The sequence below is a fragment of the Cupriavidus sp. D39 genome, assembly GCF_026627925.1.
Taxonomy (GTDB): Bacteria; Pseudomonadota; Gammaproteobacteria; order Burkholderiales; family Burkholderiaceae; genus Cupriavidus; species Cupriavidus ulmosensis.
On the sequence record NZ_JAPNLE010000009.1, the window covers coordinates 3,198,822 to 3,314,164 of the forward strand.

The 115,343-nt window shown below is 66.6% G+C and carries 86 protein-coding genes, 1 tRNA gene, 13 pseudogenes and 2 riboswitches (2 of these 102 cut by a window edge); of the genes and pseudogenes, 33 read left to right on the plus strand and 67 right to left on the minus strand.

The window, feature by feature from the left end; genetic code table 11:
• On the minus strand, positions 1 to 157 hold the 5' end (the start) of the coding sequence (locus OMK73_RS27115; RefSeq protein WP_267604719.1) for a DUF350 domain-containing protein. Its footprint begins 230 nt before the window's first position; the window shows 157 of its 387 coding nt (coding positions 1-157); its start codon is at positions 155 to 157; the stop codon falls past the left edge of the window.
• A 264-nt stretch (positions 158 to 421) separates the two neighbouring features.
• Between OMK73_RS27115 and OMK73_RS27120 the strand changes: the two genes are divergently transcribed.
• The 4 genes and pseudogenes from OMK73_RS27120 to htpX all read left to right on the plus strand — a co-directional run bounded on the left by OMK73_RS27120 (position 422) and on the right by htpX (position 5,234).
• Positions 422 to 1,933 (plus strand): polyamine aminopropyltransferase, encoded by a 1,512-nt coding sequence (locus tag OMK73_RS27120; protein ID WP_267604720.1) that lies wholly within the window; start codon positions 422 to 424, stop codon positions 1,931 to 1,933.
• A gap of 27 nt (positions 1,934 to 1,960) precedes the next feature.
• Positions 1,961 to 3,679 (plus strand): FAD-dependent oxidoreductase, encoded by a 1,719-nt coding sequence (locus tag OMK73_RS27125; RefSeq protein ID WP_267604722.1) that lies wholly within the window; start codon positions 1,961 to 1,963, stop codon positions 3,677 to 3,679.
• A 113-nt stretch (positions 3,680 to 3,792) separates the two neighbouring features.
• Positions 3,793 to 4,194 (plus strand): hypothetical protein, encoded by a 402-nt coding sequence (locus OMK73_RS27130; protein ID WP_267604723.1) that lies wholly within the window; start codon positions 3,793 to 3,795, stop codon positions 4,192 to 4,194.
• A gap of 162 nt (positions 4,195 to 4,356) precedes the next feature.
• A pseudogene (htpX, locus tag OMK73_RS27135) lies at positions 4,357 to 5,234 on the plus strand (protease HtpX).
• A gap of 117 nt (positions 5,235 to 5,351) precedes the next feature.
• Here htpX and OMK73_RS27140 read toward each other — a convergent pair.
• From OMK73_RS27140 to OMK73_RS27150, 3 genes and pseudogenes are all read right to left on the minus strand, one after another.
• Positions 5,352 to 6,413 carry a GlxA family transcriptional regulator gene (locus tag OMK73_RS27140; RefSeq protein ID WP_267604724.1) on the minus strand — a complete coding sequence of 354 codons (1,062 nt, stop codon included), beginning with the start codon at positions 6,411 to 6,413 and terminating at the stop codon, positions 5,352 to 5,354.
• 69 nt (positions 6,414 to 6,482) lie between these two features.
• A pseudogene (locus OMK73_RS27145) lies at positions 6,483 to 7,696 on the minus strand (MFS transporter).
• A gap of 107 nt (positions 7,697 to 7,803) precedes the next feature.
• Positions 7,804 to 11,046, minus strand: coding sequence for a bifunctional cytochrome P450/NADPH--P450 reductase (locus OMK73_RS27150; RefSeq protein WP_267604725.1), 3,243 nt, complete (start codon positions 11,044 to 11,046; stop codon positions 7,804 to 7,806).
• A 286-nt stretch (positions 11,047 to 11,332) separates the two neighbouring features.
• On the opposite strand from OMK73_RS27150, the gene OMK73_RS27155 reads away from it, so the two are divergent.
• The 3 genes and pseudogenes from OMK73_RS27155 to OMK73_RS27165 all read left to right on the plus strand — a co-directional run bounded on the left by OMK73_RS27155 (position 11,333) and on the right by OMK73_RS27165 (position 14,272).
• On the plus strand, positions 11,333 to 12,004 hold the full coding sequence (locus OMK73_RS27155; protein WP_267604726.1) for a TetR family transcriptional regulator: 672 nt from the start codon (positions 11,333 to 11,335) through the stop codon (positions 12,002 to 12,004).
• A gap of 45 nt (positions 12,005 to 12,049) precedes the next feature.
• Positions 12,050 to 12,969, plus strand: a pseudogene (locus OMK73_RS27160) (alpha/beta hydrolase).
• Positions 12,970 to 13,147: 178 nt separating this feature from the next.
• Entirely contained in the window at positions 13,148 to 14,272 is a 1,125-nt protein-coding gene (locus OMK73_RS27165; RefSeq protein WP_267604728.1) for a porin, read from the plus strand.
• Between the two features lie 593 nt (positions 14,273 to 14,865).
• On the opposite strand, the gene OMK73_RS27170 is transcribed toward OMK73_RS27165, so the two are convergent.
• The 3 genes from OMK73_RS27170 to OMK73_RS27180 are packed head-to-tail and all read right to left on the minus strand — an operon-like array spanning position 14,866 to position 17,628.
• A complete protein-coding gene (locus OMK73_RS27170; protein WP_267604729.1) occupies positions 14,866 to 15,729 on the minus strand; it encodes an ABC transporter permease in 864 nt (287 codons plus the stop codon).
• A gap of 35 nt (positions 15,730 to 15,764) precedes the next feature.
• Positions 15,765 to 16,562, minus strand: coding sequence for an ABC transporter ATP-binding protein (locus OMK73_RS27175; RefSeq protein ID WP_267604730.1), 798 nt, complete (start codon positions 16,560 to 16,562; stop codon positions 15,765 to 15,767).
• Between the two features lie 58 nt (positions 16,563 to 16,620).
• Positions 16,621 to 17,628 carry an ABC transporter substrate-binding protein gene (locus tag OMK73_RS27180; RefSeq protein ID WP_267604731.1) on the minus strand — a complete coding sequence of 336 codons (1,008 nt, stop codon included), beginning with the start codon at positions 17,626 to 17,628 and terminating at the stop codon, positions 16,621 to 16,623.
• Between the two features lie 246 nt (positions 17,629 to 17,874).
• On the opposite strand from OMK73_RS27180, the gene OMK73_RS27185 reads away from it, so the two are divergent.
• Entirely contained in the window at positions 17,875 to 18,543 is a 669-nt protein-coding gene (locus OMK73_RS27185; protein ID WP_267604733.1) for a response regulator, read from the plus strand.
• Positions 18,540 to 19,916: a sensor histidine kinase gene (locus OMK73_RS27190; protein WP_267604734.1), complete on the plus strand. Its 1,377-nt coding sequence runs from the start codon at positions 18,540 to 18,542 to the stop codon at positions 19,914 to 19,916. The genes OMK73_RS27185 and OMK73_RS27190 overlap by 4 nt, the downstream gene beginning before the upstream one ends.
• 41 nt (positions 19,917 to 19,957) lie before the next feature.
• Here OMK73_RS27190 and arfB read toward each other — a convergent pair whose 3' ends face one another.
• From arfB to OMK73_RS27210, 4 genes are all read right to left on the minus strand, one after another.
• On the minus strand, positions 19,958 to 20,362 hold the full coding sequence (gene arfB / locus OMK73_RS27195; protein WP_174426883.1) for an alternative ribosome rescue aminoacyl-tRNA hydrolase ArfB: 405 nt from the start codon (positions 20,360 to 20,362) through the stop codon (positions 19,958 to 19,960).
• Between the two features lie 54 nt (positions 20,363 to 20,416).
• On the minus strand, positions 20,417 to 20,878 hold the full coding sequence (locus OMK73_RS27200; protein WP_420715676.1) for a lytic transglycosylase domain-containing protein: 462 nt from the start codon (positions 20,876 to 20,878) through the stop codon (positions 20,417 to 20,419).
• A 7-nt stretch (positions 20,879 to 20,885) separates the two neighbouring features.
• Positions 20,886 to 21,149, minus strand: coding sequence for a hypothetical protein (locus OMK73_RS27205; protein ID WP_267604738.1), 264 nt, complete (start codon positions 21,147 to 21,149; stop codon positions 20,886 to 20,888).
• Between the two features lie 176 nt (positions 21,150 to 21,325).
• Complete coding sequence (locus OMK73_RS27210; RefSeq protein WP_267604739.1) at positions 21,326 to 21,691, minus strand: hypothetical protein; 366 nt, start codon at positions 21,689 to 21,691, stop codon at positions 21,326 to 21,328.
• 634 nt (positions 21,692 to 22,325) lie between these two features.
• Here OMK73_RS27210 and OMK73_RS27215 point away from each other — a divergent pair.
• From OMK73_RS27215 to OMK73_RS27225, 3 genes are read left to right on the plus strand one after another with little or no spacing between them, the layout of a single operon-like run.
• Positions 22,326 to 23,834 (plus strand): alkaline phosphatase family protein, encoded by a 1,509-nt coding sequence (locus tag OMK73_RS27215; protein WP_267604740.1) that lies wholly within the window; start codon positions 22,326 to 22,328, stop codon positions 23,832 to 23,834.
• Positions 23,759 to 24,475, plus strand: a complete 717-nt coding sequence (locus OMK73_RS27220; RefSeq protein WP_267604741.1) for a hypothetical protein — start codon at positions 23,759 to 23,761, stop codon at positions 24,473 to 24,475. Before OMK73_RS27215 ends, OMK73_RS27220 begins: the two co-directional genes overlap by 76 nt.
• Positions 24,476 to 25,189: a hypothetical protein gene (locus tag OMK73_RS27225; protein WP_267604743.1), complete on the plus strand. Its 714-nt coding sequence runs from the start codon at positions 24,476 to 24,478 to the stop codon at positions 25,187 to 25,189.
• Positions 25,190 to 25,215: 26 nt separating this feature from the next.
• Here OMK73_RS27225 and OMK73_RS27230 read toward each other — a convergent pair.
• A tRNA-Arg gene (locus tag OMK73_RS27230) sits at positions 25,216 to 25,291 on the minus strand.
• A 388-nt stretch (positions 25,292 to 25,679) separates the two neighbouring features.
• On the opposite strand from OMK73_RS27230, the gene OMK73_RS27235 reads away from it, so the two are divergent.
• Entirely contained in the window at positions 25,680 to 26,543 is an 864-nt protein-coding gene (locus OMK73_RS27235; RefSeq protein ID WP_267604744.1) for a c-type cytochrome, read from the plus strand.
• 61 nt (positions 26,544 to 26,604) lie between these two features.
• Here OMK73_RS27235 and hemN read toward each other — a convergent pair whose 3' ends face one another.
• Positions 26,605 to 28,008, minus strand: a complete 1,404-nt coding sequence (hemN, locus tag OMK73_RS27240; RefSeq protein ID WP_267606531.1) for an oxygen-independent coproporphyrinogen III oxidase — start codon at positions 28,006 to 28,008, stop codon at positions 26,605 to 26,607.
• A gap of 461 nt (positions 28,009 to 28,469) precedes the next feature.
• Here hemN and OMK73_RS27245 point away from each other — a divergent pair, with 461 nt between their 5' ends.
• Positions 28,470 to 29,537, plus strand: coding sequence for an ABC transporter substrate-binding protein (locus OMK73_RS27245; protein ID WP_267604745.1), 1,068 nt, complete (start codon positions 28,470 to 28,472; stop codon positions 29,535 to 29,537).
• A gap of 32 nt (positions 29,538 to 29,569) precedes the next feature.
• Here the strand turns inward: OMK73_RS27245 and OMK73_RS27250 are convergent, their stop codons facing one another.
• Complete coding sequence (locus tag OMK73_RS27250; RefSeq protein WP_267604747.1) at positions 29,570 to 30,742, minus strand: ATP-binding protein; 1,173 nt, start codon at positions 30,740 to 30,742, stop codon at positions 29,570 to 29,572.
• Entirely contained in the window at positions 30,714 to 31,445 is a 732-nt protein-coding gene (locus OMK73_RS27255; RefSeq protein WP_267604748.1) for a response regulator, read from the minus strand. Before OMK73_RS27255 ends, OMK73_RS27250 begins: the two co-directional genes overlap by 29 nt.
• Before the next feature lie 420 nt (positions 31,446 to 31,865).
• On the opposite strand from OMK73_RS27255, the gene OMK73_RS27260 reads away from it, so the two are divergent.
• Both OMK73_RS27260 and OMK73_RS27265 read left to right on the plus strand, forming a co-directional pair.
• Positions 31,866 to 32,498, plus strand: coding sequence for a hypothetical protein (locus OMK73_RS27260; RefSeq protein ID WP_267604749.1), 633 nt, complete (start codon positions 31,866 to 31,868; stop codon positions 32,496 to 32,498).
• Entirely contained in the window at positions 32,488 to 33,273 is a 786-nt protein-coding gene (locus OMK73_RS27265) for a protocatechuate 3,4-dioxygenase (RefSeq protein ID WP_267604751.1), read from the plus strand. Before OMK73_RS27260 ends, OMK73_RS27265 begins: the two co-directional genes overlap by 11 nt.
• A gap of 265 nt (positions 33,274 to 33,538) precedes the next feature.
• Here the strand turns inward: OMK73_RS27265 and OMK73_RS27270 are convergent, their stop codons facing one another.
• Positions 33,539 to 35,644 carry a UvrD-helicase domain-containing protein gene (locus OMK73_RS27270; RefSeq protein ID WP_267604753.1) on the minus strand — a complete coding sequence of 702 codons (2,106 nt, stop codon included), beginning with the start codon at positions 35,642 to 35,644 and terminating at the stop codon, positions 33,539 to 33,541.
• 241 nt (positions 35,645 to 35,885) lie between these two features.
• Here OMK73_RS27270 and OMK73_RS27275 point away from each other — a divergent pair, with 241 nt between their 5' ends.
• The 10 genes and pseudogenes from OMK73_RS27275 to OMK73_RS27325 all read left to right on the plus strand — a co-directional run bounded on the left by OMK73_RS27275 (position 35,886) and on the right by OMK73_RS27325 (position 46,557).
• Complete coding sequence (locus tag OMK73_RS27275; protein WP_267604754.1) at positions 35,886 to 36,116, plus strand: glycine zipper 2TM domain-containing protein; 231 nt, start codon at positions 35,886 to 35,888, stop codon at positions 36,114 to 36,116.
• Positions 36,117 to 36,185: 69 nt separating this feature from the next.
• Positions 36,186 to 36,273: riboswitch (glycine riboswitch) on the plus strand.
• 21 nt (positions 36,274 to 36,294) lie between these two features.
• A riboswitch (glycine riboswitch) is annotated at positions 36,295 to 36,445 on the plus strand.
• Positions 36,446 to 36,543: 98 nt separating this feature from the next.
• Positions 36,544 to 37,682: pseudogene (gene gcvT, locus OMK73_RS27280) on the plus strand (glycine cleavage system aminomethyltransferase GcvT).
• Between the two features lie 103 nt (positions 37,683 to 37,785).
• Positions 37,786 to 38,166 (plus strand): glycine cleavage system protein GcvH, encoded by a 381-nt coding sequence (gene gcvH / locus OMK73_RS27285; protein WP_006157271.1) that lies wholly within the window; start codon positions 37,786 to 37,788, stop codon positions 38,164 to 38,166.
• Between the two features lie 117 nt (positions 38,167 to 38,283).
• A complete protein-coding gene (gcvP, locus tag OMK73_RS27290; RefSeq protein WP_267604756.1) occupies positions 38,284 to 41,187 on the plus strand; it encodes an aminomethyl-transferring glycine dehydrogenase in 2,904 nt (967 codons plus the stop codon).
• A gap of 127 nt (positions 41,188 to 41,314) precedes the next feature.
• A pseudogene (locus OMK73_RS39400) lies at positions 41,315 to 41,856 on the plus strand (DUF421 domain-containing protein).
• Positions 41,857 to 41,888: 32 nt separating this feature from the next.
• On the plus strand, positions 41,889 to 43,265 hold the full coding sequence (locus OMK73_RS27305; RefSeq protein ID WP_267604757.1) for an L-serine ammonia-lyase: 1,377 nt from the start codon (positions 41,889 to 41,891) through the stop codon (positions 43,263 to 43,265).
• Between the two features lie 79 nt (positions 43,266 to 43,344).
• Positions 43,345 to 43,668, plus strand: a complete 324-nt coding sequence (locus tag OMK73_RS27310) for an EthD family reductase (protein WP_267604758.1) — start codon at positions 43,345 to 43,347, stop codon at positions 43,666 to 43,668.
• A 56-nt stretch (positions 43,669 to 43,724) separates the two neighbouring features.
• A complete protein-coding gene (locus OMK73_RS27315; protein WP_267604759.1) occupies positions 43,725 to 44,462 on the plus strand; it encodes an MBL fold metallo-hydrolase in 738 nt (245 codons plus the stop codon).
• Between the two features lie 63 nt (positions 44,463 to 44,525).
• Positions 44,526 to 45,005 carry an OsmC family protein gene (locus OMK73_RS27320; protein WP_267604760.1) on the plus strand — a complete coding sequence of 160 codons (480 nt, stop codon included), beginning with the start codon at positions 44,526 to 44,528 and terminating at the stop codon, positions 45,003 to 45,005.
• A 124-nt stretch (positions 45,006 to 45,129) separates the two neighbouring features.
• Positions 45,130 to 46,557 carry an FAD-binding oxidoreductase gene (locus OMK73_RS27325; protein WP_267604761.1) on the plus strand — a complete coding sequence of 476 codons (1,428 nt, stop codon included), beginning with the start codon at positions 45,130 to 45,132 and terminating at the stop codon, positions 46,555 to 46,557.
• Between the two features lie 37 nt (positions 46,558 to 46,594).
• Here the strand turns inward: OMK73_RS27325 and OMK73_RS27330 are convergent, their stop codons facing one another.
• The 4 genes from OMK73_RS27330 to OMK73_RS27345 form a co-directional block, all read right to left on the minus strand.
• Complete coding sequence (locus tag OMK73_RS27330) at positions 46,595 to 47,710, minus strand: YbdK family carboxylate-amine ligase (RefSeq protein ID WP_267604762.1); 1,116 nt, start codon at positions 47,708 to 47,710, stop codon at positions 46,595 to 46,597.
• Positions 47,710 to 48,924: a cation:proton antiporter gene (locus OMK73_RS27335; protein ID WP_267604763.1), complete on the minus strand. Its 1,215-nt coding sequence runs from the start codon at positions 48,922 to 48,924 to the stop codon at positions 47,710 to 47,712. The genes OMK73_RS27330 and OMK73_RS27335 overlap by 1 nt, the downstream gene beginning before the upstream one ends.
• Positions 48,925 to 49,088: 164 nt before the next feature.
• The gene (locus OMK73_RS27340) at positions 49,089 to 49,823 is read right to left on the minus strand and encodes a hypothetical protein (protein ID WP_267604765.1); all 735 of its coding nucleotides are present in this window, start codon (positions 49,821 to 49,823) and stop codon (positions 49,089 to 49,091) included.
• Positions 49,742 to 51,001: a tetratricopeptide repeat protein gene (locus OMK73_RS27345; RefSeq protein WP_267604766.1), complete on the minus strand. Its 1,260-nt coding sequence runs from the start codon at positions 50,999 to 51,001 to the stop codon at positions 49,742 to 49,744. The genes OMK73_RS27340 and OMK73_RS27345 overlap by 82 nt, the downstream gene beginning before the upstream one ends.
• A 217-nt stretch (positions 51,002 to 51,218) precedes the next feature.
• Between OMK73_RS27345 and OMK73_RS27350 the strand changes: the two genes are divergently transcribed.
• The gene (locus OMK73_RS27350) at positions 51,219 to 51,470 is read left to right on the plus strand and encodes a type II toxin-antitoxin system Phd/YefM family antitoxin (protein WP_174426841.1); all 252 of its coding nucleotides are present in this window, start codon (positions 51,219 to 51,221) and stop codon (positions 51,468 to 51,470) included.
• Positions 51,471 to 51,794 carry a type II toxin-antitoxin system RelE family toxin gene (locus tag OMK73_RS27355; protein ID WP_267604768.1) on the plus strand — a complete coding sequence of 108 codons (324 nt, stop codon included), beginning with the start codon at positions 51,471 to 51,473 and terminating at the stop codon, positions 51,792 to 51,794.
• Positions 51,795 to 51,970: 176 nt separating this feature from the next.
• Here OMK73_RS27355 and OMK73_RS27360 read toward each other — a convergent pair whose 3' ends face one another.
• From OMK73_RS27360 to OMK73_RS27475, 24 genes and pseudogenes are all read right to left on the minus strand, one after another.
• Complete coding sequence (locus OMK73_RS27360) at positions 51,971 to 53,122, minus strand: branched-chain amino acid ABC transporter substrate-binding protein (protein WP_267604770.1); 1,152 nt, start codon at positions 53,120 to 53,122, stop codon at positions 51,971 to 51,973.
• Between the two features lie 145 nt (positions 53,123 to 53,267).
• The gene (putA, locus tag OMK73_RS27365) at positions 53,268 to 57,269 is read right to left on the minus strand and encodes a trifunctional transcriptional regulator/proline dehydrogenase/L-glutamate gamma-semialdehyde dehydrogenase (protein ID WP_267604771.1); all 4,002 of its coding nucleotides are present in this window, start codon (positions 57,267 to 57,269) and stop codon (positions 53,268 to 53,270) included.
• A 182-nt stretch (positions 57,270 to 57,451) separates the two neighbouring features.
• Complete coding sequence (locus tag OMK73_RS27370) at positions 57,452 to 59,761, minus strand: primosomal protein N' (RefSeq protein ID WP_420715584.1); 2,310 nt, start codon at positions 59,759 to 59,761, stop codon at positions 57,452 to 57,454.
• Between the two features lie 571 nt (positions 59,762 to 60,332).
• Positions 60,333 to 61,429: pseudogene (gene hemE / locus OMK73_RS27375) on the minus strand (uroporphyrinogen decarboxylase).
• 47 nt (positions 61,430 to 61,476) lie between these two features.
• Positions 61,477 to 62,432: pseudogene (locus OMK73_RS27380) on the minus strand (alpha/beta hydrolase).
• A gap of 59 nt (positions 62,433 to 62,491) precedes the next feature.
• Complete coding sequence (locus tag OMK73_RS27385; RefSeq protein ID WP_267606533.1) at positions 62,492 to 62,914, minus strand: CoA-binding protein; 423 nt, start codon at positions 62,912 to 62,914, stop codon at positions 62,492 to 62,494.
• Complete coding sequence (locus tag OMK73_RS27390; protein ID WP_267604779.1) at positions 62,829 to 63,398, minus strand: RsiV family protein; 570 nt, start codon at positions 63,396 to 63,398, stop codon at positions 62,829 to 62,831. The genes OMK73_RS27385 and OMK73_RS27390 overlap by 86 nt, the downstream gene beginning before the upstream one ends.
• The gene (locus tag OMK73_RS27395) at positions 63,398 to 63,601 is read right to left on the minus strand and encodes a hypothetical protein (RefSeq protein WP_267604780.1); all 204 of its coding nucleotides are present in this window, start codon (positions 63,599 to 63,601) and stop codon (positions 63,398 to 63,400) included. The genes OMK73_RS27390 and OMK73_RS27395 overlap by 1 nt, the downstream gene beginning before the upstream one ends.
• Entirely contained in the window at positions 63,598 to 63,939 is a 342-nt protein-coding gene (locus tag OMK73_RS27400) for a hypothetical protein (protein WP_267604781.1), read from the minus strand. The genes OMK73_RS27395 and OMK73_RS27400 overlap by 4 nt, the downstream gene beginning before the upstream one ends.
• A gap of 742 nt (positions 63,940 to 64,681) precedes the next feature.
• On the minus strand, positions 64,682 to 65,098 hold the full coding sequence (locus OMK73_RS27405; protein ID WP_267604782.1) for a F0F1 ATP synthase subunit epsilon: 417 nt from the start codon (positions 65,096 to 65,098) through the stop codon (positions 64,682 to 64,684).
• A gap of 141 nt (positions 65,099 to 65,239) precedes the next feature.
• Positions 65,240 to 66,643 (minus strand): F0F1 ATP synthase subunit beta, encoded by a 1,404-nt coding sequence (gene atpD, locus OMK73_RS27410; protein WP_267604783.1) that lies wholly within the window; start codon positions 66,641 to 66,643, stop codon positions 65,240 to 65,242.
• Between the two features lie 33 nt (positions 66,644 to 66,676).
• Complete coding sequence (atpG, locus tag OMK73_RS27415) at positions 66,677 to 67,552, minus strand: F0F1 ATP synthase subunit gamma (protein ID WP_267604784.1); 876 nt, start codon at positions 67,550 to 67,552, stop codon at positions 66,677 to 66,679.
• 74 nt (positions 67,553 to 67,626) lie between these two features.
• Positions 67,627 to 69,168 carry a F0F1 ATP synthase subunit alpha gene (gene atpA / locus OMK73_RS27420; protein WP_267604785.1) on the minus strand — a complete coding sequence of 514 codons (1,542 nt, stop codon included), beginning with the start codon at positions 69,166 to 69,168 and terminating at the stop codon, positions 67,627 to 67,629.
• A 49-nt stretch (positions 69,169 to 69,217) separates the two neighbouring features.
• Positions 69,218 to 69,756: pseudogene (locus OMK73_RS27425) on the minus strand (F0F1 ATP synthase subunit delta).
• Between the two features lie 2 nt (positions 69,757 to 69,758).
• Positions 69,759 to 70,229 carry a F0F1 ATP synthase subunit B gene (locus OMK73_RS27430; RefSeq protein WP_043350775.1) on the minus strand — a complete coding sequence of 157 codons (471 nt, stop codon included), beginning with the start codon at positions 70,227 to 70,229 and terminating at the stop codon, positions 69,759 to 69,761.
• A gap of 99 nt (positions 70,230 to 70,328) precedes the next feature.
• Positions 70,329 to 70,595: a F0F1 ATP synthase subunit C gene (atpE, locus tag OMK73_RS27435; RefSeq protein ID WP_006157246.1), complete on the minus strand. Its 267-nt coding sequence runs from the start codon at positions 70,593 to 70,595 to the stop codon at positions 70,329 to 70,331.
• 63 nt (positions 70,596 to 70,658) lie between these two features.
• Positions 70,659 to 71,522, minus strand: a complete 864-nt coding sequence (gene atpB, locus OMK73_RS27440; protein ID WP_267606534.1) for a F0F1 ATP synthase subunit A — start codon at positions 71,520 to 71,522, stop codon at positions 70,659 to 70,661.
• Positions 71,523 to 71,761: 239 nt separating this feature from the next.
• Positions 71,762 to 72,262, minus strand: coding sequence for an ATP synthase subunit I (locus tag OMK73_RS27445; RefSeq protein ID WP_267604787.1), 501 nt, complete (start codon positions 72,260 to 72,262; stop codon positions 71,762 to 71,764).
• A 424-nt stretch (positions 72,263 to 72,686) separates the two neighbouring features.
• Positions 72,687 to 73,589, minus strand: coding sequence for a ParB/RepB/Spo0J family partition protein (locus tag OMK73_RS27450; protein ID WP_267604789.1), 903 nt, complete (start codon positions 73,587 to 73,589; stop codon positions 72,687 to 72,689).
• A gap of 52 nt (positions 73,590 to 73,641) precedes the next feature.
• A pseudogene (locus OMK73_RS27455) lies at positions 73,642 to 74,414 on the minus strand (ParA family protein).
• A 68-nt stretch (positions 74,415 to 74,482) separates the two neighbouring features.
• Positions 74,483 to 75,191, minus strand: a pseudogene (rsmG, locus tag OMK73_RS27460) (16S rRNA (guanine(527)-N(7))-methyltransferase RsmG).
• Positions 75,192 to 77,132 (minus strand): tRNA uridine-5-carboxymethylaminomethyl(34) synthesis enzyme MnmG, encoded by a 1,941-nt coding sequence (mnmG, locus tag OMK73_RS27465; RefSeq protein ID WP_267604791.1) that lies wholly within the window; start codon positions 77,130 to 77,132, stop codon positions 75,192 to 75,194.
• A gap of 196 nt (positions 77,133 to 77,328) precedes the next feature.
• Positions 77,329 to 78,189, minus strand: coding sequence for an N-formylglutamate amidohydrolase (locus OMK73_RS27470; protein WP_267604793.1), 861 nt, complete (start codon positions 78,187 to 78,189; stop codon positions 77,329 to 77,331).
• A gap of 5 nt (positions 78,190 to 78,194) precedes the next feature.
• A complete protein-coding gene (locus OMK73_RS27475) occupies positions 78,195 to 79,190 on the minus strand; it encodes a tripartite tricarboxylate transporter substrate binding protein BugE (protein ID WP_267604795.1) in 996 nt (331 codons plus the stop codon).
• 127 nt (positions 79,191 to 79,317) lie between these two features.
• On the opposite strand from OMK73_RS27475, the gene OMK73_RS27480 reads away from it, so the two are divergent.
• Positions 79,318 to 80,262: a LysR substrate-binding domain-containing protein gene (locus OMK73_RS27480; RefSeq protein ID WP_267604796.1), complete on the plus strand. Its 945-nt coding sequence runs from the start codon at positions 79,318 to 79,320 to the stop codon at positions 80,260 to 80,262.
• A 263-nt stretch (positions 80,263 to 80,525) separates the two neighbouring features.
• On the opposite strand, the gene OMK73_RS27485 is transcribed toward OMK73_RS27480, so the two are convergent.
• The 15 genes and pseudogenes from OMK73_RS27485 to OMK73_RS27555 all read right to left on the minus strand — a co-directional run bounded on the left by OMK73_RS27485 (position 80,526) and on the right by OMK73_RS27555 (position 98,843).
• Positions 80,526 to 81,269 carry an ABC transporter ATP-binding protein gene (locus OMK73_RS27485; RefSeq protein ID WP_267604798.1) on the minus strand — a complete coding sequence of 248 codons (744 nt, stop codon included), beginning with the start codon at positions 81,267 to 81,269 and terminating at the stop codon, positions 80,526 to 80,528.
• Between the two features lie 10 nt (positions 81,270 to 81,279).
• On the minus strand, positions 81,280 to 83,067 hold the full coding sequence (locus tag OMK73_RS27490) for an ABC transporter permease subunit (RefSeq protein ID WP_267604799.1): 1,788 nt from the start codon (positions 83,065 to 83,067) through the stop codon (positions 81,280 to 81,282).
• A gap of 10 nt (positions 83,068 to 83,077) precedes the next feature.
• The gene (locus tag OMK73_RS27495; RefSeq protein ID WP_267604800.1) at positions 83,078 to 84,130 is read right to left on the minus strand and encodes a branched-chain amino acid ABC transporter permease; all 1,053 of its coding nucleotides are present in this window, start codon (positions 84,128 to 84,130) and stop codon (positions 83,078 to 83,080) included.
• A 410-nt stretch (positions 84,131 to 84,540) separates the two neighbouring features.
• Complete coding sequence (locus OMK73_RS27500; protein WP_267604801.1) at positions 84,541 to 85,692, minus strand: ABC transporter substrate-binding protein; 1,152 nt, start codon at positions 85,690 to 85,692, stop codon at positions 84,541 to 84,543.
• Positions 85,693 to 86,099: 407 nt separating this feature from the next.
• Entirely contained in the window at positions 86,100 to 86,858 is a 759-nt protein-coding gene (locus OMK73_RS27505; protein ID WP_267604803.1) for a sulfite exporter TauE/SafE family protein, read from the minus strand.
• A 73-nt stretch (positions 86,859 to 86,931) separates the two neighbouring features.
• Positions 86,932 to 87,318 carry a hypothetical protein gene (locus OMK73_RS27510; protein WP_267604805.1) on the minus strand — a complete coding sequence of 129 codons (387 nt, stop codon included), beginning with the start codon at positions 87,316 to 87,318 and terminating at the stop codon, positions 86,932 to 86,934.
• 442 nt (positions 87,319 to 87,760) lie between these two features.
• Positions 87,761 to 88,789 carry a branched-chain amino acid ABC transporter permease gene (locus tag OMK73_RS27515; protein ID WP_267604806.1) on the minus strand — a complete coding sequence of 343 codons (1,029 nt, stop codon included), beginning with the start codon at positions 88,787 to 88,789 and terminating at the stop codon, positions 87,761 to 87,763.
• A gap of 7 nt (positions 88,790 to 88,796) precedes the next feature.
• Positions 88,797 to 89,672 (minus strand): annotated as a pseudogene (locus OMK73_RS27520) (branched-chain amino acid ABC transporter permease); the annotation flags it as partial.
• A gap of 195 nt (positions 89,673 to 89,867) precedes the next feature.
• A complete protein-coding gene (locus OMK73_RS27525) occupies positions 89,868 to 91,076 on the minus strand; it encodes an ABC transporter substrate-binding protein (protein ID WP_267604807.1) in 1,209 nt (402 codons plus the stop codon).
• A gap of 95 nt (positions 91,077 to 91,171) precedes the next feature.
• Positions 91,172 to 91,897, minus strand: coding sequence for an ABC transporter ATP-binding protein (locus OMK73_RS27530; RefSeq protein ID WP_267604808.1), 726 nt, complete (start codon positions 91,895 to 91,897; stop codon positions 91,172 to 91,174).
• 9 nt (positions 91,898 to 91,906) lie between these two features.
• Positions 91,907 to 92,683, minus strand: a complete 777-nt coding sequence (locus OMK73_RS27535) for an ABC transporter ATP-binding protein (protein WP_267604809.1) — start codon at positions 92,681 to 92,683, stop codon at positions 91,907 to 91,909.
• Positions 92,684 to 93,016: 333 nt separating this feature from the next.
• Positions 93,017 to 94,729, minus strand: coding sequence for a GMC family oxidoreductase (locus OMK73_RS27540; RefSeq protein WP_267604810.1), 1,713 nt, complete (start codon positions 94,727 to 94,729; stop codon positions 93,017 to 93,019).
• 170 nt (positions 94,730 to 94,899) lie between these two features.
• Entirely contained in the window at positions 94,900 to 95,838 is a 939-nt protein-coding gene (locus tag OMK73_RS27545; RefSeq protein WP_420715585.1) for a lysophospholipase, read from the minus strand.
• Positions 95,839 to 95,886: 48 nt separating this feature from the next.
• Positions 95,887 to 96,375 (minus strand): Cu(I)-responsive transcriptional regulator, encoded by a 489-nt coding sequence (cueR, locus tag OMK73_RS27550; RefSeq protein WP_267604812.1) that lies wholly within the window; start codon positions 96,373 to 96,375, stop codon positions 95,887 to 95,889.
• On the minus strand, positions 96,372 to 98,843 hold the full coding sequence (locus tag OMK73_RS27555) for a heavy metal translocating P-type ATPase (protein ID WP_267604813.1): 2,472 nt from the start codon (positions 98,841 to 98,843) through the stop codon (positions 96,372 to 96,374). Before OMK73_RS27555 ends, cueR begins: the two co-directional genes overlap by 4 nt.
• A 264-nt stretch (positions 98,844 to 99,107) precedes the next feature.
• Here OMK73_RS27555 and OMK73_RS27560 point away from each other — a divergent pair, with 264 nt between their 5' ends.
• Positions 99,108 to 99,320, plus strand: a complete 213-nt coding sequence (locus OMK73_RS27560) for a heavy-metal-associated domain-containing protein (RefSeq protein ID WP_267604816.1) — start codon at positions 99,108 to 99,110, stop codon at positions 99,318 to 99,320.
• 63 nt (positions 99,321 to 99,383) lie between these two features.
• Here OMK73_RS27560 and OMK73_RS27565 read toward each other — a convergent pair whose 3' ends face one another.
• From OMK73_RS27565 to OMK73_RS27580, 4 genes are all read right to left on the minus strand, one after another.
• Positions 99,384 to 100,112 (minus strand): OmpW/AlkL family protein, encoded by a 729-nt coding sequence (locus OMK73_RS27565; protein ID WP_267604818.1) that lies wholly within the window; start codon positions 100,110 to 100,112, stop codon positions 99,384 to 99,386.
• Positions 100,113 to 100,341: 229 nt separating this feature from the next.
• Entirely contained in the window at positions 100,342 to 101,301 is a 960-nt protein-coding gene (locus tag OMK73_RS27570) for a delta(1)-pyrroline-2-carboxylate reductase family protein (RefSeq protein WP_267604819.1), read from the minus strand.
• Between the two features lie 109 nt (positions 101,302 to 101,410).
• The gene (locus OMK73_RS39405) at positions 101,411 to 101,575 is read right to left on the minus strand and encodes a hypothetical protein (RefSeq protein ID WP_420715587.1); all 165 of its coding nucleotides are present in this window, start codon (positions 101,573 to 101,575) and stop codon (positions 101,411 to 101,413) included.
• Positions 101,576 to 101,647: 72 nt separating this feature from the next.
• Positions 101,648 to 102,538 carry a LysR family transcriptional regulator gene (locus tag OMK73_RS27580; protein ID WP_267604820.1) on the minus strand — a complete coding sequence of 297 codons (891 nt, stop codon included), beginning with the start codon at positions 102,536 to 102,538 and terminating at the stop codon, positions 101,648 to 101,650.
• A gap of 181 nt (positions 102,539 to 102,719) precedes the next feature.
• Between OMK73_RS27580 and OMK73_RS27585 the strand changes: the two genes are divergently transcribed.
• On the plus strand, positions 102,720 to 104,264 hold the full coding sequence (locus OMK73_RS27585) for an MFS transporter (protein ID WP_267604821.1): 1,545 nt from the start codon (positions 102,720 to 102,722) through the stop codon (positions 104,262 to 104,264).
• Positions 104,265 to 104,406: 142 nt separating this feature from the next.
• Here OMK73_RS27585 and pbpC read toward each other — a convergent pair.
• The 4 genes and pseudogenes from pbpC to OMK73_RS27605 all read right to left on the minus strand — a co-directional run bounded on the left by pbpC (position 104,407) and on the right by OMK73_RS27605 (position 113,910).
• Positions 104,407 to 106,619, minus strand: a pseudogene (gene pbpC, locus OMK73_RS27590) (penicillin-binding protein 1C).
• A complete protein-coding gene (locus OMK73_RS27595; RefSeq protein WP_267604826.1) occupies positions 106,616 to 107,317 on the minus strand; it encodes a lysoplasmalogenase in 702 nt (233 codons plus the stop codon). The pseudogene pbpC and the gene OMK73_RS27595 overlap by 4 nt, the downstream one beginning before the upstream one ends.
• A pseudogene (locus OMK73_RS27600) lies at positions 107,314 to 113,321 on the minus strand (MG2 domain-containing protein). Before OMK73_RS27600 ends, OMK73_RS27595 begins: the two are co-directional and overlap by 4 nt.
• Positions 113,322 to 113,430: 109 nt before the next feature.
• The gene (locus tag OMK73_RS27605) at positions 113,431 to 113,910 is read right to left on the minus strand and encodes an Lrp/AsnC family transcriptional regulator (protein ID WP_150987569.1); all 480 of its coding nucleotides are present in this window, start codon (positions 113,908 to 113,910) and stop codon (positions 113,431 to 113,433) included.
• Between the two features lie 271 nt (positions 113,911 to 114,181).
• Between OMK73_RS27605 and phhA the strand changes: the two genes are divergently transcribed.
• Together phhA and OMK73_RS27615 are read left to right on the plus strand one after the other, a co-directional pair.
• A complete protein-coding gene (phhA, locus tag OMK73_RS27610; RefSeq protein WP_267606536.1) occupies positions 114,182 to 115,114 on the plus strand; it encodes a phenylalanine 4-monooxygenase in 933 nt (310 codons plus the stop codon).
• A 145-nt stretch (positions 115,115 to 115,259) separates the two neighbouring features.
• A protein-coding gene (locus OMK73_RS27615; RefSeq protein ID WP_267604827.1) for a 4a-hydroxytetrahydrobiopterin dehydratase crosses the window boundary here: on the plus strand, positions 115,260 to 115,343 show its 5' end (the start). The gene runs 234 nt beyond the window's last position; only the first 84 of its 318 coding nucleotides appear in the window; its start codon is at positions 115,260 to 115,262; its stop codon lies beyond the right edge, outside the window.

The window sequence follows — 115,343 nt, forward strand, 5'->3', positions numbered from 1 at the left end:
TCATCGCCCCCGACAGCGAAAGCGCCGCCGCGAGGTTGCCCTGGCGGATCAGCGCGAACTCGCGAAACGGCGTGATCCTGGTGTAGACTCCGACGAACACTGCCAGCAAGGCAAGGCCGGCCAGCAGGTGCAGCACGTAGGCGTAGATGGCTTGCATCCTGGTTGTTCTCCGGCTGGTTCTACGACGGTGTTCCGGGCTGCGGCAACAGTAAGCGGTGAAGCCATATTGGCAATATCAGCATTGTTGGCAGTTGGCGCCCAAGTATATCCGTTGTCCATTTCGGTTCATCACAACTTTTTTCAGCGTTCTGTCCTGCGCTTTTCCGGTTTGCCAGGCGTGCTGCGCATCGCGCGGCGGCCCGTCTGAGCGTCACGCCTGCCCTGCCCGGCTTCTTATCCGATCCCCGATCCCCTACCCCCGATGCGCGACCGTACCCTTGTTCTTTCGGTGTTGATCGTGGCGTCCTGCGGGCTCGGCTACGAGCTGATCGCCGGCGCCCTGTCCAGCTACCTGCTGGGCGACTCCATCCTCCAGTTCTCCTCCATCATCGGCTGCTACCTGTTCGCCATGGGCGTGGGCTCGTGGCTGTCGCGCTATGTAAAGGACGAGGACGTGCTGGCGCGCTTCATCGATATCGAGATCCTGATCGGCCTGCTCGGCGGCATCTCGGCGGCGCTGCTGTTCGTGGTGTTCGCCTGGCTGTCTGCGCCCTTTCGCACCGCGCTCTACGCCATGGTGTTCGTGCTCGGCGTGCTGGTGGGCATGGAGATCCCGCTGGTCATGCGCGTGCTCAACACGCGTCGCACCGCCTTCAGCGAACTGGTCAGCCGCGTGCTGACCTTCGACTACCTTGGCGCGCTGGCGGTATCGCTGGTGTTCCCGCTGGTGCTGGCGCCGCGCCTGGGGCTGTCGCGCACCGGCTTTCTGTTCGGCATGCTGAACGCCGGCGTGGCGCTCGTCACCATCCATATCTTCCGCGATGAGCTCAAGCCAGTGATGTCGCGCATGCTGCGCGCCTCCCTGGTGCTGGTGCTGCTGGCGGGCGGCTTCCTGGCTTCCGGGCGCTTGACCCACTGGGCCGAGCGCGGGATGTTCGGCGACGAGATCATCCATAGCGAGAGCACGCCGTACCAGCGCCTGGTGATCACGCGCTGGAAGGACGACATGCGCCTCTATATCAACGGCAACCTGCAGTTCTCCTCGCGCGACGAACACCGCTACCACGAGGCGCTGGTGCATCCGGTGCTGCAGGCGCTGCCGTGGGCGCGCCGCGTGCTGGTGATCGGCGGCGGCGACGGGCTGGCCGTGCGCGAGATCCTGAAGCACAAGAACGTCGAGCACGTCACCCTGGTCGACCTCGACCCTGCCATGACCACGCTGTTCTCGCGCAGCGAGCCGCTGGTGGCACTGAACCAGGGCTCGCTCCAGGACGCGCGCGTGCAGGTGGTCAATGCCGACGCCGCGCAATGGATGGAGCAGCACAACGAGATGTTCGACGCCATCATCGTCGACCTGCCCGACCCGTCCAACTTCGGCCTGGGCAAGCTGTACTCGGTGCCGATGTACAAGCTGATGTCGCACCATCTCGCCGAGAAGGGCTATGCGGTGGTGCAGTCCACCTCGCCGTACTTTGCGCCGCGCTCGTTCTGGGATATTGACGCCACGCTGCGCGAGGCGGGCCTGCACACCTGGCCCTACCACGCCTACGTGCCGTCCTTCGGCGAATGGGGCTTTATCCTTGCGGCCAAGCGCGACGACTACACGCCGCCCACGCGCTACACCGTGCCGCTCAAGTTCCTCGATGCCGACAGCACCGCGCTGATGTTCCGCTTCCCCGCCGACATGGCGCCGCGCGAGGCGCGCGCGAACCGGCTCAACGAGCAGTCGCTGGTGTTTGATTTCGAGCAGGACTGGCGCAATGTCATTCGCTGATCTGCTTTGCCTGCAAAGGGAGCCGGCATGGATCGCCGCCGCTTCCTGATCGCCGGCGCGGGCACGGCCGGCCTGAGCCTGTTGCCAGGCTGCGACCGGCTGGGCGACGATGCCAGTCGCTTCCTGGCTGGCGTCGGCCTGCGCGAGCCCACGCCCGTGGTGCTGCGCCCGGGCATGGCCGAGGGCCACGCGCTGCGCGATGCCGCCAGCTGGCCGTCGGGCGTATCGCCGCTGGACGAGATCGCGACCGACGTTGCCATCCTCGGCGGTGGCGTGGCCGGGCTCAGCGCTGCTTGGCAGCTGGCGCGCGGCGGGCTGAAGGATTTCCTGCTGGTGGACGGCCCGGAGTTCGGTGGCAATGCTGCGGCCGGAAGTTTCGGCGGCGACCTTGCCTTCCCGCGCGGCGCGCACTATCTGCCGCTGCCCTCGCCCGAATCCACGCATATCCGCGAAATGCTGGCCGACACCGGCGTGATCCAGCGCGACCCGTTCACCGCGCGGCCCGAGTTCGACGAGCGCGCGCTGGTGCATGCGCCGGATGAGCGCCTGTTCTTCGACGGCAAGTGGCACGACGGCCTGCTACCCAGCGACGCCGCACCGGACGAAGAAGCGGCGCAGCACGCGCGCTTCCTCGCGCGCGTCGAGCAACTCAAGAGCGCGCGCGGCAGCGACGGCCGCAAGGCCTTTGCCATCCCGCTGGCGCTGGCCTCGCAGGATCCGGCCTGGACCGTGCTGGACCGGCAAAGCATGCGCCAATGGATGCTGGCCGAAGGTTTTACCGCGCCCACCTTGCACACCTATGTGGACTACTGCTGCCGCGACGACTACGGCGCGGGGCACGACCTGATCTCGGCCTGGGCCGGCCTGTACTACTTCGCCAGCCGCGCGGGCCATGCAAGCGATGCCGCCGACGGCGCCGTGCTGACCTGGCCGGATGGATTGCATGCGCTGGTGACGCGGCTCTCGGCGCGGATCGATGCGTACCTCGGCGTCAAACCTGCCGCCCAGCCCTGGCGCCGCCCCGGCATGGCGCTGCAAGTGCAGGAGCAAGGCCGTGGGGTGTCGGTCCTGTGCGCCTGGTGGCCGGACGGCGTTGGCGCCGAGCCGCCGCGCCTTTGCCGCATCCGCGCGCGCCGCGTGATCTGCGCCATGCCCCTGCATGTGGCTGCCCGCGTGGCGCCGCTGCGCGAGTTCGGCTTCGACCCGGGGCGCCACCTGCCGCCCACCGCGTCCTGGCTGGTGTCCAGCTTCCGCCTGCAGGGCTTCCCGCCGGAAGCGCCGGGCGTGCCGCTGGCCTGGGATAACGTGGTGCATGGCGGACGCGGGCTGGGTTATGTGGTGAGTACCCATCAACTGATCCGGCAGGCAAAGCCAGCGGCCACGGTCTTTACCGCGTACTGCCCGCTGGACGCTGCGGCCAGCCCTGGCGCCGCGCCGCGCTCGCTCACCGGCACCCGCCGCTGGCTGGCCGAGGCCAGCGCCGCCGATCTGCTGGACTACGCCACCACCGATCTGCGCACGGTCTACGGGCGCGCCTTCTGGCACCACGCCGACGCGGTGGAGATCACGGTGCGCGGGCACGCCATGGCCTCGCCGCGCACGGGCTTCTTGGGCAACGCCGGTGCCGCGGCCCTGCGCGCGGCCGATGGGCGCATCCTGTTTGCCCATGCGGACCTGTCCGGCGTGTCGGTGTTCGAGGAAGCGGCGTGGTGGGGTACGCATGCCGCGCGGAAGATCCTCGGCTGAGGGCTCCCAAGTGGCGCCTTCGTCATAACATGCCGCGGCGCGGCATCCTGTAGAATTCTTTGCTCGATTTCGTGTCGAACCTCCCTGACACGCGATCCCAACCCCAATTTTTTGTGCGCGCAATCCGCTTCCTGCTGCTGCTCCTGATGCTTGCCGTCATGCCCTTCCAAAGCTGGGCAGGCGCGCGCACGTGCGCAGTGGGCAACGCGGTGCAGGCGGATTCGTGCAGCGCGTTGGCGCAGGTGGCACAAGACGAAGCCGCTTGCGCCACGGCGGACGAAGCGGCTCATGCTGCCGCCATCGATACCAGCGCAGCGCCCGGCCCCGTTGACGCCGGCGACGCCGGCGACGCCAAGGATCCGTCGCAGCCCGGCGCCGACCTCGCCGAATCCCTGTTGCCGGCCTCGCCCCTGCGCTTTGCCGCGGGGCTTGCCCGCAGCAGCGCGCCCACGCACCGCGCGGGCGCCATGCCGGACCCCGACCTCCCGCTCCAGCAGCGCCCTCCCAGCGCCTGAGTTTCCCCCGCGCGCGAGGCTGGCCTTGCGCGCCCTCGTTGATTGTTCCCAGTTTTCTTGTCGTTAGTCTCCTGCACGCGGCGCGCCTGGCATGGCGCTGCGCGTGCTCGCGATGCGCGCCCCCGTTTTCACCATTGCATTGATCACTTCCTCACATAAAACATGAAACGCGTCCTGCTCTTCCTGGCGACCAACCTCGCCGTCATGCTTGTCCTCAGCTTCACGGCCAGCTTGCTGGGCGTGAACCGCTTCCTCACCGGCAATGGCCTGAACCTCGGCATGCTGCTGGCATTTGCCGCGCTGATGGGCTTCGGCGGTTCCTTTATCTCGCTGCTGATGTCCAAGACCATTGCCAAGTGGTCGACCGGCGCGCAGGTCATCACCCAGCCCAGCAACGGCACCGAAGTCTGGCTGGTGCAGACCGTGCAGAAGCTGGCCGACCGCGCTGGCCTGCCGATGCCCGAAGTGGCCATCTATGAAGGCGAAGCCAATGCGTTTGCCACCGGCGCCACCAAGAAGAGCTCGCTGGTTGCCGTATCCACCGGCCTGCTGCAGACCATGTCGCACGACGAAGTGGAGGCCGTGCTCGCGCACGAAGTCGCCCACATCGCCAATGGCGACATGGTCACGCTCACGCTGATCCAGGGGTGGTCAACACCTTCGTGATCTTCCTGGCGCGGATCGTGGGCTACTTCGTGGATTCGATGCTGCGCAAGAACGATGAAGAATCGAGCGGCCCCGGCATCGGCTACATGATCACGGTGGTGGTATGCGAGATCGTGTTCGGCATCCTGGCCAGCATCCTCGTGGCCACCTTCTCGCGCCATCGCGAATACCGTGCAGATGCCGGCGCGGCCAAGCTGATGGGCAGCCCCACGCCGATGGTGGCAGCGCTGCGCCGCCTGGGCGGGATGGAAGCCGATGGCCTGCCGCAGAATATGCAGGCGATGGGCATCGCCGGTGGCAAGTCGTGGCTGTCGCTGTTCTCCAGCCACCCGCCGATCGAGCAGCGCATTGCCGCGCTGCAAGCCCGGGGCTGAGCGCGGGACACTTTGTGGATCGAAGAAAGCCGAGGGCTCCGCTTCAAGTGGCTCCTAGCTAAGCCACCCCTCTCCCCGGCCCTCTCCCCCTGAGGGGAGAGGGAGAAACAGCCGTCGTCATGGCAGACGATTTTGGCCTGTTCTTTCGGCTTCGGCCAATGCTACCTCCGGGCGCACCCGGAACGCCGCCCGGTAGCGCTCCGGCGTGGTCTGCACATGACGCTGGAACGCCTGCCGCATTACATCGGCGTTGGCAAATCCCGTCGCGTGGGCGATGCCATCCAGGCGTCGCCCGTCTTCCTCCAGCATCCTGCGCACCGCTTCCACGCGTAGCCGCTCCACGTAGCGCGCCGGCGTCTCGCCGACCTGCCGCGCGAACACGCGCGCGAAGTTGCGCGGGCTCATCGCTACGCGCTCGGCCAGCACCTGCACCGAGAGGTCGCGCGCCAGGTGCTCCGCCATCCAGGCCTGCAATTCACGCAACTCGGGGCTTTGCGCGCTCTGCGCCTGCAGCAGCGTGGAGAACTGGGCCTGGCTGCCGGGGCGGCGCAGGAACAGCACCAGTTCGCGCGCCACGGCGAGCGAGGCGGCATGGCCGAGATCGTCCTCGACCAACGCCAGCGCCAGGTCCATGCCCGCGGTAACGCCGGCCGAGGTGTACAGGTCGCCCGCGCGGATCCAGATCGGGTCCGGATCCACCTGGACCCGCGGATGGCGCTCGGCCAGCCGCGCGGCGTGGCGCCAGTGCGTGGTGGCGCGATGGCTGTCCAGCAACCCGGTGCGCGCCAGCACGAACGCGCCGGTGCAGACCGCGCCAAGGCGGCGCACGTGAGGCGCCTGCTCGCGGAGCCAGCCGATCAGGCGTGCGTCATCGGCGGCCGCAGCGTGGCCCGAGCCACCGGCAATCAGCAAGGTATCGATGGGCCCGGGCAGCATGTCGCCGATGCGGTGGTACGGTGCGTCGGCCAGCAGCCGGATGCCGCTTTCGGTGCACACCAGGCCATCGTCGCGCACGCTGGCGACGCGGATGTCGTAGGCGGGCGAGGTCGTGCCGGGGAGCCGGTTGGCATGGCCGAAAACCGCGCTGGGCCCGGTCACGTCGAGCTCCTGCGCGGGGTCCGGCGCGACGAGTACGACGATGCGCGGCGGATCATTCGGCAAGGGATGGCTGGCAGGCATGGACGGTGACTCAGGGCGAGAATATGAGTGCGCGAATGCGGTTGCCGCCGATCATACCGGCGCCGGCCCTTATCCGGCCAGCACCGCCGCGCGCGGTGTGCTGCGCTGCCAGCCCAGCGTGACCAGCAGTGCCACCGCCAGTGCCGGCAGCACGGCGAGGTTGACCGCCTGCCAGCCGTAGCGGTACAGCACCTGCCCGGCCGCGAGCGTGGCCAGCGCGGTCAGCGAGGCGGCGGAGAATTCGGCCAGTGCCTGGGTACGCGCGCGCTCGGCGGGCCGGTAGCTCTGCGTGAGCAACGTGGTGCCGCCGACAAACATGAAATTCCAGCCGACGCCCAGGCACAGCAAGGCGACATAGAAGGCCGGCAGCGCCGTCGATGCCAGGGCCACGAGCGAACCCATCGCAGCGAGCGCGATGCCGCACATCAGCATCGGCCCGCGCCCAAAGCGCTGCGGCAGCCAGCCCGAGAAAAACGACGGCGCGTACATGCCCACCAGGTGCCACTCGATGATCTGCGCGCCCTGCGTGATCGTATGGCTGCACGCCACCGCGGCGATCGGCGTGGCGGTCATCACGAACATCATCACCGCGTTGCCGATGCCGTTGTTGGCGAACGCCGCCAGGAACACCGGCTGGCGCGCGATCTCGGCGAGCGGGCGCGCCGGCAGCGCGGCGGCGCCGTGATCGGCCGAGGCGGCAGCGGCGTGTGGTTGCGGCTCCCGATAGCCAAACGCCAGCAGCAAGACCGTGGCCATCCCGAACAGCGCGACCACCGCATACGATCCGGCGAAGGGCTGTGCCACCATCAGGTCGCTGCTCCACGCGGCAATGGCCGGCCCGCACACAGCGGCCACCACGCCGCCGGTGAGCACGGTGGAAATCGCGCGCGGCTTATCCACAGGCGCGGCGGCGTCCGCGGCGGCCAACCGGTAGAAACGCGCGAACGCCTGGAACATGCCGACCAGCGCCGTGCCCACGCAGAACGCCACGAAGTCATGGTGAGCGATGGCCCACACCGACACCAGCCCGCCCGCGCAGCACGCCAGCCCGCCGAGGGAAAAGCGATGCGGCGCCCCAGCCGTTCGATCAGGAAGGCGGCCGCGATGGCGGTGAGCGCCGACGCCACCGTGATCAGCGCAAACGGCAGCGTGGCCAGCGCCTTGTCGGGCGCGAGCGTGTAGCCGACCAGCCCGGTCAGGGTCAGGTCGACCGACAGGGCCGAGGTGAACAGGGCCTGGCAGATTGCCAGGACCCGGGCTTGGGACATCGCGGGACGTGCCATCGGGCGCTCCGGTGAGAAGAGGCGGGGATGACACCGAGCGTACGAAAAGCGGGACCATGGCGGCTGACAATGATCCGCAGAATCCTGCCAACCGGCTCCTGGCTGGGCTAGTTGAACACGTCCTGGCGGTAATGCCCCTGCGCCACCATGCCCGCCAGCCAGTCGGAAGCTGCCGCCTCGCTCATGCCGCCCTGCTGCGCCGCGATCTCGATCAGCGTGCGCCGCACCGCCGGCGCCATCTGCCGCCCGTCGCCGCACACATAGAGCGTGGCGCCGTCCTGCAGCAGCGTCCACACGGCTTCGCGATCGCGCCAAAGCAGATGCTGCACATAGCGCTGGTCGGGGGCAGCGGTAGTGGAGTAAGCCGAATGCGCCTGCACCACGCCCTCGGCCTGCCAGCGCGCCACATCAGCGCGGTAGAGCCAGTCGTGCTCCGGATGGCGGCAGCCGTAATAGAACTGGCTGGCGGCTACCGCCTGGCCGGCTGCCTTCTGCGCCGCGCGCTCTTCCAGGAAGCCGCGGAACGGCGCGATGCCCGTGCCAGGCCCGACCAGGATCATCGGCCGCGCCGGATCGGGATCGGGCGCGAAGGCCGGATTGGGCGTGCGGATCGCCGCCGCCACCACGGCGCCCGGCGCGAGCCCATGCAGCCAGGTGGATGCCACGCCACGGAACATCCCACGGCCAGAGAACGCCGGCGACCACACGGTGCCGACCGTGATCGTCGCCACGTCCGGTGTGACCGCAGGCGATGAAGCGATGGAATAGAAGCGCGGGCGCATCGGCACCGTGCAGGCCAGCAGGCCCGGCAGCGTGAGCTCAATGGCTGGGTGGCTCACCAGCACATCCACCAGCCCCAGCCGCTGCGATGCCACGCGCGCCGCGTAGCCGTCTTGCGCGTGGTCCGAGCCGAGCCGCTCCAGCGCCGCGCGCGTGAACGGGCAGCGCGTGTATTGCAGCAGCGTGCGCAGCGTCTGGCGCGACACCACATCTTGCAGCTCGATGAAATGCGTCAGCAGCTCGCGCACCGGCAGTGCCTCGTCCAGCGGCAGGCCGCGCGCGGCGGATGCATGCACGGCCGACAACGTCACCATGGCCTCGGGATCGAGATCGAGCCGCTCGCACAGGTCCCGCACGGTGGCGGGATGGTTCTGCGGATACACCGCAAGATGATCGCCGGTGGCGTAGCTGGCACCCGCCGGCAGGCGCAACTGGATGTCGCGCGTGGAGGTGCGCGGCGCTTCCAGCGTGAAGTCCCACAGACCCGCCGGATCGTTGACCAGCTCCGTGTTGGCCAGCACGGTGAAGGCTTGCGTCGACGGCGGCAGCGTGCTGGCGCGGATGGTGGCGATATCGCGCAGCCGCACCTCGATCTGGCTGGCGCCCGCCGCATCGGGTGCGGCGCCCCGCTCCACGCGCAGCGCCTGCAGCGATTGCCACAGCGCGGCGAGCCACGACTCCGCGGCCTGGTCGAAGTCGCCATTGCCATCCGCCTCGCCGCGCGCGAGCAAAGGCACCGCGCCAGCCCCGCTGAAAAATTCATGCAGGCGCTTGGGAAATGCCTGGTACGTGGCCCATTGCGAATTGCCGCAGCCGAGGAGCGCAAAGCGCAGGCTTTCGGCGCGATAGCCAGCGCCGTCGCTGCCGTCGAGCATGGCTTCGAAACGCCGCGCTGAATCGGGTGCGCGCCCGTTGTAGGTGGCCGCCACGATCACGGCGAGCCCGTCGGTGGGCAGCGCCCCCACCGCTTCGTCAAGGTCGCGCAGCGTGGCGGCAAAGCCGGCCGCCAGCGCGCCGGCATGGATCTGCTCGGCCAGCTCGCGCGCGGTGCCCAGGCTGGAGCCGCACAGCACGGCGAGGGGCTGGCCATTGCCGCGCACCGCCGGGGGTTGCGATTGCACGCTGGCAGCATCGGCCGCAGCCGCAGCGACGATGCGCTCATGCGCGCGGCGGCGGCGCGCGCGCAGCGTGAACGCATCCGGCTTCAGGGTCAGCGTTTCCTTGATACGGAACTGGTAATCGTGCGGGTCGCTGAACTGGAAGTTGCGCAGCATCAGGGCCAGCGCGAGCTTGGCTTCGGTCAGCGCGAACTGGCGGCCGATGCAGGCGCGCTCGCCATTGCCGAACGGCTTGTAGGCGTGGGGATGGATCCTGGCCTCGTTCTCGGGCAGGAAGCGGTCGATGTCGAAGGTCTCCGGATCGGCCCACACTTTCGGGTCGCGGTGCAGCGCGGTGAGCACCACCGAGACGCGGCGATCCTTGGCGATCAGGTAGCGCCCGCCGATCACCGTGTCCTCGAACGGTGCCACTGCAAAGGCAGGCGCCGTGGGCCACAGGCGCAGCGTTTCCTTGAGCACGCGGTCGATCACCTGCAGCTTCGCCAGGTCGGCATAGACCGGCGGCGCGTCGCCCGGCAGCACCGCGTCCACCTCGGCATAGGCTTGCGCCAGCACGCCGGGATGGCGCAGCAGCTCATACAGCGCGAAGGTCAGCAAGCCGCTAGTGGTCTCGTGCCCCGCGATCAGGAAAGTGATGACCTGGTTGCGGATATTGACGTCGTCCAGGCGCTGGTCGGTGTCGGGGTCGCGCGCCTCCAGCATCAGGTTGAGCAGGTCGTGCGCGGGCGGCTGTCCGGCGTCCTTCCCTGCCGCGGCGCGGCGCTGCCGCACCACGTCGTCCACCAGTTCGCGCATGTACTGGATATCGTCGGCGAACTTGCGGTGCGCCTTGTGCATGAACTTGTCCTGCAGCGCAAAGCGCGTTAGCTTGCCCATGGCTTCCTCGAGCGCGCCGACCATCGCGTCGATAAAGGGATGCAGCTGCTCGCGCGAGAACGAATCGAAATCATAGCCGAAACCCGACAGCGCGATGGTGTCCAGCGTGAGCCGGGTCATGTCGTCGGCGATCGGGATGTCGGTGTCGGCGCCCTGGCGGTCCCACTTGTCGACCAGCCGGTTGGCCACGCGCAGCATCACGTCGAAGTAGCCCTTCATGGCGCGCTGGCTGAAGGCGGGCATCAGGATGCGGTGCGCGCGCCCCCAGTTCTCTTCTTCGGCGTGCGCGGTGAACAGGCCGTCGCCGGCCAGGTCGCGCAGGTACGACAGCGGCGGCCCGACGATCTTGCGAAAGTGCTGCCCATCCGACAGCTCGCCCACCAGCGCGGCGTCGCTCACGAACGCCACGCGGCGCCCGGCGAAATCGAGCTCGAAGATGCCATCGAAGGCGCGGCTGCGCGCCAGCAGATGCTGCCCGACCTTGCCCGGCGTGACCTGCAGCAGGTTGCCGACCAGTGGCCAGCCCGGGTCGCGCGGGATCGGTTCGAGCTTGCGTGCGGGCTGCGCAGCCGGCATGGTTGCGGCCGGAGCGGCGGAGGCGGGAGTGGAGACGCGCTGCATATTCAGGTCACCAGATGGTAGTCGGCGGGCGAAACGCCTGGGTTGGGCCAAGGGGCTCAGGGGCCGCCTTGTGTCTCTTGTTCGTTTTTCTGTTTTCTGCCGGGTGCATGGCTATCCCCTGCAAGCCGACGTAGACAACCGTCTACTTTTGCAGCAAAGTAGACGAATGTAGACCGAGTGTCAATTCCAAACCGGATTCACTCACGCCGGCGTATCCCGGCTTCAACTTTTGCCTGACACCATGGAAGACGTTGCCGGCGGCAAACGCAAACTGATCGACGCAGCGCTGCGCCTGGCCGCAGCCAGGCGCAGCTTCGCCGGCCTCGGCCTGCGGGAGCTGGCGCGCGAGGCGGGGCTGAACCCCAACACTTTCTATCGCCACTTCCGCGACATGGAGGACCTGGCGCTGACCGCCGTGGCCGAGGTCGGCAACGAGTTGCGTCCCATGCTGCGCGCGGTGCGCTGGGCCGTGGCGCACGACAACCCCGGAGAGGTCGCCACCCGCGCCTGCGATGCCTTCTTCGCTTACGCCGATGCCCATCCGGACGCCTTCTTTGTCGGCGTGTGCGGCAGCACCGGCCCGCAGCCCGCGCTGCGCCAAGCCGTGCGCCAGGTGCTGGCGGATATCGCCGGCGAGATGGCGGAAGACATCGAACGGCTGGAGCTCTGCCCGGGGCTGTCGCGCCCCATCATCGACGACCTCTGTGGCTACGTGGTGTCCTACCTGTTCCACCTGTCGACGGACTACCTCGAAGATAACGCCAAGGGACGCCGCCTGCGCATCCAGCAATCCAAGCAGCTGATCAGCTGGCTGCTGCGCGGCGCAGCCGAACAACAGCGGGCGCAGGATCAACCGGCCCCCGTACCCGCACCTGCGCGCAAGCGCAAGCCGACGGAGCGCCGGCCGCACTGAGCGCGGCAAGCCACACCCAGTCCTGACCACCAAGCGAGGAGACCGATGAGCCTGCAGAACCTGTTGCTGTCTTATGGACTGAGAAAGCGCCTGAAGCGCGGCGCACCACCCGAGCACATCGACGTGGCCGGCACCCGCCGCGCGATGGCGCAGTTCGGGCAGAACGCGCGCGTGCCCGCGGGCTGGCGCATCGAGCGCTCCGAGGATCCCGCGCTGCCGGGGAGTGGACGCGGCGCGAAGGCGGCAACGCAACGGCGGATGTTCCCACGATCTTCTACCTGCACGGCGGCGGCTACTACTTCTGCACGCCCCAGACGCATCGCCCGCTCACGCTGGCACTGGCACGCAAGGCCGGCATGCCCGCGTTTTCGCTGGATTACCGGCTCGCGCCCGAGCACCCTTTCCCCGCCGCGCTGGACGATACGGTCGACGCCTACGTCGCGCTGCTCGCGCTCGGCATCTCGCCAGGCCATATCGTCATTGCGGGCGACTCCGCCGGCGGCGGGCTGGCGCTGGCCACGCTGCTCGCGTTACAAGCGCGCCACATGGCCCTGCCCGCCGGCGCGCTGCTGTTCTCGCCGTGGACCGACCTGGCGGCCACGGGTGAAACCTTGCGCAGCAACGATCGCCACGACGTCATGTTCCACGGCGACTCGATCTCCCGCGTCGCGCGCCTGTACCTGGGCGACACCGTTGCCACGGAGCCGCTGGCATCGCCGCTCTACGCGGACCCGGAAGCGCTGGCCGCGCTGCCGCCGCTCTATGTGCAGGCCAGCGACAAGGAAGTGCTGCTCGACGATTCGCGCCGGCTGGTGGAACGCGCCAAGGCGGCGGGCGGCGACGCCGAGCTGCATATCTGGCGCGGGGTGCCGCACGTGTGGCAGCTCTACCATCCTTTCCTGCCGGAAGCGCGCCGCGCGCTGGCCGATGCGGCTGCGTTTGCCACGCGGGTGACAAGCGGCTGAACGCCTGCCTTGTCTGGTTTCCTCGGTATTTTCCCTGAGCCAGCCGCGCAACGGCGGGAAAGCTGGATGAAGGCTTGCCAAGCCTACGATGCAGGGGCTGGCTCATGGCCGTGACACGTGTCCGGCCCGCGAGCAGCCTGAATCATCGACAAGACTAGCGAGCCCCGAGGAGATCAACTTGAAAACCAAAACCACAGCCCTCGCGCTGGCGATCGGCGCGGCCTTTGCCGGCCACGCCAACGCGCAATCGAACGTGACGCTCTACGGCCTCATCGACACCACCATCAGCACCATCAGCAACGCCAATGCAAAAGGCGATCGCCTCACCGGCTACCACCAGCCCGCCTGGTTCAGCGGCAACCGCTGGGGCCTGACCGGCGCGGAAGACATTGGCTTTGGCACCAAGGTGATCTTCAAGCTGGAGAGCGAATTCCAGAGCTACAACGGCGCGATGGACACCCCCGGCGTGCTGTTCAACCGTGACGCCTGGGTCGGCATCAACAGCGATGTCTTCGGCAAGCTGACCTTCGGCCGCCAGAATGCGCTCGGGCGCGACCCGATGGCCTCCGGCCTCTATGGCGATCCCTACGGCCCGGCGGCCATCACCACGGAAGAAGGCGGCTACACCAACAACAACAACTTCAAGCAGCTGGTGTTCTACGCAGGCAGCGCCACCGGCACCCGCATGGACAATGGCGTGGTGTGGAAGAAGCTGTTCGACAACGGCCTGACCGCCGGCGCGGGTTACCAGTTCGGCGAAGTGCCGGGCGCGCCGTCGCGCAACACCACGGAAACAGTCACCCTGGGCTACAACGGCGGCAATTTCCACGTCTCGAGCTTCTTCACGCAGGCCAACGTGAATGGCCAGCGCAACCGTACCTATTCGGCTGGCGGCAACTATGTGTGGGGCATCGTGCGCGCCAGCGCGGGCTATTTCCACTACACCGCGGAGCAGGGCGCGCTGGGCCAGCGCAAGGACGACGCCTACACCGTGTCGCTCAAGGTCGATCCGGCAGGCGCCTTCGACTATGAGATCGGCTACCAGATGATGAAGGCCGGCCACGCCGCCCTGAATGCCGATGGCTTCACGATCAACGCTTACGGCAACACCGCTAGTTCGACCGCAACCGACAGCGGCCGCAAGAACACGGTGTACGGCTCGATCTTCTACCACTTCTCGAAGCGCACCGAGGTCTACCTGGCGGCCGACTACATGTTCCTGCAGCACGGCTATCACGCCGCGCAGTCGAACGGCTTCGCGCACCAGAGCGAGTTCGCCGTGGGTATGCGCACGCGCTTCTGATCCCGTTGCATCGGCCCCGTGCCTCGCGGCGCGGGCCTGGCTCCGAACTTTCCTTGTCCCGGCCACAAGCCGGGTTTTTTCGTTCTGGCGGCTTCGTTCCGTGCTTCAGGTTTGCCGCCGTCGCCCACTTGTGGGAGATGGGCCGGGGGAGAGGGTGGGCGCTGGTTATGCCTGCGTGCTGGAAAACACCATGGGCTCCGCTTCCGGTGGCTCCTTGCTAAGCCACCCCTCTCCCCAGCCCTCTCCCCTGAGGGGAGAGGGAGCGACAGCCGTCGTCATGGCGGGCGGTGTTGGCCCATCGGTCGGCTTCGTTCATTGCCACTGGTCTGCTCCCTCTCCCCCTGCCCCTGAGGGGAGAGGGAGCGACAGCCGTCGTCATGGCATGCGGTGTTGGCCCATCCGTCGGCTCCGTTCATTGCCACTGGTCTGCTCCCCTCTCCCACTTGTGGGAGAGGGGCCGGGGAGAGGGCGGGCGCTCGCAGGAAGTCCGGCGAACCAAGTAAAGGCCCACGCCGACGGAGAGTCGGCGTGGGCAAGGGAGATAGCGTCCCGGCGCGTGCGTAGCGCTATTGCGGCGCGCCGCGAAACAAAGCTCAGGCCAGGTTGCCCGGCTTCCATTTGAGCAGGCGGTTTTCCAGCGTGGTCAGCAGGAAATCCGCGGCGAGCGCCACCACGGCCAGCACGATCATGGCGGCGAATACGCCGCTGGCATTGAACGCGCCCTGCGCGGTGGCGATCAGCAGGCCAATGCCCTGCTTGGAACCCAGGAACTCGCCCACCACGGCACCTACCAGCGCGAAGCCAAAGCTGACGTGCAGGCTGGCCAGGATCCAGCTCAATGCCGACGGCACCACCACGGCAAAGGTCAGTTGCCGTTTGGAGGCGCCGAGGATCTGCGCATTGGCGATCAGGTAGCGGTCGGCTTCGCGCACGCCCTGGAAGGCATTGCCGAACACCACGAAGAACACCATCACCACCGCCAGCGCCACCTTGGAGGCCATGCCCAGGCCCAGCGCGATCACGAAGATCGAGCCCAGCACCACGCGCGGGATGGAGTTGGCAATCTGGATGTAGATGCTGAACACATCGGCCAGCAGCTTGTTGCGCCCGAGCACGATGCCGCAGATCACGCCGGCAACCGAGCCGATCAGGAAGCCCAGCCCAGTCTCCTCCAGCGTGACCGCCACCTGCTCCAGCAACGGGCCCTGCGAGGTACCGTTGACGAACCAGTCGTAGATCTGCTCTGCAATCAGCGAGGGCATGGAGAAGAAGAACGGGTCGATCCAGTGCAGCCGGCCCGCCAGCTCCCAGCCGCCCAGCGCCACCACCAGCAAGGCGATGCGCAGGGTGATGATCAGTTGGCGGCGCCGGCGCATGGCTAGCCGCGCTTCCCGTTCAAAGGTGTCGAGTTCGTCGGCAAGGGCCGTGTTTGCTTCCATATTCATTGGTATTGGCATTGGCATTGGCATTGGCTACGGTTGGCGGTGCCCCATCAGTCGATGTGGACTTCCTCGCGCAGATCGGCCCAGATCTCGCGCGACAGTTCGACAAAGTGCTTTTCGTAGCGGATCTCCGAAGTCACGCGCGGGCGCGGCAGGTCGATCTCGTAAACACGCTTGAGGGTGGCCGGACGCGCGGTCAGCACGAAGACCCGGTCGGCCATGGCGATGGCTTCTTCCAGGTCGTGCGTGACGAACACCACCGAGCCGGCGTTCTGCGACCAGAGCTGCAGCAACTCGTCCTGCATCAGGGTGCGGGTCTGCATGTCCAGCGCGCTGAATGGCTCGTCCATCAGCAGGATCTGCGGGTTGTTGATGAAGGTCTGCGCCAGCGCCACGCGCTTGCGCATGCCGCCCGACAACTGATGCGGGTAGTGGTTGCTGAACTTGGCCAGCCCGACCTTGCGCACCCATTCTTCGGCAAGGCCATAGGCCTGGTCGCGGCCGGCGCCGCGGAACAGCGGCCCCGCCGCCACGTTGTGCAGCACGGAGCGCCACGGGAAGACCGCGTCGGCCTGGAACACGAAGCCGATGCGAGGATCGATGCCGGTCACTCGGTTGCCCATCAGCCGCACCTCGCCGGTGCTCGGCTTGAGCAAGCCGGTGATCAGGCTCAGCGTGGTCGATTTGCCGCATCCCGTCGGTCCGACGATGGCGACGAACTCGCCCTTGCCCACGCGCATGGAGAAGTCGCGCAGAGCCACGGTGGCAGTGCCGTCGGGCGCGATAAAGCGGCAGGAGACACGCTCGAATTCGATGGCCGGCACGTCTTGCGGTACGGTATTGGTCATGAAGGTTCCTTGCAGTCCGCGCGCGCCGGCGGCGCGGACCGGTTGTTCGCCTGGCGCCTTACTTTGCGACGCGGTCGACGAACTCGTTGGTAAACGTGCGGCCCAGTTCGATGTGCTTGCCCTTGACAGTCGGATCGAACGAGGCGAGCACCTTGAGCACCGTTTCGGGGCCGCCGGCAGGCATCCTGCCGTCGTCCGTGAACATGGGCAGCGAGGCGCCTAGGGCCTTGACGTAGAGCTCGCGGTTATTCCCGTAGTAGTCCTTGGGCATCTTCTGCGCGATCTCCTCGGCGCTGTGGGTCTTGATAAAGCGCATGGTCTTGACGAAGGCACGCGCCAGCTTCTGCACCTGCTCCTTGTGCCCCTCCACCCAGGCGCGCTGCATATAGAGGCTGGAAGCCGGGTAGAGCCCGCCGAGTGCCTGGGTGGTGCCCTCGGCCGTGCGCATGTCGACCAGCACCTGCGCCTCGCCGGTCTTGAGCAATTGCGAGATGGTGGGCTCGGTGGTCATGCCGGCATCGATGCGGCTCTGGCGTATCGCAGCCATGAAACTGTTGTCGGCACCGACCGGCAGTACCGTGTACTGGCTGGGCGCCACACCCGCCTTGAAGGCCAGGTACTGCGTCAGGAAGTTGGTCGACGAGCCCAGGCCGGTCACACCTAGCGTCTTGCCTTTCACGTCGGCCATGCTCTTGATCTGGCCGGCCGCGCGCGTGGCCACCATCTCCACCTCGCCCGGCACCTTGCCGAACACCACCACGGCCTGCACTTCCTTGCCCTTGCTTTGCAGGTCAATGGTGTGATCGTAGAAGCCCACCACGCCCTGCACCGCGCCGGCCAGCAGTTCGTTTTCGGCGTCGACCCCGGCCGGTTGCGAGAGGATCTCGACGTCCAGCCCCTCTTCCTTGAAGTAGCCCAGCTGCTCGGTCAGCCTGGCCGGCAGGTAGATGATCTTGGTCGCGCCGCCCACCATGATCGATAGCTTGCCATCGGCCGCCTGCGCCGTGTGCGCGACCGCAAGTGCTGCAAAGGCAACTGCGAGCGCGCCTTTCCTGTATGCATTCATCTTTGTCTCCCTTGTTTTGCTGGCGCCAGGTCTTGGTGGCCGGGCCATTATTGGGCTCTGGTGATGGGACGCCTCCGCGCTCGCCGAGGCCATAGCGCGGGGTTCGAATCATTCTAGGCAGCGCAAACCTTCACGCAGCTTTCGCCGCATCTCAGGGAATATCCCGATATGGTGCGGTGTCCTGCGGCGGGGCGGGCAGTGGTAAAAGGAGACCCCGGTAACAGTAGGTCCTCACCAGAGCGGTTCATGAAGGTATTGCTGATCGAAGACAACGCTTCGCTCATCCACTGGCTGGCGAGGCTGCTGAAGGAAGAGCGCTTCATGGTCGACACCGCGCTGGACGGCGAGTACGCCGATCAGTTGCTGCAGACGCAGAGCTATGACGTGGTGCTGCTCGACCTGCAGATCCCGCGGCTGGCCGGCAAGAGCGTGTTGCGCCGGCTGCGCTCGCGCCGCAACAACGTGCCGGTGCTGGTGGTGACCGCAAGCGCATCGATCGACGAGAAGGTGGAGTGCCTCGGCCTGGGCGCCGACGACTACCTCGTCAAGCCTTTCGAAGTGCGGGAACTGGTCGCGCGCATCAAAGCCCTGGCCCGGCGGCAGACCGGAGAGAAGCAAGCCGAACTGGTTTGCGGCGACCTCACCTACAACACCGACACGCGGCAGTTCTACGTGGCAGGAGAGCTGCTTTCGTTGCGGCTGAAAGAACACACCGCGCTGGAAATCCTGATGATGCGGCTGGGCAAGACCGTGTCCAAGGCGAGCCTCATGTCAGGCGTTTACTCGCTCGACGAGGAGGCCAGCGAGGACGCCATCGAGATCTATATCCACCGCATCCGCAAAAAGCTCGAGGGCTGCCAGGCCACCATCATGACGCTGCGCGGCCTGGGCTACCTGCTGCAGCAAAAGCAATGATCCACAGCCTGCGGGTACGGTTGCTGCTATGGCTGCTGGTGCCGCTGGCGGCCTTTGTGGGCATCAGCAGCTACGCCGCCTACTTGAGTGCGGCGGATACCGCAAACCGTGTGCAAGACCGTGCGCTGCAGGCTTCGGCCGATGTCATCGCGGGCCACATCGCTTGGGCGGACGGGCGCATCACGGTGCAGGTGCCACCGTCGGCGCTGTCCTTGTTCGACTCGCCCTATGGCGACCACGTTTTCTACAATGTGGTCGACGATCGCGGCCGGATCCTGGCCGGCAATCCGCGGTTCGAGCAACCGCCGATGGCGGGCGCCTCCAGCCCCGTGTTCTACTCTTCGCGTTTTCAGTCGCAGCCGGTGCGGGTAGTGCAAGCCACCCGCACGATGTTCGACTCCGGAGAGGCCCGCAAGGTCACCGTCACCGTGGGCCAGACGCTGATCGGCAACCACGAGCTGGTCCGCAGCCTGCGCATGCCGGCGCTGCTGCGCGAAGTGGTGATGCTGCTGCTGGCAGTGGGACTGGTGATGATCGGGCTCACGGTGGAACTGAGCCCGCTGCTGCGCGTGAAAGACGAAGTGGCGGGACGCGACCCGATGGATCTGGTACCGGTGAGCGCAATCGACCTGCCGCAGGAATTGCGGCCCATTGTCGAGGCGATCAACCAGTGCATCCAGCGCCTGAACGAATATGTGCGCCAGCAAAAGCGCTTTATCGCCGATGCCGCGCACCAGATCCGCACCCCGCTCGCGGTGCTGGGGGCGCAGCTGGAGTTTGCCGCGCGGGTGGACGATGAGGCGAGGCTGCGCGAGATCCTCGGCTCGATGGAGACCAGCACGCAGGCCATGACCAACCTGGCCAACAAGCTGCTGTTGCTGTCGCAGGCCGAAGCCGCGCGCAGTGCCGGTGCCGCGCAACAAGGCGCGGACCTGGTGCCGCTGGTGACCGCCGTGCTGGAAGACATGGTGGTGCTGGCGCAGCGCAAGGGCATCGACCTGGGCGCCGAGCTGGCGGTCGGCAGTGCGCGGGTGGGCGTCAACGAATGGATGATGGCCGCCGTGGTATCCAACCTGGTCGACAACGCGATCCGCTACACGCCGGCGCAAGGCCAGGTCACCGTGGCCCTGACGCTCGAGGCGAAATGCGCCGTCCTCGCGGTGAGCGACAACGGCCCCGGCATTCCCGCCGAAGCGCGGCCCAAGGTATTCGATCGCTTCTATCGCAACGCGCTGCCGAACCAGGAAGGCAGCGGCCTGGGGCTTGCCATCGTCAAGGAGATTGTGCTGACGGCGCAAGGCCAGGTGAGCCTGAGCGCGGGCATCGGCGGGCGCGGCGTCACGCTGACGGTGCGCCTGCCCCTGGCCGCCTGAGTGCCGGTGCCGGACACCGATGTCGGCGCTGAACGTCGCCCTTAGTCCACCACCTTGCCGCGCTGCGCCTTGACCTGGCTGCGCTGGCTCTTGCCTTCGAGGCGCCGCATCTTCGAGCCGAAGGTGGGCCGCGTGGGACGGCGCGTGCGTGGCGGCGTGGCCACGCTGCGCACCAGGTCGTGCAGGCGCTGCACCGCCTCTTCCCGATTCATCTCCAGGCTGCGGTGCTGCTGCGCCTTGATCACCACTACGCCATCGCGCGTGATGCGGTGGTCATGCAGTTGCAGCAGCCGCGCCTTGTGCCCTTCCTCCAGCGAGGAGGCACGGACATCGAAGCGCAGGTGCACCGCGTTGGACACCTTGTTGATGTTCTGCCCGCCGGCGCCTTGCGCGCGGATCGCGGTGATCTCGTATTCGGTGTGGGGGATGGTGATGTCGGGCAGCATGGGTCGCATGATAGCAAGGGCCGGTGCGGCCTGCTCCCATGCGCTAGCCGTGTCCTAGCGGGCCGACGGCAGCTCGCCCCAGGCCACCAGGATTCGCTGGATGCTGCGCGCGTAAGCGTCGCGCTGGCTCGGCGATTCGGAGTGGTAGGCGCCGATGGCGCGCCAGGTGTTGCCATGCTTCACCATCTTTTGCTTTAGCAGCCAGGCGGCGACATAGACGTTGACGCATGAATCGGTCAGCGCTCGGCTCGGCACGCCCTGGCGTGCCAGGTCGCTGAAATGCACCGAGTTGATCTGCAACTGCCCAACGTCGATCGACCCGTTCGCATTGCGGTTCACCGCGGCGGGATTCCCCTTCGATTCGAACCACGCGATGGCGCGCAACACCGAAGGATTGACGCCCTGGTAGGTGCCCGCCTCCTCGAAGCAATCCTGCGCGCGGGCGGCGCCATGAAACAGCAACAGCAACAGCGACAACGCCAGCACGCAGCCGGCCAGCGTGCCGGCTGGCTTCATCTGCGCGTTAGCGGACACGATTGACGCCCTCGCTTGCCAGACGCTGGCGACGATCGTCCACCGGGCCGGGCGGGGACGATTGCTGCAGGGCCTGGTCAAGCTGATGTGCGATCTTGTCCAGGTACGCACGCGAGGCGTCGGAGACCACCAGCCGCACCACGGGCGCGAGGCTCTTGCGTTCCTGCGCGGGCGGCGCTTTCATCCTGGCCCTGGCGGTGTGCCCCACGTGCGGCGCGCTGAGCTCGTCGTTGCCGCTCGCGGGCGGCAACATGGCCAGCGAAGGCAGGGTGGGTAGACCTTGTCCGCCGCAGGCGCGGCTGCGGCTGCGGGTGCGGACAAGGCAGGACGGGCATCGGCGCCAGGCTCGGCGGCAAAGGCCGGCATGGCCAGCGACAGGCTGGCTGCGAACAGGGTGAGGCGGTGCATCGGCTGCGGCTCCTTATTGCGTTATTGCGATTGCGCCGTCTTGATAGTGACGCTGTACGGCTGGCTTGCGCCGGCCGTCAGGTTCTCGAGGTGAACCGCGGCGCTCCGCTGTGCCGGCACGCCTTTCCAGATCGCCTGGTTGAGGTAGGGCAGATCCTGGCCAAGCGCGGTGACGACGATGGTGGCCGGCTGCTTCTGCCGGGCCGCCAGCGCCCCCGCCTTGGCGAGCACGCCCGCGAGTTGCGCATCGCGCGCGCCAAGCGCGTCCGGCGGGATCACAAAGCTAGCAATCACGTTCTCCGGCGCAGGTGCTTGCGCCGCCGTGAAGGCAGGCAGTTGGGCGCAACCTGCCATCACGAGCAGTGCCGCCGCGCCCGGCAGCGCCATCGCCAGGCGCCTTGCCAATGCGCCCGGCAGCCACGAATGAGCAAGTGCCCGGCAGGCACGTTCGCGGGGCAGTTTGTCTGCGATATTGCACATAGAATGGCTTCCCGAGGCGTTTGATGCGGGCCATTTACGCATTGGGCCGAGCGGGCGAAAAGGCGCAATTAAGGGTGAAAAGCGCTTCTGTTTGCTGATTGACAGTCCCTCCCGCCAGGCAGCCGTAAGGCGCGCGGGCGCGACTATGAGCCGGCTATGGCACATTCGCGCAAGACACGTGCTCGACAGGTCGCCCGGTGCAATTTGGAAATGCGCCTTGCGCCACACCGCCCGCGCCGCCGGAAACCACCTGCAGCGGTCCCGCCGCTACCCGGAATGTGCCGAGGCGCGTTGGGGCTGTATCAACGGCACAACGTGCGCACAGGTGACGTTCGAACCAGCGGGACGCTTCTGCCTTTCGCATCATTCGAATGTCATGGGGATTTCATAGTCTCGACAAAGCCATTCGCTGCACGCTCTGCCTTCACTGCGCCTACTGTTACCTTCTGGGGCCCGCACGCGGCAGTGCAGGATTCCGAAGGATTCGCTTTCCCGCTCCATCCTTTCTTGCACGGGGTTGACGCTCATGAAACCGTTGAACATGTCCCTCGCGGCATCGGCAGGAATCACGCTGGCCTTCCTGCTCACCGGCTGCAGCGGCTACGGCGGCGGCACTCCCGGCAGCACCTCCGCCGCGCCCGGGCGCACCATCATCATGGTGTGGGATGGGCTACGGCCCGACGCCATCAATGCCACCGACACGCCAAACCTGTATGCCTTGAAGTCGGCGGGCGTGGAGTTCACGGACAACCACGCCACGTATCCGACCTTCACGATGATGAACGGCGCGTCCTTCGCGACAGGCGTCTTCCCCAGGACGAGCGGATTCTATGGCAACACGTTCTGGACGCCCCCGCAGGGCAGCGCACACACCATCCCTGCCGGCAAGGCCGCCAGCGGAAGCCCGCAAAGCTACACAACGCCGGTGTTTACCGAGGACTACCAGGTCCTCGCCACATTGAATGCCTACTATGGCAGCCAGCTGCTGCTGGTGAAGAGCCTGTTCAAAGCCGCGCAGGATGCCGGCCTGACCACCGCCGCCATCGGCAAGTCCGGTGCCGCCTATATCCAGGACCTGGCGCGGGGCGGTTACTTCGTGGATGAGAACACGGTGATGCCGCGCGGACTGGTGACCGAACTCCAGGCGGCAGGCTATGCGCTGCCGGCCAACACGGTGCATGGCTATGCCGGCACCGACGCCGTCACGCTCGCCGCCGGCAATGGCAGCCCGACGGCCCGCGCCGGGTACGTGACGTTCAACACCTCCCAGTTCGATCCGGCGGGCGCCATCGCGGTCTCGGCGCGCGACTCCGCCGATCGCACCCAGGGGGCGCCGGAGGATGCCGCGAACCAATACATGATGCAGGTCTACACGGGCTACATCCTGCCGAGGAAGAAGCCCGACCTGTCAGTGATCTGGTTCCGCACGCCGGACAATGTGGAACACGGCTACGGCCCGGGCACGGCCAACTACAAAGCGGGCTTGCGCTCGCAGGACGCGCGCCTGGGTGAGCTGATGGCCGCGCTGCGGAACAACCAGCTCGATAGCAGCACGAACCTCGTCGTGGTGTCCGACCACGGCCACAGCAGCGTGTCCGGTCCGGTCTCCGTCTTCCCGTTGCTCGGCATTACCCCTCTGCCAGCAGGCCGAATGGCGCGAACCTTTCGGCGGCTGCCGTCGGCGCGCCGGATCCGGTGCATGGCTATTCGTTCTCGGGGGACGTGCGCTCGGCGGACCTGCTGTGGTATCGCGGCTTCAAGGCCTATGACGGCGCCGGATGCGCCACCTCGGCCATGGCAGGCATCAAGGCCGATGGCACGGCCAGCTATGCGGTGCAGGTGGATGCCACCGGTGCGCTCTGCGGCAAGCCCAACACACCTTACATGGCCATCAGTGCCAACCCGCCCACCGGCACCGCCCCCAGGGCAAGCTTCGCCGTGCCGGCCGCGGGCACGCTGGAACCCGATGGCATCGTGGTCGCCACCAACGGTGGCTCGGACTACTTCTACGTACCAGGGCACGATCAGGCCACGGTCGCCCGCCTGGTGAGGTTCCTGCAGCAGCGCCAGGAATATGGCGCGGTGTTCGTCGACAGCCGCTACCTGGCTACCGGCCTGCGGCCGGCCATCCAGGGCGTGCTGCCCATGTCGATGGTCAACCTGGAAAGCGCTACCCGTCAGGACAATGGCCAGCCCGACGTCGTGGTGAGCTTCAGTTGGGACAGCGCGCAGGCCATACAGGGCGTGCCAGGCATCGAGTTCGAGAGCTTCGCCGGACAACGGGGCATGCACGGCAGCTTCAGCCCCGCGGATGTGCATAACACGCTGATCGCCAAGGGGCCTGCGTTCCAGTCCGGCCTCAGGGTCGCCATCCCGAGCGGCAACGTCGACGTGGCGCCGACCGTGGCCTACCTGCTGGGCCAGTCCCTGCCCAGGGCCGACGGACGCATCCTCAACGAGGCGCTGGTCGCGCCGGCCAGCGCCCGGACGCCGACGGTCGCGGCCTCCGTGATGCATCCGGCCAGCGCTGCCAGCGGACTGCGCTTCGAAACCTTGACCGATCTGACAGGCAGGACCAGGGATAACACGCTCACCGGCGGCTCGTACACCATCAACCTGAACGTCAAGGACCTGTCGGTCGACGGCAAGACCTACCGCTACTTCGATTCCGCGCAGGCGGTCCGCCAGTAGATGCCGAAGATGCGCCCCAGGATGCGGCTACCCACGTTTCCCTGCGCCCTGCTCGTGCTGTCGGGGCGCCATGCGCGGCTCGCCGCGCTCGCAGTAGCATCTGCCTTTGCACTCCCTGTCTGCGCGGCCGACAGCCTGAAGTTTGATCAGGTGTTCGATACCCGGGGAGAGCCCAGTGCTCTTCATTTCCAGGTCAGCTACGCCAGCGCAGGCAGCGAGCACCGGCTGGAAGTCTGGCGTGAAGGCCTGCAGCGCCTGCGCCGGCGCTCCGACCAGGACGTGGACAGCTTCATCACCCGGCCCGCGGGCTCTGCCGAATGGTCGATGTCCGTACTGGACCATCAGCGGAAGATCCACACGCGGATTTCCCGTACCAACTTGTTCCGGCTAGGCAATTTCTCAGACTGGTTCGATCTGGCGCACGGCCTGAAGCGCCCAATGGGGCCATACAGGCTGCGTACCGCGGCCGCGCCCGGGGGCGCGCCAAAGGCGATCGATAGGTGCAACTGGTACGTGCTGGAGGCTGGCGAGGCGGGCAGCGCCGTGTGCTGGAGCGAGCGCTTTTGCCTGCCGTTGCTGATGCTGGACCAGCAAGGCCATGTGATTTGGCGTCTGACCGCCATTGCCATCGGGCCGCTACCGAGTGACGTCTTCGACATCAAGGACGGCGGCTACGTCCTGAATGACGCCAACGCGGACATCGAGCCTGACTGAGCGGTATCTGATTCAACTGGGAATTTTGGTGCGCCCGGCTGGGATCGAACCAGCAACCCCTGCCTTCGGAGGGCAGTACTCTATCCATTGAGCTACGGGCGCACAGGGTATGACGAGGTACAACACGGGCAGCGCGCGAGTGCCGCTGCCGGAAAGTCCGATAGGATACCGTGTTTGGCGGGAGACGTCCACGGCAGGCTGAAAAGTGCGGCCTGATGACGTCTCTTGCAAGCCGCTTTTGCCTCCATGCGGTAGGTCTTTGAGGCTATAATCGCGAGTTATTTGTGTAAAAACGGGGCTGCGCAACGTCCACATCAGATCCGGGGATGATGGTGCCGCGCCCTGCCGGCTGGCCCGTTTCGGGGCAGTTGGCACCGGATAATAGTCCGATGCGCGCAATTGGCCAGGGGAAATTGGCCACCGAGCAAGCGGCCACATAAGCAGCCGATCGCGAGCGGCCACAGGTTTCCTGCAAAATTGAGAGTTGAGTATGAGCGACGTCCACAACGCACAAGACGAACACGAGTCTCCCATCAAGACCCCCAAGCAGCTGATCGCTGTGGTGATTGCCGCCTTCCTGGTGCCAATCATCGTGATCATCCTGCTGGTCAACTTTGTCGGACACGGTGCCAAGGAAGGTGCGGGCGCAACCGCTACCGCGGAAGCCGTCAATGACCGCATCAAGCCGGTCGCCTCGCTCGAACTGAAGGACCCGAACGCACCGCGCGTCTACAAGACGGGCGAGCAGGTCTATAAGGAAGTCTGCGCCGCCTGCCACGCCACCGGTGCTGCCGGCGCGCCCAAGTACGGCACCGCCGGCGACTGGGCTCCGCGCATCGGCCAGGGCTTTGCCGGCCTGCTGAACTCCGTGCTGCACGGCAAGGGCGCCATGCAAGCCCGTGCCGGCACCACCGCCGACGACTACAGCGATTACGAACTCGGCCGCGCCGTGGTCTACATGGCCGACGCCGGTGGCGCCAAGTTCCCCGAACCCGCCGCTCCCGCCGCTGCGGCTCCGGCTACGGCTGCTGCTTCGGAAGCCGCTGCGGCCGCTCCCGCAGCTGCCCCCGCCGCCGCTGCCGCACCGGCTGCTGCAGCCGCCGCGCCGGCTTCCGCCGAAGTTGGGAAGAAGGTCTACGAGCAAGTCTGCGCCGCCTGCCACGCAGCCGGTGTTGCCGGTGCGCCGAAGTTCGGTGACAAGGCCGCCTGGGCACCGCGCCTGAAGGAAGGCATGGACGCCGTGCACGCCTTCGCCCTGAAGGGCAAGGGCGTGATGCCGCCGAAGGGTGGCTACGCCGGCCCGGACGCCGACGTGATGGCCGCAGTGGACTACATGGCCAACGCTTCGAAGTAAGCGCAAGCAGCTCTCGACAAAAAGCCCGCGGCATGCCGCGGGCTTTTTGTTTTTCGGTGACTTAAACCACCCGCGAGTAGCGCGTTGGCATCGGCAACGGCGTACCTACATCAGCGCTCCGGGTGGCAACCGGCTCCATCCGCCGGCCATCCTCACGCAGGAAACCGTCGAACACCATGGCCAGGCGGCGCACCAGCAAGCGCCCCAGCGGGGTCACCTCGATGCGCCCGGGCTCGCAACGCACCAGCCCGTCCTCGGCCAGCTGCGCCAGTTCCGCAAGCTCTGCCGCGAAATGCGCGGCAAAATCGATGCGGTGGCGCGCTTCGACCGCCGCCACGTCCAGCACGCCATTGCACATCAGGGCGCCAATGACATCGCGCCGCAAGTGATCTTCATCGCGCATGGCGAAGCCGCGCATCACCGGCAGCACGCCGGCGTCGAGGCCACGGTAGTAGTCATCCAGCGTGCGGGCGTTCTGCACGTAGCGGCCCGCCACCGCGCCGATCGACGAGACGCCAAAGCCAAGCTGGTCATGGCCGGCGTGGGTGGAATAGCCCTGGAAGTTGCGCTGCAGCCGGCCCTCGCGCTGGGCCACGGCGAGCGCGTCGTCCGGCAGCGCGAAGTGGTCCATGCCGATGTAGACGTAGCCCGCGGCGGTGAGCTGCCCGATGGTGCGGACCAGGATGTCGAGTTTTTCGGCGGCGGCCGGCAGCGCACGTTCGTCGATGCGCCGCTGCGGCTTGAACACATGCGGCAGGTGTGCATAGCTGTACACCGAGAGCCGGTCCGGGCGCATCGCCAGCACCTGCTCGACCGTGGCGGCAAAGCGCGCCGTGGTCTGGTGCGGCAGGCCGTAGATCAGGTCCATGCTGACCGAGCGGAAACCAAGCCGGCGCGCGGCGTCGACTACCGACTGCGTCTCGGCCAGCGATTGCACGCGGTGGATGGCGCGCTGGACCTCGGCATCGAAATCCTGCACGCCCAGGCTGATGCGGTTGAAGCCGAGCTCCGCCAGCAGCGCCATCTGCGCGTCGCCGATGCGGCGCGGGTCGATCTCGATGGCGTGCTCGCCCTCGGGCAGCAGGCGGAAGTGCTGGTGCAGCGCGTCCATGACGCGGCGCATCTTGGCGGGATCGAGGAAGGTCGGCGTGCCGCCGCCCCAGTGCGACTGCACCACCTCGCGCCGCGCGCCGAGCTGCTGGGCCACCAGCGCCATCTCGCGTGCCAGGTAGTCCACGTAGCGGGCGCTGCGGCGGTGGTCCTTGGTGATGATCTTGTTGCAGCCGCAGTAGTAGCAGATGTTCTCGCAGAATGGCACGTGCACGTACAGCGAGAGCGGCGCGGCGGCATTGGTAGCGTTGGTGGCGCAATCGGCCAGCGCCTGCCGGTAGTCCTGCGCGCCAAAGCCGCCGTGGAAGCGGTCCGCCGTCGGATACGAGGTGTAGCGCGGGCCGTTGACATCCATGCGGCCCGCCAGCGCGCGAAAGTCCGACAAGGCGTGCCGGTCCGGCGCCGCCGCGGCCCGTGCCGCCGACTTGCCGGTGCAGGCGGCGCCGCATTTGCCGGTGCAGGCGCGGGATGGGCTCGACGCGGCGATGGGGATGGACATTGCGTTGGAGAACGGGGCGGGGGCAGTTGCAGCCATGGGGCGGCCTTCGTCGTGGATTCGATGACTCATCGTAGGGCGCGCCGCCCGCGCCTGCGTTGACCGGGGTCAAGCCGCGGCCCATCACACGCCGCGCGCCGCGGCCGGGGCATGTCCGGCGTCATGCCAGCGTCACCTTGGCCGGGTAGGCTGCGCGGCGCTCTTCCCAATCACGCAATTCCTCTGTACCTGGCCTCGCGGGTTCCCATGCAAGTTCCTTCCCTGATTGCCCCCCGGCGCGGCTGCCGCGCCGCCGGGTCCTGGCCGCACTTGGCGGCGCCATGATGGCGCCCGCCTCCCTGCTGGCGCAGTCGCCGCCACGGCGTGCGCTGGTGATCGGCCACCTGGTGGACCGCGGCGGCGCCCAGGCCGACCTCGCGCGCGACTACCTGGCGGGGGCCAAGGTCATGTTCGACGCGGCCAACGCCGGCGCGCGCGAGCCGCGCGTGGTGCATGTGGTGCGCGAGGTCGACGCGGATCCGCGCGCGGCCACCGCGCAGGCGCTGTCGCTGGTCGACGGCGAGCGGGCTGAATTGCTGTTCGGTCCCAGTGACGCCCTGCTACCGGTGCTGGCCGCCTCGCCCGAACTGGCCCGGCGCGGCGTGCAGATCGTGGCGCCGTTATCGGGGCTGTCGCTCGCGGCGGATCACGTCTGGTACACCCGGGCCGATTACCGTACCGAGCTGGACGCGGCCATTCGGCAGTTGCGCAGCTATGGCCTCAAGCAGCTCGTGCTGGCCGTGGCGCCGGATTTTGCGGCCGGCAGCCTGGCGAGCGGCACGCCGTGGCGGCGCCAGGTCGACCAGGAGACCGGACTGCAGGTCCTCACCCTGGACGCCGGAAGAGGCAACGAGGCTGCCGCGCTGGCGCAGCGCATCGCCACCACGCGCCCGGCCGCGGTGATCGTGGCGGGCGATACGCTGGCCTACGGCAATCTCGGCCGCGCGCTGGCGGCGCGGGGCTGGTACGGCTTCCTGGTGGGCTTGTCCGCGGTCAATTCGCTGGCGGCGCGGGAGATTCTTGGCGCCGGCTACACCGGCGGCATCGTGCTGACCCAGATCGCCCCGGGCCCGCAGGATCTGACCCTGCGCGTGGTCAAGGAGCATGTGGGCCGGATGAAGCAGTTCCTGGACGAGCCCGCCTCGCCGGCCACGCTGGCCGGCTACATCGGCGCGGCCTGGCTGGTGCGCACGGCCTTGTCCGGGCCGCGCGGGGCTACCCCGGCGGACCTGCGGCGCGCGCTGCAGGCCCGCGTCGACGTGGGCGACTTCGTGCTGGATTTCACGCACGGCACGCGCGGCTCGCAGTATGTGCAGCTCGCGGCGATGGGCGGCGGCACGGCACGGTAAGCGGTAGCGCGGGCACCGGGCCGCGCGCGGGCTCAGGCACGCGGCAGTACGATGCGCACCCGCAGGCCACCCTCCGGGCGGTTGGCCAGGCTGAGCTCGCCGCCGTGGCGCGAGACGATATCCGAGGCGATCGACAGGCCCATGCCGACCCCGCCGGTGGTACGGTTGCGCGAGGATTCGAGCCGATAGAACGGCTCCAGCACGCGCGCCATCTCCTCCGGCGGGATGCCGGGGCCGTTGTCGCACACATCGATCACCACGCGCTCGGCGCTGTCGGCCAGCTCGATGCGCGCGCTGCCGCCATAGCGGTGGGCGTTCTCTACCAGGTTGACCACCGCCCGGCGCAGTTCGGCCGGATAGGCCAGCAGTGGCTCGGCGTCACCGGACAGGGTGACGTCCTGGCCGATCTCCGTGGCATCGTCTACCACAGCCTGCAGCAAGGCATGCACATCCACCCGCTGGCGCGGTGCGGCGGCGCCGTCGCGCTCGCGCAGGTAGTACAGGGTGGCATCGATCAGCCCGTTCATCTCCGCCAGGTCCTGGCGCAGGCGATAGCGGACCCGGTTGTCGTCGACGCCTTCGATGCGCAGGCTCATGCGGGTGAGCGGAGTGCGCAGGTCGTGGGACACGGCGGCCAGGAAGCGCGATTGCTGCGCCAGCTGGGTGCGGATGCGCTGCTGCATGTGGTTGAAGGCCTTGGCCGCGGCGCGGGCCTCGGCCGGGCCGCTGTCTTCATCCAGCGGCGGGGCATGCACGTCCTGGGCAAGCCGGCCGGCGCTGCTGGCCAGGCGCTGGACGGGCCTGGCCAGCAGGCGCGCGCCCACCCATGACGCGGCCACGATGGCGGCAAGCTGGAACAGCAGCCCCAGGCGGGGTGGCCCCAGACCATGGGTCCGGCGCTGGCGGTGGGGCGGCACGGGAGCGCCGCTTTCACCGTTGTCCGCGCGCGCCCCGGCATCCGGCGGCGGCGGCTCGCCCCGCTGCCCCTGTTCGCCCGGAGGCGGCCCAGGCGGAAGCTCGTCACCGGGGGCGAAGCTGAATCCGGTATGCCCCGGGCGCGGGAACACGCTCTCGATGACCGTCACGCCGAGCAGGTGCACGGCCAGCATGATCGCGGCCATCACCAGGAACAGCCGGATGAACATGGAGTCGTGGCGGGCCACCCAGCCCGCGCGCTCAGGCTTCGACGGCGCCGGTGAAGACATAGCCCTCGCCTCGGACGGTACGGATCAGCGTCGGGTCGCGCGGATCGTCGCGCAGCTTCTGGCGCAGGCGCGAGACCAGCAGGTCGATGCTGCGATCGAAGACATCGAGATCGCGGCCGCGCGCCTGATTGATCAGCAGCTCGCGATCGAGCACGCGGTTCGGATGTTCGATGAATGCCAGCAGCAGCCGGAATTCAGCATTGGACAACGGCACCACGGTTTCCTCGCCATCCACCAGCTGCCGCAGCGTGGTGTTGAGGCGCCAGCTGCCAAAGCGCAGTTCGTGGCCGCCCACCGCCGCCGAGCGCTTCACGCCGCCGCCCCGGGTGCGGCGCAGCACGGTGTGGATGCGCGCCACCAGCTCACGCATCTCGAAGGGCTTGGTGACATAGTCATCGGCGCCCACCTCCAGCCCGACCACGCGGTCGGCCAGCTCGGTGCGCGCGGTGAGCATGATCACCGGCAGGTCGCCGCGCTCGCGGATCTCGCGGCACAGCGCCAGGCCGTTTTCGCCGCGCAGCGAGAGGTCGAGCACCACCAGGTCGTAGTCGCGCGTGGCCATGGCGGCGCGCATGGCGGCTCCGCCCTCGGCGCCATCGGCTTCGATGCCGAAGGTGGCGAGATACTCGGCCAGCATGGAGCGGATCTGCGGATCGTCGTCGACGATCAGCAAATGAAGGGGCGTGGCGGGAGAATGGTCCATCGGGTTTCGTCGTGCTTTGCAGTGGTTTGCCGCGTGGCGTATGGCATGTCGACAGCAGGTTTGCTTCGGTATGGAAGCGGATCGGGGCGGCCCGGCAGGCGGCCGTCGCCAGGGATTGACTCTACCAGCCCGGCTTGGCGGCCCGATAGGCAGGGTGTGGCCGCTTTGTACCGGGCTTGATACAAAGCGGCCCGCCCCGGGGACTCGCTTTGTACGGCATTGCTTGCGCGCGCTGACCAAGCGCTCAAGCAACAGGGGGCTAGCCTTTCTAAGATGTCATGTCGTTATCCCGCCGCTTTTGTGCCTGCAAGTTCCTGACAAGCAGGCAACGGCAGCCCGGCGCCCCGCTATGCTTGAAGCCATCGGCATCACGTCGGCGATCCCGGGCCTCTCCCCGCATGACCTCCATGGAGAATCCTTGTGACCCAGCCCCAAGCCTTACTGCCCCGACTGCGTTCCCTGCTGTCCCTCGCCGTGCTGTCCGGCGCCTGCGCCTTGACACTGCCGGCGCACGCGCTGCAGACCGGCGCGCCGGCCGTTGCCGGCCCCCGCCAGCCGGCGGCACCCGCATCGCTGCGCGAAGCGCTGGCGCTCACGCCTGCCCAGGCCGCCCTCTGGCAAGCCGCCCGGGCCGCGGCGCGGGAAGCGCATGCGCACGCGCTGGAACTGCAGGCACGCTTGATCCGCGAGAGTGGCGGCCCCGCTCTGCCGGAGGGGCCCGAGCCGTCGCTGCGCGCCCGCGCGGAGCGGGAAGACCGCCTGCACGATGCGCTCGACAAGGATCGCCGCACCGCGCGCGATCGCTGGATCGCGTTTGAAGAAAGCCTGGATGCCGGCCAGCGCAAGCGCCTGCGCGACATGCCGGAGGGTCGCATGCCGGGCTCGCCGCCGGGCCCGTTCGGCCCCGGTCCCCACTCCTTCCCCGGCGCCATGGCAGGCCCGATGCCCGGCCACGGACCGGCGCCCATGCCCTGCGCTTTCGGCGCGAACGGCCCGTTCAGCGTACCCGGCGCTGCGGGACCTCACCGACCAGGAGTGCCAGATGCCCAATAAGCCCCTCGACCACGCAGGCCCGATCGCGGCAAACGCAGGCCGCCGCCGCTTCCTCGGCGGCGTTCTGGGAGGATCCCTCGGCGCCGGGTTGATGGGGCTGGCGGGCGATGCCGCCGCGCAACCCGCCACCTGCCTGCTCACGCCGGCCATGACCGAGGGCCCGTTCTATATCGACCAGGCGCTGGTACGCCGCGATATCCGCGATGGCCGGCCGGGCCAGTTGCTGCGGCTGAGGCTGGTCGTGGTGGACACCGACCGCGGCTGCGCGCCAGTGGCCGGCGCGCTGGCCAGCATCTGGCATTGCGATGCCGGCGGCAGCTACAGCGGCTACGACCAGCGCAGCATGCCGCCGCCACCTGCGGGCGGCCCCGGCCCGGGGCCGGAACAAGGCCCAGGCCCGGACGGTGGCGGCATGCCCGCCGTGCCCGCCAGCGCCTCCCGCTTCCTGCGCGGCGTGCAGCCCACCGGCCCCGATGGCGCCACGCAATTCCTGACGATCTACCCGGGCTGGTACGCGCCGCGCGCGGTGCATATCCACCTGAAGATCCATCTCGGCAAGACCGAGGTGCTGACCACCCAGCTGTTCTTCGACGATGCCCTCAGCCGCGAGGTGCACCTCCAGCATGCCGCGTATCGCGCGCGGGGCGCTTCGCCAGTGCAAAACGCACGGGACGGCATCGCCGGCGCGCGCCCCAACCTGCTGCGGGTACGCCGCCTGCGGGACGCGGCCGGCACGCTGGAAGGCGAATTCACCCTGGGCATCGCGCGCGCCTGACAGCCACAGGATCTGGCGGATTCCCTAAAAAAACGCCCCCGGACTTAAGGTGCGGAGGCGCTGAACAGGGAAGAAGTCGGGCGTAATGCCCGGCCACGCCGCTCCGAAGGGACGGAACGACGCGGCACCTGGTCCAGTACATCGGGCCAGGCACCGGCGATGTTAGACGGACATCGGGCGGGGGTCATGTCCCCCTTGTAGGCCAATGTATCGACTTTGTACGTTCGGCACCGGCATGGGGCACTGCACGCCATGCCGGCGCCGGTCATGCCGGGTTCTTGCCTGGCGCGCCGGGCGTTCCCAGCAGGGCCTTGAGCCCGGCCAGGCGATCCTTGGGGCTCATGGCGGGCGTTTCGTCCTTGATCGCGGGCGCCTCCTCGAGCTTCATCTCGCCGATGAAGCGCGAGGGCTCGCACGAATAGGTATCGCGGGCGCGCTTGCGCTTCTTGCACCAGCTCAGGTGCAGGCTGCGCTGGGCTCGCGTGATGCCCACATACATCAGGCGGCGCTCTTCCTCGATCTTTTCGTCGCTCATGTCTTCGTCTTCGCGGCAGTGGGGCAGGATGCCCTCTTCCACGCCGACCAGGAACACGTGCGGATATTCCAGCCCCTTGGAGGCGTGCAGCGTCGACAGGCGCACCGCGTCGGGATCTTCCTCGCGGCCTTCGAGCATGCTCATCAGCGCCACCGTCTGGGTCAGCTCCAGCAGGTTCTTGCCCTCGTCGCCGAAGCCGTCGGCGGTGTCGAAGCCGGTAGCCTCTTCCGCCTCGCCCGTGGCTTCCGGCTTGGTGCCCTTGCGCTTGAGCCAGTCGAGGAATTCCAGCGTGTTGGTCCAGCGCGACTGGGCCTGGCGCTCGTCGAAGGTGTCGTACAGGTAGGCCTCGTAGTGGATGCCTTCCATCATGTCGTCGAGCACCTGCGTGGCGGGATCGCTGGCTGCGCGCCCGGCCAGGCGCACCATGGCCTCGCAGAACACCCGCAGCGGCTCCAGCTGGCGCGGCTGCAGCTTGCCTTCGATGCCGCCCATCATGGCCGCCTCGAACAGCGAGACCTTGGCCTGCCCGGCGAAGGTGCCCAGCACTTCCAGCGTGGTGTTGCCCACGCCGCGTTTGGGCGTGGTGATCGCGCGGATGAAGGCAGGATCGTCGTCCGGGTTGGCGATCAGGCGCAGGTAGGCGCAGATGTCCTTGATCTCGGCCTTGTCGAAGAAGCTCTGCCCGCCCGAGAGCACATAAGGAATGCGCTCGCGGCGCAGGATCTGCTCGAACAGCCGCGCCTGGTGGTTGCCGCGATACAGGATGGCGTAGTCGCGGAACTGCGCGCGCCGCTCGAACTTGTGGGCGGACAGGCGGAACACCACGGATTCCGCCTCGTGCTCCTCATCGTTCATCGGGTTGACGGCGATGGGGTCGCCCATGCCGTGCTCGCTCCACAGCTTCTTGTCGAACAGCTTGGGATTGTTGGAGATGACCGCGTTGGCCGCCTCCAGGATGCGCACGGTGGAGCGGTAGTTCTGCTCCAGCTTGACCACCTTCAGGTCGGGGAAATCGGTCTGCAGCAGCTTCAGGTTGTCCAGCGTGGCGCCGCGCCAGCCGTAGATGGCCTGGTCGTCGTCGCCCACCGCGGTGAAGGCCGGCGCGCGCAGGTGCGAGCCGCCGGCGAGCTGCTTGAGCAACTGGTACTGGCAGGCGTTGGTGTCCTGGTACTCGTCCACCAGGAAGTAGCGCAGCCGGTTCTGCCAGCGCAGGCGCACTTCCTCGTTGCGCGCGAACAGCTCGGCCGGCAGGCGGATCAGGTCGTCGAAATCCACCGCCTGGTAGGCGTGCAGCGTGGCCACGTAGTTGCGGTAGATCAGCGCGGCCTGGTGATCGTCGGGATTGTCGGCCTGGGCGATGGCGGTCTCGGGATCGACCATGCCGTTCTTCCACAGCGAGATGGTGCTCTGCACGCTGCGGATCAGCTTCTTGTCGGTGGAGGCAAGCTGCTCCTGCACCATGCCAAAGCAATCGTCGGAGTCCATGATCGAGAAACGCGGCTTCAGCCCCACGTGCTCCGCCTCGGCCCGCAGGATCTGCACGCCCAGCGAGTGGAACGTGCTGACCGTGATCTGCTTGATGGGGATGCGCTTGCCCTCGCGCGTGGTCTTGCCCTCCATCAGCTTGGCGATGCGCTCCTGCATCTCCTTGGCGGCCTTGTTGGTAAAGGTCACCGCGGCGATGTGCTTGGGCTGGAAGCCCTTGTCCTCGATCAGGTGAGCGATCTTCTGTGTGATCACCCGGGTCTTGCCCGAGCCGGCGCCGGCGAGTACCAGGCAGGGGCCGTCGAGGTAGCGAACGGCTTCGGATTGGGCAGGGTTGAGTCCGTGGGTCATGCGAGGCGGGTAATGACGGATGCGCAACGCGGCATGCGCGATTGCTGGGCGGAGGCTGGATGTTAACACGCGGCCATGGCCAGGCCTTGGACGGAAAAGAGTGTACTCACCGGCACGTAACACTTCGTAAGCCCGGGAGCCGCGGCCTTGCTGGCACGTCTAATTTCTATGTCCGGCCCGAGTGTGAGCCGTGCCGGATGCACTTCACCATACGTTGGAGGCAAACACGCTGGAGGCAATCATGAGCACCCTGCATTCCTTGAGCAAGGCGGTCTTGATCGGTATTGCGGTAGCTGGCATGGCGGGCTGCGCCGATATGACACCAAAGCAGCGAAACACCGCAATCGGTGCTGGCGTTGGCGCAGTGGGTGGCGCAGTCCTGACAGGCGGTGACGCACTAGGCACCCTGGGCGGCGCAGCGGTAGGCGGTGTCATCGGTAACGTTACGACACCCAGCCATCGCGGGCGGTAGTGCACCGCAGCAGGACAGCGACCCCGGCCGGGGTGCGTTGACAAAGCCAGGACGCTCCCGTAAATTGCGCGCATCTGACCGGGAGAGCGCGCATATCTTGCGCCGCCGAAGGGGTATCACCCGAAAACTCTCAGGCACCATGGACTGGTTGGATCGGCTTGCAACATGCACACGATGCACGCCGTACTCTGGAGAGCGGCACCCGCCACTGATCGATTCCATCGACAGCCATGGTGAGCGTGCCCACCGAAGGGGCGCGCAAGGTTTGGGTTTCCAGCAACCGGGATCCGCCTTGTAATCTCTCAGGTATCGAGGACAGAGGGGTCATCCGCCGCAGCGGATTTGGCAGCGCCATGGCGCGCCGAATCCTGCGGTGGATGGCCCTTTTTCGTTTTCGAACCGAGATTTGCCTTCCCCCGAGGATTCCATGACGCTCCAGGCCACGCCCCTCAACGCCATCCACCGCGCCCTCGGCGCCCGCATGGTCGACTTTGGCGGCTGGGACATGCCGGTCAACTACGGCTCCCAGATCGAGGAACACCATGCGGTGCGCAACGATGCCGGCATGTTCGACGTCTCCCACATGTGCGTCGTCGACCTCAAGGGCGCCAATGTGCGCCCCTTCCTGCGCGGCCTGCTGGCCAACAATGTCGACAAGCTGCAAACGCCGGGCAAGGCGCTGTACTCCTGCATGCTGGATGAAAAGGGCGGCGTCATCGACGACCTGATCGTCTATTTCTTCGCCGAGGACCACTTCCGCCTGGTGGTCAACGCCGGCACCGCGAACAACGACATCGAGTGGATCGCCGCGCGCAACGCCGCCACCAATAGCGGCGTGAAGATCACGCCGCGCCGGGGCGACAATGCGCTCGACGGCGTGGCCCCGCTGGCCATCGTTGCCGTGCAAGGCCCCAACGCCCGCGCCAAGGTGTGGAGCGCTTTCCCTCGACCCAGCCCAGCGAAGCCCTGAAGCCGTTCAACGCCGTGGTGGTGCAGGACCCCGCCCTTGGCGAAGTCATGGTGGCACGCACCGGCTATACCGGCGAAGACGGTTTCGAGCTGGTAGTGCCGGCCGAGAACGTGGCCGGCCTGTGGGAAAAGCTGATCGCCGAGGGCGTTCGCCCCGCCGGCCTGGGCGCGCGCGACACGCTGCGCCTGGAAGCCGGCATGAACCTGTACGGCCAAGACATGGATATCCACACCTCGCCGCTCAACGCCGGCCTGGCCTGGACCGTGGATCTGCAAAGCGAACGGGACTTCACCGGCAAGGCGGCACTGGTCGCCGGCGGCAAGACCCAGCAGTTCGTCGGCCTGATCCTGCGTCCGGCTAACGGAAAGGCGGGCGGCGTGCTGCGCGCCCACCAGAAGGTCATCACCCCGGCCGGCGAAGGCGAAATCACCAGCGGCACCTTCAGCCCCTCGCTCAGCCAATCCATCGCTTTTGCCCGCCTGCCGCTCGACGTTGCCGTCGGCGCCGAGGTGCAGGTCGAGATCCGCGACCGCAAACTCGCCGCGACTGTGGTTAAACTGCCGTTTGTGCGCAATGGCAAGGCACTCGTGAGCTGAACGCTCGCACCGGTCACAGCGCGCCTGCCGGCGGTTTCCCGATCGACGATCGACACCCCCGCCCGGCTGGCGCTGAAAAACAAATTGAATCTGGAGCAATCCCATGAATTTCCCCGCCGACCTGAAATACACCGAGTCCCATGAGTGGGTGCGCGTCGAAGCCGACGGCACGCTGACCATCGGCATCACCGACCACGCGCAGGACGCGCTGGGCGACATCGTCTTCCTGGAGCTGCCGGAAGTGGGCAAGTCGGTCGGCGCCGGCGACGCGCTGGCCGTGGTGGAATCGGTCAAGGCCGCATCCGACATCTACGCCCCGGTCGCTGGCGAAGTCATCGCCATCAACGATGCCGCCGCCGCCGCGCCGGAAAGCGTCAATGCCGACGCCTTCGACGCCTGGCTGTTCAAGCTCAAGCCGGCCAACAGCGACGACGTGAACGGCCTGATGTCGGCCGACGCCTATAAAGCCAACGTCGGCGCCTGACGCCAGACCGTCATTCCCGCCGCCACGGGAATGACGGATGAAGATTGACGCGACGCGCCGGGCCGACCACCCGCCGCACCGCTCCCACGAGATCCTTGCCATGAACGCCCCCTGCCCATGACTGCCGCCCAAGTTGCCCGGCCCACGCTGGCCGAACTGGAGGCTCGCGACGCCTTCGCCTCCCGCCATATCGGCCCCGATGCCGCCGAACAACAGCACATGCTCAAGGTGCTGGGCTATGACAGCCGCGCCGCGCTGATCGACGCCGTCATCCCCGCCGCCATCCGCCGCCGCGACGGCATGCCGCTGGGCGAGTTCACCGCGCCGCTGAGCGAAGAAGCCGCGCTGGCCAAGCTGCGTGGGCTGGCCAGCAAGAACCGCGTGCTCAAGAGCTTTATCGGCCAGGGTTACTACAACACGCTGACCCCGGGCGTCATCCTGCGCAATATCTTCGAGAATCCGGCCTGGTACACCGCCTACACGCCCTACCAGCCCGAGATCTCCCAGGGCCGCCTGGAAGCCATGCTGAACTTCCAGCAGATGGTGACTGACCTGACCGGCCTGGACATCGCCAATGCCTCCATGCTGGACGAAGGCACTGCCGCGGCCGAAGCCATGACGCTGCTGCAGCGCGTCAACAAGCACGCCTCCACCACCTTCTATGTGGCGGACGACGTGCTGCCGCAAACGCTGGAAGTGGTACGCACCCGCGCCCTGCCGCTGGGCATCGAAGTCAAGGTCGGCCCCGCTGCTGAAGCGGCCGGCGCCCATGCCTTCGGCGTGCTGCTGCAGTACCCGGGCGTCAACGGCGATGTCGCTGACTACCGCGCCATCGCCGACGCCGTGCACGCTGCCGGCGGCCTGGTGGTGGCTGCCGCCGACCTGCTGGCGCTGACCCTGATCGCCGCGCCCGGCGAATGGGGCGCCGACGTGGCGGTGGGCAACTCGCAGCGCTTCGGCGTGCCGCTTGGCTTCGGCGGCCCGCACGCCGGCTACATGGCGGTCAAGGATGCCTTCAAGCGCTCCATGCCCGGCCGCCTGGTTGGCGTGACCATCGACGCGCAAGGCAACAAGGCATACCGCCTGGCCCTGCAGACGCGCGAGCAGCATATCCGCCGCGAGAAGGCCACCTCGAACATCTGCACGGCACAGGTACTGCTGGCCGTGATGGCCTCCATGTACGCCGTGTACCACGGCCCGCAAGGCCTCAAGCGCATCGCCCAGCGCGTGCACCGCCTGGCCGCTACGCTGGCCGGCGGCCTGGAACAACTGGGCTACGCGCGCACCAATGCCACTTATTTCGACACGCTGACGCTGGAAACCGGCTTCAACACGGAAGCCATCCACGCCTCGGCAACCGCCCGCGGCATCAACCTGCGCCACGCCGGCGCCACCCGCATCGGCATCTCGCTGGACGAAACCACCTCGCGGGAAGACGTGGTCGCCCTGCTGGAAATCTTCGCGCACGGCAAGCCGGTGCCCGACTTCGATGTGCTGGAAGCCGCCGCGCTGGATGCCTATCCCGCTGGCCTGGCACGCCAGAGCGCTTACCTGACCCACCCGGTCTTCAACACGCACCACGCCGAGCACGAAATGCTGCGCTACCTGCGCATGCTGGCCGACAAGGACCTGGCGCTGGACCGCACCATGATCCCGCTGGGCTCGTGCACCATGAAGCTCAACGCCACCAGCGAGATGATCCCGGTGACGTGGCCCGAATTCAGCAAGATCCACCCCTTCGCGCCGCTGGACCAGACGGTCGGCTACCGCGAGATGATCGACCAGCTCGAAGCCATGCTGTGCGCCGCCACCGGCTACGCCGCGGTGAGCCTGCAGCCCAATGCCGGCTCGCAAGGCGAGTACGCCGGCCTGCTGATCATCCATGCGTACCACGCCAGCCGTGGCGAGAGCCATCGCGACATCTGCCTGATCCCGTCCTCCGCGCACGGCACCAACCCGGCGTCCGCGCAAATGGCCGGCATGAAGGTGGTGGTGGTGGCCTGTGATGAAGACGGCAACGTCGACCTGGACGACCTGGCGAAGAAGGCCGAGCAGCACAGCAGGAACCTCGCCGCGATCATGATCACCTACCCGTCCACGCACGGCGTGTTCGAGCAGGGCGTGCAGCAGATCTGCGACATCGTGCACAAGCACGGCGGCCAGGTCTACGTGGACGGCGCCAACATGAACGCCATGGTCGGCACCGCCGCGCCGGGCCAGTTCGGCGGTGACGTGTCCCACCTGAACCTGCACAAGACCTTCTGCATCCCCCACGGCGGTGGCGGCCCGGGTGTTGGCCCGGTGGCGGTCGGCGCGCACCTGGCCGACTTCCTGCCCAACCAGGACAGCGTGGGCTATCGCCGCGACGACCAGGGCATCGGCGGCGTGTCCGCCGCGCCGTTCGGCTCGGCCAGCATCCTGCCGATCTCGTGGATGTATATCGCCATGATGGGCTCGGCCGGCCTGACCGCCGCCACCGAGAACGCCATCCTGGCCGCCAACTATGTGGCGCGCCGCCTGTCGCCGCACTTCCCCGTGCTCTACACCGGCCAGCACGGCCTGGTGGCGCACGAGTGCATCCTGGACGTGCGAGCGCTGCAGAAGACCACGGGCATCTCCAACGAGGACGTGGCCAAGCGCCTGATGGACTACGGCTTCCACGCCCCCACCATGAGCTTCCCGGTGCCGGGCACGCTGATGATCGAGCCGACCGAGAGCGAGGCCCTGCATGAGCTGGACCGCTTTATCGACGCCATGATCGCCATCCGTGCCGAGATCGCCCGCGTGGAAGACGGCAGCTTCGACCGCGAGGACAACCCGCTGAAGAACGCGCCGCACACCGCCGCGGTGATCACCGCCGACGCGTGGGAGCACAAGTACACGCGCCAGGAAGCCGCCTACCCGGTGGCCGCGCTGCGCACGCAGAAGTACTGGCCGCCGGTTGGCCGTGCGGACAACGTGTACGGCGACCGCAACCTGTTCTGCGCATGCGTGCCGATGAGCGAGTACGCTGAAGAGTAAGCTGGTATGAAGGCGGGGCTGCTGCTCGTCGCGGCAACCCCGGCGTTTTGCCAGCGCGCCTTGCCAACGCGCTATGCTCGGTGTGGATGCGCGGCCACCCGGCCGTGCCCGGAAAAACGGAGCACGCATGTGGAATCTCAGCGCCCCATGGTGGGAATTCGTCCTGCGCGGACTGATCGTCTACGGCAGCCTGCTGGTGCTGCTGCGGCTTTCCGGCAAGCGCCAGATCGGGCAGCTGACTTCGCTCGACCTGGTGTTGTTGCTGGTGCTGTCCAACGCCGTGCAGAACTCCATGAACGCCGGGGACAACTCCGTTGCCGCAGGGCTGATCCTGGCGGTGACGCTGGTCGCCGCCAACCTTGTGCTGGCGTGGCTGAGCTGGCGCAGCCGGGGCATCGAGAACGTCGTCGAAGGGCGGCCTGAGGTACTGATCCACGATGGCCTGGTGTTTGCCGACGTGATGAAGCGCGCGCTCGTCACACGCGACGACCTGCACAAGGCGCTGCGGCATGCCGGGTGCCAGCGCGTCGCCGATGTGCATTTCGCGATTCTCGAGAATGACGGCACGATCAGCGTGCTGGTAAAGAAAGACGCGCCCCCACCCCGCCCAACGCGGCAGGCTCGCTGTGGCGCGCCCCCATTAACAACGATATGGACGCGCCGGTCTGAATCCGGCGCCAGCCAGCCCCCAGGAGCCTCCCGTGGCAGTCAGCGTCTTCGATCTGTTCAAAGTGGGCATCGGTCCCTCCAGTTCCCACACCGTGGGCCCGATGCGCGCGGCGCTAATGTTTGCCCAGGGGCTGGCCCGCGACGGGCTGCTGCCGCAGGTGGCCAGCGTGCGCATCGAGCTGTACGGCTCGCTCGGCGCCACCGGCCGCGGCCACGGCACCGACAAGGGCGTGATTCTCGGCTTGCTGGGGGAGGCACCGGACACCGTCGACCCCGACACCATCGACGTGCGGATGGCCGCGCTGCGTGCGAGCCGCACGCTGTCGCTGCTGGGCACCCATCCCGTGCCCTTCGTGGAGAAGGAGCACATCGTCTTCTATCGCCGCGAGGCCATGGCCGAGCATCCCAACGGCATGAAATTCCACGCCTTCAATGCCGGCGGTGAAACCATCCGCGAAGGCCGCTACCTGTCGGTGGGCGGCGGCTTCGTCATCACCGCGGGCGCGGCCAATACGCAGATCCTGGAAGCGGACCATCAACTGCCGCATCCCTTCCGCAGCGGACGCGCCATGCTGGAGATGGCAACCGCCAGCAAGAAGAGCATCGCGCGGCTCATGATGGAAAACGAATGCGTGTGGCGCAGCGAGGCCGAGGTCAATGCCGGCCTGCTGCGGATCTGGGCCGTGATGCAGGCCTGCGTGGCGCGCGGCTGCCGCACCGACGGCGAGCTGCCGGGCCCGTTCAAGGTCAAGCGCCGCGCCCCCGAACTGTTCCGCAACCTGACCGAGCACGCCGAGCGCTCGCTGGCCGATCCGCTTTCGGTGATCGACTGGGTCAACCTGTACGCGATCGCCGTCAACGAGGAAAACGCGGCCGGTGGCCGCGTGGTCACGGCGCCCACCAACGGCGCCGCCGGCATCATCCCGGCCGTGCTGCATTACTACGACCGCTTCGTGCCGGGCGCCAACTCGCAAGGCGTGATCGACTTCCTGCTGACCGCCGGTGCGATCGGCATGCTGTACAAGCTCAATGCCTCGATCTCCGGCGCCGAAGTGGGCTGCCAGGGCGAAGTCGGCGTGGCCTGCTCGATGGCCGCCGGCGCGCTCGCCGCGGTGATGGGCGGCACGCCCGAGCAGGTGGAAAACGCGGCCGAGATCGGCATGGAGCACAACCTCGGGCTGACGTGCGACCCGGTCGGCGGGCTGGTGCAGATACCCTGCATCGAACGCAATGCGATGGCGTCGGTGAAGGCCGTCAATGCGGCGCGCATGGCGTTGCGCGGCGACGGCATGCACTACGTGTCGCTCGACTCCGTCATCAAGACCATGCGCGAGACCGGCGCCGACATGAAGACCAAATACAAGGAAACGGCGCGCGGCGGGCTGGCGGTGAATATCGTGGAGTGCTGAGCGCATCGCCCCGGCAAATCCGATCACGCGCTTTCTGCTACGCTAGCCGCGCATCCACCCCAACCCACTGGAGTCCGGCATGGTCAAGATCAGCATTCTCTACCCGCATAGGAAGGGCGGCAGGTTCGATATGGACTACTACCTGCAACGGCACATGCCGCGCGCCGTCGCGCTGTTCGGCCCGCATCCGGGCTACCACGGTGTGTCGGTGGAGCGCGGCCTGAGCGGCAGCGCGCCGGGCTCGGATCCGGCCTTTACGGTGGTGTTCAGTTTCCTGTTCGAGTCGCTGCCGGCCTTCGTCGCGGCGTCAAAGGCCGTCGGCAACGAGCTGCAGCTCGATATGCCCAACTACACCGATGCGGTGCCCGTGATGCAGATCAGCGAAGTGGTGAATATCGGCTGACACGCCCGCGGGCGGCGCTATCATGTAGCGTTCTTCCCCCATTGGCGGCCACAGCCATGCAGACCTTTCATCAGCTATTTGACGAAACCTCGTCCACCTACACCTACCTGCTGATCGATGCCGCCACGCGCCAGGCGTTGCTGATCGACCCGGTGGACCACCAACTGGAGCGCGACATGGCGCTGCTGCAGGCCAGCGGCGCCACGCTGGCGTGGGTGGTCGAGACGCATGCCCACGCGGACCACATCACCTCCGCCGGCCATGTCGCACTGCAAACCGGCGCGCACACCGCGGCCCCCTCGGGTTGCGACATCCAACCCGCGCAAAAACAGCTGATCGACGGCGACACGCTGCAGTTCGGCACGCAGACGCTGCGCGCCATCCACACGCCGGGGCACACCGCTGGCAGCATGAGCTACCTGTGGGAAGAAGCCACGCCCGCCGGCCCGATGCGCCGCGTCTTCACCGGCGACGCGCTGCTGATCGACGGTTGCGGCCGCACCGACTTCCAGTCCGGCGACGCTGGCACGCTGTACGACAGCCTCACGCAGAAGCTCTTCGCCCTGCCCGACGACACCGTGGTCTACCCCGCCCACGATTACAAGGGCCGCACCGAATCCACCATCGGCTTCGAGCGCGCCAACAACAGCCGCGTGGCTGGGCGCACGCGTACCCAGTTCATCGAGATGATGGGGCAGTTGAACCTGCCCAAGCCGAAGCTGATCGATGTGGCGGTGCCCGCCAACCAGCGGCTCGGGCTGCGGGATGGCGAAAGCGTGCCGCACGGGGTGTGACGCACGCGCGCGAAAAGCAATAAGCTATCGGCCTTCGCAGGCACTTGAATGGAGAAAGAAGACATGGCCCAGTACACCGCAGAGATCCTCTGGCAACGTGGCGAGCAGGATTTCCTCGGCAACCGCTATAGCCGCAAGCACCTGCTGCGATTCGACGGCGGCGTGGAAGTGCCAGGATCCTCATCGCCCCATGTCGTGCCCCTGCCCATGTCGGACGCCGCCGCCGTCGATCCCGAAGAAGCCTTCGTTTCGTCGCTCTCCAGCTGCCACATGCTGTGGTTCCTCTCCATCGCCGCCAAGCACAAGTTCTGCGTGGACCGCTACTTCGATGCCGCGGTCGGCACCATGGCGAAGAACGCGGAAGGCCGGATGGCCATGACGGTGGTCACGCTCAGGCCGGAGGTCGCCTTCTCCGGAGAGCGCCAGCCGACCCGCGAGGAACTGGCGCACCTGCATCACACGGCGCACGAGGCTTGCTTCATTGCCAACTCGGTGAAGTCGGAGGTGCGCTGCGAGCCTGTGTACGTGGGCGCGCAGGCCTGATTGCCCCGCTGCACGCCGCGGGCCTGCCAGCGATTCGGACTGATTCGGACTGCTCCGATTGAGCAAGCATGCAGATTGCGCTATGTTGGGGGCCCGCTGCCCGACCGCTCCTGCAGGTGCCCATTTGCCCGCCACGCCAATATCCGCCCCGGATCGCCAGCGCCGCCGCTTGCTGAAGGCTGCCGCTCTTGCCGGCGCTAGCGCCGGCTGCGCTTGCAGCGCGCCGGACCCATTGGTGGTGGACGACGTCAGCCAGTTGAACCCTATCCGCGTGGCGCAGTTGGCCACGCCGGCCAGCACGGCGCAGATCCAGCAAGCCTTGCGCGAAAGCGCCGGGCCGGTATCGATCGGCGGTGCGCGCTTCAGCATGGGCGGACAAGTGGCCATGGCCGATTCGCTGCATCTGGACATGCGCGGGATGAACCGCCTGGTATGGCTGGACGTGGCGGGCCGGCATGCCCGGGTGCAGGCCGGCATGCGCTGGCGCGATCTACAGGAAATCCTCGATCCGCACGACCTCGCCGTCAAGGTGATGCAGAGCTATAGCGATTTCTCGGTGGGCGGGTCGGTCTCGGTGAATTGCCATGGGCGCTACGTCGGGGCCGGTCCGGTGGTCGAGTCAGTGCGTGCGCTGCAACTGGTGGGCGCCGACGGCAATGTCCGCGAGCTGAGCCGGAATAAGGACGCGGCACTTTTCCGTGCTGTCGTTGGCGGCTACGGCGGCCTGGGGGTGATCTCCGAGGTGGAGCTCGACTTGGCGGTCAATGGCGTGATTGCCCGCCATGCGCAGCGCGTGACGCTGCCTGACTATCCCGCATTCTTTCGCGATCAGGTGGTGGGCAACCCCGCAGTGGTGCTGCATAACGCCGACCTCGCGCCGCCGGACTTCGACCAACCGCTAGCGGTCAGCTGGATTGCCTCCGACGCAAAGCTGACCCAGAGCGAACGCCTGGTGCCACGCAAGCTGAACTACGCACGCGAGCAGAACCTGATCTGGGCCGCGTCGGAATTGCCTGGCTCACAATGGTTGCGCGAGCGCTACGCCGAGGAAAACCTGCTGCGCGAGCGTGCCGTTGTGCACCGCAACTTTGAAGCCAGTCTTGATACCGCCTCGCTGGAACCACGCACGCGAATCTTCTCGACCTATCTGCTGCAGGAGTATTTCATCCCGGTAGCCGCGTTCCTGCCCTTCGCCAGGCGGATGGCGGACATCCTGCGGCGGTATCAGGTCAACGCCTTGAACATATCGATCCGGCACTCCCCGCCAGATACGACCACGCTACTAGCCTGGGCACCCACCGAGGTGTTCTCCTTCGACAAGCAGCGAAGCAGCCAGAGCGCCGATTTCGCCACGCGACAGTGGACGCAGCACCTGATCAACGCAGCACTGGACGCCGGCGGGCGCTACTACCTGCCTTACCGCCTGCATGCGACACCGGACCAGTTCCTGCACGCCTACCCCGAAGCGGCGGCGTTTGCGCGCATCAAGAAGCAGGTAGATCCTGCCTATCGATTCCGGAACCAGCTTTGGGAGAAGTACCTGCCAGCGTAGGGTGCCGGCAACAGGCCCGGTACCGCGCTTGGCTAGCTTAGCTAGCCCAGCTATCGCAGGTCTGCCGCACCGTTTCGCGCAGGCTGCGGGTCGTGCTCTCGATCTGGCGCACGCGTTCCGCGTCGCCGTTGCGGCTTTGCGCCAGCGCGCGGATATTGGCCAGGGCGTCGAGCGAGCCCAGCGCTTCGGCATGCGGCACCAGCGCGTCGCAGATCGAGATGATGTGGTCGGCAATCGGCATCCGGGTCAGTTCGTTGGGATGCACGTACTCGCCTTCCAGTCCGAAGCGGCACGCCTGGAAGCGGTTGAAGGTGTAGACCAGGTAATCGTCTTCCTGCGGCATGAAGGGGCGCGACAGCAGCAGGTAACGCGCAAGCGCCTGGATGTAGGCGGCGATATCGCAGGCGCGCCCGACCGTGAGCGGCGTGTCCATCACGCGGACTTCGATGGTGCCGAACTCCGGCTTGGGACGGATATCCCAGTAGAAGTCCTTCATGCTCTCGATCACGCCCGTGTTGCGCATCTTGTCGAAGTACGCGGTGAAGGCATCCCAGGTGAGCAAGTGCGGCGCGCGCCCGCTCATCGGGAAGGCGGCGACGGAATTCAGCCGTGCCGAGGCGAAGCCGGTGTCCACCCCTTGCACATAGGGCGACGAAGCGGCCAGCGCAATGAAATGCGGCACGTAGCGGCCGATGGCGTGGAGCAGGAACAGCGATTCATCGGCGCTCGGGCAGCCGATGTGCACGTGCTGGCCGAACACCGTGAACTGCTTGGCCAGATAGCCATAGAGCTCGGAAATGTACTGGTAGCGCGGCGAATCGGAGATGGTGCGGTCGGCCCATTGCTGGAACGGGTGCGTGCCGCCGCCGCAGATGCCGAGGTTGAGCGAGCGCGAGGCGTCGACCATCAGGTCGCGCATGGTGCCGAGCTCAATCAGCGCCTGTGCATAACTCTTGCAGATGCCGGTGCTGATCTCGATCATCGAGGGGCTGATCTCGGGCTTGATGTCGCCGGCGTGCTGCGCGCCTTTCAGCGCACGCAGCAAATCCGGCGCGAACGGCGCCAGGTCGTAGTCATGCCGGTTGACGAGCTGCAGCTCCAGTTCCACGCCAAACGTCAGCGCCTCGGAGTGCTTGAACGGTTCGAGTGACATCAGCGTCCTCCTCCATTGCTTCTGACCTCGCCCGCATAGCGAAGTGCCCAGGCCGCCATCGTGGGCCCAAGCAACTGCTCGATCGCCAGCGTGCACAGGATGATGGCTGCCAGTGGCTCACCCGTGGTGGGATACAGCAGCGCGACATCGCTCATCAGCAAGTACGCGAGGCCAGACATGGGTGCCAGTGCAAGCCCGAGGGCCACGCACTGCTTCATGCTCAGCCCCGAGAACGAACCCAGCGAGGCCACGCCTACCAGCTTGGCGAAGTGACGCAGCAGTACCAGCACACACGCGGCGCCACCACCAATGGCCCAGTCGTGCGCGGTCAGCGGCAAGCCGAGCGAGACCACCATCACGATGATCAACAGGCTGCCCGCGCTGCCGAAGTGCGCCGGCCACACGCGCGGCTGGCTGTCCTGGTGCTTGAACACCACACCGGCCAGCATCAGCGTGAGCGGCATCGACAGCTTGAGCACGCGCGTGAGCGCCAGCGTGAACAGCACCAGCCCCACCAGCACCAGGAAGCTGTAGTGATCGTCCGTTTCCATGCGCGCGTAGATCGCGTGGCCAAGCTTGCCGACGACCCAGGCCAGCAGGCAGGAACCCGCCAGCAGGTAGAGCGGATGCAGCAGCGCCGCGCCCAGGTTGCCGTACTCGGAATGCAGCCAGCCGGTGGCGACCTGGACGATCGCGGCGGCGTAGATGCTGTTCAGCGCGGCCATGGCAAGCAGGCGCTCCGTCACCTGGCCATCGGCGCGCAGCTCGTTCTTGAGCTGCAGCACGATGGTGGGCGAGGTGCTGACGGCAATGCCGCCGGCCAGGATGGCGACTGCCGGGCTCACGCCGATCCATTGCAGCACCGCGGCCGCCAGGCCCCAGGTCAGCAGGCTTTCAAAAGCACTGGTGAATAGCAGCCAGCGGTTGGCGCGCAGCCAGGTGAGCGAGAGCCGGTGCCCGAGCTCGAACAGGGCCAGCGCCAGCGCCATGTCGATCAGGATGCGGGTCTGCGCGATCATGTCCTCGTCCACGATGCCGCGGCCGAGCATGCCGGCCGCGAGGCCCGTGGCGGCGTAGCCGACGATGCGGGGCAGCCGCAGGTACGTGCGGCATATCTCGCCCGCCAGGCCGGCGCCCACCAGCGCCAGCCCGACCCAGAAAAGCCCGCCCGGTGCCAGGGGCAGGCTTGGAAACAATTGGCTCAGTCCATTCATGGCTTATATGGTAGCGGAGGCACATGACATTCCATGTCGGAGTTTGTCCGACAGGGCACGGTAGTTGCTGTCAACGTGACGTGTTCACACGTAAAAAAACGCCATCTTACAGGGATGGCGTTTTTTTATCGTGACTGAGTCGCGGATGCGGCTGGCTCCCGAGGCTACACGCCCCAGAACTTCCATCCCGGCCGGGTAGCGCGCAGGCCGGTTTCCATGCGGGCATACAGCGAGCGCGTCTTGCCCTGCGCGGCACCGCTTGCGCGGGCCTTGTCGAAGTAGCCCAGCGCAGTCTCGCGCTGCTCCAGCCCTAGCGCGGCCTCGACGGCGCCGAGGTAAGCCTCGCCGTCCCAGCGGTCGTGCGCGGCAAAGGCGGCCTCGAAATCGGTCAGCGCCTGCGCGTATTGCTTCTCGCCGTTGCGGATCAGCGCGCGCTGCAGGCGCGGGAAGGCCTGGTCCACGGGATCGTCGGCGGTCAGCGCGATGGCTTGCTCGAACAGCGGCAGCGCACGCTCCGGCGCGCCCAGATCGCGCCAGATCATGCCGAACTGATTGCACAGCCACGCGTCCTCGATCAGCAGCGCGCGGCGCTGCAGGGCCTCGATCTCGGCCTGCGCGTCGGTGCGGTCGTGCTGGTCCATGCTGCCGATCGCGTTGCGCAGCAGGCCCGCGAAGTGCGCGCGGGCGTGAGCCAGCGCGTGGGCGGTCTGGCTGCGTTCCTCCACCGGCAAGGCGTCGGCGCGGGCATCCATGTGCGCCAGCGCATCGCGGGCCGCCGACGTCACTTCCGCGCCGCCGATGGCCTTCCAGGTGCTCATCAGCCGGCTGAAGATCCAGCCCACATTGGCGGGGTCGCGCTCCAGCGGATAGCGGTTGAGCACATCGCCGGCGACTTCCACGGCTTTGCCATGCTGCCCGGCTGCCTCGAGGCATTCAAGCAGGTCGATCCAGTGCTCGATGAATTCGCTGACCGCGATGCCCTTCTCGTGCAGCGCGATGCGCTCCGCGCGGTTGCCGTCGCCTTCCAGCCGGGTGGCCAGGTTGTGGCACAGCAACGAAAAATATGGGGATCGGCGTCATCGTAGCCGCCCTCGCCGGTGGCGAAGTAGGCCTCGAAGCGCGCCAGGCCCAGGCGGTAGGCCTGGATCAGGTGCGGGGTCAATGCGGCCTCGGCGGCCGGCACCGCGTCCATGAACTCGGCCAGCGCCACGCCAGCGTTGTAGTAGCCGGTCGCGTCGGTGGCCTTGTCCACAAAGGAGAAGCGCAGCCACGGCTCGGCCTCGCCGGACTGGTGGCGCCATTCCAGCTCGCGCACCTGCGCCTTCGGGTCCGGCGCGTTGCGCTGGTAGGTGGCAAAGTCGTCCCAGGCGCCGTCCAGCTCGCCAGCCCGGTAGCGCAACGGCGCGCGGATGCGGCGGGCGTGCGGGTGGTCCGGCTGGCTGGCCAGCACGATTGCGGCCTGCTCCGCGGCCAGGGCGTCGCCCGCGGCTTCGTCCAGTTCGAGCAGGTCCGGGTTGTCCAGGCCGATCCGCGCCAGGCACAGGCGCAGCATCGGCTCGGCCTGCTCGCCGGCGGCATTCACATGCGCCAGGGCCTGGGCCAGGATGTCTTCGACGCCAAGGTCCGGCGCGCGATAGAGCAGGTCATACCAATAGGCGCCGGCCGCGGCGAAATTGCCCAGCCGGTAGTGCACCAGCCCGGCATGCAGGCGGGCGCTCCACTCGCCGGAGGACAAGCCGTTGCGCAGCGCGGCTTCTTCCAGCCAGGGCAGCGCCTCCTGGAAGCGCTCCATCGCCACCAGCAGCATGCCGTAGCGGTGCGCGATCACGCCGCGCGAGGACCAGCGGTGGGCCGGGTGCAGCGGCAGCCCGGGCAGCTTGGCCAGCGCCGCATCGAGCACGGCAAAGGCGGCTTGCGCGTCGCCGCGATCGAAGTGCAGGCGTGCCCGCAGACAATCGAAATCCACCACTTGAGGCTGCGCCTGCGAAAGCTGGTCGAGAATGACCAGCGCTTCATCGTAGCGCTCTGCGTTGGCTAGCTCGATGGCGTGGTCGTAGCTGACTTCCTGCACGGACACGGACTGCTCCTTCGGGGTGGATGTGCGAGTGCGGGATTATGCGCCATGGAGGCCCCTCCCGCTTGTGAGAACAAGGGGCCATTCCGGCCGCAAGCGCAGCACTAGACATCGGCCTGCTCCCCATGTATGTCACAAACGACAACGCCGCCCGCCAGCCTTGGGAATGCAGAAATAGGGCGTAATATAGGTCTGAATTTAGACCTATCCGGAGCTTTTGATGGAAAACATCCATAGCCTGCTGACCGTCAGCATTTCGGAATTCAAGCAGAACCCCAGCAAGGTTGTTGAGGAGGCCCATGGCCAGCCTGTGGCTGTCCTGAACCACAACCGGCCCGCGTTCTACACGGTATCTCCGGAATTCATGGCCAAGATGGCCGAGCTGTACGATGAGCGACAGCTGGAGAGCCTGGTGCAGACCCGGCTCAAGTCAGTGAGCCGCGCGGTCAAAGTCAACATCGACGACCTGTAAATGGCCCACGAACTACGGTTCGTCCCGGAGGCACTCAAGGATTGGGCGAAGCTCGACGGTTCGGTCAAAGCGCTTTTCAAGGATGCACTGAAGAAGCGCGTGGCGACGCCAAGGATACCGGGCGCCGAACTCCGGCCACCGCTCATTGATTGCTACAAGATCAAGTTGCGTGGCGTCGGGTACCGACTGGTCTACCTGGTCCGCGACAACGAAAACCCGCCCGACATCATCGTTCTGGCGGTAGGCCGGCGCGATGGTGGCATCTACGAGGATGCAGCGGCTGCGTGGGAGGGTGGCCGGGACTTCGACGTCGAGGAGGACTGAGGGCATGTGGCGTCAGGACAGGCCCGCCCCCTTGGGTCACGGCAGATCCTACCTTGGGAAAAGAAACGCCCCAGTCGTTGACTGAGGCGTGTTGCGCCCCTCGAGGGGCGCGATCAACGCTTTGACCGAACGGCTAATCCAGCAGGCTGGCGTTGTCGTTCTATGGCGAGGATGGCTTACTTGCCGCCCACCGTCTCCAGCACGGTCCATTTCCCGCCAACCACCTTGTAGACGGTAATGCCGCCGTCCTTCAGGTCGCCGCGCGCGTCGTAGGCCAGGGTCTTGGTGGTCACGCCTTGCATGTTGGTGGCCGCCAGCACCGGCAGGTAGCGCGCCGGATCGGCCGAGCCGGCCTTGACCATGGCGGTCATCATGGCCGTGGCACCGTCATAGGCGTACGGCGAGTAGGTCTGCACCTTGCCGCCGAAGCGCTTCTCGTACTTCTTCTCGTAGGTGGTGCCACCGGGCATCTGCTCCAGCGGCAGGCCGGCCAGCGACACGACCGTGCCCTCGGCAGCAGGGCCGGCCAGCTTCAGGAAGTTGTCGGTCTTCGACATTTCGCCCGACACCACCGGCGACTTCATGCCGAGTTCCTTGACCTGCTTGGCCATCGGTGCGGATTGCGTCTCGGCGCCGCCGAAGAAGATCACGTCCGGGTTGCTGCGCTTGATGTTGGTCAGCACGGCCTTGAAGTCCACCGCCTTGTCGTTGGTGAACTCGCGGCGCACGATCTTGCCGCCGGCGGCCTTGGCGGCCTTCTCGAACTCGTCTGCCAGGCCTTGGCCGTAGGCAGTGCGGTCGTCGACGATGGCGATGCTCTTGGCGCCCAGCTTCTTCACCACGAAGGCACCGATCACCGAGCCCTGCTGGGTGTCGGAGGTCATCATGCGGAAGGTGGTCTTGAAGCCCTGGCGGGTGTACTCAGGCGCCGTTGCCATGGCGATCTGGGGGATGCCGGCGCGGTTGTAGACCATCGAGGCGGGGATGCTGGTGCCGGAGTTGAAGTGGCCCAGCATGCCCTGGATGCCGTTGTCGACCAGCTTCTGCGCGACCACCGAGCCGGTCTTGGGGTCAGCTGCGTCGTCCTCGGAGAGCAGTACGAACTTGACGTCCTTGCCGCCGATCTTGGGCTTGGTCGCGTTCATTTCCTCGATGGCGAGGACGACGCCGTTCTGCATGTCCTTGCCGTATTGCGCTTGGCCGCCGGTCATCGGCGCGGCAAAGCCCAGCTTGATTTCCTGCGCCTGGGCGAAGGCAGCCGAGGTGGCGCAAAGGCCAGCGACGGACAGGGCAACGGTCAGGGCCGTCTTGTGGAAAGTCGAGTTCATCTGTTCTCCTTGGTGGCTATTCTCTATAGCCTTTGCTGCGTTTTTGGACGCGTCCGGGTGTGGCGCGAAACGCTTCCCGATTTTCAAATACGCGAGGTCTGCGGGATCGCCGCTGCCTCGCGTCGCTTCGATCAACGCCCGGCGGTTAGCCGATCGTCATCAAACTGGCATTGCCGCCCGCTGCCGCCGTATTGACGGACAGCGAACGCTCGATCAACAAACGCTCGATGGCTACATTCGGTTCACCGTGCGCCAGGCCTTGCACCGAAATAATGGGGCCCGGGCGCGTGGCCAGCTGCTCGCACACCGCGCGCAACTGGTCGGAATCGCCATGGTGCAGGACCGCGTCGAAGCCGGTGTCGCTGGCCGACCAGTCGGCCACCAGGCGGACGCGCGATTGTACTGCCTTGGGCAGGCGGGCAAACAGGGCCCGGGCCATGGGGCTTTCAACCCACACAGCCTGGCTGCCGGCCGCCAGTACCGCCGCCAGCTGGACGGCCAGGTCGGCCTCCTGCTGGGCCAGGCACAGCACGGCTGCACGCGGCAGCAGGGTATAAGTGTTGCGCTCTCCGGTGGGGCCGGGCAGCGTGACCGACAGGCCGGCCGCCGAGGCCGTGGCAAAGCGCTCGCACGCCGCCGCCAGTTCGGGCAGCGCCGCGCTCTCGCGCTGCGCCCATTCCTTGAGCGTACCCAGTGCCTCGGTCAGCGTGCGGCGCACCGGGCTGTTCTCGTCGGCGCCGCCGAGGGTGTCGGAGGCGCGCACCACGCGGGCCACGGCGTCCTGCGGGCAGACCGACAACAGGCGATGCAGGTACAGCGGGCCGCCCGCCTTGGGGCCGGTGCCGGACAGGCCTTCGCCGCCGAAGGGCTGCACGCCCACCACCGCGCCCACGATATTGCGGTTGACGTAGAGGTTGCCCACTTCCGCGCGCTCGACGATGTGCTCGATGGTCTCGTCGATGCGGGTGTGGATGCCCATGGTCAGGCCGTAGCCGGTGCCGTTGATCTGCTCAAGCAGCGTGTCGAGGCCAGCGCGCGGGTAGCGCACCACGTGCAGCACGGGGCCAAAGACTTCGCGCTGCAGCTCTTCGATGCTGTCGAGCTCGATCAGCGTCGGCGAGACGAAGGTGCCATTGCGGCAGGCCGCGCTGGCCGCGCCATCCGGGTCGGCCTGGTGGACACGGCGGCCCTTGGCACGCATGGCGTCGATATGGCGCACGATGTTGCCGCGCGCCTCCTCGTCGATCACCGGGCCGACGTCGGTGGACAGGCGGTCCGGGTTGCCCATGGTGAGCTCATTCATGGCGCCTTTGAGCATTTCCAGCACGCGGTCGGCCACCTCTTCCTGCAGGCACAGCACGCGCAGCGCGGAGCAGCGCTGGCCGGCCGAGTCGAAGGCGGAGTTCACCACGTCGCCAACCACCTGCTCGGCCAGCGCGGAGGAGTCCACGATCATCGCGTTCTGGCCGCCGGTCTCGGCGATCAGCGGCACCGGGCGGCCGGCGGCGTCCAGGCGGCCGGCCACGCTACGTTGCAACAGCCGCGCCACTTCGGTGGAGCCGGTGAACATCACGCCCTTGACGCGGGCGTCGCCCACCAGCGCTGCGCCCACGGTTTCGCCACGGCCCGGCAGCAGTTGCACCGCGCCGGCCGGCACGCCTGCCTCGCGCAGCAGGCGCACGGCCTGGGCGGCAATCAGCGGGGTCTGCTCGGCGGGCTTGGCCAGCACGGTGTTGCCGGCAGCCAGCGCGGCCGCGACCTGGCCGGTAAAGATGGCCAGCGGGAAATTCCACGGGCTGATGCAGACCACCGGGCCGAGCGGGCGATGGGTGTCGCTGGAGAACGTTTCACGCACCTGCGCGGCGTAATAGCGCAGGAAGTCCACCGCCTCGCGCACTTCGGCGATGGCATTGGAGAACGTCTTGCCGGCCTCGCGCATGATGATGCCCATCAGGGACTGCATCTGCGCTTCCATCAGTTCCGCGGTGCGTTCCAGCGCGGCGGCGCGCACATCGGCCGGGGTCGCCTGCCAGATCGGCGCGGCGTTGACGGCGGCCTGCAGCGCGGCTTCCACTTCGGCCATGCTGGCTTCGGTGACATGGCCGACCACGTCGCGCAGGTCGGATGGGTTGCGCACGGGCGCCGGCTGGTTGGCGTCCTCGCCGGTGGCGGCTTGCGTGCCCAGCAGCGGCACGGCGGTGACCGCCTCGCTGGTGCCGGCCAGCAGCGCGGACGACAGCGAAGCCAGGCGATGCTCGTTGGACAGGTCGATGCCGGCGGAATTGGCGCGCGACTCGCCGTAGAGGTTGCGCGGCTGCGCAATGCGCGGGTGCGGCAGGCCCAGCGCGCCTTCCTCGGCGTGCATCTGCTCGACCACGGCGACCGGATCGGCCACCAGCTCGTCCAGCGAGATGGTGTCGTCGGCGATGCGGTTGACGAAGGATGTGTTGGCGCCGTTTTCCAGCAGGCGACGCACCAGGTAGGCCAGTAGCGTCTCGTGCGTGCCGACCGGCGCGTAGATCCGGCACGGGCGGTTGAACTTGCCGTCGGCCAGCGGGCCGACCACCTGGTCGTACAGCGGCTCGCCCATGCCGTGCAGGCACTGGAACTCGTACTGGCCAGGATAATAGTTGTGGCCGGCGATCTGGTAGATGGCCGCCAGCGTGTGGGCATTATGGGTAGCGAACTGCGGGTAGATCACGTCCGGCACCGACAGCAGCTTGCGCGCGCAGGCCACGTAGGACACGTCGGTATAGACCTTGCGCGTGTAGACCGGATAGCCCTCCAGCCCGTCCACCTGGGCGCGCTTGATCTCGCTGTCCCAGTACGCGCCCTTGACCAGGCGGATCATCAGGCGGTGGCGGCTGCGGCGGGCCAGGTCGATCAGGTAGTCGATCACGAACGGGCAGCGCTTCTGGTAGCCCTGCACCACGAAGCCGATGCCGTTCCAGCCGGCCAGCTCGGGCTCGAAGCACAGGCGCTCGAGCAGGTCGAGCGAGATCTCCAGGCGGTCGGCTTCCTCGGCATCGATATTGATGCCGATGTCGTACTGGCGGGCCAGCAAGGTCAGCGACTTGAGGCGGCCGTACAGCTCGCTGATGACGCGCTCGTGCTGCGCGCGGCTGTAGCGCGGATGCAGCGCCGAGAGCTTGATCGAGATGCCCGGGCCTTCATAGATGCCGCGCCCGCGCGAAGCCTGGCCGATGGCGTTGATGGCCTGCTGGTAGGAGGCCAGGTAGCGCTGCGCGTCGGCCTCGGTCATGGCCGCCTCGCCCAGCATGTCGTAGGAGTAACGGAAGCCCTCGGCCTCGTACTTGCGCGCGTTGGCGAGCGCCTCGGAAATGGTCTCGCCGGTGACGAACTGCTCGCCCATCAGGCGCATCGCCATGTCCACGCCCTTGCGGATCAGCGGCTCGCCGCCCTTGCCGATGATGCGGGTCAGCGCCTTGGACAGGCCGGCCTCGGTATGGGTGGCCACCAGCCTCCCGGTAAACAGCAAGCCCCAGGTGGCGGCGTTGACGAACACCGACGGGCTCTGGCCCAGGTGGGACTGCCAGTTGGCGCCGCTGATCTTGTCGCGGATCAGCGCGTCGCGGGTGGCCTTGTCGGGAATGCGCAGCAGCGCCTCGGCCAGGCACATCAGCGCCACGCCTTCCTGCGACGACAGCGAGAATTCCTGGATCAGGCCTTGCACCAGCCCTTCGCGGCCGGTGCCGACCTTGCGCTCGCGCAGCCGCGTGGCCAGGGTCCGGGCCATGGCCAGGGCGGCTTCGGCCTGCTGATGCGGCAGCCGGGCCTGCTCCAGCAGCACCGGCACGCACTCGGACTCCGGGCGGCGATAACCGGCTGTGATCGCCGCGCGCAGCACCGACTGCGGCTGCACGCTCTGGGCGAATTCCAGGAAAGGCTGCACGGCGCCGTCGCCGGACGCGCCATCAAAGCCATCGGCGCCGTCCGCCGCGCCCTCGCTCCCCGTACCGGCGGCACTGGTCTCATGCGGGATGTGGCCCCGCTCGACTTGCTCAAGGTAGGTGAAGATCGCCTGCTTGATCAGCCAGTGCGGCGTGCGGTCGATCGACTGGGCAACACGCTTGAGGCGCTCGCGGGAGGCGTCGTCGAGTTTGACGCCGAGGGTGGTGGTGGCCATGCGCTTGATTCTCCGTAAGACGCGGACGCTGGTTTCCGTTACCGCGGGGAAACCTGCAGATTGGCGCGATCATACTCCGGGGCAAATCAAAGGTGCAACTAGGTACAACCACTCATGTCCTGTTGGAAATGTGGTTGCACCGTACCATGTGCTGCGCTGGCCCGAGCGCTTCCGAACGTCACTCAGATTCGCAAGGGATCAATCTCCAGTTGCCAGCGAACGCCCTTGGCATCGGCCAGCGCCTCGCCGAAAGTTTGCACCCACTCGCTGATGAATCGTTGCAACGCAAGGCGTGAAGTGCTTTCCACCAACATCTGCGCCCGCTCCCGGTTAGCCACCCGCACCATCGACATCGGTACCGGATCATGGAGTTGCACCTCCGGCGCCATCCGGCACGCATCGGCACGATTCCGTGCGCTCTGGAGGAACGCCAGCGCACGCTCCAACTCGGCATGGTCGGCCGTGACGAGCACCTGGTAGGCAAACAGGGGCAACCCGGCCTGGCGGCGCTCGCGCAACTGGGTCGCCGCGAATCCATCATAGTCATGGCGTACCAATGCCTGCAATGCCGATGCATCGGGATAGCGGGTCTGGATCAGCACCTCGCCCGCCAGCCCCGCCCTTCCGGCGCGCCCTGCCACCTGCATCAGGGAGGCAAACAAGTGCTCGGCCGCGCGGAAATCGTGGCTGAACATGGCGGCGTCCGGATGGACGATGCCGACCAGGGTCACGCGCTGGAAGTCGTGTCCCTTGGCCACCATCTGGGTGCCGACCAGGATGTCGACCTCGCCCGCGTGGACCTCGTCGAACATGGCCTGGGCACTGCCCTTGCGGCGCGTGGAATCGGCATCGATGCGGGCAATGCGGGCTTGCGGGAAGCGGGCGGCCAGGGCTTCCTCGATGCGCTGAGTGCCTCGTCCAAGCGGCGCCACGTCCACATTGCCGCAATCCGGGCAGTGATGCGGCACGGGGGATTCCAGGCCGCAATGGTGGCAGCGCAGGCGGCGCTCAGGCCGGTGCAGCACCATATAGGCCGAGCAGCGCGGGCAGCCGGAGAGCCAGCCGCAGCTGTCGCAAGCGAGCACCGGGGCGTAGCCGCGACGGTTCAGGAACAGCAGGCTCTGTTCGCCGCGGTGCAGGCGGGCCTCGATGGCGTTGAGCAACGGCACCGACAGGCCTTCGTAGAGAGCGCGCTGGCGCTGGCGTTCCTGGTTGATATCGATCAGGCGTACCGTGGGCAGCGTGGCGTCGGTCTGGGCACGCTCGCGCAGCACCAGCTTGCGGTAGGTGCCCTGCTCCGCGCGCCACCAGGACTCCATGGACGGCGTGGCGGAGCCCAGCACCACGGCCGCGCCGAGCTGCTTGGCCCGCCATACGGCCAGGTCGCGTGCGGAGTAGCGCAGGCCTTCCTGCTGCTTGTAGGAGGTGTCGTGCTCCTCGTCGACCACGATCAGCGCCAGGTGCGGCAGCGAAGCCAGCACCGCCAGCCGCGTGCCCAACACGATGCGGGCCTCGCCGCGGTGCGCGGCCAGCCACTGCAGGGTGCGCTCCTGGTCGGCCAGGCCGCTGTGCAGCACTGCGAGCGGCAGATGGGGGAAGCGCGAGGCAATCCGGCCTTGCAGCTGCGGGGTGAGGTTGATCTCGGGCACCAGCATCAGCACCTGCGCCTGCGCATCGCGCGCCAGCACTTCGGCCATGGCGTGCAGGTAGACCTCGGTCTTGCCGCTGCCGGTGACGCCATGGAGCAGGAAGGGCGCAAATCCCTTGGCCTGCCCGATCGCCTCCACGGCCACGCGCTGCTCTTCGTGCAGCGGCGGCGCGGTGGACGGCTCGGCAGCCGAGGGCGCGCCCAGCAAGGGCTGGTCGGCCCGCTCGGAGGTCACCCAGCCGGCCTCGGCCCACTCCGCCAGGCGCGACGGCGCCGCGCTGCAGAGCACGCGCGCCTCGGCGGCGGATACCGCCTGCCCTTGCCTGGCTGCAGCCACCAGCGCCTGAGCCAGCGCCAGCACGGTGCGGGCGCGCGGCGGCACCGCCGCCAACAGCGCCTCGCCCTGCCCCGGGGCTACGCGGTAGTGTTCGCTGCGGGCACGCAGTGCCAGCCGCGCCCAGCCGTCGGCCTCGCGCAATGCGGGGGGCAACGCGGGCAGCATGACTTCGCCGAGGCAGCGGTGGTAATAGCGAGCAGCAAAGCCCGCCAGCGCGATCCAGTGGGCGCCAAGCGGCGGCAGCCAGTCCAGGCGCTGCGCCACGGCACGCAGCTTGTCGGCGGGTACATCGGAGTGCGCGCAACGCGATACGGCCACGCCGACCAGCGTGCGGCGGCCGAACGGCACCGTGACCAGTTCGCCGGGCTGTACTTCCGGCCCAGCAAGGTAATCGAAGACATCGTCAGCCGGCGTATCGAGGGCCACCTGCACCACGGCAAGCGGTGCGCGGCCGGAGGGCTCTGCGGCGGCCGGACCGGCTTCGTCGGGGATCGCCGGCGACGTCACGCCGCGCCTCCCGGACCGATCGTCCAGCGCAGCAGTGGGTACGGTCCAGATTGGGGCGAGAAAGCCCAATGTGTGTGCAGACCGGGACTGAGCCGCTTTCCAGACAAAATAAGTGTGCGGTGCAACATCAACTTAAAGTAACGCTTCAAATGTGCCCCTAAGTCGATGATAGATGGCTGGTTTTCCCGGCCCCGGGCACCGCCTGTGGATAACTTTGTTGAAAACTCGTCCGGAGTTCCCGCCAAGCCCCGTAAAACAAGGCTCCCACGGGCATTCCAGCCTGTGCGTGGCTAGATGCAATGCCTTGTAAATCAAGGACTTGGCGACCTCCCTCAGATGAGTTAAGGACTAACCCGGTCTTGCACTGCGGAAAACCCATTGATGTGCATAAGTCAAGCCTTGACAAGCGCGAACCGGCACCGAAAGGGCGAAATATTGCAAAATAGTTTACTTGACAGCGCTTCGGGCAAGCCTCCCCCGGCACCCGAGCGTCCCGATGCGGCGCGCGAGGCTGGCTCGCTGCGCCGCACAGGCGGTACCCCCGGGAAGGAGGGAAGACGTGCATCGGCTGTCACCTTGCCGCGGTGCGCAGCTGCCGGCTGTAGCGATGCACCTCGTCCACCAGCACCGTCACATTCTCGGGCGGGGTGAACTGGGAGATGCCATGGCCGAGGTTGAAGACGTGTCCGTCGCAGCCGCCGCCGCTGGCGTAGCTGTCGAGCACGCCACGCACCTGCTCGCGAATCGCGGCCTCCGGCGCAAACAGCACATTGGGGTCGATGTTGCCCTGCAGGGCCACCTTGCCGCCAGTACGGCGGCGCGCCTGCGCCAGGTTGACCGTCCAGTCCAGGCCGAGCGCATCGGCGCCGATCTCGGTGAGCGCTTCCAGCCACAAGCCGCCGCCCTTGGTGAACACGATGGCCGGCACCTGCTCGCCGTTGTGCTCGCGCTTCAGTCCGGCCAGCACCTTGCGCATATAGGCCAGGAGAAGGCCTGATACATGCCGTCTGCCAGCGTGCCGCCCCAGGTATCGAACAGCATCACGGCCTGGGCACCTGCCTCGATCTGCGCATTCAGGTAGGCCGACACGGCCTGCGCGTTGATCTCCAGGATGCGCTGCATCAGGTCGGGGCGGCTGTACATCATGGCCTTGACCGTGCGGAAATCGGAGGAGCCGGCGCCCTCGACCATGTAGCAGGCCAGCGTCCAGGGGCTGCCCGAGAAGCCGATCAGCGGCACGCGCTGGCGGCCGTCCTGCACCAGCGCCCGGCGGATCTCGCTGACCGCGTCGAACACGTAGGACAGCGAGGCCATATCCGGCACCGCCAGCTTCTTGACGTCGCCCTCGGTGCGCAGCGGGTGGGCAAAGCGCGGGCCTTCGCCCTGCGCGAACGAAAGCCCGAGGCCCATGGCATCGGGCACGGTCAGGATGTCGGAGAAGAGGATGGCCGCGTCGAGCGGATAGCGCTCGAGGGGTTGCAGGGTAACCTCGGTCGCGTAGGCCGGGTTCTTGGCCAGGCCCAGGAAGCTGCCGGCGCGAGCGCGCGTGGCATTGTATTCGGGCAGGTAGCGCCCCGCCTGACGCATCAGCCACAGCGGGGTGTACTCGGTCGGTTGCCGGCGCAGCGCGCGCAGGAAGGTATCGTTCTGCAATGCGGTCATGGTCATCCTCGTAAGACCGCCATTTTACGGGATGGCCGGCCGCTGCCGGCAGCTTAGATATCCGCCGCCAGTTCCTTGAAGGCCTGCGCGGCGCGGCGCATCCATTCGCGCGCGCGCGGGGCGTCGGGCTGCAGGCGGGCAAAGCCATGCGTCATGCCGCTTGCCTCCAGCGTGATCACCGGCGCGCCATAGCGCACCAGGTAGTCGGCGTAGGCCAGGCCGTCGTCGCGCAGCACGTCGTGGGCGGCAACCACCACCACGCTGGCCGGAGGCAGGTGCTGTGGCGCGGCGCCCATCAGGTGGATGCGCGTGTCTTCGATGGCGGCGCCGGCGGCAAGGCGCTCGGCGCCGATGAATGCCGTCCAGAACCAGGCCATCTCGTCGCGGGTGAGGCCGGGGCCATCCGCGAAGGCGCGATAGCTTTCGCTGGCCAGCACGGGCGCGGCCACGGGATAGATCAGCAACTGAGCGTTGACCAGGCCGGGGCGCCCGTGCGCATTGGCCCAGCGCGCGGCCTGCGCCGCCAGGTGCCCGCCAGCGCTGTCGCCCGCCACGGCCAGGAAGCCCGCGTCCAGGCGCAACCGGACACGTTGCTCGGCAAACCACAGCACCGCCTGCAGCGCGTCGTCGCACGGCGCGGGGAACGGATGCTCCGGCGCCAGCCGGTAATCAACGCTGGCCACCGCGCAGCCGGTGTCGGCGGCGAGCATCGCTGCCACGCTGTGATGCGTGTCATGCGAGCCCAGCACCCAGCCGCCACCGTGGAAATAGACGATCAGGCGCGGCTCGGCCACGCCCCCGGGCGGAACAACCGCGCCGCCAGCGTGCGGCCGGGCAACGCCAGCTCCATGTCGGTGGCCTGGATGCCTTCCGGGTCGGGCACGACCGAAGTTGCCGCGATCTCGGCGAAGCGCGCGCGGCGGCCCGCGGCGTCGGCCGGCTCGGGCTGGCCGGCGTAGCGTTCGGAGAGCCGGCGGTAGTAGTCGAGAAGCTGGGGATCGATGGCCATGGCTGCTTGGGGCTGGATTGGGAGCGGGATTGGGAGCTAGGGTGGCTAGTTTAGCGGGATCAGGCAGCCTGGCGCATCAGCTCGATCTTGCTGCAGCGGTCCTGCACCGCCAGCAACCCGGCGGCGGTGGCCCGGGCAAAGGCCTCGTCGTTGACGATGCCGAGTTGCAGCCAGACGCCTCGCGCGCCGATCGCGATGGCATCCTCGACCACCGGCGGCACATCGGGGGCGCGGCGGAAGATATCGACCCACTCGATGCGCTGCCCCGACTTGGCCAAGGCCGCAGCGGCCTCGGCCAGGCTGGCGTGGCAGGTCTCGCCCAGGATGCGCTCGCCCGCATGGCGCGGATTGACGGGGACAATGCGATAGCCGTGGCGCTGCAGGTAGGCGGCGACTTCATGGCTGGGCCTGTCCGGGTGCCCGGACAGGCCGGCCACGGCTACGGTCTTCATTGCCAGCATGCTGCGTATGGCTGTCTGCATCTCGCTCACGTCGATTCCTTCTCGTTGGGTTCGGGGGACTGATCGCGGCCGGTGCCCCCGGGCGGGCACAGCTGCCCAGCCGCGCGAACGGCACCGCCACCTGGTAGGAGACCTGCGCAAATGGGCCGACCGCATAAGGGGCGTAGTGCAACACCACGCCACCGCGGTACAGGGTAAACAGGACGCCCGATTCCTGCAGGGCTTGTGCGTCGAGCACGCCACGCGCGGGCTCGGCTGCGCCCTGCCGCTTCAGTGCAGCCTGTATCTCGTCGTTGAATTTTTGCAGGCAGGCCTCGCCCGGCTGCAGGAGATCGGCCAGCCCGACCGGGCGATAGACCGGCTGGGCAGCCGGCGCGGATGCCGTTGCACTCGCAGGGGCATGACGCCGCCAGGTGCCACTCACGTAGTCGAGGCTGCCATGCGCGCCACCGCTGTAGCGCCAGGTGGTACGTAGCAGGCTGACATTACCGGCATCCAGCCGCATCAGCTCGATCGCGCTGCGGCACTCCTGCTCTCCTGGCCGCAGCCGCCGGCACGCAGTGACGTGATCAGCGCGTCCAGGCGTGGGCGGCCGGTTTCGGGATAACGTTCGGTAAGACGCGCACCAGCCACATCCACGGTGCGCTCGCGATAGATTGCCTTGCGCGTGAGCGTCAACGCCTGGCGGCGGGTACCGTCAGTATTCATCCATTCCCCCTGACACTCAACCCATCGGAGGAGAAGATGCCCTCGAAACGTGCACCATCGCGGGCTTCGGGATACTCAACAGGCGCCTGGCCGGTAGCGCGCTCGTGCACACTCAACCGTCCATCGGATGTCAATTGGCCATCGAGTTGACGCGGCGCGGCGGCGAGCATTGAATCGTAACGGGCTATGCCTTCGATCGCTTCGGTCCCCACGCGAGGAAATATCGTCAGCGATACCTGTACGTGGCCGTCGAGCTCCCCTTGCCAGAGCACACCGATGGGGGCTTGCGGCTCGGCTGCGCCAACCTGGCCAGCCGCGACGAAAGACGTGGCCAGCAACGCCGCCAGCCAATGCTGGACAAGGCCTCTCGCGATATGGACGGGGGCCTGGGCAAAGGGGCAAAAGGAGTAAAGGGGAAGGAAAGCGGCATGGCAGTCGGTGGCCGGACCGCAAGGCGGATGGCAGGATCAGCGAAAGCTATCGGACCCGCGCCGCATGGTGATGTTCCCGCCGCCTGGCAGCGAGTGCGGTGACATGTGGTCTAACATGCCTATTTAGACGCTTATTTAGTTACCGCGCTTTCAACTTCTTGCAAACCGATACATTTTGTTACTGCCATCCCCAAAAGTTTCCCCCACAATGCTTTAACACAATCAGTTTTTGTGAAAGGCGTTCCCTCCCCCAAACAGAAAGGGAGGGCGTCAGTGAAGAAAGCCTAAGGAAGAATTCCCACCCAGATTGACCGGATCGCAGGCGATGCCTGTGATCGGTGTACCAGGTTGAGATGATGTTGGCGCTTGCCGGTTCCGGCTGGTTGGATCGTCTGAATGCGATCAATACCGCCTGACCGGGTGCTGGGCCACAAAGAATGTGGTTAGCGCCTGTTGGTTGACCTGGACCTTACCCGTTCCTTCGAATTGACCCCTCGAAGGGATTTTCCCGTCCGCGCGGAGCCTCCCCGGCCCGCGCGCTTTTTTTGTTCTGAGTCGACAGAATAGTCGTTGGCATAAAAAAGGCAGCCTCGCAGCTGCCTTTTTTCGCCGCCGCCAAAAAACAACAGCTGCGGCGGCCCTGCTTTTCTTACCGTTTCCGGCGCAGGCGCGCGATGGCAGCCAGCTGCGCAGTAGCCACAGCCAGCTCGCCCTGCGCACGTGCGAGGTCGAGATCGCCGCTCTGGTTCTGCATCAGCTCCTCGGCGGCGCGCTTGGCTTGCTGCGCCTTGGCTTCGTCGAGGTCGCTGCCGCGGATAGCGGTGTCCGCCAGCACGGTGACGTGCTTGGGCTGGACTTCGAGAATCCCGCCGGCCACGAAGACGAACTCTTCGCTGCCGTCTTCCTTCTCGATGCGCACCGCGCCCGGCTGGATACGCGTAATCAGCGGCGTATGGCCCGGCAGGATACCCAGCTCGCCCGACTCGCCCGGCAGTGCCACGAACTTCGCCTGACCGGAGAAGATCGACGATTCGGCGCTGACGACGTCTACAAGAATGGTTGCCATGTGAATTCCTTTAGTCCCTGAAAGCTTCGGCTACCCGTTGCCAGGAAGCATGTATTCCGCTGCCAGGCTGAGGGCGGCCGCCCCGGACATTGCTGTCCGTGGCTAGACCGCCACTACGGCGCCGGCAGCGAAAGACGCCGCTTACTGGAGCTTCTTGGCCTTCTCGAAGGCTTCGTCGATCGATCCGACCATGTAGAACGCTTGCTCCGGCAGGTGATCGCACTCGCCGTCCACCAGCATCTTGAAGCCGCGGATGGTTTCCTTCAGCGTGACGTACTTGCCCGGCGAACCCGTGAACACTTCCGCAACGTGGAAGGGCTGCGACAGGAAACGCTGGATCTTACGAGCGCGCGATACCGACTGCTTGTCTTCGGGCGACAGTTCGTCCATGCCCAGAATCGCGATAATGTCGCGCAGTTCCTTGTAGCGTTGCAGCGTTTGCTGCACGCGACGGGCCACGTCGTAGTGCTCTTGACCCACGACTTGCGGGTCCAGCTGACGCGAGGTCGAGTCGAGCGGATCGACTGCCGGGTAGATACCCAGCGCGGCGATGTCACGCGACAGCACGACGGTCGAGTCCAGGTGCAGGAAGGTGGTGGCAGGCGACGGGTCGGTCAAGTCATCCGCAGGCACGTACACGGCCTGGATCGACGTGATCGAGCCGGTCTTGGTCGAGGTGATGCGCTCTTGCAGCTTGCCCATTTCCTCGGCCAGCGTCGGCTGGTAACCCACTGCAGAAGGCATACGGCCCAGCAGTGCGGACACTTCGGTACCGGCCAGCGTGTAGCGGTAGATGTTGTCGACGAAGAACAGGATGTCACGGCCTTCGTCGCGGAACTTCTCGGCCATGGTCAGGCCGGACAGTGCCACGCGCAGACGGTTGCCCGGCGGCTCGTTCATCTGGCCGAACACCATGGCCACCTTGTCGAGAACGTTCGAGTCCTTCATTTCGTGGTAGAAGTCGTTCCCTTCACGGGTACGCTCGCCCACGCCGGCGAACACCGACAAACCGCTGTGCTGCTTGGCGATGTTGTTGATGAGCTCCATCATGTTCACGGTCTTGCCGACGCCGGCGCCACCGAACAGGCCAACCTTACCGCCCTTTGCGAACGGGCAGACCAGGTCGATCACCTTGATGCCGGTTTCCAGCAGGTCAACCGAAGGCGACAGTTCGTCGAACTTCGGGGCCTTCTGGTGGATCGAGCGCAGCTCGTCCGATTGGATCGGGCCAGCTTCGTCGATGGGACGACCCAGCACGTCCATGATCCGGCCCAGCGTGCCGTGACCGACGGGCACCGAGATCGGGGCGCCAGTGCCCTTCACTGCCATGCCGCGGCGCAGGCCGTCCGACGAGCCGAGGGCAATGGTACGCACCACGCCGTCACCCAGCTGTTGCTGCACTTCGAAGGTCAGGCCCTTCTCGGCGAACGAGGCTTCGTTGCTGTCTTCCAGCACGAGCGCTTCGTACACCTTCGGCAGCGCGTCGCGGGGGAACTCGATGTCCACCACGGCGCCAATACACTGCACAATATTTCCGATACTCATTTCGTATCTCCGATAGCTTGAATACTTGACGCCTTAGACGGCTGCGGCACCGCTGACGATTTCCGACAGTTCCTTGGTAATCGCTGCCTGACGGGTCTTGTTGTAGACCAGTTGCAGTTCGCCGATCACGTTCTTGGCATTGTCGGATGCCGCCTTCATGGCCACCATGCGCGCCGACTGCTCGGACGCCATGTTCTCGGCCACGGCCTGGTACACCAGCGCTTCGACGTAGCGGACCAACAGTTCTTCCACTACGGTCTGTGCGTCGGGCTCGTAGATGTAATCCCACGAGTAGGCGCGCTTTTCATCTTCGGTCTGGGCAAACTTGTCGGCGGGGAGCGGCAGCAGCTGCTCCACCATCGGCTCCTGCTTCATCGTATTGATGAACTTGGTGTAAGCCAGGTACACAGCGTCCACCTCACCATTGGTGAAGGCGTCGAGCTGGACCTTGATCGCACCGATCAGTTTTTCCAGATGCGGGGTGTCACCGAGGTGCACTACGTGCGAAATCACCTTGGCGCCGATGCGGCCCAGGAACTGCATGCCCTTGGAGCCAATGGCGGTGCTTTGCACCTGCACGCCGCGGCCTTGCAGCTCACGCAGTTCATTGGTCACCGCGCGCAGCACGTTCGTGTTCATCCCGCCGCACAGCCCCTTGTCGGTCGTCACCACGATCATGCCGGCGCGCTTGACTTCGCGTGCCACCATGAAGGGGTGCTTGAACTCGGGGTTGGCTTCAGCCAGATGCGCCGCGATATTGCGCACTTTCTCAGCGTAAGGACGGGCGTTACGCATCCGTTCCTGCGCCTTGCGCATCTTGGACGCGGCGACCATCTCCATCGCCTTGGTGATCTTGCGCGTGTTTTGCACGCTCTTGATCTTGGTTCGAATTTCTTTCGTTCCGGCCATATCTTCCTCTCCATTCGTGCTGCCCCGGCGCCGTCATGGCAACGGCACCGGCGCAGTTTCGTGGAATTGCGCGGTTAGAACGCGGCGGACTTCTTGAAATCCTCGATCGCGGCACGCAGCGTGGCTTCATCTTCCTTCGAAAGATCCTTGGTATCTTCGATGCGGTTGATGAGGTCGGCGTACTTGGTCTTCAGATGGTCGTGCAGGCCCTTCTCGAACGGGAGAATGTCCTTCACTTCCACGTTGTCGAGGAAGCCGTTGTTGGCTGCGTACAGCGACGCGGCCAGCTGCCACACCTGCAGCGGCAGGTATTGAGCCTGCTTGAGCAGTTCCGTCACGCGGCGGCCGCGCTCCAGCTGCTTGCGGGTGGCATCGTCCAGGTCGGAAGCGAACTGCGCGAACGCAGCCAGCTCACGGTACTGGGCCAAGTCGGTACGGATACCGCCGGACAGCTTCTTGATGACCTTGGTCTGGGCGGCACCACCAACGCGCGACACCGAGATACCGGCGTTGATTGCGGGGCGGATACCAGCGTTGAACAGGTCGGTTTCCAGGAAGATCTGGCCGTCGGTGATCGAGATCACGTTGGTCGGCACGAAAGCGGACACGTCGCCAGCCTGCGTTTCGATCACGGGCAGCGCGGTCAGCGAGCCGGTCTTGCCGGTCACGGCACCCTTGGTGAACTTCTCGACGTAGTCGGCGTTCACGCGGGCTGCGCGCTCGAGCAGACGCGAGTGCAGGTAGAACACGTCGCCGGGGTAGGCTTCGCGGCCCGGCGGGCGGCGCAGCAGCAGCGACACCTGGCGGTAGGCCCAGGCTTGCTTGGTCAGGTCGTCATAGACGATCAGCGCGTCTTCGCCGCGGTCGCGGAAGTACTCGCCCATCGTGCAACCGGCGTAGGCAGCCAGGTACTGCATGGCGGCGGAGTCCGAAGCCGTGGCTGCGACGACGATGGTGTATTCCATCGCGCCCAGTTCTTCGAGCTTGCGCACCACGTTGTTCACGGTCGAAGCCTTCTGACCGATTGCCACGTAGACGCAGAAAACGCCCTTGCCCTTCTGGTTGATGATGGCGTCGACAGCGACGGCGGTCTTGCCGGTCTGGCGGTCGCCAATGATCAGCTCGCGCTGGCCACGGCCGATCGGCACCATCGCGTCGATCGACTTCAGGCCGGTCTGCACCGGCTGGCTCACCGACTGACGTGCGATCACGCCAGGGGCAACCTTTTCGATCACGTCGGTTTCTTTGGCGTTGATCGGGCCCTTGCCGTCGATCGGCTGACCCAGCGTGTTGACCACGCGGCCCAGCAGTTCCTTGCCAACCGGCACTTCCAGAATGCGGCCGGTGCACTTGACCGGGTCGCCTTCCGAAATGTGTTCATACTCGCCCAGCACCACGGCGCCGACAGAGTCGCGCTCGAGGTTCAGTGCGAGACCGAACGTGTTGCCGGGGAATTCCAGCATCTCGCCCTGCATCACGCCGGACAGGCCGTGCACGCGGCAGATACCATCGGTCACGGAAATTACCGTGCCGGTGTTGCGCACTTCAGCGTCGGCGCCAAGACCCGAGATGCGGGACTTGATCAGCTCGCTGATTTCTGAGGGGTTCAGTTGCATCACAATGCTCCTAATTCTTCAATCCGTCGGCTGGTGCGCTTCTCGCGCATCATGCGGTCAGCGCCACTTGCATTGCTGCCAGGCGCGCACGCACGGAGGTGTCGAGCACTTCGTCGCCGACCTTGACGCGCACGCCGCCAATCAGCGACGGGTCCACCGCAACCGAGGGCTGCAGCTTGCGGCCGAACTTGCGTTCGAGCGCGGCGACGAGGTCGGTCAGGCTTGCGCCCTCAAGGGGAAGGCACTCGTGATCTCGACATCAGCCGACCCTTCACGGTCGTTCTTGAGCGCATGGAACTGCTCGGCGATTTCCGGCAATACCGACAGGCGGTGGTTAGCCACCAGCAGGCTGACGAAGCGCTTGGCTTCGTCGTTGACCGGAGACTTCAGGGCCGACAGGAACAGTGCGCTCAGCTTGTCGCCGTGCATGTTCGGATCGCCAGCCACCGCCTTCATGTCGGGATTGGCGGCAACGTGCCCCATTTCCGACACCAGCTCGGACCATGCATCCAGATTGCCGCTCGATTCGGTCGCGACGCGGAACAGCGCCTCGGCGTAGGGACGGGCAATGGTTGCGGTTTCAGCCATGATTAGAGCTCAGCCTTGAGTTGATTGAGCAGATCCGCGTGGACCTGCGCGTTCACTTCGCGCTTGAGGATCTGCTCGGCACCCTTGACGGCCAGCACGGCGACCTGGTCGCGCAATTGCTCGCGCGCGCGGGTGACTTGCTGTTCGGCTTCGGCCTTGGCCTGGGCAATGATGCGTGCGGCTTCTGCCTGGGCGTTTTGCTTGATCTCGTCAGCGGTCAGTTGAGCGCGCTTCTCGGCGTCGGCGACGCGTTGAGCACCTTCGGTGCGGGCTTCGGCCAGGGCCTGGTCCACACGCTTGTTGGCGAGTTCGAGCTCAGCCTTGCCTTTTTCGGCGGCGGCGAGGCCATCGGCGATCTTCTTTGCGCGTTCGTCGAGCGCCTTCACCAGCGGCGGCCAAATGAATTTGGCAACTACCCACCACAGGATGAAGAACACGACCATCTGCGCAAAAAACGTTGCGTTCAGATTCATGGTGTGTTCCTTTCGGTAATCAAACTACAGATAAATGCGCAAGGGCGGCCAGGCTAAGTGGCCCGCGCCGCCCGTCAGCATCATGCAGACCGAAAAGAATTACTTGATGACAGCCAGCAGCGGGTTGGCGAATGCGAACAGCATTGCAACGCCCACGCCGATCAGGAATGCTGCATCGATCAGGCCAGCCAGCAGGAACATCTTGGTTTGCAGCGGGTTCATCAGTTCAGGCTGACGTGCGCACGCTTCAATGTACTTGCCACCCATCAGGGCGATACCCAGGCAGGCGCCGATTGCGCCCAGACCGATGATGATGCCGATACCGATGGCGGTCAGACCCTGGATGTTGGCGAGATATGCTTGCATGACTACTCCTTTAATTGAGAAGAGACTTAGAACCAAAAAACCGAAAAACCGAAAATCTAAAAATCAGTGGTGATCGTGTGCCTGGCCGATGTACACCAGCGTCAGCATCATGAAAATGAAAGCCTGGAGCAGAACGATCAGGATGTGGAAGATCGCCCATACCGTACCGGCCAGCACATGACCGACGAAGCCCAGCGCGGAGAGATCCGCACCGAACGTCCAGATGGAACCCAGCAGCGCGATCAGCAGGAACACCAGTTCGCCGGCGTACATGTTGCCGAACAACCGCATGCCCAGCGAAACCGCCTTGGCCAGGAATTCAATCAGGTTCAGGATCAGGTTGAACGGGGCCAGGTACCACTTGGCGCCGAACGGGGCCGACAGCAGTTCGTGGACGAAACCGCCCGCGCCCTTGATCTTGAAGCTGTAATAGATCATCAGCACCAGCACGGCGCACGACATGCCCAGCGTACCGTTCAGGTCGGCCGTGGCAACCGCGCGGTGGTGCGGCAGATGGATGTGGAAGATGCCCAGCAGGCCGTTCAGGCCGGTGACCCAGTCGACCGGGATCAAGTCGATGGCATTCATCACGGTGATCCAGCAGAACACCATCAGTGCCAGCGGGGCGATGAAGGAGCGGTCGCCGTGGATGATGCCCTTGGCCTGGTCGTCGACCATCTCGACGATCATTTCCACGAAAGCCTGGAAGCGGCCCGGCACGCCGGCGGTCGCGCGGCGAGCGGCAGCGTACAGGAAAATCACGGCGATGGCACCGCACAGCACCGACCAGAATACGGTGTCATAGTTGAGGACGCTGAAGTCAACGACGGCGGCTTGCTTGCCACCAACCGTGTTGAGGTTCTGCAAGTGTTCGGCGATATAGCCGGAGGGGGTGAGGGCCTGTTCGGCGCCTTGAGCAGCTGACATGTCGAAACGAACCGTAATATTGCGAAACCAGTTGCCGGCATCTTGCCGGTACGCTTCTTGCACCGCCTGCAGCACACTCTGCTGGTCACCGCGGGCAAGCTCGTTTGAACCTTATCCACGCCGCGCTTCACTGTTGTGACGCGCCACGCAAAAATCTTGATATTCTGTTTTCGTGCCCCACTTCGACGAGAAGCACACTTATCCGACCTACCGCGCCTGGCCTGCCCTGGGGCACACCCTCAGCGAATCGCCAGCGCGACCCAGTAAGTCTTGAGCGCAAGCACGAACGTGACCAGCATCGGTACCCAGCGCAACTCGCTGTACAGCACCACTACCAGGACGAACAGTCCGGCGGTGGCAAACACCTTGATCGCCTCGCCGACCACCAGTCCGCTGACCGAGGGACGCTCGCGCGCCATCCAGAGTCGCAGCGCGAAGAAACCGCTGGGCACGAAACACGCCGCGCCACCGAATAGTGCCGACCAACCCGCCGCGCCGGCGTTGCCGCCAGCAAACAGTCGCCAGGCAATGGCCGACAACAAAGTAACCGCAACCTGCGCCAGCACGACCCTGCCGGGCGTCATGCGCGAAGGGCGCAGCGTGCGCTCGCCGAACAGCGTCTCCGCCTCGACGCGCGACAGCGGATCGACCGCCTCTTCTTCGCGTTCTGCCTCATCTTCCCAGGCATCACGCGCCTGCCGGTCTTTCTTTTGACCAGCATCCTGACGATCTGAAACCACCTGCTCTTGCCTTTGCTTATCGCTTTGCGTCGTTTTGCTTCCCGCTCGGCTTATCGCTTTACTTACGCTTTACTTATCGCTTAATCCGCCCCGGAACTTTTCTGGACCGGCCGGAATTCAAACCGCACGATTTTACGAGGAATGCACCATGCGAGTCAATCTGCTTACAGACGCCTTGCAACAGTCCGCATTTCGCTTGCAATCGCCACGAACCCATAGTGCGCGCGCGGCCGACGCATACCAATAACGCGCCAGGTAATTGAGCTGCCTTGGGCTAGCGGCGCACCATGGTCGTTTATCGGCCTTGCACAGACCTTACACAGGCGTGCGCGCGCCAAGCCAAAACCGGCCGGCACCAAATTGCACCAAGCCGTGGCACAGCCGCACCGACCGTTAATCGCGCACTATTTTTGGGAAATCCCGCTCAGGCGGGTGACTGGCTTTCGCCGGGCTCGCGCAGGCGTGTCAGCACACCGTCGAGCGCATCATTGCTGGTGAAGTGAATGGTGAGCTGGCCTTTGCCCCGCACGCCCAGCTTGATCTGCACCGGCAGGCCAAGCGCGTCGGATAGTTCTTCCTCCAGGCGGGTCACGTCGCGCGCCGGCGCGCCGTTGTTCGGCTTCTGCAACCTGAGGTCAAAGGGCTTGAGGGTGGAGGCTACCAGCTTTTCGGTCTCGCGCACCGATAAACGTTTGTTGACGATCTGATTGGCGAGCGTGATCTGGTTGGCGCCGTCGGCGGAGAGCAGCGCACGGGCGTGGCCCATGTCGAGATCGCCCGCCATCAGCATGGTCTGGACCGGCTGGGCCAGGTTCAAGAGACGCAGCAGGTTGGACACAGCGCTGCGCGAGCGCCCTACCGATTCCGCCGCCTGCTCATGCGTGAAATTGAATTCGCGTACCAGGCGCATGATGCCTTGCGCTTCTTCCAGCGGGTTGAGGTCCTCACGCTGAATATTCTCGATCAGCGCCATCGCGGCCGCGGCTTCGTCGGCCACGTCCTTGACCAGCACCGGCACCTCTTCGAGCCCGGCGATCCTGGATGCGCGGAAGCGGCGCTCACCGGCAATGATCTCGTAGCGGTCCGGCTCGGCAACGCGGCGCACCAGGATCGGCTGCATCAACCCTTGGGCGCGAATGCTCGCAGCCAACTCCTGCAGCGCGCCTTCGTCCATGCGCGTGCGCGGCTGGTATTTGCCGGGCTGGAGCTGGTCCAGGCGCAGCACGGAGGGCGCGCCCTCCTGCTTGACGGCATCGACAATCTCGGCCGGACCACCCAGCAGTGCTTCCAGTCCGCGGCCCAGGCCCTTCTTCTTCGCGGTGCTCATCTCGGTATCCTGTATTCGGTGACTCTCAACCCGGTGACTCTCAACCCGGTGCTCAGTCGAGTTGCTTGACGCGCGCGATCATCTCGGCGCCGAAATCCAGGTAGGCCTTGGCCCCCTTGACGACGGATCGAATGCCACGCCCGGCACGCCGTACGACGGCGCCTCTGCCAGCCGCACATTGCGCGGGATGACGGTCTTGAACACCTTGTCGCCAAAGTGCGACTCGAGTTGGGCCGACACCTGTTGCTGCAAGGTGACGCGTGGATCAAACATCACACGCAGCAAGCCAATCACCTTCAGGTCGCGATTGAGGTTGGCGTGCACCTGCTTGATGGTATTGACGAGATCGGACAGCCCTTCCAGCGCGAAGTACTCGCACTGCATCGGCACGATCACGCCGTGGGCCGCGCACAGGCCGTTGAGGGTCAGCAGCGAGAGCGACGGCGGGCAGTCGATCAGCACGAAATCGTACTCGGCATCGACCTCGGCAATGGCGTTCTTGAGACGTTTCTCGCGCTGGTCCAGCTCGACCAGCTCCACTTCCGCGCCGGCCAGCTCGCGGTTGGCGGGCAGCACATCGTATTTGCCGGACTCGGAATGCTGGCGTGCCTGGCTCACCGTCGACAAGCCAACCAGCACCTGGTAGATGCTGTGCTCGAGCGACTGCTTGTCGATGCCGGAACCCATCGAGGCATTGCCCTGGGGATCCAGGTCGATCAGCAACACACGCTGGTCCTGTGCCGCGAGGCCGGCGGCAAGGTTCACCGTGGTGGTGGTCTTGCCGACGCCGCCCTTCTGGTTTGCGATCACGAATACCTTGGCCATATGCTCCTGCTGCTCCTGCTTGATTTCTACCTGCCGGGGGTGGGCGCCGGCGACAACCACCGGCCGGGTCAGCGGCGCGACAGCACCACCAGGTGACGTTCTGCGTCCAGCTCCGGCACGGTCAGGCGCGGTATCGCCTCGACCTGCCACCCGGCCATCAACCCGGCCGCTTCCATGCGATCGAGTTCGGGCTGAGGATAAACGCCCTTCATTGCAATCAGCTTGCCGCCCGGCGCCAGCAGGCTGGCCGGCGAGCGAAACGAAATCGCTCAGCTCGGCAAACGCACGCGACGTGATGACTGCATACCCCTTGTCGTCTTCCAGCTTCTCCACCGGCCCCCAATGGGCGGCGGCGTTGGAAAGGCCGAGCTGCGCCCGGCACTGCGTCAGGAAGGCGGTTTTCTTTTGCACGATGTCGACCATCAGCACCGACAGGTCAGGGCAAGCGATGGCCAGCGGCAGGCCCGGCATGCCACCGCCAGAACCCACATCCAGCACCCGGCCGCGCGCGCCCTCCTCCACCCCTGCGGCGCGCGCCGCATCCGCCAGCGCCGGCACGGCGGCCAGCGAGTCGAGCATGTGGTGGGTCAGCATCTCGTCAGGATGACGGATGGCGGTCAGGTTATAGATGGCGTTCCATTTGCGCAGCAGTGCCAGGTAGGCAAACAACTGATCGATCTGGCTAGCGGAGACCACCAGGCCGATGGCGGACAAGCCGGCCTCCAGGCGACGGCGCTGATCGGCATCATCCACGGCCGCGTAACGTTGGTTCCTCACTCAGGCGGCCTCTTGGCTGGGGTCGGACTTGGTACGCCCCATGCCCTTCTTTTTCAGATGGACCAGCAGCAGCGAAATCGCAGCCGGCGTCACGCCGGAAATACGCGATGCCTGGCCGAGGGTCTCGGGCCGGTGCTGATTCAGCTTCTGACCCACCTCGATGCCAAGGCCGCGCACTTCCGTGTAGTCGAAGTCTTCAGGCAGGCGGGTGGATTCGTTGGCTTCCAGCTTATCCACCTCTGCGGCTTGCCGGGCGATGTAGCCGTGGTACTTGATGCCGATCTCGATCTGCTCGCGAATCTGCCCGACCAGCAACGGGTCGGCATCGAGTGCCTGGGTGGGTGCGAACTTGCCACCTTGCAATGCCATCAGCGCTTCGTAGGTGACGGCAGGACGGCGCAGCAGATCGGCGAGGTTGTACTCGCGCTCGATCGCTTTGCCCAGCAGCAGCACGGCGTCGGCTTCCGGCAGGATGCTCGGATTGACCCAAGTCCCCTTTAGTCGCTCTGTTTCACGTGAAACAGCATCGCGCTTCCGGTTAAAGGCATCCCAGCGCACATCATCGACCACGCCAAGCTCCCGGCCTGCCTCGGTCAGTCGCATATCGGCATTATCTTCACGTAGGCTCAAACGGAACTCGGCACGGCTGGTGAACATTCGATACGGTTCCGAGACCCCGCGGGTGATCAGGTCGTCGACCAGAACCCCAAGATAGGCCTGGTCTCGCCGGGGAGTCCAGGCGTCGCGCTCCCGCACGATGCACCCCGCGTTGATGCCAGCCAGCAGGCCCTGGGCCGCGGCTTCTTCGTAGCCCGTGGTGCCGTTGATCTGTCCGGCGAAGAACAGGCCGCTGATGGCCTTGGACTCCAGCGAGGCCTTCAGGGCACGCGGATCGAAGTAATCGTACTCGATGGCATAGCCGGGACGCAGGATGTGCGCGTTCTCCATGCCACGGATCGAGTGCACCAGGGCAAGTTGCACGTCGAACGGCAGGCTGGTGGAGATACCGTTGGGGTAGAACTCGTTGGTGGTCAGTCCTTCCGGTTCCAGGAAGATCTGGTGGCTGTCCTTGCTGGCAAAGCGATGGATCTTGTCCTCGATGCTGGGGCAGTAACGCGGCCCTACCCCTTCGATCACTCCGGTGTACATCGGCGAACGATCCAGGCCGCCACGGATGATGTCGTGGGTCTGGCTATTGGTATGCGTGATCCAGCACGGCAGTTGCTGCGGGTGCTGTTCGGCACGCCCCAGGAAGGAGAACACCGGCACCGGATCGAGATCGCCAGGCTGCTCGTCCATCACGGAGAAATCGATGGTGCGTCCGTCGATACGCGGCGGCGTACCCGTCTTCAGGCGGCCCTGCGGCAGCTTGAGCTCCTTCAGGCGCGCCGAAAGCGATACCGAGGCAGGGTCACCCGCACGGCCGCCAGTGTAGTTATCCAGCCCCACGTGGATCTTCCCGTCGAGGAAGGTGCCAGCGGTCAGTACCACGGCGCGTGCGCGAAAGGTGATGCCAACCTGCGTGACGGCACCGACCACGCGGTCGCCCTCCACCACCAGGTCATCCACGGCCTGCTGGAACAGCATCAGGTTGGGCTGGTTTTCGAGCCGCGTGCGAATCGCCTTGCGATACAGCACGCGGTCCGCCTGAGCGCGGGTGGCACGTACGGCCGGACCCTTGCTGGAATTCAGGATACGAAACTGGATCCCCGACTCATCCGTGGCTGCCGCCATGGCGCCGCCCATTGCATCCACCTCCTTGACGAGATGGCCCTTGCCAATGCCGCCGATGGACGGATTGCAGCTCATCTGACCAAGGGTCTCGATGTTGTGGCTCAGCAGCAGTGTCTGGCAGCCCATACGCGCAGCGGCGAGTGCAGCTTCAGTGCCGGCGTGGCCGCCACCGACAACAATGACATCGAACTCTTTTGGGTAAAGCATGGAGGCACCTCCTCCGGGAGGCTAGCGGAAATAAATCGGGATGCCGAATTATAACGGCAATCTCCGGAGCTTCCCTGCGCCGCAGCATGTTTCACGTGAAACATGCTGCATGGATAACCTGGGTGTGTTCCACGTGAAACAAAAAAGCCGGGCGCAATGGCCCGGCTTGGTCGCTACCTTGATCGGCTTCTACGCCTCATCCCCTGCCCTGCTCTCCCAGGTAGACAGCGATGCGTTCGACCAACCGCCCCAGATCGGCCTGAAGCTGGTCGAACCCTGCATTGCGCTCGCGCGTCACTTCGTCCATGTACAGCGGACGCCGAATCTCGATCTGCAGGCTGTTGCGCCGTTCGGCAGGGCGACCGATCTGTGCGATCAGTTGCACGCCCTTGTACGGATCGTTGCGCGCCACGGTGTAGCCGAGCGAACGCAATTCAGCATCCACCAAATCGACAAAGGCAGGCTCGCAGGTCGTGCCATCCCGGTCGCCCAGCACAAAGTCGGCCAGCGGATGGGCGCTCTGGATCTCCAGCCGCTCGTAGGCGTTGTTGGGCATCGAGTGCAGGTTGAGATGCCAGACCGCGCCGAAGCGCCGATACGTTTCCTCGACCGCGCCCGACAGCGCCTGGTGGTACGGGCGGTAGTAGCGATCGATCCGGTTGCGTACCTCTTCCAGCGAGAGTTTGCGGTCATAGATGGGCGTGGCGGCATCGATGTTGCGCCAGATCAGCCCATACCCCAGCCGCGTCTTCTCGCCCGGGGCCAGCGGCTCGGGCCAGGGGCCGTCCAGCAGGCTGGGATCGAGATCGTCCAGCGTACGGTTGGGATCGATGTAGACACGCGGGAAATTGGCGGCAATCAACGCGCCGCCAGCCCGCGGCACGGCTTCCCACAGCGCTTCCACGTGGGTGTCCTCACCGCCGCGCAGTCGCTGCGCCGGGACGGCCGCCCGGAAATCCTGCGGGTAATACGTGCCGCTATGCGGCGAGTCGCACACCAGCGGCAGCGTCTGGGCCAGGGGCGCGAAGTGGACGAAGGGCTCGAAGTTGTCGCTCATGGCCGTCAGTCCAGCTTGATATTGGCGGCCTTGGCCACGCGTGCATAGCGCGCCATCGCCTGCTGGATCTGCACCTTGAAGCCGTCCGGCGTGGTCGGCACCAGCGTGCCACCCGACTCCTCCACCTTGCGCTTGAACTCGGGGTTCAGCATCGCCTTGTGGATAGCGCTGTTGAGCTTGGCGACGACGGCTGGCGGCGTGCCGGCGGGCGCGACTATGCCGAACCAGCCGCCATCGCCCATCTCCTTGTAGCCGAGTTCCGCGTAAGTCGGCACGTTGGGAAGCTGCGGCGAACGGGTGGCGCCCAGCACGGCCAGCGCCCGCAGCCGGCCCGATTTCACGTGGGGCAGCGTGGACGACAGGTTGTCGGTGATGGCATTAACCTGCCCTGCCACTGCATCGTTGAGCGCCAGGCCGGCGCCCTTGTACGGCACGTGCAGCATGTCGATCTTGGCCAGCATCATGAAGTTCTCGATATTCACATGGCCTAGCGAGCCAGCGCCGGGAGAGGCGAAGCTGTACTTGCCGGGGTTGGCACGGACCAGCGCGACGAACTCCTGCATGGTCTTGGCCGGCACGCTGGGATGCACCGCGAACACGCTCGGGATGGCGACCACGTTGGTGACCGGCGCGAAATCCTTGATCGGATCGTAGTTCAGCTTGGGATACACGGCCGGGTTGGAGCCGTGCGTGCTGACCGTCGCCATGCCGATGGTGTAGCCGTCCGGCGCCGCGCGCGCGACCTGCTCCATGCCCAGCGAGCCACCGGCGCCACCCTTGTTCTCCACCACGATGGACTGGCCCAGCTCGCGCCCGCCGAACTCCGCAACCAGGCGTGCCGACAAATCGGTAGAGCCGCCCGCGGCAAAGGGCACGATCAGGCGAATCGGCTTGTTCGGATAGTTGGCTTGCGCCAGCGCGCCGCCGGCTGCGGCAAGGCTGGCGCATGCCGCCAGGCAAGACAGGACAAAATGCCGGCGCGGCAGTTGGGCTCGGATCATGCGGACTTCTCCTTGGATTTCTATGAGTTGGCTCGCCAAGTGTCGGGAGTTTACCGAGTCCGCACAAACGACTATATTGCACGGTTGCATTACCAAAGTGCATTCTCGGCCCACCCTCCCCCACCTCATGCGGCTACGCTCACCCTCGATGTCCGAACTGCATGCCTTTGCCGCCGCCGCGCGGCTGGGCAGTTTCACGCGCGCGGCCGAGGACCTGTGCGTGACCCAGGGCGCGATCAGCCGTGCCATTGCCCGGCTCGAATCGCACTTCGGCCAGCCCCTGCTCCAGCGCAATGCGCATCGCCTGACGCTGACCGATGCCGGCAAGCAACTGCTGGAGGCCGTGGCCGGCCCGCTGGCAGCCATTGAAAACGCCAGCGCCGCCCTCCTCGCCCGTGACCGCCAGCACCACCTGACGCTATCGGCCGTGCCCACGCTGGCCAGCGTATGGCTGGTGCCAAGGCTGCCGGATTTCCACCGCCGCTACCCCGACGTCCGCCTGGACTTTGTGCCCTACCGGCGCGACGAGGACTTCTCAGGCCCCGCGCCCGATGCCGCCATCCTGCCCGGCACCCCGGACCGCTGGCCCGGCCTGCAATGCGACTACGTGATCGGCAGCGAGATGGTGCCCATCTGCCACCCCGAGCGCGCCCGCGCGCGCCTTGAGGCAGGCCGCTGGTCCGAGCCCGCCGAACTGCTCGATGAGCCGCTCCTCTATCACACTACCGCGCCGGCAAACTGGCAGCACTGGCTGTGGGCCGCGGGCGTACCCAGTGCTGCGCCAACGCTCTCGAAAGGCTTCGACCAGGTCTCGATCCTGGTGCAGGCGGTCAAGGCGGATATGGGCGTGGCGGTATTGCAGCGCTGCCTGGTACGCGATGAGATCGCCGCGGGCCGCGTGGTGGCGCCGTTCGATCTGCCGATCCGGCTGACGCGTGGCTACTTCCTGTGCGCGCCACGGGAGCGGCGGGACCATCCGGCGTTTGCGCAATTTCGGGCATGGTTGCTAGGTGTGGCGGCACAGGACCCGGATGTGCTCGAACTCAATCAGGAAGATTCATGGGACAAATAGAAATGCGCTTAATTTGCCAAATTGCATCCATTTGGCGCATTCTTTTTACTTCCCGGCAATCATAGCATCCATATTAGGAATACCAACCCGATACATCTGGATAAATATATTCACATCATGAATTGAAAGCGTACCAACCGCTGCGCTATCCAACCGGCACCAAAGCCAACAGACTGGCTCCACTATAAAATGCATATCGGAAATAATAACGGCGAGCAGAGCTCGCCGTTATTCATCGAGAGAATTATAAGAAGCGGGAAGCGCTAAGCCGCCTTCTTCGCCAACCCCAGATACGTCTCAATCACCTTCGGATTCGCCGCCAGCTCCGCCGCCGGCCCCTCCATCGCCATATCCCCTGTCTCGATCACGTACCCGTAATCCGCCACCTGCAGCGCCGCCCGCGCGTTCTGCTCGATCAGCAGCGTCGCCACCCCCGTCTTGCGCAGGTCATTGATGATGTGAAAGATCTCTTTCACGATCAGCGGCGCCAGCCCCAGGCTCGGCTCATCCAGCATCAGCAGTTGCGGCTTGGCCATCAGCGCGCGGCCCACCGCCAGCATCTGGCGCTCGCCACCGGACAACGTACCGGCATCCTGCTTCGCCCGCTCCTTCAAGCGAGGGAACAGGCCGTAGACCACTTCCATCTGGTCGAGGAAATTCTTCTCGCCGGCGCGCTTGCGGCGATAGGCGCCCAGCACCAGGTTGTCCGCCACGCTCATCGAGCCGAACAGTTCGCGCTTCTCCGGCACCAGGCACATGCCGCGCGCCACGCGCCCTTCCACCGGCAGGCCGGCGAGGTCGTGGCCGAGGTAGGTCACCGCGCCGTTGGACGAACCACTCACCGGCAGCGCGCCCATGATGGCGTTGAGCATGGTGGACTTGCCCGCGCCGTTGGGGCCGATCACCGTGACGATCTTTCCCGCCTCCACTTTCAGGTTGGCGCCGTGCACGGCTTCGACCTTGCCGTAGCGCACGTGGAGGTCCTTTACTTCCAGGATCAGGCTCATTGTTCTTTCCTTACTCCACGCCGCCGAGGTAGGCCTCGAGCACCGCCGGGTCCTTCTGCACGTCCTCGGGCACGCCCTGCGCGATGCGCGTACCAAATTCCATCACCACCAGGCGGTCCGTCAGGTTCATCACGAAGTCCATGTCGTGCTCGACCAGCAGCACGCTCATGCCCTCGCCCTTGAGCTTCTTCAGCAGCTCGGCCAGCGCCTGCTTTTCCTTGTAGCGCAGGCCTGCGGCGGGCTCATCCAGCAACAGCAGCGCGGGATCGCAGCACAGCGCGCGCGCGATCTCCAGGATGCGTTGCTGGCCCAGCGCGAGGCTGCCGGCTTCCATGTACATGCAGTCGGCCAGGCCCACGCGTTCGAGCTGGCGCGCAGCTTCGTGCAGCAGCTTCGCCTCCTCGTGCTTGTTCATGCGCAGGATCGCCGCCGTCACGCCGCCCTGCGACGCAAAGTCGCCGCGCAGGTGCGCGCCGATGGCCACGTTCTCCAGCACGGTCATGGTGGGCAGCAGATGCACATGCTGGAAGGTGCGGCCGATGCCGCGCTTGACGATCTCGCGCGAGGGCAGCCCGGAGATCTGCTCGCCGCGGTACAGCACCTCGCCGCGCGTGGCCGGCAGCACGCCGGTGACGAGGTTGAAGGTGGTGGATTTGCCCGCGCCGTTGGGGCCAATCAGGCCGATGATCTCGCCGGCGCGCACCTGGAAGCTGACGTCGTTGACCGCCACCAGCCCGCCGAACTCCTTGCGCGCCGCTTTCACATCGAGGATCAGTTCGCCGGCGTGCGGCTTCGCGCGCAACGGTAATGCGGGCGCTTGCGCCGGGGCCACCACCGGCGGGCCGTTGGGGAACAGCCTCTTAATGAACGGCCAGATGCCATCGCGCGCGTATTGCAGCAGCAGCACCATCAGCACGCCGAACACGATGGTTTCGAAGTTGCCGTTGGCGCCCAGCAACTTGGGCAACACGCCCTGCAGCACGTCCTTCAGGATGGTTAGAATGCCGGCGCCGAGCACCGCGCCCCACACATGGCCCACGCCGCCGACCACCGCCATGAACAGGTACTCGATGCCGTAGTTCAGCCCGAATGGCGTGGGGTTCACCGCGCGCTGCAGATGCGCGTAGAGGAAGCCCGAGATGCAGGCCAGCATCGCCGCCACCACGAAGATCACCACCTTCATCCACGCGGTGTTCACGCCCATCGCCTCGGCCATGGTGCCGCCGCCCTTCAACGCGCGGATGGCGCGGCCGGGGCGCGAGTTGAGCAGGTTCTGCATGGCGATCACCGACACCAGCACCACGCCCCAGATCAGGTAGAACATCGAACGCCCAGAGGCGAGCTCGATGCCGAGCACGTGCAGCACGGGAATGCCGTTGAGGCCATCGTACTTGCCGAGGAACTCCAGGTTGCCGAACAGGAAGAACAGCGACAGGCCCCAGGCGATCGTGGCCAGCGGCAGGTAGTGGCCGGACATGCGCATGGTGATGAGGCCGATCACGTAGGCCGAGGCCATCGTGATCACCAGCCCGACCAGCAAGCCGAGCCAGGGCGACAGCCCGAACTGCGTGGTGAGATAGGCCGTGCTGTAGGCGCCCAACCCGACGAAGGCAGCCTGGCCGAACGAGGTCATGCCGCCCACGCCGGTGAGCAGCACCAGGCCGATGGCGACAATGCTGTACAGGCCGATGTAGTTGCCCAGCGTGATCCAGAATTCGGGCGTGGGCAGCACCGGCAACAGTGCCAGCACTACCGCGAAGGCCAGCAGGAAGATTCGGTTCTTGAGGTTAGTGTTCATGGCGTGCCCCTTATTCCTCGTCTTCCACATGCTTGCTGGTGAGCGAGCGCCACAGCAGTACGGGCAGGATCAGGGTGAACACGATGACCTCCTTGAACGCACTGGCCCAGAAGGACGAATAGGACTCGAGCAGCCCCACCAGGATGGCGCCCGCGGCCGCCACGGGGTAGCTCACCAGGCCACCCACGATCGCGCCGACGAAGCCTTTCAGGCCGATCAGGAAACCCGATTCGTAGTACACCGTGGTCAGCGGAGCGATCAGGATCCCGCACAGCGCGCCCATTGCCGCGGCCAGCGTGAACGACAGGCGCCCGGCCTGCGTCGTGCCGATGCCAACCAGCCGCGCGCCCAGCCGATTGACCGCCGTGGCACGCAGCGCCTTGCCGGCAATCGTGCGTTCGAAGTAGAAATACAGCCCCGCGATCAGCAATGCCGATACGCCGACCACCCAAAGGCTCTGCCCGGAGATGGTCAGGCTGCCCACTTCAAAGCGCGCCTCCGAGAATGGCGTGGTGCGCGAGCCCTCGGCGCCGAACATGACCAGCCCCAACCCCACCAGCGCAAAGTGCACGCCCACCGAGACGATCAGCAGCACCAGCGTGCTGGCTTCGGCCAGCGGCTGGTAGGCCAGGCGATACAGCATGGGCCCGAGCGGGATCACGATCAGCAGCGTCAGCGCAATCTGCGCCAGCATGGGCATCGACTGCCCGTCGAAGTTCTGCGCCAGCAGATGCACGGCCAGCGGGAAGAGCAGGTATTTGCCGGCCAGCACCGCGACTCGCCTGGGCGCGGTCCGGCGCAGCTCGGCGCTGCGCAGGATGGTGACCGTCTCGTACAGAAAGGTCAGCACGCCCATGACCAGCAGCAGCCAGCTGCTTTGCGGCGCATGGCCGGACTGGATCGCCGCCAGGGTCAGCGCGCCATAGGCGACGAACTCCCCTTGCGGAATGAAGATGACACGGGTCACCGAGAACACCAGCACCAAGGCTAGCGCGAGCAGCGCATAGATGGCGCCCGAGGTGATGCCGTCCTGCGCCAGGATGGCGGCGATCGAGAGGTCCATTGTCTCCTCGTATTGTTGGTGAGTCCGGCCGGCGGAGGGAGGCCGGCTAGCTTGTGAAACTACAAATTACGAAATATGAAACAACTTACGCATAGCGGAAATCCCGAGGAACCCTTAGCTTGCGCAGTGCCGCATCGGTGATTTGACATGAGAGGCGGGAAACTCGGTGTATGACGGGTGCAGCATATCCGCAGCGCACCATGACCGTCATCTCGTTTCGCTCGCCCGGACCAACGCCAAATTCATTAACACGTTAAAGATCACGCATGGCGGATGCGGTGTCAAGTACGGGATTGCCTGTAGTAGCGCAGTAGTGCAGTGGCGTGGGACCGCGTGGGATGGCGCGCAACAAAAAAGGCGCATGGCTGGCCATGCGCCCTCGTTGCATCAATGCAGCCAGTCTTTGCCGCCTACTTGGTCTGCAGCTTCCACTTGCCGTCGGCGATCTCCACCATCACGCGCGCGCGCTGGTCCAGGCCAAGGTGGTCGGTCGGCGTCATGTTCATGATGCCGTGGGAGATCGGCAGCTCCCTGGTTTGCTCCATGGCATCGCGCAGCGCCTTGCGGAACTCCTTGGTGCCCGGCTGGCCCTTCTTCAGCGCCTCGGGAATGGCTCGCTGCAGCAGCAGGCCGGCATCCCAGGCATGGCCGCCAAAGGTTGAGACCTGGCCGCCAAACGCCTTCTCGTATGCCGTCTTATAGCTGATGGCAGGCTTCTTCACCGGGTTGGTGTCGGGCAGTTGCTCGGCCACCAGCAGCGGGCCGGCCGGCAGGAACGTACCTTCGCAATCCTTGCCGCACACGCGCAGGAAATCGGCGTTGGCCACACCATGGGTCTGGTAGATCTTGCCCTTCCAGCCACGCTCCTTGAGCGCCTTGGCAGGCAGCGCAGCGGGCGTACCCGAGCCTGCGATCAGGACCGCGTCGGGGTTGCTGCCCATCATCTTGAGCACCTGGCCGGTGACCGAAGTGTCGGTGCGCGCAAAGCGTTCATTGGCCACCACCTTGAGCTTGCGCATCTCGCCGACCTTGGCGAACTCCTGCGCCCAGCTATCGCCATAGGCATCCGCGAAGCCGATAAAGGCGACCGTCTTCACGTTGTGGTTGGTCATGTGCTCGGCAATGGCGGTCGCCATGTGCGAGTCGTTCTGCGGCGTCTTGAAAACCCAGGCGCGCTTGGCATCCATCGGCTCGATGATGCGGGCCGAGGCGGCCAGCGTGATCATCGGCGTCTCGTTCTCGGCGACGACGTCCACCATGGCCAGCGAGTTCGGCGTGACGGTGGAGCCCACGATCACGTCGACCTTGTCTTCGCTGATCAGCTTGCGCGTGTTCTTGACCGCGGTGGTGGTGTCCGACGCATCGTCGAGCACGATGTACTCGATCTTCTTGCCAGCGATCTCCTTGGGCAGCAGCGAGATGGTGTTCTTCTCGGGGATGCCCAGCGAGGCCGCGGGCCCCGTGGCCGATAGCGTTACCCCGACTTTGACCTGTGCGCTGGCGGTGCCGGCGCACAGGCTGGCGGCAGCGAGAGCCAGCAGGCTGGCGCGCTTGAATGTCATCGTGTCTCCCTCCATTGCGGCAAACGGAAGAGGAATCCGTGTCGGCTCGCGGCCGGTCGGATGCCTCAATCTGGTCTTCTGGTCTGTCTTGTCCTGGCGGATCTTATTGTGCCGGTGCCCTTTCGTTGCTCTTTCAGGCCCGTATCCAGGCGCAACGCTGGCGCCTGCCTGCAACCCCGGGGCGATGGGCGAATCCGAATCCGCCCTGCCCCATCTCCCGTCCGGCGCGTGATCCCCGACGGCGCTCGGCCAGGCTCGCCAAACAGTTCCATGGCGCGCCACGCCGGCGGCTCATTCACCGACCGCTCGGTCGGGAATGCGTAGCGAGTCTAGCAACAGGCATATCCCCGGGCTAGCGGGATTAACCCGCATCGCAGCATGCAAGCGACACGGCTGCATATTGACGCTCATCGGCCGAACGCATCCCAGGCCGTCTTCACGATCAACCCAGCCACCACCACGATGAACACGCGCCGCACGAAAGCGCTGCCGTGCTTGAGCGCGAGGCGGCTGCCGATCTGGCTGCCGGCCACGTTGGCCAAGGCCATGACCAGCCCGAGCTGCCACCAGACATGCCCCTTCGCCGCCAGCAGCAGCAAGGCCGCCAGGTTGGTGGCGAAGTTGACCACCTTGGTCGATGCCGAGGCGTGCAGGAAGTCGTAGCCGAACACACGCACGAACACGATCATCAGGAAACTGCCGGTGCCCGGCCCGAACACGCCGTCGTAAAAGCCGATCACGGCCCCCGCCAGCAAGGCCGCAGCGCGCTCCTTGCCGCCCGAGAGCGACGGTGCGTGCTCGGTGCCCAGGCTCTTCTTGGCCACCGTATAGACCAGCAGGGTCACCAGGATAAAGGGCAGCGACTTGCGCAGCGGCTCCGCGGGGATCAGCGTGAGCGCGTAGGCGCCCGCCATCGAGAAGGCAAAGGCCGACAGCATCGTCGGCAAGGTCGCGCCCCAGTAGATGCGCACGCTGCGCCCATAGCGCAACGCCGCATTGGTGGTACCCGCCAGCGACGCCACTTTGCTGGTGCCGAGCAGCGTGGCCGGCGGCATATTGGGATAAGCCGAAAACAGCGCGGGGATCTGCACCAGGCCACCACCGCCGGCGACAGCATCGATCAGGCCGGCAAGAAAAGCGGCAACAGCAAGAAACGCGAATTCCATGGCCGCGGGGAGACGAAAGAAGAGAAAACGGAGGGAAGGCGGCGAAACAAGCGCGGCAGGCGCGCTGAACGGGTCAGCCCAGCATCTTGGTGGCTGGTGACAAATTGCGATGCCACAGGCCGCTGGCATGCGGCTCGAAGCCCGCCGCCGCCGCCTGCGGCACAGCCAGCAGCGCCGGCGCCAGCAACAGGTGGCGCACGCCGTGCGCGCGGCACCAGTCGGCCAGCAGGCCGCAGCAATCCAGCAGCAAGGCGGCGCCCCTGTCCGCCGGCACGTCACCTGCCCACCATTCGGTGGCAAGCGCCGCGAGGCCGGCAAGTTCGAGGTGAGGCATCAGCGTAACGGGCAGGCAACCGAGCAGATCCGGGCCGGCACTGTCCTGTGCCACCACACAGGCCCCACGCTCAGGCCGGGCAAGCAGCCCCTCCAGCAGCGCCTGCCGGGCACGCGCCGCCGGCACGGGCAATGCGTGCCGTGATTGCAGCCAGGCGCCCAGGCTCTGCGCATCGGCAGTGCCGGCCAGGAGTATCGAGGCCGGGGGAATGGCGGATTCAGGCGAGGAAGGAATTGGAGAGGGGAATCTGAAGGCATGGCGGGCTCGATGGCAAGGCCGCATTGTCGCATGCGCAGTCGGTGTCATTTATCGGCGATTCCGCATGGCGAAAACGTCACGCACCAGAAACGAGCATAAAAAGCGGGCATTAAAAAAGGCGTTGCCGAGGATCACCCAGCAACGCCCTTATCTTATATTGACACTGCAGCCTAGTGACTGCGCGCCTGTCGTCTCCTCGCTTCCGCCTCCATTTAACCTGCGAAAACCGTATATGGAATGTAACGAAGCGGTGCGTTTCGAGCAAGCTAGAAGAAACCCTAGCCCCAAAATCGGGCATGTCGACCGACGATCACTCCCGGGGCTTCCCAAAGCGCGCAAGAAGCTCGCCCATGATGCCGCGGCGGAACGTCAGCACGCAGATCACGAAGATCACGCCGGTCACCATTGTGACGGATTCGCCCAGTGAGTTGAACCACTCGATGCCCGTCGTCGAGGCCAGGAAGCTGCCGATGTCGCCGAGCTTGTTTTCCAGGGCCACCACCACGAAAGCGCCGACCAGCGGGCCGGAAAGCGTGCCCAGGCCGCCCACCAGCGTCATCAGGATCACCGAGCCCGACATCGACCAGTGCACGTCGGTCAGCGTGGCAAAGCCCAGCACCAGCGCCTTGATCGATCCCGCCAGCCCGGAAAGCGCCGCCGACAGCACAAACACCATCAGCTTGAAGCGATCCGTATCGTAGCCCAGCGAAATGGTGCGCGGCTCGTTTTCCTTGATCGCCTTGAGGATCTGCCCGAACGGCGAATGCACGGTCCGCACGATCAGCGCGAAGGCCGCCACGATGATCGCCAGCGCCACGTAATACAGCGTCAGATCGTTGGCTAGGGACAACACCCCGAACAGCTTGCCACGCGGAATGCCCTGCAAGCCATCCTCGCCCCCGGTGTAGGGGACCTGCAGGCAGAAGAAGAACAGCATCTGCGCCAGCGCCAGCGTGATCATCGAGAAGTAGATGCCCTGCCGGCGAATCGCGATGTAGCCGACCACATACCCGATCAAGGCGCCCGCCAGCGTGCCCAGCACCAGCCCGACCTCCGGCGTGACGCCCCACACCTTCATCGCATGCCCGGCCGTATAGGCCGCGCCGCCGAAGAAGGCCGCATGGCCGAACGACAGCAGCCCGGTATAGCCGATCAGCAGGTTGAAGGCGCACGCGAACAGCGCGAAGCACAGCACCTTGAGCACGAACACCGGATACGCCCCGGCCACCGGCGCCAGGATCAGCGCTGCCAGCAACAATCCGTACAACAGTTTCTTCTGCACGCCCCGCCCCTGTCTTGTCTGCCCCGCGGCCACTGCCGCGCCGGTTGGTTGGTTCATCACTTCTCCTCCCGAACAGCCCGGCCGGGCGCAGCATCAGCACGATCACCATGATGAAGAACACGACCGTGGAGGAGGCCTCCGGATAGAACACCTTGGTCAGGCCCTCGATCACCCCCAGGCCGAGGCCGGTGAGGATCGAGCCCATGATCGAGCCCATCCCGCCGATCACCACCACCGCGAACACGATGATGATCAGGTTCTGCCCCATCAGCGGCGAGATCTGGATCACCGGCGCCGCCAGCACGCCGGCAAACGCCGCCAGCGCCACGCCGAAGCCATAGGTCAGCGTCACCATCAGCGGCACGTTGACGCCGAACGCCTCCACCAGCTTGGGGTTCTCCGTGCCGGCGCGCAGATAGGCGCCCAGCTTGGTCTTCTCGATCAGGTACCAGGTGGAGAAGCACACCACCAGCGAGGCAGCCACCACCCAGGCGCGGTAGTTCGGCAGGATCATGAAGCCGAGATCCGTGGCGCCGCTGAGCGCCTCGGGCGCCGAGTACGGCAGCCCCGACACCCCGTAGATCGAGCGGAAGATGCCTTCGATCACCAGCGTGATGCCGAGCGTCAGCAGCAGGCCGTAGATATGGTCGAGCTTGTAGATCCAGCGCAGCATGGTGCGCTCGATCACGATGCCGATCAGCGCCACCGCCAGCGGCGACAGCACCAGCATCACCCAGTAGTTGAGCCCGGCGTACTCCATGCCCATCCAGGCCAGGACCGCGCCGAGCATGAACAGCGCCCCATGGGCAAAATTGATGACGTTGAGCAGCCCGAAGATGACCGCCAGGCCAAGGCTCAACATCGCATAGAAGGCACCGTTGACCAGTCCCAGCAGTAACTGGGACAGCATGGCGGGCAGAGGAATACCGAAGATGTCCATCGCAGGCGTTACCGTTTGCGCACCAGCCGGGATTGGTCGTTCCCCGCCAGGCAGGCGCTGTCAAAATGAAGCGAAGAAAGACACTGGCCCCCGCCCTCGATCCCGCTTAACAGTCAACAGCTAACAGCCAGCGGTCAACGGTCTCGGGCAGGGGCGCCATACCTCAATCAACTCAACGCAACTCAGTTCACACGCTTACTTCTTCATCATCGCGCACTTCGATTCCGCCACCGTGGTGAAAGCCTGCTCACCCGGGATCGTGGCCACCACCTTCAGGTAGTCCCACGGCTTCTTCGATTCGGCCGGCGACTTCACCTGCATCAGGTACATGTCATGGATGCCGCGGCCGTCCTGGCGGATGTAGCCCTTGGTGTAGAAGTCGTTGATCTTCATCTTCTTCAGTTCGGCCATGACCTTGTCCGGGTCATCCGTCTTGGCTGTCTCGACGGCCTTCAGGTAGGTATGCGCAGCGGAGTAGTCGGCGGCCTGCAAGCTGCTCGGCATCTTCTTCATCTTCGCGAAGTAGCGCGTGGCGAACTTGCGGGTATCGTCGTTCATGTCCCAGTACCAGCTGTCGGTCATCAGCAGGCCTTCGGTGTTCTTCAACCCCAGGCTGTGGATGTCGTTGATGAACATCAGCAGGCCGGCGATCTTCATCGTCTTGGTGATGCCGAATTCCTTGGCCGCCTTGATCGAATTGATGGTGTCGCCGCCGGCATTGGCCAGGCCGAGGATCTGTGCCTTGGACGATTGTGCCTGCAGCAGGAAGGACGAGAAGTCGGAAGCGTTCAGCGGGTGGCGAACCGAACCCACCACCGTGCCGCCGTTGGCCTTCACGACGGAAGCGGTATCGCTCTCCAGCGAGTGGCCGAAGGCGTAGTCGGCGGTCAGGAAGAACCACGACTTGCCACCCTGCTTGACCACCGCGCTGCCGGTACCCTTGGCGAGCGCCACGGTGTCATACGCATAGTGCACGGTGTACGGCGAGCACTCTTCGTTGGTCAGGCGAGCCGAGCCCGCGCCGATATTGAAGTAGACCTTCTTCTTCTCCGAGGCCACCTTGTTCATGGCCAGGCCGGTGGCGGAATTGGTGCCGCCGATCAGCGCGTCCAGGCCCTGCTGGTCCATCCACTCGCGTGCCTTCGATGCGGCGATGTCAGCCTTGTTCTGGTGATCGGCCGAAACCAGTTCGATCGGCTTGCCCAGCACCTTGCCACCGTTGTCCTCGATCGCCATCTTGATGGCTTCGAGGCCGCCCGGGCCGTCGATGTCGGCGTACAAGCCCGACATGTCGGTGATGTAGCCGATCTTGACGGTATCGCCCGAGACCTGCGCCGATGCCGAACCCATTGCCACGCCCGTTACGATAGCCGCCAGAGCGACCGCCAGCCGAGTCATCTTCATTGCCTGTCTCCTTAGTTTCGGCGGCACCTGACGCCACCCGTTCCTGCCCTAAAACAATGCCTGCGATTCATGACAGCGCCGCGCGCCGATACGAATCAGACCCCAAGCAGTTCGTTCAGCACCGGCATCTTGGCCTGCAGCTCTGCGGCCGCGAAGCGCTCGACGATGGTGCCGTGTTCCATCACATAAAAGCGATCTGCCAGCGGCGCGGCAAAGCGGAAGTTCTGCTCCACCATCACCACCGTGTAGCCCTTTTTCTTGAGCATCAGGATCATCCGCGCCAGCGCTTGCACGATCACGGGCGCGAGGCCCTCGGAGATCTCGTCGAGCAGCAGCAGGTTGGCCCCGGTGCGCAGGATGCGCCCGACGGCAAGCATCTGCTGCTCGCCGCCCGACAGGCGCGTGCCCTGGCTCTGGCGGCGCTCCTTCAGGTTAGGGAACATCTCGTAGATCTCGGCCTCGCTCATGCCGGTGAGCGCGCTGGTGCCCTGCCCTTTCAACAGCGGCGGCAGCATCAGGTTTTCCTCGCACGACAGGCTGGCGAAGATGCCCCGCTCTTCCGGGCAATAGCCGATGCCGCAGTGCGCGATCTTGTGCGTCGGCATGCCGATGGTCTCGGTGCCGTTGACGCGGATCGAGCCCTTGCGCTGGCCGGTCAGGCCCATGATGGCGCGCAGCGTGGTGGTGCGCCCGGCGCCGTTGCGGCCCAGCAGCGTCACCACCTCGCCGGGATTCACGGTCAGGTCCACGCCATGCAGGATGTGCGATTCGCCGTACCAGGCGTGCAGGTCCTTGATTTCTAGTGCGGGCGTTGTGCTCATCCTGGCTCCTCAGTGCGCGCCCTGCAATTCAGTTTCGACGGTGCCCATGTAGGCCTCCATCACGCGCGGGTCTTTCGATACCTCGGCGTACGGCCCCTCGGCCAGGATCGCGCCGCGCTGCAATACCGTGATCTTGTCGGCAATCGACGAGACCACGTTCATGTTGTGCTCGACCATCAGGATGGTGCGCCCCACCGCCACCTTGCGGATCAGCTCGGTGACGCGCGCCACGTCTTCGTGGCCCATGCCCTGGGTGGGCTCGTCCAGCAGCATCATCTCCGGCTCCATCGCCAGCGTGGTGGCGATCTCGAGCGCGCGCTTGCGGCCGTACGGCAGGTTGACCGTCACCGTCTGCGCGACATCGGTCAGCCCGACCTGCTCGAGCAGTTCCATGCCGCGTGCGTTGAGCGTGTCGAGCGTGCCCTCGCTGCGCCAGAAATGATAGGAAGTGCCAAGTTGCCGCTGCAGCCCGATACGCACGTTCTCCAGCACCGTCAGGTGCGGGAACACAGCAGAGATCTGGAACGACCGGATCACGCCGCGCCGGGCGATCTGCGCCGGTTTCTCGCGCGTGATGTCGATGCCGTTGAACAGGATCGTGCCCGTGGTCGGCTCGAGGAACTTGGTCAGCAGGTTGAAGCAGGTGGTCTTGCCGGCGCCGTTGGGGCCGATCAAGGCATGGATGGCGCCGCGCCGCACCTTGAGGTTGACGTCGCTTACCGCGGTGAACCCCTTGAACTCCTTGGTGAGGTTCCGCGTTTCCAGGATCGTTTCTTGCTGATTCATGATCTCCTGCCCGCCCTCTTGCTGCGGCGCCGGCTTCTGGTCGGCACCGCCAAATGGTCAGAACTGTGGTGCCGGTCGCACCACCACCGCACAGGTCGCGCCAATCCAGTCGCGCTCCAGTGACTGTTGCGGCTTTCGCGCCGCTTGTATTGATTTGCTGCCTTTATTGCTGCCTGGATGTCCGCCGCGCCGCGCCCTCCCGGAACGCGCGACGCGCCCTTGGGGGGCGCGCCAATGTGAGCAGTGCTGCACGGCATCTCGGCGTCTATTGTGTGCGTCTGCTGCGTCGCAAAACATCCGGGTTTGCACTGATTATGAAACATGAACCAGATGTCAGGTCTGTGTCGCAGCTCCCGCTTTGGCATTCGCCGTGGCGCCGGCAGCTGCCGGGCTGGCAATTGCCGTTGCCGCGGCGCTGCCGGCGTCCGTCCCGGCCATGCGCCGGCGCCGGTCTTCGCGGATCATGTCGCTGGCACGCTCCGCGATCATGATGGTCGGCGAGTTGGTGTTGCCCGAGGTGATCAACGGCATGATCGATGCATCGACCACGCGCAGGCCGTCGATGCCGATCACGCGCAGGCGCTGGTCCACCACTGCCTCGGGGTCATCGGGACGGCCCATGCGGCAGGTGCCCACCGGATGGAAGATGGTGGTGCCGATCTCGCTCGCGGCCTGGGCCAGTTGCTCGTCGGTCTCGAACGCCGGGCCCGGCAGCCATTCCTGCGGCTTGTAGGGCGCGAGCGCGGGCGACGCCACGATGCGCCGCGTCAGCCGCAGCGAATCCGCCGCGACCTTGCGGTCGGCGTCGGTCGTCAGGTAATTGGGCGCGATCACCGGCGCGTGGCGGAAATCCGGATCGGCGATGTGCACGCTGCCGCGCGAGGTCGGGCGCAGGTTGCACACGCTGGCCGTGAAGGCGTTGAAGCGATGCAGCGGATCGCCGAACTTGTCGAGCGATAGCGGCTGCACGTGGTACTCGAGGTTGGGCCGCGCATACGATGCATCCGAGCGCGCGAATGCGCCGAGCTGCGACGGCGCCATGCTCATCGGCCCGCTCTGGTTGACCGCGTACTGCAGGCCGATGCCGAGTTTGCCCCACCAGCTGCCCGCGCGCGTGTTGAGCGTGCGCACGCCCTCCACCTTGACCACGCTGCGCAGCTGCAGGTGATCCTGCAGGTTTTCGCCCACGCCGGGCAAGACATGGCGCACCGCGATGCCCAAAGCCTGCAGCCGCTCGGGCTGGCCGATGCCGGACAGCTCCAGCAACTGCGGCGTATTGACCGCGCCCGCCGCCAGGATGACTTCCTCGCGCGCTGCCGCTGTGAACGGCTTGCCCCCGCCGAGATAGTCCACGCCGCTGCAGCGGCGTCCCTCGAACGTCAGCGCGCTCACCTGAGCGCCGGTGACGATGGTCAGGTTGGGCCGCTCGGCCGCGCGGCGCAGGAACGCCTTCGCGGTATTCCAGCGGATGCCGCGGCGCTGGTTGACCTCGAAATAGCCCACGCCAAGGTTGTCGCCGCGATTGAAGTCATCGGTGCGCGGGATGCCGGCCTGCTCGGCGGCATCCATGAAGCGCTCCAGGATGTCCCAGCGCAAGCGCTGCCCTTCCACGCGCCATTCGCCACCCGCGCCGTGGAATTCGTCGCCGCCGCGATGATGGTCCTCGCTACGCTTGAACAGCGGCAGCACATTGTCCCAGCACCAGCCGTCGTCGCCCGCGAGGCGCGCCCAGTCGTCATAGTCTTCGCGCTGCCCGCGCATATAGATCATGCCGTTGATCGACGACGAACCACCCAGCACGCGGCCGCGCGGGTAGCCCAGCGAGCGGCCGCCCAGGCCGGCTTCCGCCACGGTGCGGTACATCCAGTCGGTGCGCGGGTTGCCGATGCAATACAGGTAGCCCACCGGGATGTGGATCCAGTGGTAGTCGTCGCGCCCGCCGGCTTCAAGCAGCAGCACGCTCACTTCGGGGTCCTGGGTCAGGCGGTTGGCCAGCACGCAGCCGGCCGATCCGGCGCCGACGATGATGTAGTCGTAAGTCTCCATGCTGTCTCTTGTCGGGCCTTGCGCCGCGTTTGGAAAGGTTGATGATGGGCCCGCGCGGGAACATCCCGCCAGGATTGCAAATGCGTGCGTCCATGCGCGGCATGCCGAACTTGGGCCGTGGATGCGCGCAATGGTTCAGGTCGCGCCATCCAGGGACACATCATGCACGCTCACGCCGCCTGCGGTTGCAGATGCTTGCGCAGCCAGTCGGTGAGCGCGGCGAATACCTTGCCGCGCAGCGGCTGCGCCTCGTTGAAGAGCTCGTGGTAGCCGGAGTCGAACCAGCGCGCCTCGCGCAGGTCGGGCGGCGCGTTGTCGAAAAAGCGTCGGCTGCCGGCCGGGTCGACGATGCGATCGTCGCCCGCCACCAGCATCAGCGTGGGCGCTTCCAGCAAAGGGGCATCGGTTTGCGCCTGTGCCATGCCGCGCACGAACGTCTCCAGCACGCCGGCGCTGATGGTGCCCTGCACCAACGGATCGGCGCGGTACTGCGCCACCATCGCCGCGTCGTGCGACAGGTAGCGCGCATCGATCGGGTTGGGCACGCGCAGGCGCGGCATCAGCGTCAGCAGCATGCGGTGCAGGGCCAGCATCGGGCCGGACAGCCTCAAGGCCAGCGCCGGCGATGACAGCACGAGCGCGCGGATGGGCCGCACGCGCGCGGTGGCAAAGCGCGCCGCCACCAGCCCGCCCATGCTGTGCCCCAGCAGGAACGGCAGCTCCTTCCACTGGCCCACCGCAGCGTCGTGGATTTCAGTGAGGTCTTCGACAAACACATCCGGGTGCTCCGCCACCATGCGCGGACCGCCGCTCGCGCCATGGCCGCGCTGGTCGTAGCCGCGCACGCGCAGGCCAAGGCCGCACAGCAACTCGGCCACGTGCTGGTAGCGGCCGCAATGCTCGGCCAGGCCGTGCACCAGCAACAGCGAGCCCGTGGGTTCCGGGAACAAGTCGGGATCGGGCTGCCAGGTACGCAAGAGCAGCTCCGTGCCGTCGCGCATGCGCTGGCGGCTTTCGATGGGGGCAACGGGCCGCGCAGCGGCCGCCACGCCAGGGCCGGCGCCATCGGCGACCGGCTGGACGGAGGCAGCGGTACTCGGTCGATCCATTCGGTTGATCTCCATCTGTGTTCCGCTAGTGCCGCTGGCGTCCACCGACTAGGAGGCCGCGGTTCTGTCCTCGCCGTGACGATGGCAGGCCCGCACCGCGCCATCGCCGCCGCCGCCCTTTTCCACTTCCTCCGGCTCCAGGCCTGACCCCGCCTGCGCCATATCCGCGAGGATCGGGCAGTCGGGCCGCGCATCGCCGCTGCAGGCCTCGGCCAGCTGACGCAGCGTGTCGCGCATGGCGGCAAGCTCGGCAATGCGCTGCTCCAGGTCCGCCACGTGGCGCAAGGTGAGCGCCTTGACGTCGGCGCTGGCCCGCGCGCGGTCGTGCCACAGCGACAGCAAGCCGCGTATCTCGTCCAGCGAGAACCCGAGATTACGGGCACGCCGCACGAAGCGCAAGGTGTGCACCGCGCGCGCGTCGTAGCGGCGGTAGCCGCCCTCGCTGCGCGGCGGCGCCGCCAGCAAGCCGATGGACTCGTAGTGCCGGATCATCTTGGCGGAGACGCCGGAAGCCTGTGCCGCTTCACCGATATTCATGCTTGCTCTCCCGCCGGCTTCCAGCGCCGCAGCAGCAGCGCATTGCCGACCACGCTCACGCTGGAGAATGCCATGGCCGCGCCGGCCACCACCGGGTTGAGCAGGCCGGCCGCCGCCAGCGGGATGCCGATCACATTGTAGAAGAAGGCCCAGAACAGGTTCTCGCGAATCTTGCGCACCGTGCGGTGCGAGATCGCCAGCGCGTCGGCCACCAGCGCCGGGTCCCCGCGCATCAGCGTGATGCCAGCAGCATGCATGGCCACATCGGTGCCGGTCGACATGGCAATGCCGACATCCGCCGCGGCCAGCGCCGGCGCATCGTTGATGCCGTCGCCCACCATCGCCACCACGGTGCCGCCCGCCTTGAGCGCGTTCACGCGCTCGGCCTTGTCGGCCGGCAGTACTTCCGCCTGCACCTCGTCCAGCCCGAGCGTCTCGGCCACGCGCGCGGCCGCGCCCTTGTTGTCGCCGGACAGCATCACCGTGCGCACGCCGGCGGCGCGCAGCCGCTCGATCGCGCGCCGCGCGCCGGGCTTGATGGCGTCGCCAAAGGCAACCAGCCCCACCACGCGGTTTTGCGCAGGCGACGCATCCTGCGCGCCCGTCTCGATCAGCCAGGACACCGTGCGGCCCGCTTGCTGCAGTGCTTGCGCCTGCGCTTCGAGCGTACCCGCCGCTGCGCCCAGCGACGCTCGCAGGCGCTCGCTGCCAAGCTGCAACGCCACGCCATCGACCTTGCCGGACAAGCCCATGCCGGGCAAAGCGCGCACATCGGTAGCCGTCGGCGCGTGGATGCCGCGCGCGCGTGCCGCTGCCAGCACCGCGTGCGCCAGCGGATGCTCGCTGCCGGCCTGCAGCGCGGCCAGGCGCGCCAGCAAGCGTTGCTCTTCTACGTCGCCGGCACCCGCCGGCACGGCCAGCGCCACCACTTCCGGCTTGCCTACGGTGAGCGTGCCGGTCTTGTCGAACGCCACCACCATGACCCGGTGCGCCACTTCCAGCGCCTCGGCGTCCTTGATCAGGATGCCGGCGCGGGCACCCGCGCCGGTGCCCGCCATGATCGCGGTCGGCGTCGCCAGGCCGAGCGCGCACGGGCAGGCGATCACCAGCACCGCCACCGCGTTGAGCAAGGCAACCTCCCAGTTGCCACCGAGCAGGCCCCAACCCAACAGCGTGACCAGCGCGATGCCCAGCACCACCGGCACGAACACCGCGCTGACGCGGTCGACCATGCGCTGGATCGGCGCCTTGGCGGCTTGCGCGTGCTCGACCATGCGGATGATGCGCGCCAGCACCGTCTCGGCGCCCACCGCCACCGTACGCGCCACCAGGCGGCCTTCATAGTTGATGGCGCCGCCGGTCAGCAACGCGCCAGGCTCCTTCGGTACCGGCAGGCTTTCGCCGGTCAGCATCGATTCATCGGCATGGCTGCTGCCTTCGATCACCTTGGCGTCCACCGGCACGCGTGCGCCCGGCAGCACCACGATTTCGTCGCCGACCCGCACCGAGCCCAGCGGCACGCTGACCTCAGCGCCGTCGCGGCGCACGATCGCGCTATCGGGGCGCAGCGCGGCCAGCGCGCGGATGGCGTCCGCCGTCTGGCGCTTGGCGCGCGTTTCCAGCCACTTGCCCAGGCGCACCAGCGTGATGACCACTGCCGCACTTTCGAAGTACAGGTGCGGCATGCCGTGCGCGCCGCGCCACATCAGCCACAAGGACAAGCCGTAAGCCGCCGAGGTACCGAGCGCGACCAGCAGATCCATATTGCCCGCGCCCGCACGCACCGCCTTGAAGCCGGCCTTGTAGAAACGCCAGCCAAACACAAACTGCACCGGCGTGGCCAGCAGCCACTGCACCCAGGCCGGCAGCATCCAGTGCACGCCGAACCATTCGGCCACCATGGGCGCCACCAGCGGCAGCGAAAGCGCCGCCGAGATCGCCACCGGCCACGGCCCGGACCAGAAGCCTTCGCCCGGCACAGCCCCAGCCGGCAAGTCGCCCGTCACCGGCACCGCGCCATAGCCGGCGCGCGCCACCGCCGCGGCCAGCGCATCGGCATCCACGGCGCCGCGCAGCACCGTCACCTCGGCCTGCTCCGTTGCCAGGTTGACCTGCGCATCCACCACGCCCGGCACGGCTTTCAGCGCACGCTCGACACGTGCCACGCAGGACGCGCAGGTCATGTCGCTGATGGACAAGGTCATGGCCTGGTGCGGCACCTCGTAGCCGGCGGCCTTCACGGCCTCGGCGGCGGCCGGCAGCACGGCGCCGCTATCGGCTTGCAGCGTGGCTTCTTCGGTGGCGAGGTTGACGGCGACCTGACGCACGCCAGGCACCTTGCCCAGCGCGGTCTCGACGCGCCGCACGCACGAGGCGCATGTCATGCCGCCGATCGGCAGCCGCCATTCGGAGGCCTGCGCGTCTGCTGCGGCGCCGGGCAAGGGAAGGAGTTGGGAATTCGCGGGCATGGCAGGGATCAAGTCCACAGTGATGACAACCACATCATGGACCTTACCATGTTGGGAAGGTCAAGCCCGGATGCAAGCCACGCATTCATCACGCGCCGCGCGCAGGAACGTTTGGAAAAGGGCTTGCGCTTCCCACGGTGGGAAGGTGCAAACTTCAGGGGTAGACAAAAAGTCCGGCCCGGCCAGCGCAGCGACAGGTACGCTTTTTGGACGGCCGGGCGCTTACCTTGATTTCGTACCCCACGTACCAACAGGAGATTCCAGATGATCCAGTTCCAGGTTGAAGGCATGTCGTGCGGCCATTGCGTGGGCGCCATCACGCGCGCCGTGCAAGCCCTCGATCCCGCCGCAAAAGTGTCCGCCGACATCCCCGCGCAGGCAGTTTCCGTAGAGGCCACCGCCAGCGGCCAAGCGCTGCGCGAGGCCATCGAGGCAGCGGGCTATCCCGTCAAGGGCAGCACCCGGGCCGCGGGCTGAGCCGGCAAGCCGCGCAAAGCAAAACGGGCGCCAAGGCGCCCGTTTTGTCATCTGGCGGACCGCTTAGAAGCGGTAGCCGACGTTCAGGTAGGTCACCACCGGATCGATCTTGATCTTGGTATGCGACACAACCGTAGCATTGCCCGCCGCACCCGCGTTCTGGGTGGTGAGCGTGGCCGTGCTGGACAGCGGCAGGTAGGACACCGACAGGCCGACGAACCAGTTATCGGTGACGGCGTAGTTCGCGCCGACATTGAACACCGGATTCCACGAGCTCTTGGCGCTCGCCGTCATCCTGGCGTTCGGGCCAAACTCGGAGCGCACGAAAGTCTGGTTGCTGATGGTCTCGTCGGTGAACCAAGTGTAGTTCGCGCCAAGGCCCACGTAGGGGCGGAACTTGGTCTTCGCTTCCCCGAAGTAGTACTTCACCAGTACCGCCGGGCTCCATTGCTTCACATTGCCCAGCGTGCCGTATTTGGCAAACGTGCCAGCGCCCTCCACATCGTGCTTCGGTGGAATCCCCACGACAAATTCACCTGCGATATTGTCGGTGAAGAAATGCGTGAACGCGATGCCAAGCGTATCCGCGGACTTGATCTTGGCACTCGTGCCGGCTTCGGTCTGGTTGACGGGGAAGCCGCCGATGCTATCGACGACCAGCGCATCGGCCGAACTCGTTGGCATCACGCGGAACCAGCCCAGGCTGACAATATTGCTGCCGGCGCTTTGCGCTTGCGCGGCACCGGCAACTAGCATGGCTACGCTGGCCAGCAGGATCTTCTTGGGGGACATGCCTCTACTCCTTGTTAACTCTCTACCCGAGGCAGGCATTATCCCGTCTGGTGTGACCCCTCTGTTTCAAACGCTTAACACTTTTGTAGAAGCCGGCCCCTAAAGCACGGGTTAACCATTAAAAACACAGGCAAACAAGCCAAACTGGTCGTGCAAACTGTGTGCAATTTGCGACGCTCGCCGGCCAGGAAACCTACTGCGCGGCATAGGCCTACTCGCCACAAGGGAATTACGCCGTGCCAGCGCTCGCCAGCACGCATGCAGCCAGGTCCCACAGGGCGTAACCAACACTCTTGAAGACCAGCGGGCTGCCGCGGCGCGCGCGCAGCGCGTCCGCGGCGAGGATGGCATGCTCGAACGGCTGCACGGTGGCCCAATCGATGCCGGCCTGCAGCAGGTCGCCCGCCTCCTCCTCGATGCCGAACAAGGTGTCGGCCAGCAGCCGGCCATGCGCCGAGGCCGCCTGGCAAAGCGCCGGCGGCAACTCGCACATCTCCGGGCGGAACGCGCCCACCGCAGCGATGAAATGATCGTCGCGCCACAAGCCGCTATCCAGGTCCGGCAGCACCGGCACCAGGCTGGACGTCACCGTCACCACCATCGACACGCGGGGCAATACGGCGCTCACGTCATCGACCGTCTGCGCCTCCACGCCCAGCGTGCGCGCATGCGCGGCGAGGGCTTCGGCCTTGGCAGCCGTGCGCGAATGCAGCCACACGCGGCGCGGCGAAAGGCCGGCGACATAGGCTTCAAGATGGGTCATTGCCTGCACGCCGGCACCGATGATCAACAGCTCGCCAGCGGGATCCGGCGCGAAGCACTGCGCCGCCAGCAACGACACGGCGGCCGTGCGCCGGCCCGTCACGGTGGGCCCGTCCAGCAGCGCCAGCCGGCGTCCGGTATGGGCGTCGGCCACCACCACCTCGCCGAGGATGTTGGGCAGGCCGCGCTGCGGATTGCCAGGGTGCACGGTGATGTTCTTGGTCATCACCAGTTCCCGGTTGCGTGCCGGCATCACCAGCAGCGTGCCTTCGCCGCCGGCTGGATCCCCAACGGCCAACGCAATGCGCGGCGGCGCCATGGCCGTGCCCGCGCGCAGCTCGGCCAGCATGCCGGCAATGGCGCGTGCCAGCGCGGGGTAGGGCAGGCGGGCCGCCGTCTGGGCGGCGTCTAGCAGGGCAACGGACATGGCGGGTGGCTCCGGAGGCGGTTCGCGAAGCTGGATTATCCGTGAACTCGCCGCCGGCCCCACACGCGCGATGGGTTCAGCAGGTTCAGCGCGCCAGCAAGGACATTGCCTATTCCGGATAACGCGTACCCGCTACTGCGTCCGCCGGAAACACGGTGTCGATGGCCGCCATGTCGACCTCGTCCAGCGGCATACGGGCCACATATATCAGCCGCATCGATAAAATTAACGCCGTGATCCATCGCATGATTAATCGTGCGAATGGAATCGGCATCGTCGTGCGCGCCGTAGAACTCGCTCATGCCTCACGATCGGCCTGCCCTTTCAAGCCGGACACGGCGGGATTTCAACCCGGACTCTCCCGGCGGGACAGGAAGTCAACCAGCACCCGCAGCTTCGGCAACATGTGCCGGCTCGATGGCCACAACATCCAGAAGGTGCCCTGCACCACGTTGAACGTATCCAGCGCGGTCACCAGGCGCTTGTCGCGCAGCGCCTCCTGCGCAACGAAATCCGGCACGTAGCAAATGCCCAGGCCGCCGATCGCCGCAGCCAGCACGCCTTCGATGTTGTTCAAGGCAAAGGTGCCTGGCAAACGCACTTCCTCACCGTCGGCATCCTGCGTCAACACCCAGTCCTGCAGTTTCCCGCTGGAGGGGAAACGATAGCGCAGGCAAACATGCTGCTCCAGGTCCTTAGGCCGCCTGGGCATGCCGCGCCGCGCGAAGTAGTCCGGAGAAGCGCATACCACCAGGCGAAAAGGACGCAGGCGCCGCGCCATCAGCTGGGAATCCGTCAGCTCGCCGCTGCGGATCACCATGTCGAAGCCCTCCTCCACCACGTCCACCAAGCGGTCGCTGAAATCCAGGTCGAACTCGATTTCCGGATAAGCGGCGGAAAACGCGGCCAGGTCAGGCAGCAACAGGCGATAGCCGATCGCCGGCACGCTGATGCGCAGCCGGCCGCGTGGCGCCTCCTGCAGCCGCGATAACTCCAGTTCGGCTTCGTCGATTTCCTCGAGGATGCGACGGCAGCGCTCGAAGAAGAGCACGCCCTCATCCGTCAGCCGGATCTGCCGCGTGCTGCGGTGAAACAGCCGGATGCCAAGCCTGGCCTCGAGCCGCATCACGCTCTTGCCGATGGCCGACGGCGAGACGCCGAGAAGCCGTCCCGCGGCGACAAAGCTCCGGGACTCCGCCGCGCGCACAAAGGCGTACAGGCCACTAAGACTATCCATGGCTATCCATCACGATCCATGCCGGCTCATTAGAGAATTTTTGTCCATTAAGAGCGGCAATCAAGGGGCTTTAAGAGGCATTACGGCCATCCTATCATCAGTCCACTTTCGCGGATGGCCGCAGCCACGTCCGACCGACGCCGGCACCATGCAACGCCCCGCCCTCCTATCCGGACTCCCGATGCCCAAACCTGCACCTGACGCCGCGCACACCACGACGCAAAAACCGATGATCCTTGGCGCCGTCTGCCTCGCCGCGCTGGCCATGCCCCTGAGCTTCACCGGGCCGGCGGTGGCCTTGCCCGCGATCGCTGCCGATCTCGGCGGCAGCCCCATCGCGCTGAACTGGGTCACCAACGCCTTCATGCTTTGTTTCGGCAGTTGCCTGATGGCAGCCGGCGCACTGGCCGACCGCTGCGGGCGCAAGCGCGTCTTCCTCGTCGGCATTGCCGGCTTTGCACTGAGTTCCCTCGCCCTCACGGCAGCGCCCGACATCGCCTGGCTGGATTGCCTGCGCGCGGCGCAAGGGGTGGCAGGCGCAGCCGCCTTCTCCGGCGGCATGGCAGCGCTGGCGCAGGAGTTCGAGGGGCAGGCCGCTACCCGCGCATTCAGCTTGCTGGGCACCACGTTCGGCGTGGGACTCGCATTCGGGCCGGTGCTGGCCGGATGGCTGATCGAGCAATCCGGCTGGCGCTCGGTCTTCCTCAGCGCGACCGCGATCGCCGCTTGCGCCCTGGTGCTGGGCGTGCGCTGCATGCGCGAGTCGCGCGACCCGGCCGCGAGCGGCCTTGACTGGCCTGGCGCGGGCACCTTTACCGGCGCGCTGGCTCTGTTCACCTATGCCGTACTGCGCGCGCCCGACAGCGGCTGGGGCAGCTTGCCGGTGGTCTTGCTGCTGGCCAGCGCCGCCGTGCTGATGCTGGCGTTCGTCATGGTCGAGCAGCGCGTGCGCGCGCCTATGCTGGACCTGTCGCTGTTTCGCCATCCGCGCTTTGTCGGCGTGCAATTCCTGGCGGCCGCGCCCGCGTATTCGTACGTGGTGCTGCAAGTGCTGCTGCCAATCCGCCTGATCGGCATCGAAGGCTACAGCGCGATCGAAGCCGGCCGCATGATGATTGCGCTGTCCGCACCGATGCTGGTGGTGCCGCTGCTGGCCGGCCATCTGACGCGCTGGCTCTCGGCCGGCCTGATCTGCGGCCTGGGCTTGCTGGTGTGCGCCGGCGGCCTGCTATGGCTCGCGCAGTGCGCACCGGGCCAGCCGAGCGCCCGGCTGGTGCTGCCCATGCTGGCGATTGGCCTTGGCATCAGCCTGCCCTGGGGTTTGATGGATGGCCTCGCCGTCAGCGTGGTGCCCAAGGAACGCGCGGGCATGGCCACCGGCATCTTCAGCACGACGCGCGTGGCGGGCGAAGGCATTGCCCTGGCCATCGTCGGCGCCATGCTCGCGGGGCTTGCCGAGTCCAGGCTGCACGCCATGGCCGCTGCGCCCTCGGCCACGCTGGCGCAAGCCGCGCACCGGCTCGCCATGGGCGACCTGCCCCGCGCCATGGCCCTGCTGCCGCAGGCGAGCGAGCAGGCACTGATGCAAGGCTATGGCGATGCATTCCGGCTCCTGCTGTATATCCTCGCAGCGATCACCGTTGCGTCGGCGGCATTGGTATTCGGCTTGCTCAGCCATTCACGGTTGCCGCATCCGTCAGGGTCCGCGCCAGAGGTCGTGAGGTAGCGACGCACGCCACGCCACCGTCGATACCGGGGTCGCGCTGATCGCCAGTGACAAGGCCATGCTGCACCAGGCGGCGCACGCCGGGCTCTGGCTGTTTTACGAGTTCGAGGCACTGCTGCTCGCACCGCCAACGCCGGCGCAATCAGCGGCGCGGCGCCTTGGCTACGGCGCCACGCACCTCGATGCCGATGCGGTCGACCACCTTGCCGGCAGCATCCAGCAATTCCACTTCGTGCCGGCCCGGCCAGGGCAGCCAGGAGAGCTGGCCGCCGCGCCCCAGCGGCTTGCCATCGATGCGCCAGCTCACATGTTGCGCGGTCTGTCCGCTGACACCTTCTGCATGGAACCAGACGCGCTGCGCTGCCGGCGGGATATCGGGATCGAGCGCGAACACGGTGCCATCGGCAGGGCTGGCGATAGCGGATACGCGATCCTTGGTGGCACGCACGCTATCCGCGCTGGCCACGTTGACGACCCGCATTGCGGTACCCGCGAGGAACACCTCATCGCGCGCAGGTTCGAGGTCATCGGCGAAGCGCAGCGGCACGCGCTCCACGCCAGCAGGCATGGCCGGCGCCATGCTCGGCACCGAGCGGTGCAGTGCCTCCATGATCTCGTGCCACACCGGCGCCGCGCCGGACACGCCCGAGACCTCATGCATGCTTGCGCCGCTGGCATTGCCCACCCACACGCCAACCGTGTAGCGCTGCGACCAGCCCACGCACCAGTTGTCGCGCATGTCCTTCGACGTGCCCGTCTTGACCGCGGTCCAGAAGCGCGTGGTGAGCGGGCTGTCCAGGCCGAACGTGCGCGCCCGTGCGTGGCGATCCGACAGTACATCGGCAACCAGGTAGCTCGCCGCGGGCGACATCACCGCGCGCGCCGTCACGGGCGGCGCATCGGCGCGCAGCCGTGCGCTCGCATAACGCCCGCCGTTGGCGAACGCGCGATAGGCATTGGTGAGCGCGACCAGCGGCACATCGGCGCTACCCAACGCAAGGCTGTAGCCGTAGTAGTCTCCAGCCTGCGTCAGCGGCAAGCCGAGCGCGGTCAGCCGCTGGTGAAAGCGAAACGGCGTGACCATCACCAGCGTGCGCACCGCGGGTACATTCAGCGACGAAGCCAGCGCGGCGCGCATGCTCACCCAGCCCGCGTATTGCCGGTCATAGTTCTGCGGCACATAGAGCCCCCGCCGCCGCCCGTGGGCAAGTTGACCGGCCGGTCGTCCAGCAGCGACGCCGTGGTCAGCCGCCGCGCTTCCAGCGCTTGCTCATAGAGAAACGGTTTCAGCGTGGAGCCGGCCTGGCGCGGCGCCGCAGCGTGATCGACTTGCGCGGCCGCCGACAACGCACCCGACGAACCGACGTAGGCCAGCACGTCGCCAGTCGCGTTGTCGATCACCACCACGGCGCCATCTTCCACATTGCGCCCGGCAAGCTCGCGCAGATGACGATCGAGGCTTGCCGTGGCGATGCGCTGCAGGCCGGCATCGAGCGTGGACGTGATCGTGGCAGGCACCGGCCCGGCGGCACGGGCTTGCGAAACCAGCAAGCGCGCCAGGTGCGGCGCGAGCTTCGGCGCCAGGCTCGACGTCGATGCATTGCCCACAGCGTTGCTGATGCCCGCGCTGCGGGTACGCAGCAAAGCCAGTTGCGCGAAGCCGTCCAGGCCATCGCATGCCTTCGGCAATTGCTGCTCGCGCAGGATGCCGCAGGCGCGCTGCGCCACTTGCGGCGCACGCGCGTTGGGCGCGCGCACCAGCGCTACCGCCAGCGCCGCCTCGCGTGCATCGAGGCCGCTCGGAAACTTGCCGAACAGCGCCTGCGACAGCGCGGACAAGCCTACCAGTTCGCCGCGAAACGGCACCAGGTTGAGATAGGCCTCGAGGATCTGGTCCTTGCTCCAGTTGCGCTCCAGTGCGGTCGCTCGCACGGCCTGCGCCATCTTCTGGCTCACGCTGCGGCCGCTGTCGGCACGCCGCAGGTCTTCGTCGAGCAAGCCGGCGAGCTGCATGGTCAGGGTGGAGGCGCCGCGCGTGCGCGTGTTCCACAGGTTGGCCCACGCGGCGGCGGCAACGCCCTGCCAATCCACGCCGCTGTGCGCATGGAAGCGCCGGTCCTCGGACAGGACGATGGCGATGCGCACCGCGGGCGATATCTCCGCCAGCGTGACCCAGTCGCCGCGGCGCGCACGGAAATCGTCGCGCACGCGGGACAGGGGTTCGCCGTGGCGGTCGAGCACCACCACGTCCGCGCTGCGCCAACTGGTGCGCACGTTGTCGAAGGACGGCAACGCATGCGCGGGCGCGCTGGCCATGCAGGCCATCACGACGACCGCGCGCAGGCCCGCCTTCATTTGTCCCGCCCGGCCACCACGCCGGCCACCAGCAGCACCTGCGCGGCCGCGTAGGTCCACCAGATGCCGAGCGCAAAGGTATCGAACGGCACGAGAAAGCGCGCGGTGCCGAGCAAGCCGTCGGACACGGCGAAGCACAGCGCACCGAGCGCCGCCAGCGGCGTCGGCAGCTTTGCCAGCAACGCGGCGCAGGCCATCGCCGTGAGCGCGCCCACATAGACCGAGACCGGCACCGCCAGCGTGCCCAGGTTGGGCCAGAAGCGCGCGACCATCACGCCGGCCGCGCCCACCACCGCGCCGCAAGCGATCAGGCGATGCGCGCGCCCGTCGCCCGCCATGGGCACGAACAAGCCGAGGTAGGCGAAGTGCGCGATCAGGAAAGCACCGAGCCCGCCGATGAAGGAGAACGACAGCCACGGCATCGCCAGCAGGAAGTCCCCTAATGCGGAGAACAGCAGCGCCGCCATCAGCCAGCGCCGCTCGCGGCGCACGGGATGGAAGTGCGCGGCGCGTACCAGCAGCAGCGCCATCGCGGTCTTCCACACCGGCTGGAAGGCGATCTGCCCGTTCAACGGCGCGCCGGGTGGCGAGTCCATCGCGACGGTGACCAGCAGGCCGCCGTAGACCAAGCCGGCCATCGTGCCGGCCATCCACCACTCGCGCACCCGCGCGGGCATCATCATTGCAAGCCAGCTCAAGGGCGTGCTCCTACGGTCAGTCTGGCATTGGGTTGCGCGCCGAAGACATCCGGCGCGTACATCGCTTCCACCCGCGTGGGCGGCAAGGCGAACTCGCCGGAGTTGTTCAGGCGTACGGTGTATTCCACCGTGGCGTTGCCGCGCGGCAGGTAGGCGTAGTACTCGCGCAAGGCCTGCGGCGTGCGCTCGGTGAATGCGGGCCATGCGCCCTTGCGCCGCTCGCCGCGCGTGGCGATCTCCGAGTCGCGCCCGAGGCCGCTGCCCAGGATGGTGGCGCCGGCAGGCACCGGGTCACTCACCACCACCCATGTCATGTCGGCCTGCGCATCGATCTCCAGCTTGACGCGATACGTGTCGCCGCGCGACCACTTGCCCGCCACCGCCTGCTCCACCGGCGTCACGCTGCGCGTGATGCGGTAGCCGGCCGAGAGTGGCGCGGCGAGCGGCACTGCCGCCAGCGCGCGCACCGTGGCCCAGGGCTTACCGGCGCCTTGCTGCACGGCCTGCAGCGTGGCGGCCTCGCCCGCACGTGGCCACGGCAGGCTGAGGCTGCCACCCGGCACGCCATCCACCTTCTGTGCGCGCGCCCAGTCGAAGCTGCGCGATGCATCGGGCACGCCCTCCAGCGCCACGCGCGTGGCGCCCGACACCGGCGTCTTCTCGAAGGCTTGCGCAAAGCGCGTGATCGCCAGCGAGCCCCAGGCGTTGGCCGTGGTGGTGCCCCAGGCGCCACGCATCTGACGGCCGAGCAAGCCGGTTGCAAGTTGTGCGCTTTCGTCCCTCCAGCCGGGCAACTCAAGCGACAGCGTCAGCAGGCGCGCGGCATTGAGATCGCCGCCGCTCATCAGCCACCACCAGTTGTCGTCGCGCTCGGTGGAGAACGCCAGCCGCGTGCCTTGCACCGTCAGCCGCGAGCGCAGGATCTGCTGCGCTTGCGCGAGGCGCTCGTCGCGCTGCGGGATATCCTGCACGCGCGACAGCACGGCGATCCAGTCGAGCAGCGCCGAGGTGGGCCATTGCGCCGGCAGGATCTGGATCGAGCCCAGCATGCGCGCCTGCGCGTGCCCGCTGCGCGACAGCGCTTCGAGCGCGGCCAGTTTGCGCACTTCCAGGTCTTGCGTGGGCGCCCAGCGTTCGCGCTTGATGCGGCCTTCGATGAAGGCGGCCAAGCCGCTTTCCATGCGCGCCCGCGCCTCATCAGGCAGGCGCAGCGGCAGGCCCGCGCGCACGGCTTCGTCGGAGACTGCCAGCAGGTAGGCGGTCAGCACCTCGCTACCCGCATCGACGTCGTTTTGCAGCGGGAAATACGAGGCCAGCCCGTCGTTGTCGAGATAGCCGGGCAGCTGCGCCGTCAATGCGTTCCATTGCGCCGCATCACCCAGCCCGATCGCGCGCGAGGCACGCTGCTCCAGGCACGTGAATGGATAGCTGCGGAACCACTCGCGCACGCCCGGCATGCCGCCCGCCAGCGACGCCTGCAGGTTCACCTGCAGGCCTCCGCGAGGCTGGCCCGCAGCATCCGCCAGCGCACCCCGCGGTGCGCGCACCGGCACCGACAGGTTTGGCGCCAGCTGCGCCAGCGTGGCTTGCTGCACGGTGAGCGGCACCGCCGGCACCAGTCGCTGCGAGAGCTTGACGCGGTCGCTGGCGCCCCCGTCTTGCCGGCCTCGGTGGCTTCCACCTCCCACTGCACCGTGCCGTCCTGCACCAGCGAGCCGGCGGGCAACAGCGGCGCAGCCACGTCCCAGCCGATCTCGCGCGATTCGCCCGCGGGGATCTCCACCGTCTGCGCCGCCAGCGCCTGCGGCTGCATGGATTGTCCCGGCGGGCTCACGCGCGCCGCGGCCTGCACCGTCATCGCGCGCTGCGTGGTATTGCGCAGCGCAAACATGGCCCGATAGCGATCTTCCTCGCGCACCAACGGCGGCAGTCCCGAGATCAGCTGCAGGTCCTGCGTGGCAGCAAGAGTAGCGCTGCCGTTGCCGAAGCGGCCCACGCCCAGGTCGGCCACGGCCACGATGCGGAATCGCGTGAGCGAATCGTTGAGCGGCACCGTCAGCGTGGCGCGCCCTTCGCCGTCAAGCTGCACGCGCGGATTCCACAGCAGCAAGGTATCGAACAACTCGCGCGTCGGGCTCTTGCCGCCACCGCCGCCTGCCGGCACGGCCTTGCGGCCGTAGTGGCGCCGGCCGATGATTTCCATCTGCGCGGTGGCGGTCTCCACACCGTAGCTGCGCCGCCGCAGCATCGCGTCGAGCAGATCCCAACTCGTGTTCGGCATCAGCTCAAGCAGTGCTTCATCCACCGCGGCAAGCGCGACTTCGCCGTTGGCGGCAGGCTTGCCGTCCGGCAGCTTCACCTGCACGGCTACCTGCGCCTTGCCGCGCACGGGATAGCTCGCCTTGTCGGGTGTCACCTTCACATCAAGCTTGTAGCCCTCGTTGCCCACGCGGATCTCCGCCAGCCCGAGGCGGAAAGCCGGCTTGGACAAATCCACCAGTGCGCTCGGCGCGGCGTACTCGCGCCCCTCGCTGCGAAACGCCTGCCACCACTCGGTCGGCTGGCGCCAGCCCCAGGTGAAGAACGAATACCAGGGCACCTCGCGCAAGCGCCCGCGCAACGCCAGCACCGACACATACACATTGGGGCCCCACTCCGGCCTCACCTTGACCCGCACCGTGGGGTCGCGCCCGTTGAGCGCCACCACGCTGGTCTCCAGCACGCCCTCGCGCTCCACCGCCACCAGCGCGGTGGCATGGCGGAACGGCATGCGCACCTGGAACACGGCGGTCTCGCCCGGCGCGTAGGCCTTCTTCTCGGGCAGCAGGTCGATGCGGTCGTTGTTCTCGCCGCCGAACCACAGCTCGCCCTGGCGCGTCACCCACACCGAAGTGGCGGCCTGCGATACGCGTCCCGCGTTATCCCGCGCCTGCGCGATCAGCTCCACCTGGCCGGCCTCGGGCAGCGCCACGTCGCATTGCATGCGGCCTTGCGCGTCGGTACGGCCCTCGCATACGGTGCCCAGATCCTTGTTCTCGTTGCGGTTGTCATAGCGATAGAAGCCGCCCACCACGCGCTTGCGCACCGAGGTGGTGATGCGCACCTGCGCGCGCAGCGAGATCGGCACGTTGGCCTGCGGCCGCCCCTGCGGATCGAGCGCCACGGCATGCACGGGCAGCTTCTGCTTGACCGAGACCCAGCTCTGCGTGCGGATGCCCGCCACCACGCCGGCCGGCCACATCGGCACCGTCTGGCGCAGCGTCTGGATCTCGCCGTTGGGGTCGGCAAAGCCCGACTCCACCACCAGGTCCTTGGGTGCGTCCAGCCTCGGCATGTTCTTGAGGGTCAGCGTGCCGCCGCCGCTCTTGTCCAGCTTCAGCGGCAGCTTGTCCGCCACCAGCTTCTGCGCCTCGTCGCGCTGCGCAGTGCCATCCTCGCCCTCGTCCTCATCGCCACTGCTGTCCTTTTGCGGCTTGCGCGGCGCGGCGAAGGCATAGCCATCGTAGTCGGCAAAGCGCACGTACTTGTCGCGCAGCAGCGCCGACACCCGCACCGGCAGGCCTGCCGCGCCGCCGCCCGACACGTAGTGCACTTCCAGGTTGAGCGGCACCTCGGCCGGCGCCACCAGCGCCCCGCCGCTGCCGGCCTTGAGCGTGCCCGCGAGCACCGGCAGGCGGAAGGCCTCCACGCGGAAGCTGCCGCTGTCCATCACGCGATCCTTGGCGTCGCTCAACGACACGGTATAGACGCCAAGCTTCGCTGCCGCGGGAATCGCGAACGTGCTCTCGGCGCTGCGCCCACCTGTGGCGGTGGTGCGCCACTGCACCGGCTGCTCGTAGGTCTGGCCACTGCCTTCATGCTGGATGACCAGCTTCTCCGGCAAGGGATCGCCCGCACCCGGCAAGGCGAAGCCATTCGCGGTCTCGGTGCGGATCACGTGCTTCATCGACACGGTCTCGCCGGCACGCAGCAAAGTGCGATCGAAGATGGTGTGGGCGCGCACGTCCGGCACCGCGCTGGTGTCGGTCGGCACATTGAAGCGCCAGCTCTCGATGCCCTGGTTCCAGTCGGACATCACGAAGGCCATGTCGGCCTGCCCGCGCGCCTGCGGATGATCGGCGGCAATGCGCGCCGAGACGAAATAGCCAGACAGCCCGGTGTCGTCGCAACTGCGCTCGCGCACGTCGTCCAGGCCGTTGAAGCTCGCCAGCCCGGCAGCATCGGTACGGCCCGAGGCCAGCAGCTTGCCGCTGCAATCGCGCAGCGCCACCGCGGCGTTGGCCACCGGCTTGCCGTCGTCGAGCGTGGTGACCCACGCCAGCGCAGTCATTTTGCCGGAGCCGCGCGCGAGCTTGAAATGCACGCCCAGGTTGGTCACCAGCGCGGCGGTGCGCACGTACATGGGGACCGGCTTGCCGAGCAGTGCCTCGCCCAGCATCGGCGACGCGATCTCCACCACATGAAAGCCCGCTTCAGGCAGCGCAATGCCGACCACCTCGAACGGGCGGGGCGCCTTGCCGCCGGGCTCGCCCAGTTGCGGAATGGCGAGCTTGCGCGCACCCGCCACGCCATCGAGCAGCGACACGGAGCGGGTCTCGATGGAAGGCGCGTTGCGCGGGTTGTTGACCGCGGACGGCGAGCGGCCGGCGAGAATGGCGTCGAGCTCGCCGCGCGTCCAGCTGCCTTCGTGCAGCCGGCGCACCAGCCCGTACCAGCGCAGCACCGCGCCGTCGTCGTCCACCTTCAGGCGGCGTACCGTGCCAGCTTGCGCGCGCACGCCTTGCGCCGGCAGGTCGGCCTCGACATTGCGCAGCGTCACCGGCAGCAGCGCCGGATAGTCGGCCGGCGCACGGCCCTTGGGCAACTCGCCAAAGCGCTCGAGCACGCCGAACGGGGCGGCCGAGAATTTCGCCAGCGGCGGCATCACGGCCATGCTGACCTTGAGCGGGAACAGCTCGGCATTGGACAGCACGCGGCCGCTGTCGTCCTTCAGGCCGGCGGGTACCGAAAGCGTGAACTCGGTCTTCTCGGCAAAGGGCGGCTTGAAGCTGACACTGCTGACGGGCGCGTCGCGCGCCGCGTCCGGCTCGAATTGCGGGGCGCGCGGGCCTTTCGGCGTATTGAGCAGGATATGCTCGGCGTCCTTGCGCGAGATCGGGGCGGAGAACGACAGCGAGATAGGCCGCAACGGCGTGCAGGGCGACTGCGCGCGCTCGCGCTCGCAGGTAAAGCTGGCGGTGAAGGGCTCGCGCACGGTGTAGTCGAAGCGCCGCTCGTCGCGCGTGGCCAGCCCCGAAGGCGTGGCGATGCCGCTGCCCAGCACCAGTTGCATACGCGCACCGGACGGCAGGCGCTGCTGGCAGGCCAGCAGGTGCACGGTATCCACCTCGTCGGCCTTCAGCTTCCAGTGCAGCGCGCCCAGCACGGCGTCGCGCTCCTTGCCGGCAACGAGGCGCACGGGGATGCGCTCGCCCAGGCCTTGCGCCTGGCACCATGCAGCGGTGCGCACCGAGTCGGCGGTGGCCGGCCCGTTGAAGCGCAGCGCAAAGACCTGGTCTTCTTCGATCTCGCCGCCGCCGGGTCGCGCGAAGACCACGGTGGGGCCGCCGGTCTCGAAGCGGTACTCCGGCTTGCCGGTGTACGCCTTGCCCGCCTCGCTCTTGAGGCCGGCCACCATGCGCACCGTGCATTTGACGCCGGGAGGCAGGTCGCGCGCAAAATCGAATGCCCAGTTCTTCGCGTCGATCCAGCGTGCCTGCCCGGTGATCGTGCTGCCATTGCAGGACACCGTGGCGGGCGGGCTCGCCTGCAGGTCGCCCAGCGGCACCATCGCTTCATCGAAGCGGATCGCCACCTGCCGCACGCGAGCGACCTCGCCCTCCGGCGAGAAGCGGATCACCTGCGCCGCCTGGCCGGAGCCCGGCAACGTCGCCAACACTGCCTGCAGGCAAGCTGCGGCAGCCCACCAGTACCCACCTCTCGCACGTTGCTCACGCTTGTCCATCCGAGCGACGATCTGCGTCATCCTGCCTCCTCCCGATTACGGCACCCGGCGAGGGTGACATGCGCCGATGGCAAGCGCAAGTCCGCGCGCGCAGCGAGAGGCCCGCTGGCTAGCGCAAATGCGACAGCGGCAACGGCCCGTCGCGCTTGAGCGCGGTCAGCACGATGTTGGAACGCACGCTCTCCACGCCCGGCACGCGCATGAGCTTCTTCATCGTGAATTCGGCCAGCGTCGGCAGGTCGGGCACCATGATACGCAGCAGGTAGTCGGCCTCGCCCGCCACGGAGTAGCACTCCTGCACTTCTTCCAGCAGCAGGATGTCCTCGCGGAAGCGCTCGACGATGGTGTCGCCGTGGTGGGCCAGCTTGACGCTGGTGAACACCAGCACGCCAAGCCCGAGCGATGGCGGCGACAGCACCACGCGGTAGCCGGTGATCACGCCGTCGGCCTCGAGCCGCGCGAGCCGCCGCCCGATCTGGCTGGGTGAAAGATGAATGCGCTCGGCGAGCTGCTGGTGGGTGGAGCGGCCGTCGGTCTGCAATGCCGCCAGCAGCGCGAGGTCGAATGGGTCGAGGTTGATCATGGTCATGTCGCTTCGGTCGCGTTGGTCGCGTTGGTCGAATCGGAATCGCTTCTTGTTGTGCACTACGCTGGCGGGAAGAATGCTACCTCCACCGCCGCCTTGCGGCACGCCGATTGTCGCTAGCAGCGCACCCGCGCATATTTCCCGCATACAATACCAAATTTCTGCGTGATTGATGCATCTCCTGACGAAACCAAGCCGTATTTGCGGGCCATTTACGTCATATCCTCGCTAAACTGTGCGGTAAATCTGCAGGAGATAAAACATCATGGACGCAATGGCTATCGCCACCCAGGCTGGGGACGCCCAGGCCAGCTTTGCCGGCACCTTGACCGACAAGCTCAAGGAACAATTCGACGCCGGCCTGCTGTCCGGCCAGGAGCTGCGCCCCGATTTCACCATCGCGCAGCCGCTGGACCGCTATACGGACACGGACCACGCGGTGTGGGCCAAGCTCTACGACCGCCAGGCCTCGATGCTGCGCGGCCGCGTCTGCGATGAATTCCTGCAAGGCCTGTCCACGCTGGGCATGGAGCGCGACCGCGTGCCCAGCTTCGACCAGCTCAATGAAACCCTGATGCGCGCCACCGGCTGGCAGGTGGTGGCGGTGCCCGGCCTGGTGCCGGATGCCGTGTTCTTCGAGCACCTGGCCAACCGCCGCTTTCCCGCGAGCTGGTGGATGCGCAAGCCCGAGCAGCTCGATTACCTGCAGGAGCCCGACTGCTTCCACGATGTGTTCGGCCATGTGCCGCTGCTGATCAACCCGGTCTTTGCCAACTACATGGAAGCCTACGGCAAGGGCGGGCTCAAGGCCGCCTCGCTGGGCGCGCTCGACATGCTGGCGCGGCTGTACTGGTACACCGTGGAATTCGGCCTGATCCGCACGCCGGAGGGCCTGCGCATCTACGGCGCGGGCATCCTGTCGAGCCAGGGGGAATCGATCTACAGCTTGGACTCGGCCAGCCCCAACCGCATCGGCTTCGATGTGCGGCGCATCATGCGCACGCGCTACCGCATCGACACGTTCCAGAAGACGTACTTCGTGATCGACAGCTTCGACCAGCTGTTCGACGCCACCCGCCCCGACTTTGCGCCGCTCTATGAGGAACTGCGCGCACAGCCCACGCTTGGCGCCGGCGACGTGGGGCAATCCGACCTCGTGCTGCATCGCGGCTCGCGCGAAGGCTGGGCCGACAGCGACGACGTCTGACTCCAGCGCCCCGCGCGCGCTTTGTGAAACAATATCGGCATGCCCGCTCCGCCCCCGCCGCCATGCACATCGCAATGGCCGGAAAGTTGAGCGGGCGGGCTGGTATTCCCGTTTGCCAACTTCCTTTTCGACCATCGAGCCCATCATGTCCCCTGCGCCTGTCGTGCCCCTAACGCTTGAAGAACGTGCGCCGCTGCTGGCCAGCCTGCCCGGCTGGAGCACCGTCGAT

What these genes read in the sequence shown, in the direction of transcription:
- mnmG (WP_267604791.1), bottom strand. Translation starts at nt 77,132, where the DNA reads ATGCTTTACCCAAAAGAGTTCGATGTCATTGTTGTCGGTGGCGGCCAC.
- OMK73_RS27580 (WP_267604820.1), bottom strand. Translation starts at nt 102,538, where the DNA reads ATGGATAGTCTTAGTGGCCTGTACGCCTTTGTGCGCGCGGCGGAGTCC.
- OMK73_RS27185 (WP_267604733.1), top strand. Translation starts at nt 17,875, where the DNA reads ATGAAGGTATTGCTGATCGAAGACAACGCTTCGCTCATCCACTGGCTG.
- OMK73_RS27250 (WP_267604747.1), bottom strand. Translation starts at nt 30,742, where the DNA reads ATGTCTTCACCGGCGCCGTCGAAGCCTGAGCGCGCGGGCTGGGTGGCC.
- OMK73_RS27235 (WP_267604744.1), top strand. Translation starts at nt 25,680, where the DNA reads ATGAGCGACGTCCACAACGCACAAGACGAACACGAGTCTCCCATCAAG.
- OMK73_RS27270 (WP_267604753.1), bottom strand. Translation starts at nt 35,644, where the DNA reads ATGACCCACGGACTCAACCCTGCCCAATCCGAAGCCGTTCGCTACCTC.
- OMK73_RS27385 (WP_267606533.1), bottom strand. Translation starts at nt 62,914, where the DNA reads ATGCAGACAGCCATACGCAGCATGCTGGCAATGAAGACCGTAGCCGTG.
- OMK73_RS27215 (WP_267604740.1), top strand. Translation starts at nt 22,326, where the DNA reads ATGTCCCTCGCGGCATCGGCAGGAATCACGCTGGCCTTCCTGCTCACC.
- OMK73_RS27190 (WP_267604734.1), top strand. Translation starts at nt 18,540, where the DNA reads ATGATCCACAGCCTGCGGGTACGGTTGCTGCTATGGCTGCTGGTGCCG.
- OMK73_RS27405 (WP_267604782.1), bottom strand. Translation starts at nt 65,098, where the DNA reads ATGGCAACCATTCTTGTAGACGTCGTCAGCGCCGAATCGTCGATCTTC.
- OMK73_RS27540 (WP_267604810.1), bottom strand. Translation starts at nt 94,729, where the DNA reads ATGGAGACTTACGACTACATCATCGTCGGCGCCGGATCGGCCGGCTGC.
- OMK73_RS27245 (WP_267604745.1), top strand. Translation starts at nt 28,470, where the DNA reads ATGATGGCGCCCGCCTCCCTGCTGGCGCAGTCGCCGCCACGGCGTGCG.
- OMK73_RS27395 (WP_267604780.1), bottom strand. Translation starts at nt 63,601, where the DNA reads ATGAATACTGACGGTACCCGCCGCCAGGCGTTGACGCTCACGCGCAAG.
- OMK73_RS27605 (WP_150987569.1), bottom strand. Translation starts at nt 113,910, where the DNA reads ATGACCATGATCAACCTCGACCCATTCGACCTCGCGCTGCTGGCGGCA.
- OMK73_RS27150 (WP_267604725.1), bottom strand. Translation starts at nt 11,046, where the DNA reads ATGCCGGCTGCGCAGCCCGCACGCAAGCTCGAACCGATCCCGCGCGAC.
- OMK73_RS27450 (WP_267604789.1), bottom strand. Translation starts at nt 73,589, where the DNA reads ATGAGCACCGCGAAGAAGAAGGGCCTGGGCCGCGGACTGGAAGCACTG.
- OMK73_RS27430 (WP_043350775.1), bottom strand. Translation starts at nt 70,229, where the DNA reads ATGAATCTGAACGCAACGTTTTTTGCGCAGATGGTCGTGTTCTTCATC.
- OMK73_RS27265 (WP_267604751.1), top strand. Translation starts at nt 32,488, where the DNA reads ATGCCCAATAAGCCCCTCGACCACGCAGGCCCGATCGCGGCAAACGCA.
- atpD (WP_267604783.1), bottom strand. Translation starts at nt 66,643, where the DNA reads ATGAGTATCGGAAATATTGTGCAGTGTATTGGCGCCGTGGTGGACATC.
- gcvH (WP_006157271.1), top strand. Translation starts at nt 37,786, where the DNA reads ATGAATTTCCCCGCCGACCTGAAATACACCGAGTCCCATGAGTGGGTG.
- OMK73_RS27570 (WP_267604819.1), bottom strand. Translation starts at nt 101,301, where the DNA reads ATGTCCGTTGCCCTGCTAGACGCCGCCCAGACGGCGGCCCGCCTGCCC.
- OMK73_RS27495 (WP_267604800.1), bottom strand. Translation starts at nt 84,130, where the DNA reads ATGGACCTCTCGATCGCCGCCATCCTGGCGCAGGACGGCATCACCTCG.
- OMK73_RS27585 (WP_267604821.1), top strand. Translation starts at nt 102,720, where the DNA reads ATGCCCAAACCTGCACCTGACGCCGCGCACACCACGACGCAAAAACCG.
- OMK73_RS27275 (WP_267604754.1), top strand. Translation starts at nt 35,886, where the DNA reads ATGAGCACCCTGCATTCCTTGAGCAAGGCGGTCTTGATCGGTATTGCG.
- OMK73_RS27480 (WP_267604796.1), top strand. Translation starts at nt 79,318, where the DNA reads ATGCGGCTACGCTCACCCTCGATGTCCGAACTGCATGCCTTTGCCGCC.
- OMK73_RS27355 (WP_267604768.1), top strand. Translation starts at nt 51,471, where the DNA reads ATGGCCCACGAACTACGGTTCGTCCCGGAGGCACTCAAGGATTGGGCG.
- OMK73_RS27485 (WP_267604798.1), bottom strand. Translation starts at nt 81,269, where the DNA reads ATGAGCCTGATCCTGGAAGTAAAGGACCTCCACGTGCGCTACGGCAAG.
- OMK73_RS27515 (WP_267604806.1), bottom strand. Translation starts at nt 88,789, where the DNA reads ATGAACCAACCAACCGGCGCGGCAGTGGCCGCGGGGCAGACAAGACAG.
- OMK73_RS39405 (WP_420715587.1), bottom strand. Translation starts at nt 101,575, where the DNA reads ATGCCGATTCCATTCGCACGATTAATCATGCGATGGATCACGGCGTTA.
- hemN (WP_267606531.1), bottom strand. Translation starts at nt 28,008, where the DNA reads ATGGATGTCAACGGCCCGCGCTACACCTCGTATCCGACGGCGGACCGC.
- phhA (WP_267606536.1), top strand. Translation starts at nt 114,182, where the DNA reads ATGGCTATCGCCACCCAGGCTGGGGACGCCCAGGCCAGCTTTGCCGGC.
- atpE (WP_006157246.1), bottom strand. Translation starts at nt 70,595, where the DNA reads ATGCAAGCATATCTCGCCAACATCCAGGGTCTGACCGCCATCGGTATC.
- putA (WP_267604771.1), bottom strand. Translation starts at nt 57,269, where the DNA reads ATGGCCACCACCACCCTCGGCGTCAAACTCGACGACGCCTCCCGCGAG.
- atpG (WP_267604784.1), bottom strand. Translation starts at nt 67,552, where the DNA reads ATGGCCGGAACGAAAGAAATTCGAACCAAGATCAAGAGCGTGCAAAAC.
- OMK73_RS27175 (WP_267604730.1), bottom strand. Translation starts at nt 16,562, where the DNA reads ATGACCAATACCGTACCGCAAGACGTGCCGGCCATCGAATTCGAGCGT.
- OMK73_RS27335 (WP_267604763.1), bottom strand. Translation starts at nt 48,924, where the DNA reads ATGAATGGACTGAGCCAATTGTTTCCAAGCCTGCCCCTGGCACCGGGC.
- OMK73_RS27200 (WP_420715676.1), bottom strand. Translation starts at nt 20,878, where the DNA reads ATGAAGCCAGCCGGCACGCTGGCCGGCTGCGTGCTGGCGTTGTCGCTG.
- OMK73_RS27565 (WP_267604818.1), bottom strand. Translation starts at nt 100,112, where the DNA reads ATGTCCCCCAAGAAGATCCTGCTGGCCAGCGTAGCCATGCTAGTTGCC.
- OMK73_RS27330 (WP_267604762.1), bottom strand. Translation starts at nt 47,710, where the DNA reads ATGTCACTCGAACCGTTCAAGCACTCCGAGGCGCTGACGTTTGGCGTG.
- gcvP (WP_267604756.1), top strand. Translation starts at nt 38,284, where the DNA reads ATGACTGCCGCCCAAGTTGCCCGGCCCACGCTGGCCGAACTGGAGGCT.
- OMK73_RS27255 (WP_267604748.1), bottom strand. Translation starts at nt 31,445, where the DNA reads ATGGACCATTCTCCCGCCACGCCCCTTCATTTGCTGATCGTCGACGAC.
- OMK73_RS27125 (WP_267604722.1), top strand. Translation starts at nt 1,961, where the DNA reads ATGGATCGCCGCCGCTTCCTGATCGCCGGCGCGGGCACGGCCGGCCTG.
- OMK73_RS27475 (WP_267604795.1), bottom strand. Translation starts at nt 79,190, where the DNA reads ATGATCCGAGCCCAACTGCCGCGCCGGCATTTTGTCCTGTCTTGCCTG.
- OMK73_RS27140 (WP_267604724.1), bottom strand. Translation starts at nt 6,413, where the DNA reads ATGCCTGCCAGCCATCCCTTGCCGAATGATCCGCCGCGCATCGTCGTA.
- arfB (WP_174426883.1), bottom strand. Translation starts at nt 20,362, where the DNA reads ATGCTGCCCGACATCACCATCCCCCACACCGAATACGAGATCACCGCG.
- OMK73_RS27555 (WP_267604813.1), bottom strand. Translation starts at nt 98,843, where the DNA reads ATGCCCGCGAATTCCCAACTCCTTCCCTTGCCCGGCGCCGCAGCAGAC.
- OMK73_RS27310 (WP_267604758.1), top strand. Translation starts at nt 43,345, where the DNA reads ATGGTCAAGATCAGCATTCTCTACCCGCATAGGAAGGGCGGCAGGTTC.
- OMK73_RS27225 (WP_267604743.1), top strand. Translation starts at nt 24,476, where the DNA reads ATGCCGAAGATGCGCCCCAGGATGCGGCTACCCACGTTTCCCTGCGCC.
- OMK73_RS27210 (WP_267604739.1), bottom strand. Translation starts at nt 21,691, where the DNA reads ATGGCGCTGCCGGGCGCGGCGGCACTGCTCGTGATGGCAGGTTGCGCC.
- OMK73_RS27180 (WP_267604731.1), bottom strand. Translation starts at nt 17,628, where the DNA reads ATGAATGCATACAGGAAAGGCGCGCTCGCAGTTGCCTTTGCAGCACTT.
- OMK73_RS27170 (WP_267604729.1), bottom strand. Translation starts at nt 15,729, where the DNA reads ATGCCAATACCAATGAATATGGAAGCAAACACGGCCCTTGCCGACGAA.
- atpA (WP_267604785.1), bottom strand. Translation starts at nt 69,168, where the DNA reads ATGCAACTGAACCCCTCAGAAATCAGCGAGCTGATCAAGTCCCGCATC.
- OMK73_RS27320 (WP_267604760.1), top strand. Translation starts at nt 44,526, where the DNA reads ATGGCCCAGTACACCGCAGAGATCCTCTGGCAACGTGGCGAGCAGGAT.
- OMK73_RS27545 (WP_420715585.1), bottom strand. Translation starts at nt 95,838, where the DNA reads ATGGATCGACCGAGTACCGCTGCCTCCGTCCAGCCGGTCGCCGATGGC.
- OMK73_RS27530 (WP_267604808.1), bottom strand. Translation starts at nt 91,897, where the DNA reads ATGAGCACAACGCCCGCACTAGAAATCAAGGACCTGCACGCCTGGTAC.
- OMK73_RS27490 (WP_267604799.1), bottom strand. Translation starts at nt 83,067, where the DNA reads ATGAACACTAACCTCAAGAACCGAATCTTCCTGCTGGCCTTCGCGGTA.
- OMK73_RS27205 (WP_267604738.1), bottom strand. Translation starts at nt 21,149, where the DNA reads ATGTTGCCGCCCGCGAGCGGCAACGACGAGCTCAGCGCGCCGCACGTG.
- OMK73_RS27360 (WP_267604770.1), bottom strand. Translation starts at nt 53,122, where the DNA reads ATGAACTCGACTTTCCACAAGACGGCCCTGACCGTTGCCCTGTCCGTC.
- OMK73_RS27505 (WP_267604803.1), bottom strand. Translation starts at nt 86,858, where the DNA reads ATGGAATTCGCGTTTCTTGCTGTTGCCGCTTTTCTTGCCGGCCTGATC.
- OMK73_RS27560 (WP_267604816.1), top strand. Translation starts at nt 99,108, where the DNA reads ATGATCCAGTTCCAGGTTGAAGGCATGTCGTGCGGCCATTGCGTGGGC.
- OMK73_RS27155 (WP_267604726.1), top strand. Translation starts at nt 11,333, where the DNA reads ATGGAAGACGTTGCCGGCGGCAAACGCAAACTGATCGACGCAGCGCTG.
- OMK73_RS27500 (WP_267604801.1), bottom strand. Translation starts at nt 85,692, where the DNA reads ATGACATTCAAGCGCGCCAGCCTGCTGGCTCTCGCTGCCGCCAGCCTG.
- OMK73_RS27390 (WP_267604779.1), bottom strand. Translation starts at nt 63,398, where the DNA reads ATGCGGCTGGATGCCGGTAATGTCAGCCTGCTACGTACCACCTGGCGC.
- OMK73_RS27350 (WP_174426841.1), top strand. Translation starts at nt 51,219, where the DNA reads ATGGAAAACATCCATAGCCTGCTGACCGTCAGCATTTCGGAATTCAAG.
- OMK73_RS27525 (WP_267604807.1), bottom strand. Translation starts at nt 91,076, where the DNA reads ATGAAGATGACTCGGCTGGCGGTCGCTCTGGCGGCTATCGTAACGGGC.
- OMK73_RS27470 (WP_267604793.1), bottom strand. Translation starts at nt 78,189, where the DNA reads ATGAGCGACAACTTCGAGCCCTTCGTCCACTTCGCGCCCCTGGCCCAG.
- cueR (WP_267604812.1), bottom strand. Translation starts at nt 96,375, where the DNA reads ATGAATATCGGTGAAGCGGCACAGGCTTCCGGCGTCTCCGCCAAGATG.
- OMK73_RS27120 (WP_267604720.1), top strand. Translation starts at nt 422, where the DNA reads ATGCGCGACCGTACCCTTGTTCTTTCGGTGTTGATCGTGGCGTCCTGC.
- OMK73_RS27535 (WP_267604809.1), bottom strand. Translation starts at nt 92,683, where the DNA reads ATGAATCAGCAAGAAACGATCCTGGAAACGCGGAACCTCACCAAGGAG.
- atpB (WP_267606534.1), bottom strand. Translation starts at nt 71,522, where the DNA reads ATGTCAGCTGCTCAAGGCGCCGAACAGGCCCTCACCCCCTCCGGCTAT.
- OMK73_RS27315 (WP_267604759.1), top strand. Translation starts at nt 43,725, where the DNA reads ATGCAGACCTTTCATCAGCTATTTGACGAAACCTCGTCCACCTACACC.